A 115,343-nucleotide genomic window follows, 5' to 3' on the forward strand; every position below is an offset into this window, starting at 1 on the left:
GAATTCATCAGCACATGTAATGACTTTTACTCTTCCAGAAACAATACCGCTGGATGCGCCAATTCCATGGATCACATCGTGTGTGTTGTTTTCATTTTCTCTTAATGAACCAAGCATTCTTTCTACTTGCTGAAGTTCCGCTTCAGTTGGTGTACCAATGTAAGCCGGTGGTTGAATATCTTCATTTTCCTTCATTTCTATCTTTCTTTGCTGGATAACCGAATCAAATGAGATAGACGTTGTGAGCGCTTTTTGTACCTCTTCATCGTAGAGATACCAAAGATCTTCTTGATGAGGAATGGCTCCTTTTTGTACAAGAAGTTCACCTATTTTTAATAGATATACCCGGGCCTTTGCATCTAACATGGCATCAATATAGAAGTGGTGGTCATCTCGGATATTCGCTGCTCGAAGGGCAAATTGATACAGCGTCTCAAATTTTGTTTTAAACGATTCATCCTTCACTTGACTCATAAAATGTTTATATGTCTCTTGTCTTTTGATCACTGCTTTTGCAAATTCTTCATCAAAATCACAATGGCAATGGATGTTATTTCTGATGATATCTAATATAAACTCCGGGTTTTCTGCCCAAGTCTCATCTGTAAGGTCATGACTTTTAACAGATCGCCAGCCGTAAACTTGGAGAAAATCCTCCAATTTCGAAATGAAATGCCCTCCTTTTTCCGAGTGATTGAGTGCATGTAACAGCTCGGAGTTCTTTTCATGTTGAATAAATGCTTGATGAAGTTCTGGATCTTGAAGGACATCCTTTGCGATATCAGATAGCACCTTGTCTGTTTCAAGAGATTTGTTCATCACGCCTATCATCATTTCGTGCAGCAAGACGACTTGGGTTGGATCACCAGTATACGTTACAAGCATGTCTTCAATGATGGCTGATAGAATGACTTGTGGTATGACGATATCAAAATGATCATCATATGCTTGAATATAAAAATCCTTTAATTCTTCAAAACCAATGATGGCTTTTTCAATGGTCATAGGTTCATTCATTTGGCGATCGAGTTTTTCGTAAAATGGAAAGAAATTTTTCTCTAGAATCTCATACATCCGTTCACTTAAATGAGGAAATAACTCAAATATACTTTCATCAAAAACGGGTGCAGCTCCTTCTTGCGCTTCTGGCAGATCCGGTGCTGAGTATAGGTGGCCTCTGTAAAGTTTAATATCTTTGATGTTCATATCAGGTACTTGATACTTTTCTCCATTTTTCTTCATCCCGCTTTTTAAGGCTGGTATGATTAGGCTTGAGAAAAGAGGGCTCGTTGGACCAGGCATATGATCATCCATTGAAATCCAGAAATCCTGCAGCTCTTCTGGCTTCATTTGAAAAGAAGCACCTGCTGTTTCATTTACTGCTTTTGGAAGAGCTGTAGTAATCGGCCTTGCTTGAAGTAAATAAAACGACCCATCTGCAATTCCAAATTCGATATCGACTCCATGTCCGTAAAGTTCTTCTACTTGTTTCGTAATTTGTGTGATTTCCTTCAATTGATCATCGTTCAGGCAAAACTGGCCAGCCATTTCCTTCGATACTGGCTCCTCGATGACACCCTCTTGGAAAGGAACAATTTGTAGCTCTTTCGCCCCAAGTGTTTTTTCAATCAAAAAATTCTCTTTATCTACAATAAACGTGTCTGGTGTCACAAGGCCGGAGACAATTGCTTCTCCCAATCCGTAGCTTGCGGTCAGCATCATTTCATTTGTTTTCCCCGATACGGGATTCTCACTAAAGATGACACCGGAGACGTCAGAATGGATCAATCCTTGAACGACAACGGCCATGAGCGGCATCTCTTCCTCATTTTCATTCATCTCTTCCTTATATTCTGTGACTCTCGCTGCAAAATAAGAAGACCAGCATTCTTTGACTGCCTGTAAAAACTCTTCATTTGTTTTGATATTTAAATAAGTCTCGTACTGTCCTGCAAATGAGGCGCCTTCGAGATCTTCAGCAACAGAAGAGGACCTGACTGCAACTGAGGGGTAAGTCTTCCGCAAGGATTGAAAGGACGAAAGCAGCTCTGCTTCCATTTGTAAAGGAAACGATGCTTCTTTGATTTTTTGAGAAAGGTTTTGTTCTGCTGGCTGCAGATTGTGATATGAAAGAAAACTTGCAAAGCTGTTGGTTTTAATAATAAACCCATCTGGGACTGGCAGGCCGTGATTGTTTAATTTGATTAAATTCAGGCCTTTTGCCCCTGCGAGTGATGCGGATTCTTCAGCCGCATGAAATAAAACTGAATACATGGGAATGCCCCCTTATCCAAATAGCCAATGGTTTGTATGTCTCTATGATTAAAATGATAGTGCGCACTATCATTTTAATCATAGGATTGATTGGATGTTATTGTCAAAGACGGAAAGACCTATCTTTACAAAGGGGACAATCTCACTAATTTCCTTCTATTTCTAAAACAAAAGTCTCCGAACATGGAGAAAAAAGGCGAAATTGAAAACTGTGAATTGTTCAATATGCCAATCTTTACTATAATCAAGGAAGTAGACCATGAAGAGGGAGGGTTTTTGTGATTACAAAAGCCATATTTGCACTAGTTTTTCCTTTCTTGCTCGTTATTTTATTTTCAAAGGTTACTTATAATCATTATGTGGGCATTGCGTTAACAGCAGCGCTTTTATTTGCTTCGTACATGAAAGGCTATACAGAAACCTACTTTATTGTGGGATTAGATATTATTTCTTTAGTAGCTGGGGCTTTGTTTATGGCTAAGAAAGAAATCGAAAAAAGAGAAAAAGCTGAAAAACATCAATGATGTTATCTCAATGCTGAAAACTGACATGTTTTAAACAAGAGCTGTGCTTACGATTTCTAGTAAGCACAGCTTTCTTTTTCTGCTCATCGAATATCTCACTCCAAAATGTTCCATACTGAAAGGAAGGTTTTCTTAAGAGGGTTATTTCCCATGGGAGAGAGGGTATGACTGTATTGGAAATAAAAATCAAGTAAGAGACGAACTTTAGTTCGTATTTTTGTGTTCTTTTATGATAATATATTCATTAGATAGATTTCGTAACGAAACGGAGGCTTTGATGTGAGTGACCGCTTTGAATTAGTTTCTAACTATCAGCCCCAAGGAGATCAGCCAAAGGCGATTGAAAAGCTTGTTGAGGGGATCCATCAGGGGAAACAGCATCAAACGCTGTTAGGTGCTACAGGTACGGGAAAGACCTTTACTGTCTCCAACCTGATCAAAGAAGTGAATAAACCGACACTTGTCATTGCGCATAATAAGACACTTGCCGGTCAGTTATACAGCGAATTCAAGGAATTTTTTCCGAATAACGCTGTTGAATATTTTGTGAGTTACTATGATTATTATCAGCCAGAGGCATATGTGCCTCAGACCGATACATTTATTGAGAAGGATGCCAGCATCAATGATGAGATTGATAAGCTGAGACACTCGGCTACGTCCTCGTTATTTGAGAGAAGAGATGTCATCATCATTGCCAGTGTGTCCTGTATTTATGGCTTAGGTTCGCCAGAGGAATACAGAGAGCTTGTGCTGTCTTTGCGTACTGAAATGGAGATTGAACGCAATCAGCTTCTTCGTAAGCTGGTGGATATTCAGTATTCTCGTAATGATATAGATTTTCAGCGCGGAACCTTCCGAGTCAGAGGAGACGTTGTTGAGATTTTTCCCGCTTCACGAGATGAGCATTGTATCAGAGTGGAGTTTTTCGGTGATGAAATTGAACGTATTCGTGAAGTGGATGCGCTGACTGGAGAAATACTTGGTGATCGTGATCATGTGGCGATTTTCCCAGCATCTCACTTCGTCACAAGAGAAGAAAAAATGGAAAAAGCCATTATCAATATTGAACAAGAGCTAGAAGAACAGCTTGAAAAGCTTCGCGATAATGGAAAATTACTTGAAGCGCAGCGCCTTGAGCAGCGGACAAGATATGACCTTGAGATGATGAGAGAGATGGGCTTTTGTTCAGGAATTGAGAACTATTCAAGACATCTGACCTTGCGTCCGCCTGGTTCAACACCTTACACACTGCTTGATTATTTCCCAGATGATTTTATGATTGTTGTCGATGAGTCGCATGTGACGATTCCGCAAATCCGCGCCATGTACAACGGGGACCAAGCTAGAAAGCAAGTGTTGGTTGATCACGGATTCCGCCTGCCATCAGCACTTGATAACAGACCGCTCACCTTTGATGAGTTTGAAAAGCATATCAATCATATTGTGCATGTATCAGCAACGCCTGGTCCATACGAGCTTGAGAAAACACCAGAGGTTGTGGAACAAATTATCCGTCCAACAGGATTACTTGATCCAATCATTGAAGTCCGTCCGATTGAAGGACAAATTGATGACTTAATTGGAGAAATTCATGCACGAGTTGAGAAAAATGAGCGTGTGCTCGTGACCACACTGACGAAGAAAATGTCTGAGGATCTCACAGATTACTTAAAAGAAATCGGAATCAAGGTGAATTACCTGCATTCCGAGATTAAGACCCTTGAGCGGATTGAGATTATCCGTGATCTGCGTCTCGGTAAATATGATGTGCTTGTTGGAATCAACCTTCTTCGTGAAGGACTGGATATTCCAGAGGTGTCGCTTGTGGCCATTTTAGATGCGGATAAAGAAGGCTTTTTGCGCTCTGAAAGATCCCTCATCCAGACGATTGGCCGTGCAGCGAGAAATGCAGAAGGCCGGGTCATTATGTATGCAGACAATATGACGAAATCGATGGACATTGCGATTCAAGAAACGAAGCGAAGACGAGAACAGCAAGAAGCATATAATGAGAAATTCGGGATTACACCGCAAACGATCCATAAGAAAATTCGAGATGTCATTAAGGCAACAAAGATACATGAGGATTCAGAAGAATACGAAACAAAAGCAGCACCAAAGCTTTCGAAAATGAGCAAAAAAGAACGAGAAAAAGTGATCGAAAAAGTCGAGATGGAAATGAAAGATGCAGCAAAAGCGCTTGATTTTGAAAAAGCAGCAGAATTAAGAGATCTATTGTTAGAGCTAAAAGCGGAAGGATGATTGCCTGATGGCTATGGAACGAATAGAGGTGAAAGGTGCTAGAGCACACAACCTTAAAAATATTGATGTCAATATCCCGCGTGACCAGCTAGTGGTCATTACGGGATTATCTGGTTCAGGAAAATCGTCGCTTGCCTTTGATACGATTTATGCAGAAGGTCAGCGCAGGTACGTTGAATCTCTTTCAGCGTATGCACGCCAATTTCTTGGGCAGATGGATAAACCGGATGTAGATGCCATTGAAGGTCTTTCTCCGGCGATTAGTATTGACCAGAAAACGACGAGCCGAAACCCTAGATCAACAGTTGGTACTGTCACTGAAATTTATGATTACTTGCGTCTCTTGTATGCTCGAGTCGGAAAACCTATTTGTCCTATACATGGAATTGAAATTACGTCACAAACGATTGAGCAGATGACAGATCGTATTTTAGAGTATCCTGAAAGAACGAAATTACAAGTGCTTGCGCCAGTTGTATCCGGCCGCAAAGGAACACATGTGAAAGTGCTTGATCAAATTCGAAAGCAGGGCTATGTACGAGTGAGAGTCGATGGAGAGATGGAGGATCTTTCAGAAGATATCGAGCTTGAAAAGAACAAGAAGCATTCCATTGAAGTAGTCATTGATCGAATTGTCGTGAAGGAAGGCGTTGCTGCTCGGCTGTCTGACTCCCTTGAAACGGCGCTGCGGCTGGGCGAAGGCCGAGTGATGATTGATGTGATTGGACAAGAAGAGCTGTTATTCAGCGAACATCATGCTTGTCCGCATTGCGGGTTCTCTATTGGTGAACTTGAGCCGAGAATGTTTTCGTTTAATAGTCCTTTTGGTGCCTGCCCGAGCTGTGATGGGCTCGGTTCAAAACTGGAAGTCGACCCTGAGCTTGTCATTCCTAATAAGGATCTGACTTTACGGCAGCATGCCATTGCACCATGGGAGCCGCAAAGCTCGCAATACTATCCACAGCTTCTTGAGGCTGTTTGTACACATTATGGCATCGACATGGACATTCCAGTGAAAGATATCCCATCGCATTTATTTGATAAAATTTTATATGGAAGCGGATCTGAACGGATTTATTTTAAATATGAAAATGATTTTGGCCAGGTACGTGAAAATGAAATTGAGTTTGAAGGCGTTCTTCGTAATATTGAACGGCGTTATAAGGAAACCAGCTCTGATTATATTCGTGAACAAATGGAAAAATATATGGCCAATCAGCCATGTCCGACATGTAAAGGATATCGTCTGAAAAAAGAAACGCTGGCGGTTCTCATCAATGGCAAGCATATCGGAGAAATCACCGATTTGTCTGTCTCTGATGCCCTTGATTTCTATGAAAAAATTGAGTTGTCTGAGAAAGATTTGCAGATTGCCCAGCTCATTTTACGTGAAATCAAAGAGCGTTTGTCCTTCTTAAATAATGTGGGCTTAGATTATCTGAATTTGAGCCGGTCCGCTGGCACACTATCAGGCGGAGAGGCGCAGCGGATTCGCCTGGCAACTCAAATCGGCTCAAGGCTGACAGGTGTTCTTTATATATTAGATGAACCATCCATTGGTCTGCATCAGCGCGATAATGACCGGTTGATCGGGACGTTGAAAAATATGCGTGACATCGGGAACACACTGATTGTCGTGGAGCATGATGAAGATACCATGCTAGCCGCTGATTATTTAATAGATATTGGACCTGGAGCAGGAGTTCATGGAGGAGAAGTGATTTCAGCTGGAACGCCAGAAGAAGTCATGAAGGACCCGAAATCCTTAACAGGACAATATTTATCTGGCGAGAAATTTATTCCGCTGCCAATTGAGAGAAGAAAGCCTGATGGCCGCTATATTGAGATAAAAGGTGCAAAAGAAAACAACTTGAAAAACGTGAATGCGAAATTTCCTCTGGGCGTCTTTACAGCTGTGACCGGAGTATCCGGCTCAGGAAAAAGTACGCTTGTGAATGAAATTCTATTAAAATCACTTTCACAAAAATTGCACAGAGCGAAGGCGAAGCCAGGGCAGCACAAAGAAATCAAAGGAATGGATCATTTGGATAAGGTCATTGATATTGATCAATCTCCAATTGGCCGTACACCAAGATCCAACCCTGCCACGTATACAGGTGTCTTTGATGATGTGCGGGATGTGTTTGCACAAACCAACGAAGCAAAGGTAAGAGGCTATAAAAAAGGCAGATTCAGCTTTAACGTCAAAGGCGGCCGCTGTGAGGCGTGCCGCGGGGATGGCATCATTAAAATTGAAATGCACTTTTTGCCAGATGTGTATGTGCCTTGTGAAGTGTGTCACGGGAAACGTTATAACCGCGAAACACTCGAGGTCACATATAAAGGGAAAAACATTGCTGATGTGCTTGAAATGACTGTGGAGGACGCACTCCAATTTTTCGAGAATATCCCAAAAATTAAGCGGAAGCTTCAAACGATTTATGATGTGGGGCTTGGATACATTACACTTGGACAGCCTGCAACGACATTGTCCGGAGGAGAGGCGCAGCGCGTGAAATTGGCATCTGAGCTTCACCGCCGTTCAAACGGAAGGTCCCTTTATATTTTGGACGAGCCGACAACAGGACTGCATGTGGATGATATTGCCCGTTTATTAAAGGTGCTTCAGCGTTTGGTTGAAAACGGAGATACGGTGTTGGTCATTGAGCACAACCTTGATATTATCAAGGCAGCTGATTATCTCGTTGATCTCGGACCAGAAGGTGGTGCAGGCGGCGGAACGATCATTGCCTCTGGCACTCCTGAGCACATTGCAAAAGAAGAAGCATCTTACACAGGCCAATACTTGAAGCCTATTTTAGAGCGTGACCGTAAACGCATGAAACAACTGGTTAAAGAAACGGAAAGTGTGACTTCTTCATAAAGAAAACCCCTCGATAAGAGGGGTTTTTCTTTTACTGCACATCTTCCTTCGGCATTAAATTACTGAGGTGCGTTAAATCCTTTAAAATATGGGTGCTGCTGCTGTCGAGCAGTACCTTTAAATAACGGATATCACCATACTTTGGATGAGACGGATGAATGGTCTCAAGCTCCTTGATCATATCGCTGTTCATGCTTTTCTGTTTCTGTATAAGGTCTAAAAGCGTTTGAGCCGTGTGTTTTGAATTATGATGATCTGTCAAAATAATTACCCCCTATAATGATAATCACCATCTTTTCAACATATTTTAAAGGGTAATCTGTGAAGAATCTACTCTTAGGTGCAAAAAGAAATAATTTGTGTCTAAGGTCATATGTAAATCGAATGATTTTGAAACTTTTTATACGCAATAAACGTATGAGTTAGAAAGGGATTTTCGTTATGAAGGAGCGAATATATATGAATAGAGATCAGTCGATTATTGCTTCTATTTGTTATTTTAGTGTATTATTTATGCCGTTTATCGTACCGATCGTGGCGTTTTTTGTAGTAGATCAAAAGGAAACGAAGCGGCACGCATTGCGGGCATTATGGTCACATCTTTTGCCGGTCGCAGCGTGCATTCTGTTGATTTTTGGGTCTATCCCATTTTTATTGACGACACAGGCAGGTGACTCGCTCATTCCAGTCATGACGGTGTTCATCTTGTCTTTTTTAGTAGTCATTGGCTTTTTGATCTCTGTCATTTGGAATATCATTCAAGGGATTAAAGTACTTCAATCCATCAAATCATAGGAGGGCTTTGTATGAATGAAAAAGAACGAATTTTAAAATTAGTAGAAGACGGAGTATTATCAGCAAAAGAAGCAATTACGCTGCTGGAAAAACTAGAAGAAGGTCAGTCAGTCTCATTAGAAAAGTCTACGGCTGATCACAGCTTTCATGAAGAAAAAGCTGGAGCAGAGAGCAAAGGAAACGGCACCGAAAATCTTGGGGCAAAGCTGTTTGGCTGGTTAGACTCTGCGGTGAAAAAGGTAAAAGACGTGGATCTTGATTTGAACTTTGGACAGTCCGTTGATGTTGAGCACATTTTTCAGTTCAAGGACGCATCGCTTTCCCATTTAGATATTCAATTGGCGAACGGCAGCCTCAACGTGATGCCTTGGGACGATCGAGATATTCGAGCAGAGTGTCATGCAAAAATTTACCGTGCAGAGGATGGAGAGCAGGCAAGACAGCAATTTCTCAATCAATTGGACTGCGGGCTTGAAGGAGATAAATTTTTTATTCGAACCGAAAAGAAGACGATGAAAGTCAATGTTACATTATACGTACCGCGTATCCAATACGATAAGATCAAGGTCAAGCTGTTTAATGGACCGATTCGCGGGGAAAAGCTAAAGACAAAAGAACTTGCCGCGAAAACGACAAATGGTGTTGTCTCTTTTGCTTCGTTACAAGCAGAAAAAGTCGGAATAGAAACAGCAAACGGACAAATCAAACTGGCAGATCACGAGTGTGGTATGATTGAAGTAGAAACCATCAATGGGCTCATAGACCTGCGCGGGAAAAGTGAATCAATTGATGCTCAAAGCTTTAATGGAAATATTGCTGTTCAGCTGTCAGATGAAAAGTGCCGTTCCATCTATGCGAAAACGACAACAGGCAGTGTGGACGTTCAGGTTCCGCGTGCATGTGCAGTGACCGCTGAGCTGAAAAGCAATCTTGGGTCTATCTCTCATGATTTACTTGATGCAGAGATGATTAAAGAAAAAAATGAAACATTACAAAAAGAGAAAATGATCAAAGCCAATCAACAAGCGGTGCACAGTATATCCATTTTTGCAGAAACAAAAACAGGCTCAATACAAGTAAAGCACCAATCAGACAAGGAGTGATTCTACATGAAGAAGCTTTATCGTTCAGCAACAGATAAAAAAATAGCGGGTGTTGTTGGTGGACTTGCGGAATATTTAAGTGTGGATGCATCCCTGCTTCGCATTTTAACCGTCATCATCGGATTTTTGACAGCATTTATGCCGATCTTCCTGATCTACTTCATCTGGTATTTTGTTGTTCCGGAAGAAGGCACTAAATAAATGCTTAGATGGATCGTCAGTATTTTAGTAAATGCATTACTTTTAATCGTCATTGCTGGATATTTTGATTCGGGCATTCTGCCTGGGCTCGGGAGCGTGTATATTGAAGGTTTTGGCGCAGCCATTGTGGCAAGTATCATTTTGTCCTTGCTCAATATTTTAGTGAAGCCGTTTTTGATCATTTTAACGCTTCCAGTGACCGTTCTTTCACTAGGATTGTTCTTATTTGTCATCAATGCGATTACACTCATGATGACATCGAGCTTTATGGGAGATAGCTTTAACATTGATGGATTCGGAACGGCCATTTGGATGGCTGTCATTTTATCCATTTTCCATCTGTTGATACAAAAAGGAATTGTAGAGCCGTTAGCGAAAAAAAGCTAACGGTTTTTTTGTGCAAATTTGCATCGTTTCTCCGTTCCATCTGACATAAAAACGACCTTCAGGAGACACAATATCCGAAGGGAGGCGGTGCAAGATGGTGAACGTGAGTAGACAAATCATGCTTTTATGTGTTTTTATCATTCTTTTTTGTTTCAGTCAGCCTGCTTCAGCAGGACCTTTTCTTCAAACAGAAGTGAATGTACCGGACAAGCCTTTTTCGCCTTTTATCTTTGACCAATTTCATGTGGACGTCCGCCCGGTTCTAGGAAAAAGCCATGATCTACAGTTTCGTGCGTCCATTAGTGACCAAGAACAGATTTTGTCTGCGAACTTGTATTATAAACAAAGTGATGAACTGGGGTATCGTTTGATTCCAATGGAACGGCTGCCAGGGATGAAGCCAGAATTTACAGCGAAAATTCCGCCAGATCAATTATGGAATCCAACCGTTCGTTACTATACAGAGTTCCTTACGCAAAAATCAGTCATCAAAACGGCAGAGAAATCGGTTCATTTAAATGGATTTGAAGAAGATCTTTCACATATTCCGGATTTATTCATCACAGAAATTGTCGTCAATTCAAAAAACCGAAAAGGCAAAGATGCTTTTGAGTTTATCGAAGTGTATAACACGACACATGCGCCTATCTCTCTTAAACATTATCAGCTCCGCTACCGCAATCCTGCACAGGGCATTGAAATGGATGATGTATATTCCTTTCACACAAATCCAGTCACCATTTCACCTGGAAAACCTTATGTATTCTGGCTGAGAAAAAAAGGGCAGGAGCATTTAACGACAGCGGACTTTAATGCCATGTACAAAAGCCAATTAAAAGAGGGCGAGCATCTATCCATTATCGAGAGCAAAGGGCTGTCCAACTCTAAATCTCGTCTTGTTTCGATCACAACAAATATAGGTGAAGAGATTTCTTCTGCTGCATTTCGTTTGAAGCCATCATGGTTTAGCGAGCATAAATCCTTGCTGTTTAAGTATCCAATGGATGGTACTACGCAGACGAAGCTGATTTCGAAAATTGAGGAAGAACCCACTCCAGGTAAAGTGCTAAAAGCACAAATTCCATCTGAAAAAAAGGAAATTTCTCAAGATATCCATAAACCTGTGATTGAAGATATGACGGTAAGGAAACCGGTGAAACCAACTGAAAGTGTAGAGATTAAAGCAGATGTCCAAGATGATCAGGCCGTAAAAACCGTCAAGCTGCGCTATCGAACGAATCGAAAAGATCCGTTTAAGGAAATACTGCTGCAAAAAGACCATAATGACCGGTTATTTCATCATATTATTTATTCACCTGAGTTGATTGGGAAAGAACAATTGGAATATCAGCTTGAAGCGTCAGACGGCGAAAATGAAGCCAAGACGTTGAAAAAAACGATTGATGTGGAGCAGGTCAGCAAAGCCCACGGTCTCCGATTCAATGTAGAAGAGGGAGATACGGTATCAGGTTTATTTTCATTAAAGGCAACGTCTGATCAGAAAAAAAGCATCGAATTGCGGATAGATGGTAAACGGAATCAGCAAGTATCCTCTGCCCTTGAAGCAGATCCATATATCGCATTTGATGTCAAAGGAACAAATTTATATTTTAAAAATGGTGTGTCTATAGGTAGGCGTTTACTTTCTATTTTTGATGATTCGACAAAAGTGTACCGTACCTATACAATGCCAATACCCGAAGAAGAGATAAAAAAGGCAGGTCTCCAAACGATCTCTTTCCACGCTGGCACAAAGTCTTCTCCGATGGACCGGCTGCCTGGAGAGAATCATGATGATTTTGAATTGAAAAACGTCAGGATGATCTTATCAAATGGAACACAAATTCCGCCAATCAATGCGAAGCCGCTAAAAGAATGGAGAATGGGAGACAGCGGGAACGCAAAAAAGGTGAGAACGTTTCAATTTGAGATTCCAAAAGAGGCGTATGTCTCAACCTATATAAAGTGGGACACAAAAAGGCTGAAAGAAGGGCCGCACCTGATTGAGGCCAAAACCTCAGACGAGCACGCTTCAGTACGTGTAAAAGTTGATAACACTGGGCCGAGAATTAAGACCAACGTACAAGCAAAGGATCAATATAAAGGCGCCTTTACATTAAAAGCAAAAGTAACGGATCGCTGGAGTGACATAGAGGAGTTGAAGGCATATGTAGATGGCAAACCAGTTTCTTTGCCATATCAGACGTCCTCTAGTGAATTAAAGCCTGGGAAGCACACGTTTACGATCAAAGCAAAAGACGCAGCTGGTAACATGTCGACGTTAAAAAAAGAGTTCAAGACGGTACATGAGCATCCTGAAACACCAGAGCGGGTGGCAGATAAGACAAAAATGAAATCATCAAAACAAACTGTGCTAACCAAGGATCCAACGAATGATAAGTTAGATTACTCTTTTTATCGTGCCTATCAATATACATCGCTGCATCCTTCAATGAAGATTTTTAAGTATGCAGCAGAGACAGAACCGCCTAAGAGTTATCTCCAAAAAGGAGAAATGATTTTTTCTGATCAAGAAAGGAACCGTATTGCATTTGTTGATGGGAAGTCAGTTGAAACGAAGGATTTACAGCGTTTTCCTTATCATCGTTTTCAAATTAAGGTTCATCATGATGTACGTGAAAAGGATGTCGTCGAAGCTGTATGGAAAGGGAGTTCATTGTCAGGGAGAAAGGTGACAATGTACGCGTGGAATCACCAGCAGGAAAAGTGGGATAAAATCACTCATCACTTTGCCAAGGATCAAAAGGAATTTTACCTGAAAGGGCTGCTGTCAGTGAGACAGTACATGAAGAATCAAACGTTTGATTTGCTAGTACAGGATGAAATCAGCAAATCGCAAAAGCCATATAAGATGGTATGGATGTCTGACACTCAATATTATGCAAAGAGCTATCCTCATATCTTTAAACAAATGGTCGAATGGATCAGAGATCAAAGGGAAAAATTAAACATTCAATATGTGTTCCATACAGGCGATATTGTGGATGATTCAAAGGATAAGCAATGGCACCGTGCTGATACATTTATGCGTGTATTGGATCAGAATCACATTCCCTATGGTGTTTTAGCAGGAAATCATGATGTTAGACACAAGGACGGTTTATATGCGGAATATGGGAAATATTTCGGGGAAAAACGCTTTGCGGATAAGCCTTACTATGGTGAATCCTATCGAAACAATAAAGGTCATTATGATCTCATCTCTGCCGGCGGCAATGATTATATGATGGTGTACATGGGCTGGGGGATTAAGCAAGATGAAATTGATTGGTTAAACCGTGTAATTTCTGAGCATCCAGATCGTATTGTCATTTTAAATTTCCATGAGTATTTGTTAGTGAGCGGCAACCGGAGTCCGATTGGCGACCTCATCTTCCACCAAGTGGTGAAACGCCATCCTAATATTGTGGCCGTATTTAGCGGCCATTACCATGGAGCAAGCAGGAAAGTAGATGAGCTTGATGATGACCATGATGGAAAAGTCGACAGGAAAGTATATCAAATACTCGCCGATTATCAGTCAGGACCTGAAGGTGGTCAAGGGTTTATGAGGGTCATAACAGCCGATCAAGAAAAAAATCAACTTCATTTTACGACATACTCTCCTTACTTGAATCAAGAGCATTTTTATGATCCTAAAACGTATGGAGATCAGGATGAATTTTCAATCGATGTAGATTTGACACCGAAAATGAAATCTGTCAAAACCAATTATTTTGAACTCAATGTGTATACGAATGTTCTTCTAGGAGAAGCGCGCGGCGTAAAAAGCGGCAAAAAAGCAAGCTTTGAGTGGAAGGGCTTAAAGCCAAATGAAGATTATTATTGGTACACTGTAGCAAAAGATCGTTTTCAAGGAAAAGCCATTTCACCAATATGGAAAATTCATACAAAAGATGATGACGAAACAAAATTTCTTAGGAAATAAAAAAACAGTGCTCCGTGTCAGGGGCACTGTTTATCTTTCCATTGTATGAATGAGCTTGTAACGATCCCCTCTATAAACAGAAACGACATACTCAAATGGAATGTCTTGTTGAAAAAAAGTCGTTCTTGTTATGGACAGAACAGGATCGCCTGCTGAAATAGACAGCAAGTTTGCTTCATCCTTTGAGGCAACATTGGCTTCAAGTTCCTGTTTGGCATGAGCAATGACATGGCCAGTGTGAGTTTCTATATATTCATATAAAGAGCCCGTTAAATGTTCCTTTGTTAAATCTCCGGCAAATCTTTCAGGTATATAGCTCGTTTCAATCGCCATCGGTTCATCATTTGCAAGGCGTATCCGTTTTAGCTCAAATACAGCATCACTATTTGACAGATGTAAGACTGGCAGCAAGTGCTCTGGACATGCGGTTTTTTTAAAGTCAATCAGCTGGCTTGATGCTTTGAGCCCTCGCTGGCGCATATCCTCTGAAAAGCTTGTTAAGCCTTGAAGCGGCTGTTCAAATTTTTTTCGGCTTACAAAGGTGCCTTTTCCTTTTTGTCGATACAAATATCCTTCGTTCACAAGATTCGATAAGGCTTGTCTGACAGTCATTCGACTAATACCAAAGCGTTCGGCATATTCTCTTTCAGAAGGAATGAGTGTATCAGGTGCTAATGTTCCATCCTCAATCTGTTTTTTCAGGTTCTCCATAATCTGATGGTACATCGGAATAGGTGACTGCTTATCAATAAACATGTGAAAATCCTCTCGTTTTTAGCGTAGTGATCCAGCATCTCGATCAATCAAGACCGTTACATCTTCATGAAGTTTCAGTGCAGACGCTGGGAAGTCCGGATGAATCTCTGCCTGTTCTAAATATTGTATCACTTTCGCTTTTGATTTTCCCGAAGCAAGAAGGAGAATCTTTTTACTTGAAAGAATGCTCGCAATTCCCATTGTGATGGCATGTGTAGGTACCTCATCAATAGAAGAAAAGTATCTTGCGTTAGCCTGTCTCGTGTTTTCATCTAACTGCACGACATGAGTTTTTGAGTTGAAAGGGGTACCTGGTTCATTAAAACCGATATGCCCATTTTGACCGATTCCAAGGAGCTGAAGATCGATGCCGCCTACAGCCTCAATGAGCTGGTCATATCTTAAGCATTCCTTTTCTAAATGAGCTGCATTGCCATTTGGAAGAAAATACTGATCCTGAGTGAGATCAATATGGTCAAATAAATGACGTTTCATGTAGGTCATATAACTATTTTCATGTTCTGGATCAAGTCCTGCATATTCATCTAAATTGATTGTTTTTGTTTGCTTGAAAGACAATTGATGCGCTTGATGAAGTTGAATTAACTCTTTGTAAGTTTCAATAGGTGTACCGCCCGTTGCTAGGCCGAGTACGGCATCGGGTTTAGCAGCTATTGTCCTTGCAATAATGGCAGCTGCTTCTTTTCCTAATTGATCTTTGCTTTCAAATTCGATGATGTTCATTAGTGGTTGGCCTCCTTTTTTTCAAAGACGATTTGTCCACGGCAGATCGTCATCATCAGTTCACCAGATTCATCCCAAATCACCAGATCTGCTAGTTTTCCAACTTCGATGGAACCGAGCTGTTGATCAAGTCCCAGCTGAGCGGCCGCATTGGTTGAGGTCATCTTCGCAATCTCTGTCCAATCACAATCAGTGAGCTGTTTCATCCGTTTGACGCCATCTTTCATTCGCAAAATCGATCCTGCAAGTGTACCATCGTCCAGCAATGCTTTTTCGCCGCTGACTGTGACCGTCTGACCGCCAAATTCATACGTTCCATTCCCAAGCCCTTTTGCACGCATCGAGTCTGTGATCATGATTAAACGATCACTTCCTTTTGCCAAATACGCAAGCTTGATGGAAAGAGGATGGGAGTGAATCCCATCTGTGATCAGCTCAGTATGAAGATTCTCGTTCGTAAGAGCAGCACCTACAGCGTTCGGTTCACGGTGCTGAAACGAACTTATTGCGTTATAAAGATGCGTTACATGGCGTGCACCATGCTTAGCGGCTAAATTGATCATGTCATGATGGGCATTCGTATGTCCAATAGAAGGGATAATGTTCTTTTCCTGTAATAGAGAAAGAAATGCAAAATCTGTGTCTTCCTCAGGTGCAAACGTGACAATTCGAATGAGCTGATCAGAAGCATCCAGCCATTTTTTAAAAAGCGGGATGTCCGGCTGTTTAATCCATTGAACAGGCTGTGCTCCTGCCTTATCTTTAGAAATAAATGGACCTTCGAGGTGGATTCCTATACATTGTGCCTGATTTCCTGCTTGTGCTTCATTACTTTGTTTCCACTGAGCGACATTTTTAAGTGCATGCTCAATCTCATGATGGTTTTGTGTGATGGTTGTCGCTAAAAAACTTGTCGTTCCTTCGGATGGAAGGTTGTCAGCGAGTGTATTCATCGCTTCTGCCGTCGCATCCATCATGTCTGCACCGTATCCGCCATGGATGTGAATATCAATCATTCCGGGGAGTAAATAAAAGTTTTCCCGGGAAATATATACTTTTTCATAATTTCCTGTCGGTGGTGATGTTGAAATATAGTCAATCTTGCCATCGCGTAAACCGACAAAACCGTTTTCAATGACCTTTGTCTTTGTCACAATATGAATGTTGGAGAGCAATAAAGAACCGCTCATGTTTGAGCCCCCTTATTCGTTATCTTTCATTTAAGTTTACTCTTTTTAAGTATAGTTGTCTATACCAGTTAGGGCAGGGAAACAGGAACAGGATAAAATACTGTTTTGGGTTCATCATTGAAAGTGATAAAATAGAGCTGTATTTCTGAATCGCCTGTGATAAAAGGAGGAAGAAACGTGCCGAAAGTTCGTACGAAGGACATAATGGAACAATTTCATCTTGAACTGGTAAGTGGGGAAGAAGGGATTAATCGTCCCATTACAATCAGTGATCTTTCCAGACCAGGTATTGAAATGGCTGGTTATTTTACATATTACCCAAAAGAAAGAGTTCAACTTTTAGGGAAAACTGAGCTTTCTTTTTTTGAACAGCTCCCAGAACGCGAACGAAAGCAGAGAATGATGTCTCTTTGTACAGATATTACCCCTGCCATTATTTTGTCACGAGATCGTGATGTCCCGAAGGAATTAATCGAAGCATCAAATGAAAATGGCGTGCCTGTTTTACGATCTAGTCTAAAAACGACAAGACTTTCCAGTCGATTGACCAACTTTTTAGAAAGTAAGCTTGCACCAACGACTGCCATTCATGGTGTGCTCGTAGATGTATATGGTGTAGGTGTGTTGTTAATTGGGAAAAGCGGAGTAGGAAAAAGTGAAACAGCCTTAGAATTAGTGAAGAGAGGACATCGGCTGGTCGCAGACGATTGCGTGGAAATTCGTCAAGAGGATCAGGATACGTTAGTCGGGAGCGCACCTGAGCTGATTGAACATCTTTTAGAAATCCGCGGGTTAGGCATTATTAATGTAATGACCTTATTTGGAGCAGGCGCTGTCAGAAGCTATAAGAGAATTACGATTGTAATGAACCTTGAGCTTTGGGAACAAGGCAAACAGTATGATCGTTTAGGACTGGAAGAAGAGAAAATGCGCATTATCGATACAGATGTGCCGAAGCTGACGATCCCTGTGCGGCCAGGACGAAACTTAGCGGTCATCATTGAGGTGGCTGCGATGAACTTCAGGCTGAAACGTATGGGACATAATGCAGCGGAACAATTTACAAGTAAACTTGCCGATGTCATTGAAGACAATGGCCAGGATGAATAGGAGTTGACTATATGAACGAAGCAATTCAGCCAATTGATCCGATTGCTTTTCACCTCGGACCTATTTCGGTTCATTGGTATGGTGTGATTATTGGGGTCGGGGCCTTGCTTGGACTTTGGCTCGCCTTGAGAGAATGTGAAAAAAGAGGAATCAATAAAGATACGTTCATTGACTTAATCTTATTTGCCATTCCAATAGCGATTATTTGTGCCCGAATTTATTATGTATCCTTTGAATGGGATTACTATCAGCAGCACCCAAACGAAATCATTAAGATTTGGAATGGTGGAATTGCGATTCACGGCGGGCTGATCGGTGCCGTGCTGACAGCCATCATTTTTACAAAAGTGAGAAAGATATCCTTTTGGAAAATAGCTGACGTCGCAGCACCTAGTATTTTACTAGGGCAGGCAATTGGACGCTGGGGGAACTTTATTAATCAAGAAGCACACGGTGAGGCGGTTTCAAGAACCTTTTTAGAAAATTTGCATCTGCCTGAGTTTATCATTAATCAAATGTATATTGATGGTACCTATTATCACCCGACGTTCTTATACGAATCATTATGGAATCTTGTTGGTGTTGTCATCTTGATTTTATTACGCAGAACTTCGCTGCGCAGAGGCGAAATCTTCTTGTCTTATTTAATTTGGTATTCCATCGGCCGTTTCTTCATTGAAGGGATGAGAACAGACAGCTTAATGCTGACAGAGCATCTTCGAATCGCACAGATGATTTCGATTGCGATATTCGTAGTGGCTGTTCTACTGATTTTCTTTAGAAGAATGAAAGGATACGCATCGATTCCGTATAAAGAGAACAACTCATCGAATTAAGCAGGGGGGATCAGAAGAAGATGGGAGAGACATGGAAAAACGGCTTGAAAGCAGGGCTGTCGACAACTTGGACACTTGGTAAAGTCATCTTTCCAGTGACCATTCTCGTCAGTATCTTGCAGCATACGCCTGTCATGGATTGGATCATCCGATTCATTCAGCCATTTATGGGGCTGTTTGGTCTTTCGGGGGAAGCAGCGATTCCGCTTGTATTAGGAAACATGCTGAATTTGTATGCGGGAATTGCAGCCATTTTGACATTAGAGCTTCCTGTGAAGGAAGTGTTTATTTTGGCAGTGATGCTGTCCTTTTGCCATAACTTGATCATCGAATCAACAGTGGCAGCAAAGGTTGGACTGAGGGTATCTGTGATTTTGCTGGTCAGAATCAGTCTTGCTGTTATTTCTGCTATTGTCATTCATCTCGTTTGGCAGGGAGGCGAGGAGCCGGCGCAATATGGACTGCTTAGTGCAGCTCAGGCGGCTGATGTGCCTTCCAGCTGGTACATGATCGTCCTTCTTGCTTTACAAAAAGCAGTACTCGGTGTGCTGCAGCTTGCCTGTATCGTTATCCCGCTCATGATCATCATTCAATTCATGAGAGATTTAGGTTGGCTCCATACACTGTCTAAGTGGCTGTCACCTTTTACTAGAATGCTTGGAATGAAAGAAAATACGTCTATGACGATGGTGGCTGGATTAACGATTGGTCTCGCTTATGGAGCCGGTGTGATGATGAAGGCAGTGGAAGAGGACGGTGTGAGTAAAAAGGACTTAACCCTTGCTTTTATTTTCCTTGTTGCCTGCCATGCGGTGGTCGAAGATACGCTGGTTTTTATTCCACTTGGTATTCCGGTATGGCCGCTTCTTGTCATCCGTCTGATTTCTGCAATTTTATTGACAGCTGCTATTAGCTATATTTGGCGGAAGCGGGAACTTGCAGCTGTTAGAAAGGAAGCCATATGAACGAATCGACGATCAACACGGTGCTATTTGATTTAGATGGCACATTAATCAATACAAATGAATTAATTATTGCTTCATTTCAGCATACGCTGGATCATTATTACCCTGGTCAGTACAGCCGTGAGGATATTCTTCATTTCATTGGTCCGTCCTTATTTGATACATTCTCTGCGATGGACCCTGATTTGACGGATGATATGATTCAGATGTACCGCACGTTTAATCATAAGCAGCATGATCTGCTTGTGACTGAATATGAGACCGTTATCGACACATTGAAAGTCCTGCAGGATCGAGGATTTAAGCTCGGTATTGTCACAACGAAGATACGGGATACTGTTTTAATGGGATTGAAGCTGACCGGTTTAGAGCCGTTCTTTGAGGTCATTGTGACGCTTGATGATGTACAAAATGAGAAGCCGCATCCGGAGCCTGTTCAATTGGCATTATCAAAGCTTGGCAGTGATCCGCATGAAGCGGTGATGGTCGGTGATAATTATCACGACATTTTGTCTGGTCAAGCGGCAGGGACAAAAACGGCAGGTGTTGCTTGGTCTATTAAGGGAGAAGAGGCCCTTTTAAAGCATCGCCCTGATTTCATGCTGAAGAAAATGAGTGATCTCCTGGCGATTGTTGGAGCTGATTAAGTTGAGAAAAACAGATCGTTATCCTGTAAAAGGGGTCAATTCGCTGCGGCAAGTCTATCGGACAGTTCCTTTTTTCAAAGTGGTGAAAAACTTCATTTTTATTCAAATGGCAAGGTACACGCCTTTTATGGGAATGAAAAATTGGATATATCGAACCTTTCTTCGTATGAAGGTCGGCGAGGATACGGCGTTTGCCTTAATGGTGATGGTTGATCTTATGTTTCCTGAGAAAATCACTGTCGGTCGGAATAGTGTGATCGGCTATAACACGACCATCCTGTCCCATGAGTATTTGATTAAAGAGTACAGACTTGGGGAAGTCTATATTGGTGATGAAGTCTTAATTGGAGCTAATTCAACTATTTTACCTGGGGTGACCATTGGGGATGGAGCGATCGTATCGGCTGGTACACTTGTTCATAAGGATGTGCCAGCAGGCTCATTTGTTGGAGGAAATCCAATGCGCATGATTTATACGAAAGAAGAAATGGAAGCACGTCAATCTATGTCTGCTGAGTAGCTCGGCAGACTTTTTTGTTGACAATGTGACATGGTGTAACTATAATGATTACAACAGAGGTGAGAAAACATGAAAATCAGCAGCAGATTTACTGTCGCTGTCCATATTCTGGCCTTGCTATCACTTGAAAAAGGATCATTACAGACATCGGAGGATATCGCGGGAAGCGTGAATACAAACCCAGTGGTCATCCGCCGCATTATGAGTAAATTAAAAAAAGCAGGCCTAATCTCAACGAGTCTTGGCAAAGGTGGTTCTCAGCTGAACCGCAGTGAAGACGACATCACACTGCTCGATGTGTATAAAGCGGTTGAAGTCGTGGATGAGGGGGAATTGTTTCAAATTCATGAAAGCCCAAATCCTGACTGTCCGATCGGTGCAAATATTCAAGCGGTGCTTGAATTAATTTTATGCCGCGCTCAAAGTGCGATGGAGCAAGTACTTGCTGAGATCAAATTAAGTGAACTAACGCATGTGCTAATCAAAAAAATTGGATGATCTATTCAATTTTTTTTACCTCTGTTGTAACCATATTGGTTACATCTTTCTTTATCAACATAAAACCATATTGCAGGAGGAGTTAACATGAAAATTGGAATTATTGGCGCAACAGGTAAAGCAGGACAAGAAATTGTGAAAGAGGCTCAATCAAGAGGACATGAAGTAACGGCGATCGTCCGAGATGCACAAAAGGTGACAGATTCATCACTAGCTGTTCTTGAGAAGGATGTGTTTCACTTGCAAGCAGAAGACATCAAAGGCTTTGATGTGATTGTAAATGCATTTGGCGCACCTACTGGAAAAGAGCATCTTCATGTAGAAGCTGGGAAAAAGCTGATCGATATTTTAAAAGAGGCACCTGAGACTCGTTTGATCGTTGTGGGCGGAGCAGGAAGTCTATTTGTAGATGAGGCGAAAACAACAAGACTAGTGGACACACCAGAGTTTCCTAAAGAATTTGTTGCTACGGCTTCACAGCAAGGAGAAAATCTAAAAGATCTTCAACAGACAGAGGGATTAAAATGGACCTTCCTCAGCCCAGCTGCATTCTTTAATCCAGCTGGCAAACGTACAGGTTCTTACGTGAAAGGGAAAGACCATCTGATTGTCAATTCTAAAGGTGACAGCTATGTGAGCTATGCTGACTACGCCATTGCACTGGTTGATGAAGTGGAGCAGGCAGCCCATGTTGGAGAACGTTTTACCGTCGTATCTGAAGCTGAATAAGCCGTTTCATGGCTACTTAAAAATGATAATGGGGTGTCTAACGTATGAATGAGCAAGAATTGTCTTTCATCTATGTATGGGATGCGTATTGTGGCTGGTGTTATGGATTTTCAAACAGTATCCGCACTTTCCATGAAAATCATCCGGAGATATCACTCACACTTGTGTCGGGCGGTTTATTTGTAGGGGAAAGAAGTCTTCCAATAAAGAATTATCCACACATTCCAGAAGCAAATCAGCGAATTAGTCAGCTGACTGGTGTCGAGTTTGGAGAACGTTATCAGGAGCTGTTAGCAAATGGAACGTTTCTTTTAGACTCTGAGGCTGCGGCCATTGGTTTTTCTGCATTAAGATCCATCGCACCTGAGCGCGCATTGTACTTGGCTTCATCAATGCAAAAGGCTTTTTATCAAGACGGAAAAAGCCTGAGTGATGAAGAAACGTATCGGGAGATCGCTTTGGCGCATCAACTTGATCCTGACGCAGTCATTGAACGCATGAAAACAAAAGAAGCGATCAATGATGCGTATGCCGACTTTGCCAAGGTTCATCAACTTCATGTGAACGGCTATCCTACACTTTTATTAAAAAGAGGGGATGAATACTTCAGCCTGGGCGGAGGTGCGATGACAGCTGAAAAGCTTGAAGACCGCCTGAAGGAATTACTAGGAAAATGAAGCAATAAAAACAACCTCTACGTGAATAGAGGTTGTTTTTTTACGCTTTAATGATAATCGCTTGACTACCCAACTGTTCCCAAGAATCTTCAAACTGATCGCGATCGACTTTTTGATTCTTTTCTCCGTATGGGTTATTTAAGTAGACATGCTCCTTGTCATAGCCTGTGATGACCACGCTATGCATATTAAAGCTTACATCGATTTTGCCATTTGGTGTATTCCATGTTTCGATGTTATCTGTTTTGTCAAAGGTGGATGTCGTAATCACCCAGACAGGATAGCCTTTTTCAAGGGATTGATAGATGGCCTTTTTAACAGGCTTTCCGGTTAAGTCGACTACTTGATCGCCCGCGTATTTTTTCGCAAGCTGATAAATCGGTTCGTGGTAAACCCCAAGACCCGGTCCATTCTCCATATCGCCTACAAACCCGTCATGAGGGTTTCCTTTTAAGCCATTTTCATAATTGAGCGGAACGCGTTTGATTTCATTTGCCAATGTGTTTTTCGTTACTTGCTCATAGCCGCTGTAATGAAGCAGCATCGCTAAGCTCGTGACTTCGCATCCGTTATAAAGCCTTGGCGTATCCATTTGATTGTAGAGAATGACGTCCATGGCTTTTTTGCTTCCTTTTAATGAATGATGTGTGGTTTCTGCTTTTTTCGTTGAACGAGTTTCTTCAGCCGCAAGTTCTGTATCGTTTTCTTTTGCTGCTTTTTGCGGCGAAGCTGTTTTCTTGACTTGATCGATTTGTGAAACGTATATAAAGCCGAAATAAACAAGACATGCGCACAACAAAGTTAAGATGAATGTCTGGATGAACTTCACTGTTAATCTCCTGTGTTATTCAATATTTTTAAGTATTATAGCACGTTCCTTCATCGAACATACAGAAAAGGCACAGGTGTCACTTGAATGTAATAATTCCAGAATATGTTGATGAAAATAGAGAGAAATAAAAATGATTGATTTAATCACTTTATTTTGTTAGCATATTATCATATTAGCGAACTAAAGGATTCGGAATTTTTTGTTTTAATGTGTTGGAGGTGCGGAAGAAACATGTTTATGTTTGAGAAACCATATGGAATGCGGGATTCATTACCTGGATTGTATGAGACGAAAAAAAAAGTGAGGCATTCCTTAACAGAGGTCATGACTGGTTGGGGTTTCCGTTTGATGGAGACACCAACGCTTGAATTTTACGATACAGTCGGTGTTCAATCGGCGATTACTGATACACAGCTTTTTAAGCTTCTTGATCAAAACGGGCAAACTCTAGTGCTGAGACCTGATATGACAGGTCCGATTGCAAGGGTGGCGGCTTCTAAGCTTCATGAACAGGCGTATCCGCTTCGTGTTGGGTATGCAGCCAATGTGTTCCGCGCCCAGGAAAGAGAAGGCGGAAGGCCGTCAGAATTTGAGCAGGTCGGAATTGAATTGATTGGTGATGGTTCGATTAGTGCAGATGCTGAAGTCATCGCGCTTGCCGTATTTGCCTTAAAAAATGCCGGGCTAAGGTCCTTCAAAATCGCGATCGGGCATGTCGCTTTAGCAGAAACGTTATTTGTCGATGTACTTGGAAATACAGAGCGTGCAAACGTCCTTCGCCGCTTCTTATATGAAAAGAATTATGTGGGATACCGTCAGCATGTGAAACAATTACCGCTTTCCTCCATCGATAAAACGAGGCTGTTACAGCTTTTAGAGTTAAGAGGCGGCCAAGAGGTTATAGAGAGGGCAGAGGAAATCGTCGTTTCACAAGAAGGAAAAGAGGTGCTCGCACAGTTAAAGTCGCTTTGGGAGACACTTGAAGATTACGGCTGTACAGAATATATCCGTTTAGATTTAAGCATGGTGAGTCATATGAGCTATTATACGGGTATTTTGTTTGAAGTATTTGCAGATCATGTTGGGTCGGTCATCGGAAGCGGCGGGAGATATGATCAATTGCTTGCTCACTTTGATGCACCTGCACCAGCTACAGGGTTCGGACTTCGACTAGACCGTCTTCTTGAAGCGCTCGATGCAAAAGAAATCATTGAGCCGCAGGAGGCTGTGATTTTTAGTAAAGAACAAAGACTGGAAGCCTTTGCTTTTGCAGAAAAGGAGCGGTCAAAAGGGAAAAAAATCGTCCTGCAAGACTTAGCGGGGATTGAAAATATTGACGCGATGACCAAGGCATTTGAACAGGTGACTTATTTTATCGGCGCTAGAAAGGAAGAGCGGAATGGGTAAAGTGTTGACGATGGCGATGCCAAAGGGCCGGATATTTGAAGAAGCAGCAGGGCTGTTAAGACAGGCGGGGTACCAGCTGCCAGAGGAATTCGAGGATTCAAGAAAATTAATCATTGATGTACCAGAAGAAAACCTCCGCTTTATTTTAGCCAAGCCAATGGATGTGACCACCTACGTAGAGCACGGCGTGGCGGATGTTGGCATTGCAGGGAAGGATGTCATGCTCGAAGAAGCTCGTGATGTGTACGAAGTGCTCGATTTAAACATCAGTAAATGTCATTTAGCTGTTGCTGGCTTGCCAGGAGCGAGCTGGGGGGGAGTCGCACCGCGTGTGGCAACAAAGTACCCAAATGTCGCATCGTCCTATTTTAGAGAGCAAGGGGAGCAGGTGGAGATCATTAAGCTGAATGGTTCCATAGAATTAGCACCGCTCATTGGGCTTGCCGATCGCATTGTAGATATTGTCTCTACAGGTCAAACACTAAAAGAAAATGGACTTGTGGAAACGGAACATATTTGTGATATCACGTCACGTTTTATTGTCAATCCTGTGAGCTATAGGATGAAGGATACGGTGATCGATGAAATGGCGCAGCGTCTTGCAAGAATCATTGGAGAAGGGGAGGAATCATCATGAACATCACCTATCTACAAGAAGGTGAGACAGATACTCTCTCACTCAAACGGTCCTTAGATACAGGAACAGAAGAGCAGCGTCAGGCTGTTCAGCGCATTATACAAGAAGTGAGAACAAATGGTGATGAAGCTGTACGGTCTTTTACAAAGCAATTTGACGGTGTGTTGATTGAAGATCCACTTGTCACAGAGGATGAAATGGCAAAAGCCTTTGACCGCTTGGACAAAGAGATGGTTCAGATTATTCAAACGGCTATCAAGCATATTCGAACATACCACGAGCGCCAGCTGACATCCTCTTGGTTTTATCACCAAAAGGACGGCTCAATGCTTGGACAAAAGGTAACACCGCTTGATGCAGTAGGTGTGTATGTCCCTGGCGGAACAGCTGCTTATCCATCATCTGTATTAATGAATGTGATTCCTGCGCTAGTCGCTGGCGTTGAACGAATCGTTCTTGTGACACCCCCTGGGAAAGATGGCCGTCTCTCAGACGCTGTACTGGCTGCGGCGAAGGAGCTTGGTATTTCTGAGATGTATAAAATGGGTGGAGCACAGGCGGTTGCTGCACTTGCCTATGGAACGGAAAGCATCAAGCCTGTTGATAAAATCACAGGTCCAGGCAACATTTATGTCGCGCTGGCAAAGCGGGAAGTATTTGGTCAGGTAGACATTGATATGATCGCAGGTCCAAGTGAAATTGCAGTTCTAGCAGACGAAACAGCAGTCGCACATGAGGTAGCGGCGGATTTACTTTCACAGGCAGAGCATGATGCGCTGGCATCTAGTATTTTGGTAACACCGTCTAAAACACTTGCTGAAAGTGTGCAGGCTGAAGTAAGAAAGCAGCTTGATACTTTGCCGAGAAAATCAATCGCAGCAAAATCTATACAAGATCATGGCCGTATTTACGTGACAGAATCAATCGATCGTGCAGTAGACGTCATCAATCAATTAGCACCAGAGCACTTAGAGGTGCTGACAGCATACCCAGAATCACTTCTTGGTCAAATCAAGCATGCTGGCGCAATTTTCTTGGGACGCTATAGTCCAGAGCCGGTGGGCGATTATTTTGCAGGGCCGAATCATGTGCTGCCAACAAACGGAACAGCTCGATTCTCCAGCCCGCTTGGTGTGACTGATTTTCAAAAGAAAACGAGCATTATTTCATATAGTCAAGAAGCCTTTGAAACACACCGGGAAAGCATTGCGGCATTTGCCAGATTAGAAGGGCTTGAAGCACATGCAAGGTCGATTGAAGCGAGAAAGCGGGAGGAATCGTAATGAGACAGGCGAAAACAGCGAGAAAAACAAATGAAACGAACATTTCATTAGCGCTAGAAATTGATGGAGAAGGAAAAGCGGATATTCAAACAGATGTCCCTTTCATGACGCACATGCTTGATTTATTTACGAAGCATGGACACTTTAATTTGACCGTCGATGCGAAAGGAGATACGGATGTTGATGATCACCACACAACAGAAGATATCGGCATTGTACTTGGGCAAATGTTTAAGGAAGCGTTAGGCGATAAAAAAGGGATTAAGCGGTATGGCTCCAGCTTTGTTCCGATGGATGAAACACTTGCCCAGGTCGTGGTCGACTTAAGCAACCGTCCTCATTTGGAAATGAGAGCGGCTTTTCCGAGTCAAAAGGTTGGTACCTTTGATACAGAGCTAGTACATGAGTTTCTGTGGAAATTTGCACTTGAAGCCCGGATCAACCTTCATGTCATTGTTCACTACGGAACCAATACACACCATATGATTGAAGCCATTTTTAAAGCGATGGCACGTGCCTTAGATGAAGCAACAACCATTGATCCACGTGTGAAAGGAATTCCTTCAACAAAGGGGATGCTCTAATGATCGGAGTTATTGATTACGGAATGGGAAATTTGTTCAGCGTATCAAAAGCACTGGAACGAGCAGGTGCCCGCTATATCGTCTCCTCTGATGTGGAGGAGCTGAAAAAAGCAGATGCTTATATATTGCCCGGAGTAGGTTCGTTTCGTGATGCAATGCAGCTGTTAAAAGAGACTGGACTTGAGGCGTTTATTCACCAAGTTGTGCAGGAAGGAAAGCTGTTATTCGGCATTTGCCTTGGCATGCAGCTGTTATTTGAAGAAAGTGAAGAGGCAGGACACACAAAAGGATTGGGGCTGTTAAAAGGGCGTGTCGTTCTTTTAAAGGATCATGATCAGGACGGGCAAAGATTGAAGGTACCTCATATGGGGTGGAATGAGCTCACATTTCATCAGCCCTCCCCATTGTTTGACGGTGTACCAGAAGGATTTGCGTACTTTGTTCACTCTTATTATGTGAGCGATATGAATCCAAATGAGCAATTAGCAAGCGCGGACTATGGTGTTCAAGTACCAGCTGTTGTTGGCAAGGGAAATGTGCTTGGAGCACAGTTTCACCCTGAAAAAAGCAGTACAACGGGAATGGCGCTGCTCAAACAATTTATTCAATTAGCAAACGAACAGAGGGTGAGCAAATGAGCGAGTTTATATTATATCCAGCGATTGATATGAGAAATGGCAAATGTGTACGTCTTGTGCAAGGAGATTATGATCAAGAAACCATTTATGGAGATTCACCGCTCGACATGGCCGCGCAATTTGCGAAGGATGGAGCAGCATGGATTCATCTTGTGGATCTAGATGGTGCAAAAGCAGGGAAACGTGTCAATCATGAGCATGTGCTGGCGATTGCTTCTTCTTTAGATGTGAAGGTACAAATCGGCGGCGGTATTCGGACAGAAGAAGACGTTGCCTTTTATTTAAAGAGCGGCGTAGATAGAGTGATTCTCGGCAGCTCAGCTGTTTCGAACCCAGCCTTTGTGAAAAAAATGCTGGCGCAATATGGAGAGAAAATCGCAATTGGGATTGATGCGCGAAATGGCTTTGTATCGACTGAAGGATGGCTTGAAACGTCTAAAGTGAAGGCAGAGGAACTCGGCAGGGAATTGGCAAAGGAAGGCGCAGAGGTCTTTATTTTCACCGATATTCAAATGGATGGCATGCTGTCTGGTCCCAATTTAGAAAGCACGGTTCGCTTAGCAGAAGCAACCGGCAAACAAGTGATTGCTTCAGGTGGTGTCAGCGCAGTAGCTGATCTTCAAAAGCTGTCAGCGCAAAAACAGTCTGGTGTGTCTGGTGCGATCGTTGGAAAGGCACTTTACACAAAGCAGTTTACTTTAGCAGAAGCATTTGAAGGGCTTGACCGCATATGATGACAAAACGAATCATTCCATGTCTTGATGTGAAGGAAGGGCGTGTTGTCAAAGGAGTGCAATTCCTTGGCTTAAAAGATGCTGGTGATCCGGTTGAATTGGCGCAGATCTATGATGAGGAAGGGGCGGATGAACTCGTCTTTCTTGATATTTCTGCTTCTCATGAAGGCCGGAAAACGATGGTGGATGTGGTTAAACAAGTCGCGTCTACGCTTGCGATACCATTTACGGTGGGTGGCGGGATTAACCACCTTGATGACATGAAGCGTATATTAAGAGCGGGTGCAGACAAAGTATCTGTCAACACAGCAGCTGTGTTAAGACCGGAACTGATTTCAGAAGGTGCTGACTTTTTTGGCTCCCAGTGTATCGTTGTTGCAATTGATGCAAAATACGATGAAGAGAAAAAAGCATACATGGTCTATACACACGGAGGACGCCGTCAAACAGATTTAGAGGTCAGCGACTGGGCGAAGGAAGCTGTGCAGAGAGGGGCAGGAGAGATTTTGCTGACAAGTATGGATGCTGATGGTGAAAAGACAGGCTTTGACCATCGATTGACAAAGCTTGTATCAGAGGCGGTCAATGTGCCAGTGATCGCTTCTGGCGGCGCTGGCAATGCCCAGCATATGCTGGAGGCATTTACAAAAGGAGAAGCTGATGCAGCATTAGCAGCCTCCATTTTCCATTATAAAGAAACCTCCATTCAAGAGGTGAAGACATATTTGAGAGAACACGGGGTGAAGGTCAGATGAAACAGGCAAATGAATTAACCTTTAATGAAGCGGGCCTGATTCCTGCGATTGTACAGGATGCTCAAAGTAAGGAAGTATTGACGCTTGCATATATGAATCAAGAATCCTATGAAAAAACGCTGGAGACAGGTGAAACATGGTTTTATAGCCGGTCGAGAAACGAGCTTTGGCACAAAGGCGCCACCTCTGGACATACCCAGCAAGTGATTTCTATTCGATATGACTGTGACAAGGACGCTCTGCTTGTCCTTGTCGCGCCAAGCGGCCCAGCCTGCCATACTGGCAGCTATAGCTGTTTTTCGGAAGAAGGGGTAAAACGCCTGAGCGAAGAGCAGGAACGTTTTGCGATATTAAATGAACTTGAACAGGTCATTGCAAAGCGTCAGGCGGAAATGCCAGAAGGGGCTTATACAACCTATCTATTTGAAAAAGGGGTCGATAAAATCCTGAAAAAGGTAGGGGAAGAGGCGTCTGAGGTGATCATTGCAGCGAAAAACCGGGATCAAGAGGAATTGAAATGGGAAACTGCTGACCTCCTCTATCATCTTCTTGTATTATTACGTGAACAGCAATTGCCGTTTGATGATGTATTAAAGGTATTAAAAAAACGTCATCAAGGTGAATGAAAAGCCGGGGGATATCCCAGGCTTTTTATTTTTAAATGAAAAACAAATCCTTCCTTTCCTTTTGTTCTATGTGACGACTGGTGAAGTATGTTATACTACACACGGTACACTGTTCGAAATGGAGGGTATCGGTGAGTAAATACACTTCTCAAAATAATCACACACAAGTCGTCCAGCTATTTCAAGATGGGCATTACTTTTTTCATAAAGGTCTTAAAGCATATAGAGAAAGAAATCTGTCTAGGGCAAGTAAGCTGATACAGCGGGCCATCGTACTTGAGCCTGAAAATGTAGAAATGCTGTCACAGCTTGCCATTATTTATACTGAAATGGGTCATTACCAGCAATCAAACGAACTGCTTGATTTCATCCTTGAACACATCGATGAAAACATGTCTGAGTGCCACTATTTTAAAGCCAATAATTATGCGAATCTCGGACTGTTTCAAGAGGCATATAAATCAGCTACTGCTTATGCCGCGCTGGAAGAGAACGGGGAATTTGCGGATGAAAATGACGACCTTCTTGACCTGCTCGATATGAGCGACGAAGAGGACGAAGATTTTCCTTATGATCAGGATGACCTGATTGTGAAGCAGGATCAAGCAAACCATTTGCTAGAAAGCGGCAGACTCGATGAAGCCATTGAGATGCTGGAACAGATGATTGTTGAGTATCCAGAATTCTGGTCGGCGTATAATAATCTCGCTTTGGCCTATTTTTATTCTGGCCGAATCCATCAGGCGAAAGAAATGTTGAACCGGGTCCTTCATGAAAATCCCGGTAATCTGCATGCCCTTTGCAATCAGCTAGTCTTCTACCATTATGAAAAAGAAGAAGAAAAGGTCAACGTGTTAGCAAAGCAATTAACGCACGTGTATCCAATACTAAGTGAACAGCGTTATAAGCTTGGTGCAACATTTGCCCTTGTGGGAGAATTTGAATGGGCCTTTAAATGGCTTTATTCTTTGTACAAAACAGGTTTTCAAGGAGATAGTACATTTTTATACTGGCTTGCAAGCGCAGCCTATCATACAGGCCACAAGACGCTCGCCCAAACGGTTTGGGATAAGATGGTCGAAGAAGATATCGATGCAGATGAAATCAAGCCGTGGCAGGATAAACCTGAGGTGACTGAGCCAATGGTCTCGATTGAGGAACGGCTGACTGCGTACTATGTCAGTAAACAAAAAGGGGAACGTGACGTTCTGCAGTCTGTCCTTGATGCACGCGCAGCGAAAACGGCCTTTGAACAGCAATTCATAGAACTGCTTTTATATGAAGATGAAATGAAAGAAAAGTCTTTTTCAGAAGATGCAGTTTTTGCAAAACAGGCTGCATCCAGTCTGGAGGAAGCGGTTCAGCCTGACAGCCATATGCCTTATTTTTGGTTATTCCATATTATTCAGCAGGCACGTGCTTCTGGTATTGATAAGAAAAATGCACCTGCCTGGGCAGCAGCATCTTATTATCTATGGATGAATGAACAAGAAGCAGCTGTCAGCAAAAAAGATGTTGCGTCCGCTTTTCAGATCAGTGTTCAAACACTGTCTAAATACGAACGAGAGATCTGTACGTTAATCGATTAAATAGGTAAATAGATTCAGAACATCCGAGCATGGCCGAAAAGGTCATGCTTTTTTCTTGGATAAAAAGGTGGGATTTGCAAGGAATTGGCGAAGTATGACAATCACGACATGTTTTTGAAACATAAATGTAATAAAAATATTAGCTCATTTTGTCGATGTCTCATGTATAATGAAACTCGTGGATTAAAACAAAGATAGATATTTAAATATTTTACTATACATAATGAAACACCTAGTGATAGAAACAATCAGGTCAACATCTGACTGAACAATCAGGAAGAAAGACATAGAGAGCACAGATTGATCGCAGAGAATTTGCTGCTTTCTAATGTCGCTTGGGAAATTGTCAAAGGAGGAACTATTCGTGAAAAAGTTTATTACTTTCGGTTTAGCTTCGGTGATCGGAGCGAGCGGTTTATTTATTCCATTTACGCATGAAGCAAACGCACAGAACTTTGAACAAAAGAAACAAGAACTAGACAGCAAGCAATCTGAGGTAAACAAGAACCTTCAAAAGAAAAAAGAAGAGCTTTCAAAGCTTGAAGCAAAACAAGAGGCACTTGCTCAAAAGCTTAAAGATATTGATGAGAAAGCTTTAAAAACAAGTGATCAAATCGAAGAAAAACAAAAAGAAAATGAAAAAACAAAAAAAGAAATCAAAGCACTGAAAAAAGAAATTGCTGATACAGAAAAACGTATTGAAGAAAGAAACGAGTTCTTGAAAAAGCGTGTACGTGCCCTTCAAGAGAGCGGCGGTTCTACGAAATACATAGATGTATTACTAGGAGCAAAAAGCTTTAGCGATTTCATCAGCCGTGCAGGTGCAGTATCTACACTGATCAACGCAGACAGTGAAATCATTAAAGAGCAGGAAAAAGACAAAGCAGAACTTCAAAAGTCTGAAAACGAATTAAACACAAAGCTTGAAAATGTGCAAAACACACTTGCAAAGCTTGAAACGCTTCAATCAGACTTGAATAAACAGCTTGATGAAAAAGACAAGCTATTCAAGCAAGTGAAAAAGCAAAAAGGAAGTGCTTTTTCTGAAATCAGCGAGTTAAACAGTGAGGCTAACAGCATTGCATCTGAAAAAGACGCAACAATCGCTGCACAAAAACAAGCTGAAAAAGAAGCAAGAGAAGCAGCTCAAAAAGCAAAAGAAGAAAAAGCGCAAAGACAACAGCAGCAGCGTCAAGCTAGTGTCCAAGCGGAAGGCAACAGCTCAAATAACGATAGCAGCCCGTCTTCAAGTAACAGTGGATCATCTTCTAATGACAACAATAACAGCAACAGCAGTGCACCAAGCAAGAAGCCATCTTCTGGCGGCGGATCACCTGTCAGCAGTAACGTAGGCGGAATTGAAGGTGCGATCAGCACAGGTTCTACGATTGTTGGACAATCTCCATATAAATGGGGCGGCGGCAGATCACAAGCCGATATTGACGCACGTCGTTTTGACTGTTCTTCATTCGTTCGCTGGGCATTTGCATCAGCAGGTATCAACCTTGGACCAGTTGGCGGTACAACAACAGATACGCTTGTAGGTAAAGGAAGAGCTGTAAGTGCATCTGACATGAAACGCGGAGACCTTGTGTTCTTTGATACGTATAAAGTAAATGGACACGTTGGTATTTACTTAGGAAACGGTTCATTCTTGAACGATAACAGCTCTCGCGGTGTTTCAGTTGACTCAATGAACAACGTATACTGGAAAAAAGCTTTCAATGGCGTTGTAAGAAGAGTCGTTGAATAAATCATTACTTTTTATATAACCGTAAACAGGCTTCCTTAAACAGCAGTTTAAGGAAGCTTTTTCTTTTTTTGAAGATATGAGCAAATGATTCGCTTATTCCCCGCAGATTTAATAGGATATGGGTAAGGAATAAAAGCTAAGAGTGGAAATGATGCTCTCTGTCATGAATGGAAGCATCACCCAAGGGCATTCTAATAAGAAATGCGAGCAGCAATTGAAGAGGGAGTGACAGTTGTGTCAGAAGAAAAAATCTACGATACGATCATCATTGGAGCGGGTCCTGCCGGAATGACAGCCGCTGTTTATACATCACGGGGAAATCTTTCAACATTAATGATTGAAAGAGGAATTCCAGGCGGACAAATGGCAAATACGGAAGATGTCGAGAACTATCCTGGCTTTGAAAGTATTTTAGGGCCGGAACTTTCAAATAAAATGTTTGAGCATGCGAAGAAATTCGGTGCAGAGTATGCATATGGCGATATTAAAGAAATCGTGAACGGTGAAGAATATAAAATCGTCAAAGCCGGTTCAAAAGAATACAAAGGACGCTCTGTCATTATCGCTGCAGGGGCTGAATATAAAAAAATCGGTGCACCAGGTGAAAAAGAACTTGGCGGCCGCGGCGTATCATATTGTGCAGTATGTGACGGGGCTTTCTTTAAAAACAAAGAGCTTGTCGTCATCGGGGGCGGTGATTCTGCGGTAGAAGAGGGTGTGTATCTCACACGCTTCGCTTCTAAAGTAACGATTATCCATAGACGCGATAAACTTCGTGCACAAAGCATTTTACAAGCACGCGCCTTTGATAATGAAAAAATTGACTTCAAGTGGAACAAAACCGTCAAACAGATCAATGAAGAAAACGGGAAAGTCGGCAGTGTGACATTGGTTGATACGGTGACTGGTGAAGAAGAAGACTTTAAAACAGACGGTGCCTTTATCTATATCGGCATGCTGCCACTGTCTAAACCATTTGAAAATCTCGGCATTACAAATAAAGAAGGCTACATCGAGACAAACGAAAGAATGGAAACAAGAGTGGAAGGTATTTTTGCCGCTGGTGACATTCGAGAAAAAACACTTCGTCAAATTGTGACAGCAACAGGTGACGGAAGTATTGCAGCACAAAGCGCACAGCATTATGTAGAAGAGCTTGCTGAAAAACTCAAAGCAACGAAATAAAAGGCTGTCGTAAATCCTTAATATAGCGTCATGGGCTTTTAACTGGAATGTAACACGGGTGAAATAATTTTCAGTTATGATGAAACTAGTAATTGACCCCCTTTTATAAGGAATACATGTTTGGCACGGATGTGAATCCGTGTCCTTTTTTTTGCCTAAAATCAGAAATTCACGAGATGTTCACAAATGACGCATGGAGAACCATTAGATGCTGTAAAATAAAGAGTAGAGAAATGGCCCGTTACACGATTCAAACGAAAACCGGTCTGTTTTCGGGGAAGAACGGGCATGTTCATTGTGGGAGTCAGGTTGAACCTGTATAATAAGTTAAAGACATAAAAGAGTAGGTGACAGCTGATGCAACGAGTAACGAATTGTGTGCTGCATCACGAAGATCAAGTTCTCTTGCTGCAAAAGCCAAGACGGGGCTGGTGGGTAGCACCGGGCGGCAAAATGGAAAGCGGAGAATCGGTCAAGGATTCAGTCGTTCGAGAATATAGAGAAGAAACAGGTATTTATATTTTAAATCCGCAGCTGAAAGGTGTTTTTACCTTTATCATAAAAGAAGGCGATCAAATCGTTCAAGAGTGGATGATGTTCACCTTTATGGCAGATTCATTTACCGGAAAAAACGTAACAGAGTCAGAGGAAGGCATTTTAAAGTGGCATGACGTAAAGGATGTGCCTCATTTGCCGATGGCCCCAGGAGATTCCCATATTCTTGATTTCATGCTTAAAGGAAAGGGACTTCTGCACGGCACTTTTACGTATACACCCGACTTTGAGTTGATTGCTTATCGGTTAGATCCTCAGGGAGAATAATACATGAACCGTTTTCATAAAGAAGGAGAGGAAGCAGGCATGAATACACACAAACAAGAAGATATTCAGCTTGTGATTATTACAGGAATGTCAGGTGCGGGGAAAACCGTCGCCATTCAAAGCTTTGAAGATTTAGGCTACTTTTGTGTTGATAACCTGCCGCCATCACTTTTACCGAAGTTCTTAGAGCTCATGAAGGAATCGAATTCCAAGATGAGCAAGGTCGCTCTTGTGATGGATTTGCGCGGACGTGAATTTTTTGACAGTTTAATTGCCGCGTTAGATGAAATGAGTGATCTTGACTGGATCACGCCAAGGATTCTATTTTTAGATGCAAATGATAAGGTACTTGTCTCAAGATACAAAGAAACGAGACGTTCGCATCCCCTTGCGACAACAGGTTTGCCGCTTGAAGGAATTGCAATGGAGCGCGAGCTGTTAGAGGAGTTAAAAGGCCGGTCTCAAATGATTTTTGATACATCGGATTTAAAACCAAAACAGCTGCGAGAAAAAATTGTCACGCACTTTGCCACGAATCAAGGGCAGGTGTTTACAGTAAACGTGATGTCCTTTGGCTTTAAATACGGTCTGCCGATTGATGCTGATCTTGTCTTTGACGTGAGATTCCTACCGAATCCTTACTATATTGAGAGCATGCGTCCACAGACTGGAAACGATGAAGAAGTGCGCTCCTATGTGATGAAATGGACTGAAACACAAAAATTCACAGAGAAATTAATCGATCTCCTCAGCTTTATGCTTCCGTCCTATAAACGAGAAGGAAAAAGCCAGCTTGTGATTGCCATCGGCTGTACAGGCGGACAGCATCGATCTGTGACACTGGCCAACTATTTATCGGAGTATTTTAAAAACGATTACTATACACATGTCACTCACCGGGACATTGAAAAGAGAAGCAGAAAATAGATGACGACACTACCAAAGGTGGTCATTCTTGGCGGCGGCACTGGCTTATCTGTTTTGCTCAGAGGGCTTAAAACGAAGCCGGTGGACATTACCGCTATAGTAACGGTTGCTGATGACGGAGGCAGCTCAGGCAGACTGCGGCATGATTTGAATATTCCCCCTCCAGGTGATATTCGAAATGTCCTTGCGGCTCTCTCTGATGTTGAACCGCTTGTAGAAGATTTATTTCAGCACCGTTTTAACAAAGGGAATGACTTAACAGGCCACTCACTCGGCAACCTCATTCTTGCGGCCATGACAAATATAACCGGTGATTTTTTTCATGCCGTCACTGAAATGAGCAAGGTTTTAAATGTGAGAGGAAAAGTATTGCCAGCAGCGAACTCAAGTGTTGTTCTTCATGCGGAATTAGAAAATGGGCAAATGGTGACAGGAGAATCGAAAATTCCTACCTATGGTAAGCGAATTAAACGAGTGTTCCTCACACCCGATACGATTGAACCGCTGCCAGAATCCATTCAAGTCATTCGTGAGGCGGATTTAATCGTCATTGGGCCTGGCAGCCTGTATACGAGTATTTTGCCAAACTTGCTTGTCCCGCATATTGGAGAAGAAGTGATTCGCTCTAAGGCGAAAAAAGTGTATATATGCAATGTCATGACGCAGCCGGGGGAAACGCTTTCCTACAGTGCAGCTGATCATGTTCAGGCATTAAATGATCATATGGATCGTCCATTTATCGATACGATTTTTGTGAACAATAAAGAAATTCCAGAAGAAATCAAAGCAAAATATGCAGAAGAACAGGCACAGCCTGTCCAATTCGACACAGATGCACTGAAAGCAATGGGACTAGAAGTGATTCCTGGAGAAATCATTACATATGACCAGCATGTCATTCGTCATGACACGCTGAAAGTAGCCTCGCTGCTTGTCGATCTGCTGCAACAGAAAAAATAGGAATGGGGGTGGCAAGGATGTCATTTGCATCCGAAACAAAAAAAGAGCTGACTAATCTGGACGTGAAGGACTGCTGCACAAAAGCAGAGCTTTCTGCCCTCATCCGTATGAACGGTTCATTATCTTTCTCTAATCGAAAATTGATTTTAGATATACAGACAGAGAACGCAGCCATTGCAAGACGGATTTATACGCTGCTCAAAAAGAAATACGATGTGACAGTCGAACTGCTCGTCCGTAAAAAAATGAGATTGAAAAAGAATAACGTGTATATTGTCAGACTGGTAGAACGAGCGAAAACCATTTTAGAGGATTTAAAAATATTAGGTGAGCAATTTGTATTTGAGCGCAATATTTCAGAAGAACTTGTGAAGAAAAGATGCTGCAAGCGCTCCTATATGAGAGGTGCTTTTTTAGCAGGCGGTTCTGTGAATAACCCAGAAACGTCCTCCTATCACCTTGAGATTTTTTCACTATATAAAGAACATAATGATGCCCTTTGTGAGCTGATGAATCAATTTCATCTCAATAGTAAAACACTTGAGCGCAAAAAAGGGTACATTACGTACATGAAGGAAGCAGAAAAAATCACGGAATTCTTAAGCGTTGTGGGTGCTCATAACTCACTGCTTCGCTTTGAAGATGTGCGGATCGTCCGAGATATGAGGAACTCCGTCAACCGGCTCGTCAATTGTGAAACAGCAAACTTGAATAAAACGATAGGTGCATCACTGCGTCAGGTCGAGAACATTCAATTCATTGATGAAAAAATTGGGCTTGATGCCCTGCCGGAAAAGCTTCGTGAAATTGCCAAACTGCGAGTCGACTATCAAGAGGTCACGCTGAAAGAACTTGGAGAAATGGTGGAAAGCGGCAAGATCAGCAAGTCAGGGATTAACCACCGTTTAAGAAAGCTAGATCAAATCGCAGAACAATTACGAAACGGACAAGCTGTTACACTCAAATAGGAGAATGAAAAAGGGAGGCAGATCATATGGTGGAAAAAACGGTCACCATCCAGCTGAAAACAGGCTTGCAGGCACGTCCAGCTGCTTTGTTCGTCCAAGAAGCCAATCGCTTTGGTGCTGATATTTTTCTAGAGAAAGATGGGAAAAAAGTCAATGCGAAAAGCATTATGGGTCTCATGAGTCTTGCGATCAGCTCTGGGGTTACTGTCACACTGATTGCAGATGGTGCAGATGAACAAGAAGCCATTGAGGCGTTAACAGATTTTGTCAATCAAGAAAACTGAGTCTCTTCAAAGGCTCAGTTTTTTTAGGAGGGAATGTCATGATTCAATCAGCTTTTTTACAGAAGGTCGGATATGAAGGCCAGTCCATCACCTTTAAAGACTTGCCTGTATTATTAAAAAAAATGGCCTATACCTTTCCATTCGAAAATAGATCTGTTTTGAACAAACAATCCTACGCTTTGAATCAAGAAGGGTTGAAGCAACATCTACTTGAAGAAAACAGAGGAGGTCTTTGTTACGATCTCAATCCTCTCTTATACTATGTGTTAAAAGAGGCAGGACTCTCTGTACAGCTTCTTCAAGGCACAGTGTATAACAAAGAAGCGGATACGTGGGCAATTGATGGCACGCACGTAGCCATCATGTTGAAGCATCACAACGAACGCTTCCTCATTGATGCGGGATTTGGTGTGAATTTACCTCTTCAGCCTGTGCCTTTTACAGGAGATTGGGTGAAAGGAGCGTCAATGCGGTTTCGCGTCAAAGCTGAGGAAACCGAAAAAGGGACACATCTGCTCCAATTAGATAAGGGAGATGGCGCTGAAACAGGCTATGCTTTTACATTGAACGAGGTGGACGAGTCTGTATTAGCCCAAATGAGACACGAGATTTATGAAAATGAATCCTCTCCATTTAACAAAAGACCGCTTGCGTCAAAGCTCACGCCAACAGGACGTGTGATCGTTACTGAGGATCATGTCACCACACATGAACATGAAGAAGTATCGAAAAAGCCGCTTCCGATTCCTTTTGAGGATTACGTAAAAAAGCTTATACCGTAAACCACCATATGAAAAGACAGCCCCAGATCAAATAGGGCTGTCTTTTTTATTGATTATCGAATACGTGTGAAAGTCGCATAATGGTCTGTTGTTTTGTAAATGAGCCAGTCGCTTGAATACACAAGACGGTCTGCATTGCGGAAGCCTGAAACGTAGTTGATGTCTGCCTCACGCCATGTTCGGCCGCTTGCTGAAGGAAGACGTCCCTCCCGGTTTGAGAAAATATCTCCACCAATGCTTTTACCTGGCGCCACCTCGGCTAGATTTCCCTTAGATGCCACCCATCCGAGAGCACTTGCTTGTGATTTCGTAATGTAGTTATCAGGCAGTCGTTTATAGCGAATTAAATAATCTGCTACACCATCAAACGTATTAATGACGGCAAGGGTGCGCACATCTGGCGTGAGCTGAATAGAAGCAGTTTCAGTTGTGGCTGTTGGTGTAAGAGGTGTTTCTGCATGAGCTTGCTGTGGGACAAATCCAGAAAACAGAATAGCAGCGATCAGAGCGAACATAGTAAAAACCGAACTCAATCTTTTCATCTTCATCCTCCTATTAAGGAAATCGGATGCCGTCCTCTTGATGCTTGTCTAGCTCATATTATAGCACCCGAACATGAAGGAAATGTAAAGAATCAGGATCTTTGCTAAAATGAGGCTTTTCTCCTGATGTCTCCTAAAGAAATAAATAAAAAGACGCAGTTTCTGCGTCTTTTCAGTTCAAGATGAAGCAAGCTCCTTCACAACATCAACAGGCGCCTTCCCATCTATTCCATGAATCACATTATGAATGGCTCGTTTTAGCATGAGATCCCTTGTTGTTTCAGTAGCGGAACCGATGTGAGGGGCTAGGGTGACATTGTTCATCTCTTTGAAAGGATGATCCTCTTGAAGCGGTTCCTGCTCATACACATCAAGACCAGCGCCTTTGATCCATCCCTCCTGAAGTGCTTGAATGAGGCTTTGTTCATCCACTGTTTTCCCGCGGGAAATGTTTACAAATAAAGCCGTTTGCTTCATTAACTTCAATTCTCGTTCCCCAATCATATGATATGTTTCCTCGGTCAGCGGTGTAATCAACACGATGATATCAGCTTGTTTTAAAAGATCATCAAGTGCACAATAGACAGCGCCATACGCCGATTCAGCCTTTTCATTCCGGCTTCGGTTATGATAAAGAACGTTCATATCAAAACCATGTGCTGCCCGTTTGGCCACTTGTTCTCCGATACGTCCCATGCCAATAATACCGAGCGTTTGGTGATGTACGTCAATGCCAAAGATCTCTTCTTCCTGTACGAATTTCGTCCATTTTCCTTCACGGATAAAACGGTCAAGCTCGGCGATTCTTCGCGCAGAGGAGAGAATGAGCGAAAAGGCAAGGTCAGCCACGGTATGATCGAGCGTATAAGGAGTATGCGTACCAATCACGCCTCTTTGCCTCATCGCTTCTATATCAAAATTGTCATAGCCGACAGAGTTATTGCTCACCACCTTGAGTTTTGGTGCGTGATCTAACAGCTCTTGATCGATTTTTGTTCCAGACGTTAAAAGACCATCAGCGTGCTGCAGCTTCTCAAACAACATGTCTCTTGGAATAGGGTCTTTGGATTGCCAAACCTCGTATGTACAATGTTCCTTTAGCATTTCCTCAAAAGAGGCAGGCAAGGGTTTGGCGACAAAAATGTGTGGTGTCACAGTCAATTCGCTCCTTTCACTTGGTCATCTTACTCCTTTTATTATAAAGCAACGATTTCGGCAGAACACGTTTGAATATTAGCAGCTCAATATTTAATATACTGAAATAACGGTAAAGAAAGACATTTTCTTAGTGAAAAAGTAGATTCTTATGCCATCTGATGCATTTTTTATCTATATAAAAATAAGCTGATAGTAGATGAGACATATGAAATTGCAAAAAATTACGAGAGATTATCTGACAAACTGGAAAATAGATCGAGACTTTTTGATAGAAAATTTATTATATTTGAAATGTATTAAACGGGATGGTCATTTTCTACTAAACCATTTTATTGTCTTTTGGTGTGATGAGAACAATAGATTAAAAACAAACCCGCGAAGCCGTTGGGATGCAGCGTAAAATAGAGAAAATGATGATATTTCTTCTCATCGTTTTCTCATTTTTTTCTTTTTTTTCTATCATTTTTCTTCTCTATTCTTGAGAACACAAGAAAGAAAAGGAGGACAGAAACGAGCTTACGTTACTTAAAAAAAGATGGGAGATGGCAAAATGGAGTCAAAATTAGAACAGATTCTTCAGCACAATTCAGAGTTTGTGAATGAGAGACATTATGAGCCTTACAAAGCGGGAAAATTTCCTGAGAAAAAACTGGTTATTTTAACGTGCATGGATACCCGTCTTTTGGAATTATTGCCGCAATCTATGGGTCTGCGCAACGGGGATGCAAAAATCATTAAGAATGCAGGCGCCATCGTGACACATCCGTTCGGCAGTGTGATGCGGAGTATCCTGCTAGCTATCTATGAACTAAAGGCAGAGGAAGTATGCATTGTAGGGCATCATGAATGCGGAATGGCAGGTCTTGCGGCGGACCCTTTACTTGAAAAGGCGAAAGCACGCGGAATCGAAGAGAAATGCTTAAGCATTGTGAAAAACTCAGGAGTTGATTTAAAGGGCTGGCTGACAGGCTTTGATTCAGTTGAAGAAAGCGTGGCCCAAAGTGTGAAATTAGTGAAAGAGCATCCACTGATGCCAAGTGATGTGGCAGTTCATGGACTGGTGATTCACCCAGCGACAGGAAAGCTGGATGTCGTAGTGAAAGACAAACAAATTGACCCACAGTATACCTAAATCATCTACACATACTTGAAGGAGGCCAACACATACCATGCGTTTTTATGGAAGATTTGAAGGGTACAATTCATCAAAGTTTAGACGCGATTTAATCGCTGGGCTTGTCGTGGGCGTTGTGGCAATTCCTTTAGGCATGGCATTTGCCATTGCATCTGGTGTCGGACCAGAATATGGATTATACACAGTCATCGTTGCCGGCATTTTGATTTCATTGTTTGGTGGTTCAAAGTATCAGATCGGCGGGCCGACCGGGGCGTTTGTTCCAATTTTATTCGGGATCGTCAGCCAGTACGGTATTGAAAACTTGCTCATTGCCGGTTTTATGGCAGGCTGTATGCTTGTATTATTCGGAATATTCAAACTAGGAAAGCTCATGAAATTTATTCCTCGTCCGGTTATCATCGGTTTTACTGCTGGCATTGCTGTCATTATTTTTTCAGGACAGATTGCCAACTTCCTCGGATTAAAGGGTGTTGAAAAACATGAAAGCTTTTTCCTCAATATGAGAGAAATCGTGGTGCATCTTGGTACCACAAACAGTCTCGCCATTATCACAGCCGTCATCGGGCTCATCGTGATTTTGGCGGCACAAAAATACATTCCCAAAATACCTGGTGCTCTATTAGGTTTATTGGCTTCTACGTTTCTAGCCGTTCTCTTTTTTCAAGGACAAGTTGAAACGATTGGCTCTGCATATGGTGAAATCCCTCGTCAGCTGCCAACCTTCGCTTTTCCTGAATTGACGATTGAAAAAATGATATACCTCCTGCCTCCAGCAATTGTCATTGCGCTTTTAGGCGGCGTGGAATCGATTTTATCCGCAATGGTCGCTGATAATATGAAAGGCTCTAAGCATGACAGCAATAAAGAGCTTGTGGGGCAAGGAATTGCCAATATGGCGGCACCGCTTTTCGGAGGAATTCCAGCGACGGGAGCTATTGCCCGAACGGCCACGAACATAAAAAATGGCGGGGCAAGTCCGATTTCTGGTGTGGTGCATGGCGTTGTCGTCTTGCTGATCTTAATGGTATTTGCGCCGTATGCGTCGATGATTCCACTTGCTGCAATGGCACCGATTTTAATGTTTGTTGCTTGGAATATGAGTGAGAGAAAAGAGTTTATCAATATTTTGAAAGTGAAAAATGCTGATTCGCTTGTACTGGTCGTGACCTTCCTGCTCACAGTGATCGGTGATTTGATTATTGGCGTCACTGCTGGTCTCATTTTAGCGTTTATCGCCTTTATCAAAAAAATGAGCCAGACGACCAATATCCATACAAATGTCGCCGTTCCTCAAATGGAAACAGCAGCTGCTTTAGAAAAACAGACAGAGGAGAAAGGGATCAGTATGTATTCCATTGAAGGGCCGCTCTTTTTCGGAACAACAGATTCATTAGAAAATTCGATATTGGATCATGTTCAAACAAAACCGAAAACGCTCATTCTGCTTATGAATAAAGTCAATTACATGGACACATCGGCAGAAGCGGTTCTAATGAATATCTCCAATCGGTTAAAGCATCATAATGGAAAGCTGATGATCGTTGGACTTCAATCACAGCCTAAGGAGCTTTTGCATCGAACGGGACTATTCCATCATATCGGAAAACAGCATTTCTTTGAACGAACGGATGACATTTCACCACAGCATCTTTAAGGCGTAAAAAACACGTGACAGCTTGGTCACGTGTTTTTTACTGGCTCTTTTTCTCCAGAAAAACGCTTTGTGAGTTTTTGTTGATGAGCGCTGAAGATCTCTTCTACTGTGACATCATATTGATCCGCTAAAATGAGGAGATTTGCTAAAACATCTCCCATTTCTTCAATGAGTTCTTTCTTCAGCTCAGATGATTCCTGTCTCTGCTCATCAGGCCGGTCTCGTCCGATTTCTATTGCTCTAACAGCTCGAGCGAGTTCTCCCGTTTCTTCCATTAAGAAGCCTAACCGGATAAACGGTCCGTATTCTGTCCAATTTCTCGTTTGATAAAAATCCTTGATCCACTTCTCCATCTCAGTTGTTTGCATTCTCTCTTTACAGCTCCTTATATGGTGTTCACTCTTTTGATTTTACACTATATATAGAAGAAATGGCTGTTTCTTTACAAATCATTATAGTAGAATGAGTGGGTGAAGAAATCATAGAGAGAGATGGGGCTGTTTTGATGAAAACGATTTGTGTGTTTGCTGGTTCGAATCCAGGTGTAAATGATGTCTATAAACAAAAGGCTGTAGAGCTGGGTGCTTATATGGCGAAGCAGGGCATTCGTCTTGTTTACGGCGGATCGCGTATTGGGTTAATGGGCGCGATTGCCGATGAGGTCATGAGACATGGCGGGCAAGTGATCGGGGTCATGCCTAAGGGACTTTTTAGAGGAGAAGTCGTGCATCAAGAGCTGACAGAGCTAATTGAGGTAACAGGCATGCATGAACGAAAAGCAAAAATGGGCGAGCTGGCCGATGGGTTTATTGCGATGCCAGGCGGCTTTGGTACATATGAAGAATTATTTGAGGTGCTGTGCTGGGCACAAATCGGCATCCATCAAAAGCCGATTGGATTGTATCAAGTGAATGACTACTTCAACCCGCTCATAGACATGGTGAAATTTAGTATACAAGAAGGTTTTTCGAATGAATCACACCTTCAATTGTTACATGCTTCGAGTGAACCGGAGGAATTAATCACGCAGATGGCTTCTTATCAAACACCGTCTCTTCAGCAGAAATGGACGGAGCTGTCTTAAAGTATATGTCAATGACAAAAAACCGTCTGTTCAAGGAACAGACGGTTTGTGTTGTGATCATTATTTTTGGTCTTCTGTATTACGGGTCAAGACTTTGTCAATGAGTCCGTATTGAAGTGCTTCTTCCGCTGTTTTGAAGTTGTCACGATCTGTATCGCGCTCAATGACTTCAATTGGCTGACCAGTACGTTCAGCAAGTACTTGGTTCAGTTTATCGCGTAAGGAAAGGATTCGTTTTGCCGCAATTTCAATTTCTGTTGCTTGACCTTGGGCACCACCGAGTGGTTGGTGAATCATGACTTCACTGTTTGGAAGAGCATAACGCTTACCTTTTTCTCCAGCAGCAAGCAGGAACGCACCCATAGATGCAGCCATACCAATACAAATAGTTGATACCTTTGGTTTAATAAATTGCATCGTATCGTAAATGGCCATACCAGCTGTGATTGAACCGCCAGGGCTGTTAATGTAGATAGAAATATCTTTTTCTGGATCTTCAGCTTCTAAGAAAAGCAGCTGTGACACGATGGAGTTGGCAACATTGTCATCGATCGCAGAACCAAGCATGATAATACGGTCTTTTAAAAGACGAGAATAAATGTCGTAAGCTCTTTCCCCACGATTTGTTTGCTCAATGACTGTAGGTATTAAATTCATAATGTTCCTCCTTCACCTTTTAGGTAAGTATGTAATTCAATGATACATTTTTGGTCAATAAAGGTCAAACAAAACGCTGACCTAAATTCAAATACCCCTATCCATTTTCCCCAAAATCATTCCACTTCAAACCATCATATTAGTGTATGAATACAAAGTAAGAAAATACATCTCATGACGAATGATTAATCATTGCTTTCTTGCAGCATTTCCCTTATAATTTGATATGCTGACGTTCAAAAAACATATCGTGCGCTCGTAGCTCAGTTGGATAGAGCGGTGGTTTCCGGTACCACGTCTGCCGGGGGTTCGAATCCCTCCGAGCGCGTATCTGACCTTGCTTACGATGATAAAGGTCTTTCATGAACCCCTCTTCATATGGAGAGAGGTTTTTTTGTGTTCATTCGGGTTTATCGTTCACTAGGGTGAGGGAAGTGAAAAAATGATCTGGTTGCAAGCCAGCAACATCTATCCGTATATAATAAAATAGCCCCCACTCTTAACTTAAGAATGGGGGTTATTGCTATAAAGGGGTTACCTGCCTTTTTGGTCTTTCCTGTAAATAACCGCAGGTATAATTGTAAGGAGAACAATGATAAATCCAATCACGGATACAGTATTTTTTATTGTATTGTCATTCACAGTGAAGTTTGCCACGATCATTGCCGCTAGACAAAGAATGATAATTAAATAACTGTATTTCTCCAAGACTTTCACAAAATATCCCTCCAATATGAAGCTGAAAATAATATTATGACTAATTATACAAGAATAAATAATAAAGGGTTATATTGGATGTTTGCTCGTGAGAAGGCGTTATGTTCATGTCCCTCCATGAAATACTGGACGTAAGACTCATTTCTTCCCTTTTCAGGCGTATTTGTTGAGCCGGCTTACTGTATATGATTAACATGGAAGGGAATTGACAATGAGGAGGAATTTCTTGTGGCGAAGATTTTATTGATTACGTTTCCAGCTGAAGGACACGTGAACCCTATGTTAGGAATGATTAAAGCATGGGCGGATCGAGGCGATGAAGTGCATGCGGTCACAACTGTACATTATGAGGAACGGATCAAACGCTTAGGCGCTCACGTACATATACATCCAGACTATATTCGGACATTACATGTGGAAGAAGGAGATATAGATTCTATGCAGCCGTTCTTTCATGCCATGCTGCAAACATCATATGATATTTTAGAGGTGGTGGAAACACTTTCCGAGAATCATTCATTTGATTTGGTTTACTTTGATATGTTTGGGGCAGGGGAGCTTGTTCGAGATTATTTGCACATTCCGAGCATTGGGTCCAACCCATCTTTTGTGCTGCAAGAGGCGCATTTTGATACACCGCTATACAGAAAGGATGAGAAAGCCGATCATCTGTTAGAAAAAATACAAGAGCGTTTTGGCGTTCAGCCAACGCGTTTGATGCAATTTATGAAAAACCGTGGAGAACTGAATATCGTCTATACAAGTGAATATTTCCAGCCGTCTGTTGATTCGTTAAACGATTCGTTTGTCTTCATTGGACCGAGCTTTCTAAAAAGAGCCGACCAGCATGATTTCCCGCTGGAAGCACTTGAGCAAGAAAAAGTCGTTTTTATTTCCATGGGCACCGTTCTTGGGGATACAGAAGCATTTTTTAATATGTGTATAGATGCTTTCGAAGACTTTGACGGAAAAGTGATTATCGCAACAGGTGAAAAAGTAGATCGTTCTCTCTTAAAAGAGGCGCCTGCTCATTTTCTGATCGAGCCTTATGTGCCGCAGCTTGAAGTGCTCGAACTGACAGATGTGTTTATAACGCACGGCGGGATGAATAGTGTCAATGAAGGTATTCATTACCACGTTCCGATGGTCGTCATTCCAGTCGACAAAGATCAGCCGATGGTGGCACAAAGACTGACCGAATTATCTGCTGCCTGTACACTTGATAAAGATCAGCTGACACCAAAGCAGCTAAGAGAAACTGTTGAGAAGGTTTTAGGCAGTGACACGTACCGTGCGGGGATTGAGAAAATTGAAGAAAGCTTCCAAGCAGCAGGTGGAACAGAAAAAGCATTAAAGGTGATCGACCAATTCATACAAGCGAAACAGACTCAATAGATAACGTTTTTTCAAAGGTGGCTGCCATATTCAAATGGAATCCCGCTTGACAAAAAATAACCAATCTTTTATCGTATACGTAACAAACGACGGAAGGGTGACCCAATGCAATGAAGTACTAATCCTATGACCTGTAAGCAAAATGAACGAACGAAGGCAGTGAGCAAACGATCAGTTTGCCATGTTTGCTGCGTTTTCATTTTTTAGCTTCGGAATAGGATGGTACAGCTTGGGATTCAAAGAATAAGGTGATTGATACGTGGGATGTGTGTGTTTGAATATGAACGGCACACATACTGCTGGATCAATCCGCTTATTTTTGTACACCATTTTGCCTCCTATTCTGAGAATAGGAGGCTTTTTCATGTCTCCTGATACGAAAGGAGAGGATTGGATGTTACTAAAAGCCAATCAGTTAAAGGTATTTAGAAAAGATCGCTTGTTATTTGATATTGAGGAGCTAGCCATCCATCAAGGTGATCGCATTGGTCTTGTAGGGACAAATGGCAGTGGGAAAACGACTTTATTGCATGTGCTGGCGGGGCAGGAAACACCAGACAGCGGCACAGTTGCCGCCACAGCGGTCTGTACGCTGCTTCCTCAATTGAAACAAGGAGACGGCAGACAGAGTGGCGGTGAAATGACCCAGGCTTATATTGAAAGAGCATTAAGCCGGCCGTCTGCCCTTTTATTAGCAGATGAACCGACCACTCATTTGGATACGGAGCATATTGAGTGGATAGAAGATAAGCTGCGTCATTATCAAGGAGCTCTCATTGTTGTTTCACATGATCGTGCTTTTTTAGATGCAATATGTACGGAGATTTGGGAGCTGGATCATGGGAAGCTACATCATTACAAAGGCAATTACACACATTTTGCACAGCAAAAAGAGCTGGCACATCGTCAGCAGGTGGAAGCGTATGAAGCCTATACACAAAAGAAAAAACAGTTAGAGCATGCACTTGAAAAGAAAAAGAAAAAGGCGGACAAAGCGACAAAGCCCTCCCAAAAGGTGAAATCCTCAGGACCTAAAATTGCAAAGCCCTACTATGCAAATAAGCAAAAAAAACTGCAAAAAACAGCCAAATCCATTGAAACAAGGATGGAGAAATTAGAAAAGGTGGAGAAGGTAAAGGACATTCAGCCTATTCAAATGACTCAGCATACGATGAAGGAAACAGCAAGCCGTACCATTTTGAGAGTGGAAAATGTAGATGGCAAGGCGGGAGATAAAGTGCTTTGGAGGCAGGCGAATGTGGAAGTGAGGGGCGGAGACAAGGTTGCCATTATCGGAAAGAACGGGAGCGGCAAAACGACATTTCTCCGTATGTTAGTGAATGGACATCCCGGAGTTACTCGTTCAGAGGCTGTCAAGCTAGCCTATTTTCGTCAGGATCTGTCAGGATTGAAGGTAGATGAATCGATTTTACAAAATGCGCTGAAAGAGGCAGTTCAAGATGAGACAGTGGTTCGAACGGTTTTGGCGAGACTAGGATTTAGAGGAGATGATGTGCATAAGCCTGTTGAGGTATTAAGCGGGGGAGAACGGGTGAAGACGATGCTTGCGTCCTTACTCGTCAGTGACGCCAATGTTCTCATGCTGGATGAACCGACGAACTTTTTAGATCTGGCGGCAGTTGAAGCACTTGAAGGTCTATTGAAGGATTACCCAGGTACCGTTGTGTTTGTTTCCCACGATCGCAGGCTGATTGAAGAGGTTGCCACTCGTATTTTCCATATTCATGAGGAACGTATTGAAGGATTTGACGGCACATATGAAGCCTATAAACAAAAGGAAGAAAAACCAGCTGTAACAAATAGAGAAGAGGAGCTTCTGTTAATTGATATGCAGCTGTCTGAAGTGCTCAGCCGTTTAAGTATTGAGCCGTCGCAAGAGCTTGAAGAGACATTTCAAGCATTATTGAAACAAAAAAAGTCTTTGGAGTCGTAAAAGAAAACCCCTGTTTACTCTACAGGGGTTTCAGCGTGTAGACAAACCCTCGCATTCGTTGTCAGTCCTGCGTGCCGGTGCTCACGAATGTCAAATTCGCTCCGCTCCGGTACTCGTCCTTCCTAGGGCTGCAAAGGTTTTCCATCACGCTGAAAAGAAGACAAAGAGCTAAAATAAAGATCATTTTAGCCCTTTGTCAACAATCTAAAACCCCTGTTTACTCGACAGGGGTTTGTTCATGTCGTTCTTTTTTTAATTGTTCAAGTTCACTCACTGTGACGAGCTGGTAGCCTTGTTTGGTGAGTTCATGGATGATCTTTACGGCAGCTTGGGCTGAACTTTCATAAATATCGTGCATTAACACTGTTCTGCCATCAGCTGCATGTGAGAGAACGCGGTTTGTGATTTGCTGGCTGTTGCGGATTTTCCAATCCTCTGGATCAACATCCCACAAAGTGACCTTCATCCCAATTGCATGATTGATATCTTGATTTGTACCGCCATATGGCGGTCTAAAGTGCGTAGGTGTATATCCGCTCGCTTTCTCAATCAGCTGCTGGGTGTCCTTCACTTGTTTCACCGCTTCATCTAAAGGCAGTCTTGTTAATAAAGGGTGATTGTAGGAATGGTTTCCGATCTCATTCCCGCCTTTTAAAATATCGGCAAGCATTCCAGGGTAATATTGCACCCTGCTGCCTAATACGAAAAAGGTAGCATGTCCTTTATTTGCCTTCAGCGCATCTAAAATTTTTGAGGTTGTCGCTGGATTCGGTCCATCATCAAATGTGAGTGCGATGGCTTTTTTATTCGGGTCAAGCTTTGATTTTTGCGGCAGCTTGACGGCTTTTCTTTTTGGATTCGGTTCTTTCATTTCATTTTTATTTTTCAGTTTATCCATATATTCTGGCTTTAATATGTCCTTCAGCAATGTCTTTTTGATCGCGAGTGTTTGCGGACCAAGATCCTCTGCGGCTACTTGAGATGCAGGGAAATAAAATTCTACATATTTGTCTTTCAAGGCAAATTGACTGAAGTTTTGAGCATCAGGGGCTGTTCCTTTCTGAAGGAGAGGCTGATCCTTAGATAAGGTTTTGTCCTTCCGAAGCTCTGTATATGTAATATAGGATAATTTCTTTAAATAATTGGTTTTAGGCAGAAATAAATCTCTTGTGTCAAGAAAGGTTTTTTTCTGAAAATCAAAGTTAATCGTGAGATGATTGGTGGTTCCATTTTGCTGGCCAGTATACGTATAGGTCGTAAAACGAATGGCAGCAGACTGCTTCGCATAATGCACCATTTCATAATCAATATTCAGTTCATAGCGTTTATGTTCATCGATATCCTTTGCTTCACTGAATGTTTTTTTGAAATGCTCTAATGCCGAATTGGCATAGCTTTGAATCTTATCATCTAGCTCTTTTTGATGAAAAAGAGGATAGTTGACTGCATATCTCATAAATTTCCCGTCATTTACGAGAGTGACAATTTCTACGTTTTTATAGTTCGTATCCTGCTTTACATTTTTCTTCTCTGTACCGCTTGCTTGTTGATTTTGAAAGAAAGCAACTGCTCCAATGACGACTGCAAGCGCAAATAGGACGATACTCCATTTTCCCTTTACTGACACAACTTTCAAATCTCCTCTCATGACGGGTCATTCTTTATTAGTTTGACATCTGTTTGTAATATTTTCATAACATTTGACTTACTTTTGTAATTTTAGGGGATAATCATGCGAAATGTCAACTATTTTCCTATTAAACTATGAGAAAAAATGATAGGCCGTTCTAAGCGTCAAAAAGAAATCTCCTTTCTCTGCTCGCACATACCTTCATTAATTAAAAAATAGGGTGTACATTGATTTTTTAGAGACTGGCGGCTATAATTTTGTTGATTATGATTCTCATTTTCAAACTGACTTTTAATGAAGAAAAGGATGACACCGATTTTGCAGGATAAGCGAACACCTCAACAAAAACGATCATCACATATTCTGTTCTTTTTGATATTTTTTCTCGCCGTTATTGGTTTAGCGGCTGCCATGTTTTTTGCTGTGTCATACGGTGCAAAAACATTGTCTCTGCAAACGGTTTGGACAGCTGTATTTGACTACCAGTCAAATGTGACAGAGCAGCAGATCATCCATGAATTAAGACTCCCTCGTGTTTTAGGGGCAGCTCTAGTGGGAGCGGCGTTTGCCGTAGCGGGTGCTCTTATGCAGGGCATCACAAGAAATCCACTGGCAGATGCGGGGATTTTGGGCATTAATGGAGGTGCGATGTTTGTGGTCGCTCTCTGTTTTGCTTTTTTTCCAGGAATACCTTATTCGGCACTGATGTTTTTTTCCTTTATTGGTGCTGTGCTCAGTACGCTGCTGATCTTTGCGATTGGTGCGGCTGGCGGCGTATTGACACCGCTGCGCCTCACTGTGGCAGGGGCGGTTGTAGCGGCATTGCTTCATGCGCTCAGCTCTGGGATCGCGATTTATTTTGACCTGAGTCAGGATCTGGCTTTTTGGTATGCAGGCGGGGTAGCTGGTATGAAATGGCCGCAGCTGACGATTCTCGCCCCGGTTATTCTGATTGTGATCTTATGGGCAATGCTATTAGGCCGGTCACTTTCCTTACTATCGCTCGGTGAAGATACAGCGGCAAATTTAGGGGTGAAAACACGACAAGTGCGAATACTAGGAATGACCGCTGCTGTGTTATTAGCAGGGGTTTCTGTATCAGCAGTCGGGTCGATTGGGTTTGTCGGTCTCGTCATCCCGCATATTGCACGAAAGCTTGTTGGTGTAGACTATCGTTTCGTTATTCCGATGTCAGCGATATTAGGCGCAATGCTACTTGTCTTTGCAGACCTTGCCAGCCGAACAGTCAATCCGCCAAGAGAGCTTGCCATTGGCGTGATGGTGGCACTTGTTGGTGTTCCTTTCTTCTTATACATTGCCAGAAAAGAAGGGAGGAACCTGTCATGAGAGAGAAACAGCGTGCTCTTGTCGTGACACTCGTTTTGCTTTGCCTGAGTGCGGCTGTTGTGCTGTATAGTTTAAATACCGGTACGCTGAAACTAAGCCCTGTCATGGTCGTCAAGACGTTATTTGGCTTTGGAGATTTCCAAAGTGAAACGGTGCTGTTTGACTATCGTCTGCCTCGAATTGTGGTGACGATGTTAGCTGGTATTGGTCTTGGCATTGCTGGCGGCATTTTGCAGAGCTTATCCCGTAACCCGCTGGCCGATCCTGGGATTATTGGATTGAATGCAGGGGCAGCCTTTGGCTTAATTGTGTTTGTGACATATTTTCACGCACTTGAAGGCAATCCGTCTCTTCTTATTCCGCTCTTTACGTTTGGCGGCGGACTGCTTGCGGCAGCGGTCATCGTGCTTCTTGCATATGACCGGCATGAAGGGCTTGTTCCTATCCGGCTGATCTTAGTTGGCATTGCGGTTGCTGCGGGATTTAGTGCACTCACCTTATATTTGTCATTGAAGCTGGATGAAGATACATACACGTTTGCTTCAAGGTGGCTTGTGGGCAATGTATGGGGGAGAGACTGGATTCATGTGCTGGCGCTTCTGCCTTGGATTGTATGCCTTGTGCCGCTTACGCTGATGCAGACGAACACGCTCAATGCATTGACATTAGGAGATGCTGTCGCCTCAAGTGTAGGTGTACGTGTCCAGCGTAAACGTCTTCTCCTCTTGACTTTAGCGGTAGGCCTCGCGAGTGCAAGTGTTTCAATGACAGGTGGTATTGGCTTTATTGGCCTCGTCGCCCCGCATTTGGCTAGGAGGCTCGTCGGTTCACTGCATCAGTATTTTTTACCAGTTAGTGCGCTGCTTGGCTTGTTGATTTTGGTCAGTGCCGATACAATCGGACGTTCCATCTTTGCTCCAAATGCCATACCGGCGGGTGTGGTCGTGGCCTTTATCGGTGCCCCGTATTTTCTCTATTTATTAACTAAAACGAAATAAATATGAAAGAGGAACTCATCATGAAAAAACTACTAGTAATTGGATTAACGCTCTGTTTCTTGCTGCTTGCCGCTTGCGGACAACAGGAAACAAAAAATACAACAAATGAAAAGACCAATGGCACACCAAAGATTGCTTCCTTGTCTATTCATTTAACAAATGACTTGTTAGCACTCGGTATCAAACCGGCGGGCTCTGTTGTAGGAGGAGACTTAAAAGATTTCCTTCCACATGCGAAAAAGCAGCTGAGTCAGACGAAAAAGCTCGGCATTGCATCTGATCCAGATATGGAATCACTGCTTGCGTTACAACCAGATGTCATTTATGTTGATGAAGAATTAGCCGGACAAGACTTATCGAAATATAAGAAGATCGCCAAAACAGAAGTGTTTAATTTAAATGATGGCACATGGCGGGATCATTTGAAAAAAATCGCCAAACACGTCAATAAAGAAAAAGAAGCGGATCAATATATTAAGAGTTACAATCAAGAAGCAAAAGAGGTCAAATCGCTCATCAAGAAAAAGATTGGAAACGGAAAAGTCATGGCGATCCGTGTGACAGCAAAGGAGCTTCGCGTATTTAGCATGAAGCGCCCAATGGGTCCTATTTTATACGAGGATTTAGGCCTGACACCTGTCGATGGTGTGAAAAAGCTGGACAGCAAGCGCCCATTTGAAGTGATTTCTCAAGAGGTTCTTCCTGATTATGATGCTGATGCGATCTTTGTCGTTGTCAACCGTGATGATAAAGCGCAGCAGGCATTCAAGCAATTAGAAAAGACTCCGATTTGGAAGGGTCTAAAAGCAGTGAAGAAAAACCAAGTCTATCCGATTGCCGATCAGCCTTGGCTCGATTACTCAGCTCTAGGCAATAAAATGGCATTGGATGAAGCAAAAGAGATGTTTTCTAAATAAATAGCAAATAAATCAGGCATCATTCCGCATATAGGAATGATGTCTCTTTTTTTGATTCGTTCTTCTATTCATTCGGCTGATGCATACATATGAGAGAGAACGAGCAATACCGCCCGTGAGAAGAGGAAAGGGAGGGGTTACAGTTGGAGGTTCAAAAAATTAGTGCAGGTACAATTGCAAGGCTTGTGCTGCTTTTACTGGCGCTTGTTAACAGTGCGCTAACTGCTGCAGGAAAAAGCCCAATTCCTATTGATGAAGAAGGCGTTCAACAATTCATCACACTGGCCTTTCTGGGAATTACATCACTATGGGCCTATTGGAAAAACAATGATATAACGAAAAAAGCACGAACAAAAAAAGAAGAATAACAGAAAAAAGAGCCTTTCATGAATCAAAGGCTCTTTTTCATCGAAGCGTCAAACGCCTCTCCCCGCAATCATTCTTCCTGAAAGGCTTACGCCCGGCGTTCTCCCATGTTGTTGAGGAAAGCTTTTACTTCCTCAATGCTTAAGCCAATTGCCTTTGCTTCACTCATTAGACGCTTCCACTCTGCGATATTTGAATCCGTCAGCTTTCTATGGGTGACATGTAACGACTTCTCTTCCTGCTCCTTTCGGTACGTTTGGAGCAGCTGATAGAGCTCTTCTTTAGGCATGCCTGATTGGACGGCACTTACGATATGCTCCCGCCATTCGTGTTCACCACCCTCAGCGTAATGAAACATCATCGTCTCTGCATCAAACAGCTCTTGTAAATCAATCTCTAGTGAAGAGGATACCTTTTTTAAGAACTGGACAGATGGATTTCTGTGGACACCACGCTCAATTTTGCTCAAATATGACTTAGAGACATGAGCATCCTCAGCCAGCTGCTGAATCGAGTATCCTTTTCTCTTTCGGTAAATGCGTATCACCTTGCCTATCATTCGATCAATGATCTCCCTTCTCACCGGCGAATAGTTCTGCGACCTTTTCGTTCATTATAAGAAATAAATTGTTCTTTATAAAATTCAAAAACGTAAGAATCAGGAAGTAAACAAAAGAAAACGAACGATTTCGTTCTTTAAAAAGAACTATAAGACCTATTATGACATTTTTCTTTGCGGGTATTATCTTTTATAATCCAATCATTAACAAAAAGAAACCATATATAACCTTTTTATGATGAAATCGGGAGGTATCTATGAATGAGAATATAGGTTTTAAGCAGCTGTTTTCTGTCATTAAAGAGAAAATGGCCCTTCTGATCCTGATTGTCCTGATCGTAACGGGCATTTCAGCCTATTATCAGTTCTATGTCTCGACTCCTGTATATCAGGCAACCACTCAAATTCTTGTTCATAAACGCAGCAATGACGCACAAGCAGATTTAAACGATATTCAGATGAACCTTCAATATACACGTACCTTTCAAGTTTTATTAAAAAGCCCAATCGTCATTGAAAAAGTAAAAGAAACACTCCATCTCACAGAATCAGCAGAAGGACTAAAACACAAAATTGCCACAAGTACAGAAAATGAGTCTGAGGTCATCAATATTTCTGTACAAGATGAGGATCGCGCGAAGGCAGTCGCCATTGCGAATACCGCAACAGAGGTGCTGCAAGAAGAAATCAAAAAAACAATGAATATGGATCGCATTAATGTTTTGTCTGAAGCCAAGCTGTCTAACACGATTCTGATGAATTCAAGGAAATTCGTTCATATCGTTCTGGCACTAGGCGCCTCTTTATTAGGGGGCATGACACTCATTTTCTTAATGAATTTACTCGATGATACTGTAAAACGAACACATCAAATAAGAGAAGAGATCGGATTGCCGTCGCTTGGCAGTGTCTATCAGATGCAGGCAGACAGGAGGGCCAAAAAAGACAAGCAGTCCGTCATAACGGGAGGACAGAACATTGATCTTTAAGAGGAAGAAAAGAGAAAAGAGAGATTTATCCTGTATTTCTGTATTAAATCCTCACTCTGTCATTGCGGAACAATTCCGTACGATCCGAACAAACATCGAATTCACATCGATCCAAACAAGGCTGAAATCGATATTAGTGACCTCCTCCTTACCGAAGGAAGGGAAATCATTTACGGCTGCAAACTTAGCAGCTGTTTTTGCACAGCAGAATAAGCGGGTGCTGCTCATGGATGCTGACTTGCGAAAGCCGGCCGTCCATGAATATTTTGACTTGAGTCATCATACCGGTTTGACGAATGTGCTATTAAATAATTGCAGCTTGGAAGAAGCTATTTTACCGACACCGATTGAGCATTTAGAGCTGCTTCCGAGCGGAACCATTCCGCCGAATCCAGCTGAGCTGCTCTCCTCTTCTGTAATGAAGCAGTTATTTTATGAGATTGAACAGCAATATGACATGGTGATTGTTGATTCCACGCCGCTTCTGCCAGTTGCAGATGCAAAGATCTTGGCGAACCGGACGGATGGGAGCATTCTCGTTGTCTTAAGCGGCAAAACAAAGATTGCTGCTGTGAAGAAATCAAAAGAAGTATTAGAAGGAACAACAAGTAAACTGCTTGGAGCTATGCTAAATGGCAAGAAAGAGAAAAAGGGCAGGCTGTACATGTATTAAAAAGATTGATAGGTGATGTCTCCTAATCTTTAACAATGGAGGCACTCGATCCTGCTGTGGGCATAACCGTGCCTTAGATGCTCGTCATCAGTAGTGGGATGTGAGGACGGGTTTGATGCCCATGTTACGTAAGAATAGTGATGCTTTAAAAAGGGGGAGGAGCGTTGACTTACGCCCAAAGATTATCAATCATCGTAGCACTAGATTCATATCTCATCTTAGTTGCCGTCTTTTTTGGTTTTCAATTTGTCCAAGAGGCGGCTTTAACCGTTTATACATTTGAAATGCTCGTCATTTCTTCACTCAGTCTGCTCATTGGGCACCATCTATTTGCCTGCATGTTTCATGTGTACAAGCAAGTATGGGCTTATACAGGAGTAAGAGAGTTATTTTCTTTAATGAAGACCTTTGTGTGTTCTTTTTTATTTTCGATGACGATGCTGTACCTTTTCGTGCAGACATGGCCATTTCGGTTTTTATTCATCGTGTGGCTTTTTCATATCTTATTCATCGGTGCATCTCGTATGGCTTCTAGGTTATTTCATGACGGGGCCAAACGGCTTCAGGCAGAAAAAGAGCGGGCCTTAATTATTGGTGCCGGATCAGCAGGAACCATGCTCGTTCGTCAGCTTCAGCAATCGAGTGATGTACATATTGAGCCAGTCGCCTTCATCGATGATGACAAGACGAAACATCGGCTTGAAATTATGGGTCTGCCTGTTATAGGAGGAAAAGAACAAATTCAAACAGCTGTCGTGATGATGGATATTCAGAAGATTATCATCGCCATTCCGTCCAAAAGCAGCCACACCTTAAAAGGGCTGTATAAGGAATGTGTCGCGACCGGAGTCAAAACACAGATCATGCCGGAAATGGAGCAGATTTTAAAAGGAACCCATGCGCTGAATCAATTACGGGATGTACAGCCAGAGGATTTACTAGGGAGAGAACCGATTCAATTAGATACGAGCCGTCTATCTGCTCATTTAAAAGGAAAAACGATCATGGTCACAGGAGCAGGCGGATCAATTGGGTCAGAAATCTGCCGTCAAATTTGTGTGTTTGCTCCTCAAGCGATTGTACTTGTGGGACATGGAGAATTTAGCATTCATTCTATTTTACTAGAGCTGAAAGAATTATATGGAGGCAGCATCAGACTCTATCCACAAATTGCGGATATTCAAGATAAACAGAAAATGAGTGAAATCGTTGGTCAATTTCAGCCGGATATGATTTATCATGCTGCGGCACATAAGCATGTTCCGCTCATGGAGATCAGTCCGAAAGAAGCTGTGAAAAACAATATTATCGGGACAAAAAATGTCGCAGAAGCCGCACACGAGCACGGCATTGAAACATTCGTCCTCATCTCATCTGACAAAGCGGTCAACCCTGCCAATGTGATGGGAGCCACAAAGCGGTTTGCTGAAATGCTGATCATGCAAATGGGGGCAAGCAGCGAAACAAAATTTGTTGCCGTTCGATTTGGAAATGTACTCGGAAGCAGAGGGAGCGTCATCCCTATTTTTAAGAAACAAATCGAGCAAGGCGGGCCGGTGACGGTCACGCACCCAGCCATGACAAGATATTTTATGACCATCCCAGAAGCATCAAGGCTTGTGATTCAGGCAGGTGCACTGGCAGAAGGAAGACAGATTTTTGTTTTAGATATGGGGGAGCCAGTGAAAATCGTGGACCTCGCAGAAAACCTCATTCACCTCTCAGGCTACACCACAGACCAGATTCCAATCACTTTCACAGGCATTCGTCCTGGAGAGAAAATGTACGAGGAATTACTCAACCAGCATGAAAAAGCACAGGAGCAAATCTTCCCGAAAATTCACATCGGCCATGCGCTGGATGGTGACCCATATGTGCTGAACCGTTTTATCCATGAATTTGACATGATGAGTGAAGAGCAGATGAGACAAGCATTATTTGCTGCCATTGAGTCGCATGATATGTTGTCCGATCAGATGACACGAGAGGAGGAAGCGCTTGCCAATGAAGAAAAAAGTCTTGTTTTGCGCAACGGTTGATTATCACTTTAAGGCCTTTCATCTTCCGTATTTCCGGTGGTTTCAGGAACAAGGATGGGAAGTGCATACAGCGGCAAACGGCCAGCTGAAGCTGCCCTATGTGAATCAAGCTCACTCAATTCCGATTCAGCGCTCTCCTTTTCATGTACGCAACCGGCTTGCGTATGTAGAACTGAAGAAGCTGTTAGCGAAAGAGCACTATGATTTCATCCATTGCCACACACCAATGGGAAGTGTCATTGGCAGGCTCGCAGCCAAAGGTACGCGCAAAAAAGGAACGAAGGTTCTTTACACGGCACATGGCTTTCACTTTTGGCAGGGGGCGCCGCTTCAAAACTGGCTGCTCTATTATCCAATAGAGAGATTTCTCGCCCGCTATACAGACGCTCTGATCACCATTAATGGAGAAGATTTTAAAAGAGCCGACCGTCTATCAAAAGAGCGGACATCTGTTTATTATGTGCCCGGTATGGGTGTGGATATGAAGCGGTTCGCACCTGTCGATGAAAAAGAGAAGCAGAGCCTTCGCGCAGCCTATAGCTTTTCCTCGGAAGATTTTATCGTGCTGTGTGCTGGTGAATTAAATACGAATAAAAATCAAGGGATGCTCATCAAAGCATGTGCACAGCTGTCTAGGAAAATACCAAATATAAAGATCGTATTTGCCGGGGAAGGGACAATGGGGCCGAACTATGAAAAGCTTACCCGCCAGCTCCATCTTGAAAATCATGTCCACTTTGCTGGGTTTTGCAAACAAATGGAGGAATGGATGCATATAAGCGATGTATGTGTTTCCACCAGCTTGAGAGAAGGGCTCGGCATGAACCTGCTTGAAGCGATGTCGGCAGAAAAACCTGTGGTTGCAACGGAGAATAGAGGACATTGTGAGCTTGTCAAACATGGCGTCAATGGTTTTTTAGTTAAACCGCAAGATGTGAATAGTTTAGCTGATTACTTGCAGCAGCTCTACGACAAAAAAGATCAGCTGCCCCTCATGGGAAAAGCGGGACGTTCTATGGCTCATGCATTTGCACAGGAGCAGACGGTCAGGGCAATGGAAGAAATTTATACAATCTATATGGATCAAGCAGAGAAGGTGATACAGCATGCATAAACCAAAGGTGTCTATGATCATGGGCGTCTACAATTGCCAAGAGACAGTAGAAAAAAGCATTGAATCTATTCTTCATCAAACATATGAAAACTGGGAGCTCATCATATGTGATGACGCATCAACAGATGGCACTTACGAGAAAGTGCTGTCTTATACAAAACGACATCCTGAAAGAATTCGCCTGATCCGCAATAAACAAAATCAAAGACTCGCTGCCAGTCTCAATCGCTGCCTGGCTGAAGCGAGGGGAGAGTTGATTGCAAGGCAGGATGGCGACGATCTATCAGTGCCTGTTCGTTTAGAAAAACAGGTTCATTTCCTCGATACATATCCTGAATATGATGTAGTCGGTACGGCGATGACGGTTTTTGATGAAACGGGAACAAAGGGTGTGCGGGCACTTGTTTCAGAGCCTGATCGGAAGGTGTTGGCAAGAGGGACTCCTTTTTGTCATGGGACCATTATGATGAGGGCTTCTGCTTACAAGGCTTTACAAGGCTATCGTTCTGTAAAAACAACAAGGCGGATGGAAGATATCGATCTTTGGATCCGCTTTTTTGCTGCTGGGAGGAAAGGTTTTAATTTACAAGAGCCGTTATATCTGGTGAGAGAGGATGAAGCGGCCTTTCAGCGGCGGAAGTTTCGATATTCGATGGATAATGCCTGGCTCGTTTTGAAAGCATGCTGGCTATTAAAGCTGTCGCCGCTTGACTATTTATTTGCTCTAAAGCCAGTGGTCCGTGCCTGCTTGTCACCGAAGATCATGAAGCTTTATCATCGCCGGAAGCTGGCGTCGTCTATGCTGAAGAGGAGGGCGGTTCAAGATGAGTGAGCCAAAGCGCGTGCTTCATATTGTGGGCGGGATTAACCGCGGCGGAGCTGAAACGATGATTATGAACATCTATCGTGCACTCGACAGAAATGTCCTTCAATTCGATTTCATTACCCATCGGCAGGACGTCTGTGATTATGATGAGGAAATTCGCCGGCTTGGAGGACGCATCTTTTACGTCCCAAGTATTGGGGCGTCCTCTCCGGTTGCTTTTGTGAAAACATTGACCAAGACAATTAGGCAAACAGGGCCCTATCAGGCAGTGCATGCACATACGGATTTTCAGACGGGTTTTTCCGCACTTGCCGCCAAACTAGCGGGTGTAAAGGTGCGCATTTGCCATTCACATAATACAGCGTGGAAGCAGTCGCCAAACTGGCTGGATCATATGATGCTCAAAGGATTTCGCCAGCTGATCTTTGCATTCTCTACACAGCTTGTTGCATGCGGCGAGGATGCCGGTGTCTTTTTATTTGGACAGAAAAAAATGCAGAACGGGCAAGTTGAGGTGCTTCCAAATGGGATAGATTTATCCCTTTTTTTTCAGCCTGATCCAGACGAAAAGGCAGAGATGAAAAAGCAGCTCCATCTTCGCGAAAAAAACATGGTCATCGGTCATATTGGGCGGTTCCATGAGCAAAAAAATCATGTTTTTTTTATGGAGCTGGCACAGACCTTAAAGAAGCAAGGGGTTTCATTTCAGCTTGTCCTCGTAGGAGATGGACCACTGAAGCAAGTAGTCGAATCGTATGCAGAGAAGGCAGGTTTGATGGAGGACATTGTCTTTACAGGCGTCGTATCAGACGTTCCACAGTATATGAAAGCATTTGATGTATTTGTGATGCCTTCCTTGTTTGAAGGTCTTCCGCTTGTATTAGTGGAAGCACAGGCGTCTGGTCTGCCTTGTGTGATTTCAGATCATATTACAGAGGAAGTAGATTTGGGCTGCGGGCTTGTGAAAAGGATGTCCCTGCGAGATTCCGCGCATGAATGGATGAAGGCGGTGCTTGAAGCATATCATGCAGAACCTCCTCTTCAAGAGACCATTACCTCTCAGCTTGAACAAAGAGGATTTGATGTGAAACAGAATATTACACGTGTGATGAATCTATATGGACTGTAAGGAAGGAAGGGCAGATGGCGGTTTATTTGGTAAACATGATCATGGTCTATTTATGGTCGAGCTTTGCCGCATTTTACGGCAGGCGTGATGATACCATTCAAAGCGGATGGCGGCCTAATAAGCTTCTGGTGTTTTTTCCGTTTCTGTTTCTTTGTATCGTAGCTGGTATTCGGTATAAAGTAGGAACCGATTTTGTCACATATGGCCAGATGTATGAGTTCTCCATCAACTACGAAAAGCCTTGGCATATATTCGGCTTCGGTGTGGATAAGGCCGCAACGGATCCAGGGTTTACGTTTATTTTATGGATGCTTAATCAATTGTCTCATGATCCGCAAATCATGTATATCTCAGTTGGAGCCATTACTTATTTTTTTATCATCAAGACGCTTATTCAATATGGCCGTCCATTTGAGCTGAGTATGCTGCTTTTTCTTGGGACCTTTCATTATTATGCGTCATTTAATGGCATGCGCCAGTATATGGTGGCAGCGATTCTTTTTTATGCCATCCGGTTGGTGATCAATGGTCAGTGGAAATTGTATTTTCCGCTCGTCCTTGTATGTTCATTGTTTCATTCATCCGCTCTCATCATGATTCCTGTGTATTTTATTGTGAGAACAAAGGCTTGGTCTTGGATGATGCTGGTCTTATGCCTGGTGTTCTTAGGCTTAACCGCTCTTTATGACCGTTTTGTCTCGGTGTTTGTCGTGATGCTGCAAGGCAGTTCATATGGTCATTACGAGGAATGGCTCACAACGAATACGAATGGAATGAATGTGACAAAAATCGGTGTCTTGATTTTGCCGCTTCTGCTTGCTTTCTTTTATCGAAAACGACTTCGTGAGCTGACGCCTGAGAGTGATTACATTGTGAATTTTTGTTTGCTTGGTTTCTTGTTTGGCATCCTTGCAACGAAGGATGTCATTTATGCAAGATTTCATATTTATTTTGGCTTGTATCAGCTCATTTTACTGCCATATTTCACACGCATTTTTGATCAGCGGTCTAATGTGTTTATGTATGTAGGGATTGCTGTTTGCTATATTCTGTACAGCATCATGCTGATGCCGTTCGATTCTTCGGTTTTGCCGTATAGAACGATATTTAATAAGTAGATTTGAAGAAAGGTGGGGCATGTTGTAATGCCAGCTATCAGTCTATTGGTCGCAGTTTACAATACGAGTCAATATGTGGAGCAATGTCTTCAATCAATTGCAGATCAAAGTTTTTCCGATATAGAAGTCATTCTTATCAATGATGGATCGACCGACCGCAGCGGTGAATGGCTTGAAGCATTTGCTGAGCGTGATGAGCGTTTCCGGGTAATCCATCAATCCAATCAAGGGTTAGGCGCTGTGAGAAACCTGGGCATCGAGGAAGCGAAAGGGACGTATCTCGCCTTTGTGGATTCAGATGATATTCTCGCTCCTCATTACTGTGAAGCTATGTATGAAAAAGCCGAAATGACCGGGGCAGATCTTGTTGTGAGCGAGTATTGGATTCAATTTGAACAGTCAAAGCGAACGATAGCAACGACGCTGTTAGACAAGCGCTCAGCCGAAAAAACGGATGTAATCAAAGCGTTATTACACGGAGACTTGACTGGATTCTCATGGAATAAGCTGTATCGGCGTGCCTTTATGGAAAAACACCACATTCGATTTCCGCTGCGGGGTGAGCTTGAAAACATTGAAGATCAATATGTGACGCTGCGCTGTTTTTCTTTAGCACGCAGCATCGCCTTTGTTCATGAGCCTCTTTATTATTACAGGGTTCATCTGTCATCTATTGTACAGCGATATCAGAAGCAGTATTTTCATCATGGACTGACCTTTTATCATGCACAGCGCTCTTTTTTAAAAGAGCATGATGACATCTCTCTGTATGAGAAAGCATTAGACTTTTTTATCGTCAATCATACGCTTCATTGTATGCTCAACGAATGGAAGAGCCAAAATGATCTATCTATTCAGGAAAAACTTGATCACATGCGTGAAATGGTCACACATGATGCCTTTCAGCATGCCGTCAAACAAGTGGAACCATCGAAGCTCACAGTACGAAAGCGAATGATTTTATTTCTTGCTAAGTGCCGATTGGTTTATCCGCTTTCTGCCGCGGCTTCTAGCTATCAAAAATGGATCGAATATCAGACAAGGAAATAGGGGTGATGGGATTGACAGTGCAGCAATTGAAGGCAAAAACCGCAGAGTGGCTGCTCTTAAAGGTCAAATATCCGCTTGAGTATAGACTGAGCCGCCAAAGGCTGCCAGAGCTGAGTCATCAGAAGAAAATCATTCTCACGCTGCTGCCGGGCCATGATAATTTAGGGGATCATGCGATTGCCTATGCGAGTTATTGTTTTTTAAAGAAACACTTTCCAGCCTATGACATCATAGAAGTGGACATGAAAGAGATCTATCGCCTTGCCCGTCCGCTAAAGCGCAGCCGGCATCCAGAAGACATCGTCTGTATGATCGGTGGGGGCAATATGGGGGATTTATACCGGTACGAAGAATGGACGAGACAATTTATCATCAAGACCTTCAAGTCCTATCCCATGATCCAGCTGCCTGCTACTGTACATTTTACAGAAACAAAGAGAGGGAAACGAGAGGAACGCCGCGCCATTCACACGTATAGTCAGCATCCAAGACTGCTCCTCATGGCAAGAGATCAAACAACCTATGAATGGATGAAGCTTCATTTTCCTGATCAAGATGTGTGGAAACAGCCTGATATGGTGCTGTCATTAGACGAATCATCAAAGGATGAAACACGTGAAGGGGTTCTGCTTTGTCTGCGTGAGGATCAAGAAGCATATCTCACAAAGGAGGAGCGCCAGCAGCTGCAGCAGCATATCCAAGAGATATATGATCAAGTCGGTTTGATCACAACGACAATTGGCAAACGAGTCGATCGAACAACTCGCTTGAAGGAGTTAACGTCTTTGTGGACGGAGTTAAAACAAGCGCAGGTCGTCGTGACAGATCGTCTGCATGGCATGATCTTTTGTGCGATCACTCATACACCGTGTGTTGTCCTTAGATCGTTTGATCATAAGGTGATGGAGGGATTTGAGTGGGTGGCTCATCTTCCGTTTATGACCCTTTTAAAAGAACCAAATGAGGCCGCTGTGAAAGAGGCCGTTCATCAGCTGATGAAAACAAGCGGTCAAAAGGGAGAGGAAGCTGGATGAGGACTCTTAAACGCTGCGTGAAAGCACAATGAATCGAGCGTTTCTTTATAATGCCAGTGCGAACTTAATCACGTTTGTCCTGATGATGCTTATGTCTGTTTGTTTAACACCTTATATTGTTCATACGCTTGGAGTGGAAGCATTCGGCTTAATCCATCTGACGCAAAATATGATCAACTATTTATCGGTCATTACGGCTTCGTTAAGTGCGGTTGTTGTGCGATTTTTTTCTGTGGCGGCTCATAAAGGAGAGATGGAGAAGGCGCAGCGCTATCTCGCTTCCTATTTCGTCAGTTCGTTTTTACTATCTATTAGTCTCTTTTTGCTTTGTCTTTTCGTGTCTCATCAGCTGGTTGAATGGCTTCATGTACCTGTTCATCTCGCAAATGACACACAGACCGCCTTTATTTTAGGGGGTCTTTTATTTATGCTCAATTTCGTCATGTCTGGCATTGGGGCTGCACCGTTTTATGCGAATAAGCTCTATGTATCAAGTATTGGACAGGCGATTCAAATGTTTTTGAGGGCGCTGATGATTGTCATCCTGTTTACATGGACGACACCAGCCATTTGGCATATCCCGCTTGCGGCCGTCATAGGAAGCTTAGCGGCTATGGGAATCGGTATCTATTATTTTAAGAAACTCATCCCTTGGTTTTCATTTAAGTGGCGGCACGTCTCATTATCGTCTAGTCTCACACTTGTTCGATCAGGGATCTGGCATTCATTTGAGCAAATGGGGATTTTGTTGTTTTTACAAATTGATTTATTGATGACCAACTTGCTCATTGGAGCGGAAGCAACGGGCCAATATGCGGCAATTTTACAGTTTCCATTATTATTACGCACACTGGCAGGGACACTGGCCGTTGTGTTTGCACCAACGATCACGAAATTTTATTCGAATCAGGACAAAGAGGGACTCATTCAATATGCTGCAAACGCCATTAAGTGGAGCGGCTTATTTGTTGCGTTCCCAGCCGCACTTCTAGGAGGTCTCGCTGGTCCACTCATGCTTTTATGGCTTGGGCCTGCTTTTGAGGAGCTGAAATGGCTTCTCATGATTCATGCGGCTTATTTATGTTTGACCTTGATGTTTTTACCGCTCACATATGTGCCGACCGTGTTTAATCGATTGAAAGTTCCTGCAGTTGTCACCCTTATATTAGGTGTATCTAATGTGCTTTTTGCCTATGGATTGACTCATATGCTGCAGCTTGGTTTATATGGCATTGCATCAGCGGGGGCAATGGTTTTATTGATTAAAAATATTGTGTTTCTGCCATTTTATACGGCCAGGATCACGAATCAGAAACGCACTATCTTTTATAAACATACACTGGTTCCACTTGCTGGAGGGCTATTTATTTGGGGCATCTGTGCGGGGATTCAGGCGGTATATAACGTGACTTCATGGTGGGAGCTGTTTTGTATTGGAGGGCTTTGTTTCATTCTCTATATGGGCTACTTGTATGTGTTTGCAGGAACGAAACGAGAGCGGATGCAGCTGATGCGTAAGGTAAAACATGCGGTCTCCCGCTAATATGAAAAGGAGATGCAATGATGAAAAGAATGATAGATGTGATGGTGGCATTGACGCTGCTCATCGCAGGCAGTCTTCTTTTACTTCTCATCTATGGACTGATTAGATGGAAAATTGGAACGCCTGTGGTGTTTCGGCAGAAGCGGCCTGGTCTGTATGGCCGGCCTTTTATGCTATATAAATTTCGGACGATGACCGATGAACGAGACGAACATGGGGTGCTGCTGCCAGATCATTTGCGATTAACAAAAACCGGTGCCTTGATTCGAAAGCTTAGTCTTGATGAATTGCCGCAGCTTGTCAATGTACTCAAAGGAGAGCTTAGTCTTGTCGGGCCAAGACCGCTTTTAATGGAGTATTTGCCTATGTATACAGAAGAACAAGCAAGGCGTCATCTTGTAAAGCCCGGCATAACAGGATGGGCACAGGTGAACGGACGGAACACGCTTTCATGGGAAGAGAAATTCACCTATGACCTGTGGTATGTCGAGCATCAATCGTTTTGGCTCGATATGAAAATTTTATGGATGACCTTGCTGAAAGTCATGAAAACAGAGGGGGTGCAGCAGCCGGATCATGCCACAGCTGAAAAATTTAAAGGAACCGATATGTAAGAAGCAAACCATTGGTTTAATTGGGGCCGGAGGACATAGCAAAGTCATCCAAGATCTCATTTTTGCACATGCCGATTACTCATTATGTGCAGTATTAGATGATCATTTTGAAGAGGCGGTCACTCAAAGCGGGATTTTGTATGGACCGATCTCCATGAGTGAGCAGCTGAGAGAGACAATGCCTCATATGAAATGGCTGATTGCGATCGGACAAAATGAGATTAGACAGCTCATGAAGGAACGCCTCTCATTTGAAGACACAGCATATGCCACACTCATTCACCCAGAGGCGGTCATGAGTCCGTCATCTGTCATTGGAAGGGGGACTGTTGTGATGGCAAGGGCAGTGGTTCAAGCAGATGCAGCCATCGGTGAGCATACGATTATAAATACAGGATCTATCGCTGAGCATGACTGTATACTCGAATCGTTTGTGCACCTGTCACCAGGCGCTGTGCTGACTGGCGGTGTATCCGTGCGGGAGGGTGCCCATATTGGGGCTGGTGCTGTGGTGACACCGGGTACAACGATCGGAAGCTGGTCCGTCATTGGCGCTGGAGCGGCAGTGACAAGAGATATACATGATCAGAAGGTCGCTGTAGGAATTCCTGCAATAGAAATCAAAGATCGGAGAGAAGGTGGGAAGTGATGAAAGAAAGGAAGCGAATTTACTTATCTCCTCCGCATATGAGCGGAAAAGAGTCTTTCAAAATAGAGGAAGCCTTCAAGAGCAACTGGATTGCGCCGCTTGGACCGCTTGTGAATGAATTTGAACAGGCAGTGGCGGACTATGCGGGAGTGAAGACAGGAGCGGCTTTATCCTCGGGAACAGCAGCGATTCACCTTGCTTTAAAGCTGATAGGTGTGCAAAAAGGAGACATTGTCTTTTGTTCCACCCTTACGTTTGTTGCAACGGCAAATCCGATTTTATATGAACAAGCGAAGCCTGTTTTTATTGATTCTGAAAGGGAGACATGGAATATGTGCCCGCTTGCTTTAGAGAAAGCCTTTGTTGAATCAAAACGTCTTGGGAAAAAACCTCGTGCGGTCATCGTTGTCCATTTATATGGGCAAAGCGCAAAAATGGACGAGATCATGGCTCTGTGTGAAGCATATGATGTACCAGTCATTGAGGATGCGGCTGAATCGTTAGGTGCGCTTTATAAAGGAAGAAAAAGCGGCTCAATGGGCAGGTTCGGTATCTATTCTTTTAATGGAAATAAAATCATTACAACATCAGGGGGCGGAATGCTTGTGAGTGATGATGAAGCTGCGATTGAACGATGCCGCTTTCTTGCTTCACAGGCCAGAGAAAAAGCGATGCACTATGAGCATCAAGAGATGGGATACAACTATCGCATGAGCAACCTCTTAGCAGGAGTCGGGATTGCTCAAATGGAAGTGCTGGACGAGCGTGTTGAACAAAAGCGCCGCATTTTCCAGCGTTATCAGGACGCTTTATCAGAAGCAGAGGGACTTCATTTGATGCCAGAATATCAAGAAACGAAATCCAACCGCTGGCTGACGGCATTGACCATTGATCGTGATAAACAATTGTCTCCAGCAGATATCATTGGTGCTTTAGAAAAAGAACAAATCGAAGCAAGGCATGTATGGAAGCCGCTGCACCAGCAGCCGCTCTTTCGTCATTGCCCTTTTTATACTGCGGAAAAAGGCACTCCTGTATCTGAGCTGTTATTTGAGCGGGGGCTTTGTCTTCCGTCTGGAACGAGCATGACAGATGCAGATCAGGAACGTATCATCCATATACTCCATGACATGCTGCGAGAAAAAACATTTACCTCTTCACAGGCTGCTCATTCATAAGCAGCCTGCCTCTCTTTCTATCAAATTCCTCAATTTATGGAATAAATCGGAATAAGTATTGTCATTTCGTTTCAAATATGATATTGACAACGGCTTCCTTCCTCCTTAAAATGAAAATGATTATCAGCATCAATTAGGAGGAGCAACTTATGTCTATTTGGAGAAATTTTCCGAAAATTAAAATAAATTCAGTATTACCATTCCTGCTTATTTTCTTTTTACTAGTAGGATGCTCTCAAACAAACAATGGAGCAGAAGGCAATAAGGATCATCCTGATATGATCACAATGGCGTGGCCAAGAGATATTGGTGAAATGAATCCACACGTATACAACCCATCACAATTATTTGCGCAATCAATGATTTATGAGCCATTGGTCAGCTATCAAAAGAATGGTAAGCTGAAACCTGAATTAGCGAAATCATGGGATGTTTCAAAGGATGGCAAGGTGTATACGTTCCATTTAAGAGACGGAGTGACTTTCTCAGACGGCTCTGAATTTAATGCGGACATTGTCAAAAAGAACTTCGATACAATTTTAAAAAATAAAGATTTACATAGCTGGTTAGGTGTCATTAAGAAAATCAAAAAGACAGAAGCCGTTGATAAAAAGACATTTAAACTCACATTAACAGCACCATACTATCCAACTGTGCAAGAATTAGCCGTTGTTCGTCCAGTTCGTTTCTTAGGTGAAGCAGGTTTCCCTAAAAACGGAGATACGTCAAAAGGAATTGAAAAACCAGTGGGGACAGGCCCTTGGGTTTTAAAAACATATAAGAAAGATGATTATGCCATTTTCGAACGAAACGATCATTATTGGGGAGAAAAACCAAAGGTAAAAGAAATCAAGGTAAAGGTCATCCCAGATGCGGAAACGAGAGTCATGGCATTTGAAAAAGGTGATGTGGATTTACTTTACGGAGAAGGAACCATTAGCCTTGATTCTTACAAACAGCTGGAAGCAAGCGGCAAGTATGAAACGAAAATGTCAGAGCCTGTTGCAACGAGACAGCTTGTTATGAACACAAAAGTGGATCAGCTGTCAGATGAGAAAGTGCGTCATGCCCTTCAATATGCCTTCAATAAAAAATCAATGGTAGAAGGGGTCACCTCAGGTTTAGAGGATGAAGCAGATCACATCCTGCCGACTAACATGCCGTATACGTCACACATTCAAGTGAAGTCTTTCAAATATGATGTGGACAAAGCCAAAGCATTGCTGGATGAAGCGGGCTGGACACTTCCAAAAGGAAAATCCGTTCGTGAAAAAGATGGGAAAAAGCTTGAGTTTAGTATGATGTATGACTCAGCGGAATCGATTCAAAAAGCGATGGCGGAAACGCTGCAAGCAGAATGGGCAGCCGTTGGTGTCGGCGTCAAGCTTGAGGGTGTGGATTTGGCCACACAGGTTCAACGCTTTAAAGCCAATAAGTTTGATATGAACTTCTTTAGCAACTACGGAGCGCCGTATGATCCGCATACATTTATGAACGTTCTTTCATCAGATGGTTTTGGATTCAAAGAAGCCATTTCAGCCTATCCAAATAAGGAAAAGCTGATCAAAGAAATGACGGAAATTCCATCCACAACAAATGAAAAGAAACGCAAAGCACTGTATTCGTCTGTCTTATCCTCTTTACAGGATCAAGGGGCAATTGTGCCAATCTCTTATTTTAAAAAGACAGCCGTTTATCAAAAAGCTGTGAAGGACTTTGAATTCCCTGCAAATCGTGATGAACATCCTTTCACAGGCATTAAGCTGAAGTAACAGAAGGAAGGTAAGGAAATGGGCCGCTATATCGTCAAACGAGTGCTATCAATTATTCCTGTATTTTTATTAGCCACACTGCTTACAACTGGTATGATTCACCTCTCGCCAGTTGACCCGGCTGAGGCATATTTAGCAGCGGCTCATATCCAGCCTACGGATGAAATATTAGCGCAAAAACGAAGTGAATTCGGCTTAGATGAGCCATTTTATATGCAGTATCTTCATACCATTGAAAAAGTCATCTACCTTGATTTCGGCCGGTCGTATATGTCCAATCAGCCTGTCGTTGATGAGGTGGTTTATCGAATACCGGCGACAATTCAATTGGCGCTTACCAGTCTGCTGATCGCTATTTGTGTCAGCATTCCGCTCGGCTTTTTCAGCGGCATGAGGAAAAATGGTGCCGTTGATCATGTGAGCCGGCTCATTTCTTTCTTAGGAGCATCTATCCCGACGTTTGTCTTGGGGTATTTGCTCATCTTCTTTTTTTCAGTGAAACTTGACCTCTTACCAGTTGAAGGGATTGGAACATGGGAGCATCTCATTCTGCCCTCGATCACACTGGCAGTCCCTTTAATTGCTACGTATACAAGGCTGTTACGGTCAAGTGTGAGTGAGGCGCTTCAAGAGCCTTTCGTTCAATATGCGAGAATCAGAGGGTTGAAGGAACAATCGATCATGTTCAAGCATGTGTTCAGAATTGCGATATCGCCGATGCTGACCGGACTAGGGGTGAACCTTGGCAAGCTGTTAACCGGAACCATTATTGTAGAGGCCGTTTTCTCATGGCCAGGGTTTGGCCGCTTTTTTATTGAAGCGATCTTTAACAGAGATCTGCCTGTCATTCAATTTTATGTCCTCATGTCGGCATGTATTTTTATCTTGAGCAGCTTGATCGTTGACTTAGTTCAGCTGATCATAGACCCCCGTATTTCTAGAAAGGAAGGCCGCCAGCAATGATGACAAAAGTAAAACATCTCATCGCTCATCAAAAGATGATCTCGATCTGCGCTTTGCTGCTCGGTCTCCTGCTCATTGTCACAATATGTGCACCATGGATCGCTCCACATGATCCGGCTGCTGTCAATCTAGCAATGAAGCTAAAGGGATCTTCGTGGGAGTATCCTCTTGGAACAGATCAATTAGGGCGGTGCAATTTATCTCGTATTTTATATGGTGCGCGTGTTTCGCTCGGCTGTGCGTTATTAATCTTTCTTTCTTCGTTATTCATTGGTTTAATTGTCGGCCTCTTTTCAGGATACAAAGGCGGCTGGATCGATCATGTTTTGATGAGAATCTGTGACGGCGTCATGGCATTTCCCAACCTGGTGCTGATCCTTGGATTAGTCGGCATCTTCGGTCCGGGACTTCCTCAAGTCGTACTTGCTTTGATGCTTGTGCAATGGGTATATTATGCCCGCGTCTTCCGAGGAATGGTGCTCAGTTTAAAAGAACAGAACTTTATAGCAGCTGCAAAAATCAGTGGGACCTCGCATTGGAACATTATGAGAAAGCATATGATTCCCAATGTCCTGCCGCCATTAGCAGTCATTGGAACACTCGAAATGGGCTGGGCGATTATGGACATTTCTGCGATGTCTTTTCTCGGATTAGGGGTTCAGCCTCCTATGCCTGAATGGGGAGCGATGATTCATGAAGGGAAATCTTACATTCAAACGAATCCTCAGTTAATGCTGTACCCAGGTCTTGTGATCATGGCTGTGGTGGTTCTGTTTAATTTACTAGGAGAAGCCCTTTCAGAGAAATATGGCATCAAACGCCGTGTGTAAAGGAATGATCAATGTGCAAGAGTCCATTTTACAAGTAGAGAACCTGCATGTGCAGACGAAAACACCTCAAGGGACAACCCCTCTTATTCAAGAAGTCTCGTTTGAAGTAGGGCGCGGTCAAATCCTTGGATTAATTGGTGAGAGCGGCTGCGGGAAAACAGTGACGAGTATGTCGATCTTGCGTATGCTTGATCGAAAAACAACGGAAGTCACTGGCAGTATCACATTACAGGGACGAGAATTGATCGGTATAAGTGAAAAGGATATGCGTTCCATTCGGGGCAAAGACATCTCGTATATTATGCAAAATCCAATGAACAGCTTTACGCCGGTATGGACAATCGGCCATCAGCTGGTTGAAACGATCCGCCGGCATACGGCTGTCAGTAAAAGGCAGGCACGATTACAGGCAATAGATGCGTTAGCGAAAATGAATCTGCCGCAGCCAGACCAGCTGTTCAATAAGTATCCTTTTGAATTAAGCGGAGGGATGCTGCAGCGTGTCATGATCGCCATGGCTGCCTGTATGCACCCGCCCCTCATCATTGCAGATGAGCCGACAACTGCATTAGATGTACACAATCAGAAACGGGTGCTTCAGCATCTGAACCAAATTCGTCATGACTATGGAACGGCCATTTTACTCATTACCCACGATCTTGGTGTCATTGCTGAAATGGCAGATCAAGTTGTCGTCATGAAACAAGGAGAAATTGTTGAAAAGGCAGGAGTTCTTGAACTCTTTGAACAACCAAAGCATGATTATACAAAAAAACTATTAGCAGCTCGTCCATCGATCCCAGCTGTTTGCCCGATTTGAGGTGAGAAGGCCCTTGTATTTATTAGAAGTGAAAGCAGTCAGTCATGCATACAACAGTCGGTCGTTTCTAATGAGAAATAAAAGCGCAGCCCCTGTCCTGAAAAGCGTCGATTTGAATATTGAAGAAGGCACATGCCTTGGGCTGCTGGGACAAAGCGGCGCAGGGAAAAGTACACTTGGCCGCATCATACTTGGTTTAGAGAAACCAAGAGCTGGGCAGGTTCTTTTCGAAGGTCAGGATGTCTATCGTGCAGATCAGCAAACACGTAAGCATTTTCGCCGGCATGTGCAAGCGGTGTTTCAGGATTCCTATTCGGCGGTAAATCCAAGGTGGACAGTCGAACAAATTTTATCTGAGCCGCTTGAAAACTATGAATCCATGAGCAGGAAGGAACGTAAAAACGTGCTGATTCACTGGCTGGAAAGAGTCGGGCTCGGTGAAACGGATTTGTCTAAATATCCACACCAATTCAGCGGCGGCCAGCTGCAAAGGATCAACATTGCTAGAGCTTTATTGCTCCAGCCAAAGCTCATTGTACTTGATGAATCTGTCAGCAGCTTAGACATGGTGACGCAGGCTGTCATTTTAGATTTATTAGTAGAATTAAAGAAGGAGCTGGGTGTGGCTTACTTATTTATTACACATGATATAACAGCAGCCTATCACTTATGTGATCAATTGGCGATTCTTGATCAAGGAGAGCTTGCTGCCCAATTTCAATCAAAGGATGAATTCTTTTCATCAGAAGAGGAAGCGGTGCGGAAAATGAGAGATGCAATGCTCGCAGACCATCCTTTGTCACGAACGATTGGCAGACCGGTTCAGTAAAACTTCATTTTATCAATGCCTCAGCGTGCAGCCAAAGCGTCGCATTCGGTAAAAAGCAAAGCCCCTTTGCAGGCAATCTGCGCCTCTTTTAGGAAAGAGGCTATTTTTCATGAAAGGCAGGTGGCATCGTGAACCATCGAGCGTATTTAGCTTTGGCCATTCCTTTAACAATTTCAACGATGACCACTCCATTACTGGGAGCTGTTGATACAGCGGTTGTCGGTCAGCTCGCAAATCCCGCTTATATTGGAGGCGTTGCGGTCGGCAGTCTCATTTTCAGTACATTATATTGGCTGTTTGGTTTTTTGCGGGTAAGTACATCTGCTTTTGCCGCCCAGGCAAACGGTGCGCAGAATGAGGAGCAGGGCGTTCTTGCTTTTCTAAGACCTTTTTTCGTCGCCATCATCGTCGGACTTTGTTTTATTGCCCTGCAATGGCCGATCATTCAATCTGCTTTTCTAGTGATCTCTCCTGATGCTGATGTCCGTCAATTTGCCGCAGACTATTTTCATATTCGCATTTGGGGAGCGCCATTTACTTTAATGAATTATGTTATATTGGGCTGGCTTATGGGGATGGCTAAAATGAAAGAAGCTCTTTCATTACAAATCTTGATCAATGTTATGAATATGGCGCTCGCATTTCTGCTTGTTCATGTGTTTTCGTTTGCGGTCAAAGGAGTTGCGGCTGCGACATTGATATCTGAACTAACCGCTTTTGTGTTGGGGGCATGGATCATTCTGAAGCATTCGTCAAACGGATTCCAGATGCCTTCCATCAAGAAAATCATGGATACTCAGGCAGTGAAGAAAATGTTTCATGTGAATAAAGATTTGTTCATTAGGACGATCTGTCTGCTAGTGGTCATCAACATGTTTACGGCAAAAGGTGCTTCTTTTGGTACAGAGCTGCTGGCAGCCAATGCCATCTTATTTCAAATTCACTACATCATGGCTTATTTGTTCGATGGTTTTGCCAATGCGTCCAGCATCCTTGTTGGCAGGTCGGTTGGTGCAAATGACCGCACCCTTTATGAAAAAACCTTAACCCTTTCGAGGCAGTGGGCACTTGTGATGGCATGTGTCATTGCGGCGGTTTATTTTTTATTAAAAGAGCCGATATTGAGCTTGTTTACAAATCTCCCTCAGCTGCTTGATGTGACATTACACTATGCAGACTGGCTTGTTCTTTATCCGTTTGCGGCTTGCTTTGGTTTGGTCATTTACGGCGTATTTACAGGTGCGACAGAAATTGCCCCTGTTAGAAATTCGATGCTGTTTGCGATGATTTTGTTTATCGTCGTTCAAACCGCAGTCACACCTATTTGGCACAATCATGGCCTATGGTTGGCCTTTATCATCTATACTGTAGGACGGTCTGGTTTTTTGATGATGTATAAATCGAGGCTGGATCAGAAGCTTTTTGCATATGATAAACACCCTTTGTCATCTTGACAAAAGGGTGTTCTTTTTCGTTCATTCGCTTTCTTTTTTCACCTTTTGATAGGCTTCATCAAGATGCTGAATTCGCTTCAATACAACCGCATTTTTGGTCAGCTGGTCTTGAACAAGCGTTGACACTACTGAGCGGTAATAGGCATTCATGGCATGAACCTTGTCTTCATTTTGGTTCATGGCGATGTGCTGCTTCAAGTTGTCGACAAAGTATGGAACGGAAAAAAGTTCAGACATAGAAATCACTCCTATTTCGTATATACGGTCCGTCAATCTTCATGTAAAATGATGAGAGGGAGGGGAGACAATGAGCCTTAAACTGCAACAAGAACAGGTATTAAAGCAGGTGCTCACACAAGAACTTAGGCAGGCCATTACGCTGCTGCAGCTGAATTGCGCAGAGCTCGGCGAGTATCTTGACCAGTTAGCGCTTGAGAACCCTCTGATTGAGCGGAAAGACACGGACAGCTATCAACCAGTTTATCATAAAAAATCACAAGATCGAATGACAGAGCCGTATCGAACGCATCAAAAAGAAAGCCTGCAAATGTTTTTAAAAAGACAGGCGATTGATTTGAATTTAAGTGAAAAGAATCAAAGAATCTTTCACTTTATGATTGAGTCCATTGATTCCAATGGCTATCTAAATGAACCGATTGACGCAATGGCAGCTGTCTTAGAGGTGCCAGCTGAAGAAGTAGAAGCTGTCCTTCATCAGCTGCAATCGCTGGAGCCTGCCGGGATTGGCGCAAGATCATTGCAGGAATGCATCCTCCTTCAGCTGAGAAGGAAAAAGAAGCGCTGGTATGAAGCCGAGCTGATCATCGAAGAGCATTTCTTTCTTTTTGCCAGAAAGGCTTGGAAGGAAATTGCGGCCAAAACAGGTGTTTCAATGAAAACACTCCAGGCGGTACAAGATGAAGTGTCTCAGCTTGAACCAAGACCAGGCCTTCATTTCTCATATGATGAAGAGCATGTGTATATAGAGCCTGATGTGACGATTACTGTGGTGCAGGATCACATCACATTTGAGCTGAATCAGCGCGCTTTTCCAGACGTAGAAATGAATGAAGGCTACTTCGCCATGATTCAAGACCAAAAGCGGCATGAAGCATATGCGTATTTAAAGGAAAAAGAGCAGCAGTACAATTGGCTTGTCCAAGCGCTGAAGCAAAGAAAGCAAACGATGACTCATGTCGTTCGTGAGATTATCTCACATCAGACCGATTTTTTCCTAACAGGGAAACATAAAATGAAACCGCTTACGATGAAGCGGATCGCAGATATACTGCAAGTGCATGAGTCAACAGTCAGCCGGACTGTAAAAGGGAAAATGGTGCAAACCCCTTATGGTCTTATGGAAATGAAACAGTTTTTCCAAGCGAAATTAGAAGGGCATTCGCTAGAAGAAGCGTCCAGCTACACTGTCAAAACGCACATTGCAGAGCTCATCCAAACGGAAAACAAGAAAAAACCGTATTCAGATCAGCAAATCATGACGCTGCTTCAGCAAACCTTCGGCATCCGCGCGTCGCGCAGAACCATTGCGAAATATCGCGAACAAATGAATCTTCCGTCCTCTACGCTGCGGAAGCGATACGATTAAAAAGAAGTACTTGCCAGAACATGGCACGTGCTTCTTTTTTTGTTGAAAGCAAGGCAGCCCGAAGATTTCTTGAAAATTAAAGAGGGGAGACGTGTGATCGGAAATTTTGGGGTAAAGTATAAGATAGGGCATGAGCCGATAAGGATAGACAACAGTGATGAGGTGAGACCAATTGAAATATAAACAAATCAAAACGAAAAAAATATATGAAGAAATTGCGGATGCATTAATTGAATCCATTCGTACAGGTGAGCTTCTTCCGGGGGAAAAATTAGATTCGGTTCAAGCGCTCTCAGAAAGCTTTCAAGTCAGCCGTTCTGCTGTAAGAGAGGCGCTGTCTGCTCTCAAAGCGATCGGATTAATAGAGATGAAGCAAGGGGAAGGTACATATGTGAAGCAGTTCGATCCTGAGCAGCTCACATTTAGTCTGTCTCCTGCATTTTTGATGAAGCAGCATGATATCACACAGCTCCTTGAATTAAGATCCATTATTGAGACGGGTGCTGTTAAAAAGGCAGCGCTGCTCCGAACGGACGATGACCTTCATGAGCTGCGTGAGGCACTTGAACAAATGAAACTCGCAGAAGCACATAAAGAAACTGGTGAAGAAGCAGACTTCTCCTTCCATCTCTCCTTAGCAAAAGCTTCAAAGAATGATTTATTAAAGGCGTTAATGAATCAGGTCTCCACCTTGCTGGTAGAAACAATGCGGGAAACGAGAAAAGTCGTCTTATTTTCAAGGAAAGCCTCCATTCGGCAGCTTTACAAAGAACATGAACACATTTACAAAGCCGTCATGGCAAGACAGCCAGAAGAAGCAGAAAGAGCGATGCTCACGCATTTAAAAAATGTAGAAAAACTGCTGAGTGATGTGAATCAAGAACAGGCAGGACAGTCAGAACCACAGTAAGCTGTGCCGAATGAGGGCACAGCTCTATTATTAACGAGAAATATGCAGTTTTTTCATGCGATATTGCAGACTTTGCCTGCTCATGCCCAATAACTTTGCAGTCTGTGAAATATTATCGTCCATTTTTTCTAAGTAATGGACGATGTATTGTTTTTCGAATCGTTCCATTTGGGTTTGAAAATCAGTCGTATGTTCTGGGCTTGTATAAATAAACGTGTCAGCTGCGGTATGCTGTAAAGGGTTCGTCTGTAATTGCGCTGCAGGACGGCCTTCCCTATGTTTAAATCTAAAATGATATGGAAGGTGATGCATGCATAAGGAATCCTCATCCATCATCATATTCATCCCCGCTTCAATCACATGCTCCAGTTCTCGTACATTACCCGGCCAATCATACGCTTGAAAAAGGGCTAGTACCTCTTCGTCAGCCGCCTTCACCTTCATTTGAAACAGCTCATTATATTTTTGAATAAAATGACTGACAAATGTAGGAATGTCTTCTTTTCGTTCAGAAAGCGGCGGAATAAATAAGGTGACAATACCCAGCCGATAAAATAAATCCTTTCGCATGCGTCCGCCTGCGATTGCATCAACAGGATCCTCATTCATATTGGCAATGACTCTTACATCAACAGCGATTTCTTTTGTGCTGCCAAGCCTTCTCACACGTTTCTCCTGTAATACGCGCAGCAGTTTTGCTTGAAGACCAGGATTTAATGAGTTGATCTCATCAAGCAGCAGTGTACCTCCCTGCGCCTGTTCAAATAAGCCGGGCTGATCAGTTGCGCCTGTAAAAGCCCCTTTTTGTGTACCAAAGAGCAGACTTTCAATGAGATTATCAGGCAGTGCCGCGCAATTCTGGGTAATAAATGGTCCAGATGACCGGCTGCTGCCGTTATGAATACTTTGCGCAAATAGTTCTTTTCCTGTCCCTGTTTCTCCAACAATGAGTACATAGGAAGAGGTGCGTGTCGCTCGTTTTGCATGCTCAATCACCTCTAAAAACGCAGGGCTTTGTCCAATAATGGAATCAAAGGTAAAGCGCGTGCTTCCTTTTTTCTTCATATTGTGGTGGATCAGCCGTTCCAGCTTGGTCACATCATTCGAAATTTCAACCGCTCCTTGGATGAGGCCGTCTCGAACGAGCGGGTATGTATGATTAATCGTTGTGATTTCTTTTCCGTTGTAATTATGATACGTCTGCTTTGCATGAACGGTTTGTTTCCCGGTACGCAGCGCTTGGACAAGCGTACTGTGCATTTCGTCTTGGAAGACGAAGAGATCTAATACATTTTTATGGAGAACATCAGAGCGTTTCAAAGACTCAATCTCCATCATTTTTTTATTATAAACAACAGTATTGCCATTCTCGTCAATTGCATGAACCCCGACATCTATTAAATCAAGCATTTGTTTATACAGATCAATCTCATTTTCCAGCTTTGCAGTATACTGATCTTCTTTCATTGAAGCACCTCCAGACCTTACCTCTATTTTACATGAAAAATTTTGCGGTTTCCTCTGAAAAATTTGGCGTATGCAAAGATATTTTGCATAAAGAGCCAGATCAATCACCGACATGATGCGGGCAGAAAGTTGGCACGATCCTTGCATATCATATGTGTGAAGATGATTCTAATGAAAAAGAGGCTAGCTTATAGAAGGAGGAATAGACGATGACACAGACAAATGAATTGATTCAACAAACCGAACAATACGGTGCTGCAAACTATCATCCGCTGCCAATTGTGATTTCAGAGGCTGAAGGAGTTTGGGTGACAGACCCTGAAGGCAATCGATATATGGATATGCTGAGTGCGTATTCCGCGGTGAACCAAGGCCATCGCCATCCCCGCATTATTGAGGCGCTCAAAAAACAGGCAGACCGTGTGACACTGACTTCAAGAGCTTTTCACAATGATCAGCTTGGCCCTTGGTATGAGAAAATTTGTCAACTGACGAATAAAGAGATGGCACTCCCGATGAATACTGGCGCTGAGGCTGTAGAAACAGCTGTAAAAGCAGCAAGACGCTGGGGCTATGACGTCAAGGGAATCGAAGACAATCGCGCAGAAATCATTGCGTGCGTCGGTAATTTCCATGGCAGAACGATGACGGCTGTTTCCCTTTCTTCTGAAGCAGAATATCAAAGAGGTTTCGGTCCAATGCTTCCAGGCATTAAACTGATTCCTTACGGAGATATTGAAGCGTTACGTGAAGCCATTACACCACAAACAGCGGCTTTTCTGATCGAACCTATTCAAGGAGAAGCGGGAATTGTCATGCCGCCGGAAGGCTTCTTGAAGGAAGCGAAGTCGCTTTGTGAAAAGGAACATGTGCTGTTCATTGCGGATGAAATTCAGGTCGGATTAGCGCGAACAGGCAAGATGTTTGCATGCGACTGGGAAGACATTGAGCCAGATATGCTGATTCTTGGGAAAGCTTTAGGCGGCGGTGTATTCCCAATCTCGTGTGTGGTCGCAAACCGCGATATATTAGGTGTGTTTAACCCTGGATCTCACGGCTCTACCTTCGGCGGAAATCCTCTTGCGTGTGCGGTGTCGCTGGCTGCACTGGATGTCTTAATCGACGAAAACCTTGCAGCGCGTTCTATGGAGCTTGGCGAATACTTAAAAGACAAACTCACGCGCATTCAAAGTCCTGTCATCAAGGAAGTGCGCGGCCGCGGATTATTTATCGGCATGGAGCTGACAGAGGCAGCGAGACCTTATTGTGAGAAGCTGAAACAAGCAGGGCTGTTATGTAAGGAAACCCATGAGACCGTCATCCGCTTTGCACCGCCTCTCACGATATCTAAAGAAGATTTAGACTGGGCGATTGGTCATATTGAAGCATTATTTCAAGCATAAATGTCAAAGGGGGAGAAACCTTCACTTTCTCCCTTTCTCTTTCAACGAACAGCGAATTTTGTCAAAGGATGATGAATAGAAGAGTGAAAGTGGGGAAGCGGATTTGAACCAAGAACAGCATAATGAACTAGAACGTTCCATGAAAAGCAGGCATCTCTTTATGATTGCCTTAGGCGGCGTCATTGGTACTGGTCTTTTCCTTGGGTCAGGACTCATTATCCATCAGGCTGGACCCGGGGGAGCCATTCTATCCTTTATCATTGGAGGATTGTTAATGTATTTGGTGATGCTCTGTCTTGGAGAATTAGCGGTGGCGATGCCTACAGCGGGTTCCTTTCAGGAGTATGCAACCAAATATATAGGTCCGTCCACAGGCTTTATGATCGGCTGGCTTTATTGGTTTAGCTGGGCATGTACAATAGGACTGGAGTTTACGTCAGCAGGCATTTTGCTCCAAAGGTGGTTCCCAGATATCCCTGTTTGGCTTTGGTGTCTTGCATTTAGCGTGATTTTATTTGCCGTGAATGCCATCTCAGCTCGCAGCTTTGCTGAAACCGAGTTTTGGTTTTCAGCCATTAAGGTCGCTGCCATCCTATTATTTATTATCATTGGAATTGGCGCAATTTTCGGAATGATTCATCTGAAAGATGGAGAACCAGCCCCTCTATTTCGTCATTTGACGGATCATGGCGGACTATTTCCTAACGGCGTTTTTGCTATTTTATTAACCATGGTCACGGTCAATTTCTCCTTTCAAGGAACAGAACTTGTAGGGATTGCAGCAGGAGAGAGTGAAAGCCCTGAAAAAACATTGCCTCGTTCTATACGAAATATTATTTGGAGAACGATGGTCTTTTTCGTTTTATCTATTGCGGTTCTGGCCGCGCTTCTTCCGTGGCAGACAGCAGGCACTGTCGACAGCCCGTTTGTCGTCGTGCTGGACAAGGTCGGTATACCATATGCGGCAGATATCATGAATTTTATCATCATCACAGCCGTCTTATCTGTAGCAAACTCTGGATTATATGCATCATCACGTATGCTTTGGTCGCTTTCGAAAGACGGGAAAGGACCTGACTTTACGAAAAAGCTGTCCAAGCGTAAAATTCCGATCAATGCACTATTGGTGACAATGGGTGTATCTGCACTATCTCTGCTGACAAGTGTTGTGGCACCAAAAACGGTGTATGTGTGGCTCATTTCTATTTCTGGTATGGTTCTTGTTGTGGTGTGGATGTCTATTTGCTTGTCTCAGTATTTCTTTAGAAAACAATTCATAAAGGCGGGCGGAGATGTAAAGGATCTCGTCTTCCGAACACCGCTCTATCCATTTGTTCCATTAGCAGGCTTTATCGCATTTGGCATCGTCCTCATCAGCTTATTTTTTATCGAGGATCAGCGGATCGGCCTTTATTGCGGAATCCCGTTCATGGCTGCCTGCTACATTATTTATTATCTCAAAATCAAACCGAAGGAAGAGGCAAAACAGTTTGGAACCATCACAAAAACATAAGCAGGTCCTGAAAAAAATGTGCATGCTCATATCACCAGCATGCACATTTTCCATCGTGAATACATTCTATATAAAAGAAAATAAATATTTTGAAAAGAAATATCATCGCAAGAACCTTGATGACAAGCAGGCTATCGGTAAAAATGTGTCTATTTTTTGTCTAAATGTGTTTGTAAGAGTTGAAAATGCAAGATTATCCTGTTAAAATAATTAAAGAAAGCAGGGATTGATTTTTTTTGGCTGTGGCGGGACGTTTTTTGTCACAGTGGGACGTTTTTAGTCCAACGTGAAAAGGAAGGGTCGTTAGCCATGAATCGTTTATTGGAAGCTCAAAAAAAATTATTGCCAGATCTTCTCATTGTTATGCAAAAACGCTACGACATTTTGCAGTACATCAGATTAGCTGAACCGATTGGCCGCAGAAGTCTTGCGACAAGTCTTGGTCTCAGTGAGCGCATCTTACGTGCTGAAGTTCAGTTTTTAAAAGAACAAAATCTGCTGGATGTGAAAACGAGCGGTATGATGCTGACGAGTGAGGGTCACGCTTTGCTTGAAATGCTTGAAGGAATGATGAAGGACGTTTTAGGTTTAACCTTTTTGGAAAATACATTAAAGAGAAAGTTAGGCCTGGAAGAAGTCATGATCGTTTCTGGAGACAGTGACGAATCCCCGTGGGTGAAGCAAGAAATGGGAAGAGCTGCTGTCCAATGCATGAAAAAAAGGTTTACTGGAAATAATATCGTCGCCGTCACTGGCGGAACGACGATGGAAGCCGTTGCCGAAATGATGACCCCTGATGCCAAAAACCGCGATACGATGTTTGTCCCTGCGAGAGGCGGTCTTGGGGAGAATGTAAAAAATCAGGCAAACACCATTTGTGCCCACATGGCTGAAAAAGCTTCCGGTACTTACAAACTGCTGTTTGTTCCAGGGCAGCTGTCAGAAGGTGCTTACTCTTCCATTATTGAAGAGCCGTCCGTCAAAGAAGTGCTTCAAACGATTAAATCGTCCACGATGCTCATTCATGGTATTGGTGAAGCAAAAACAATGGCGATGAGACGAAATACACCAGCTGAAGATTTAAAGAAGATTGATGAGCATGACGCAGTGACAGAGGCCTTTGGCTATTACTTTAATCGTGATGGTGAGGTCGTACACAAAGTGCACTCCGTCGGCATGCAGCTAGATGATCTAGAAAGCATTCCACACATCATTGCTGTTGCAGGTGGATCATCAAAGGCGGGGGCGATTGAAGCTTATTTCAAAAAACCGCGCCGAACGGTTCTCGTCACAGACGAAGGAGCCGCAAAAGAGTTATTAAGGGAGTCAATTGATCCCTCAATATAAAACATTGTGACCTATAAAAGGAGGAAACATCATGGCAGTAAAAGTCGGTATTAACGGATTTGGACGTATTGGACGTAACGTATTTCGTGCAGCATTAAATAATCCTGAAGTTGAGGTAGTAGCGGTTAACGATCTAACAGATGCTAACATGCTTGCACACCTTTTACAATATGACTCTGTTCACGGAAAACTAGATGCAGAGGTTTCTGTAGACGGTACAAACTTAGTAGTGAACGGTAAAACAATCGAAGTATCAGCTGAGCGTGACCCTGCGAAATTAAGCTGGGGTAAACAAGGCGTAGAAATCGTTGTTGAATCTACTGGATTCTTCACAAAACGTGCAGACGCTGCGAAACACTTAGAAGCTGGCGCTAAAAAAGTCATCATCTCTGCTCCTGCTAACGAAGAAGATATCACAATCGTTATGGGTGTAAACGAAGACAAATACGATGCAGCTAGCCACGATGTCATCTCTAATGCATCTTGTACGACAAACTGCTTAGCTCCATTTGCAAAAGTACTTAACGATAAATTTGGTATCAAACGCGGTATGATGACAACTGTTCACTCATACACAAATGACCAGCAAATTCTTGATCTTCCGCACAAAGACTACCGTCGTGCTCGTGCAGCTGCGGAAAACATCATCCCAACTTCTACAGGTGCTGCGAAAGCTGTTTCACTTGTATTGCCTGAACTTAAAGGTAAATTAAACGGTGGCGCTATGCGTGTTCCAACACCTAACGTTTCTTTAGTTGACCTTGTTGCTGAATTAAACCAAGATGTAACAGCTGAAGACGTAAATGCAGCACTTAAAGAAGCAGCTGAAGGAGAACTTAAAGGAATCCTTGGCTACAGCGAAGAGCCATTAGTATCTGGTGACTACAATGGTAATGCAAACTCTTCAACAATCGATGCTCTTTCTACAATGGTAATGGAAGGCAGCATGGTGAAAGTAATCTCTTGGTACGATAACGAGAGCGGATATTCTCACCGCGTTGTTGACCTTGCAGCTTACATTGCAAAACAAGGTCTTTAATTTCTCACACTGAAGGAACTCACTTGGTTCTTTCCTAGAGACACGATATAATGAAGACGGACAAGGGAAGGGGAAGCATCCCTTTCCCTTTTTCTCTGTTTTTATCCGTTCTGCACGATTTCTCGTTTTGATGAGGGCAAAATGGGAAAAGGATAAAGAGAGTCTTGTCCAATGCGTAAGGAAACCAGAATAAAGGAGGATCTCCTGACGAGCATGAATAAGAAATCAGTAAAAGACATTGACGTAAAAGGTAAAGTTGTGTTCTGCCGCGTAGATTTTAACGTTCCGATGAAGGACGGAGAAGTGACGGATGATACTCGTATCCGCGCAGCATTACCAACAATTGAGTATTTAACAGGACAAGGCGCAAAGGTACTGCTAGCTAGTCATTTGGGTCGTCCGAAGGGTCAAGTTACTGAAGAACTGCGTCTGACACCTGTGGCAAAACGTCTGCAAGAGCTTCTTGGAAAAGAAGTGAAAAAGGCAGATGAAGCTTACGGCGACAACGTGAAAAAGCAAATCTCTGACTTAAAAGAAGGAGATGTGCTAGTGCTTGAAAACGTTCGTTTCTATCCTGGTGAAGAAAAGAACGATCCTGAATTATCAAAAGCATTTGCTGATTTAGCCGATGTGTATGTCAATGATGCGTTCGGTGCTGCACACCGTGCACATGCATCGACAGCTGGTATTGCAGCTTATCTTCCGGCTGTTTCAGGCTTCCTCATGCAAAAAGAGCTTGAGGTTTTAGGGAAAGCCATTTCAAATCCTGATCGCCCATTTACAGCGATTATCGGCGGCGCAAAGGTAAAGGATAAAATCGGTGTGATTGAAAGTCTTCTTGATAAAGTGGACAACCTCATCATCGGCGGCGGACTTGCTTACACATTTGTGAAAGCACTTGGCCACGAGGTAGGGAAATCTCTATTAGAAGAAGACAAAGTCGATTTAGCGAAATCCTTTATGGACCGTGCAAAAGAAAAAGGCGTGAACTTCCTGATTCCAACAGATGTTCTGGTAGCCGACGACTTTTCAAATGATGCGAATACAAGCATTGTGCCAATCTCTGAAATTCCAAGTGATCTAGAAGCACTTGATATTGGAACAGAGACAAGAGAAAAGTATGCTGATGTTATTAAAAACAGCAAACTTGTTGTCTGGAACGGACCAATGGGTGTATTTGAAATCGATGCATTCGCTAAAGGAACAAAAGCTATCGCAGAAGCACTGGCAGAAGCAAAAGATACATATTCTGTCATTGGTGGTGGAGATTCAGCAGCAGCTGTTGAGAAATTTGGTCTTGCCGATCAGATGAGCCATATTTCTACAGGCGGCGGCGCTTCACTTGAATTTATGGAAGGCAAAGAACTTCCTGGTGTTACTGCATTAAACGATAAATAAGACCAAAACTGCTATAAGGAAGTGTCAATCATGAGAAAACCAATTATAGCTGGGAACTGGAAAATGAACAAAACACTTGGCGAAGCAGTCAGCTTCGTTGAAGAAGTCAAGTCATCTATTCCATCTCCTGACAAAGTGGAATCCATTGTCTGCGCGCCAGCTCTTTTCCTTGAAAAGCTAAACAGCCTATCAAACGGAACAGACCTTAAAATTGGTGCACAAAACATGCACTTTGAAGAAAATGGTGCATTCACTGGTGAAATCAGCCCTGCTGCTTTAAAAGATTTAGGCATCGGCTATTCAGTGATTGGGCATTCAGAGCGCCGTGAATTCTTTGCTGAAACAGATGAAACAGTGAACAAAAAAGCACATGCTGCATTCAAGCATGGCATCGTTCCAATCATTTGTGTAGGTGAAACGCTTGAAGAGCGTGAAGCTGGCAAAACAAATGAACTTGTCGCTGATCAAGTGAAGAAAGCACTAGCTGGTTTAACGAAGCAGCAAGTCGCTGAATCTGTGATTGCATATGAGCCAATCTGGGCTATCGGTACAGGAAAATCTTCTACAGCGAAAGATGCAAACGACGTTTGCGCACACATCCGCCAAACCGTTGCAAGCGAATTTGGTCAAGAAGCGGCAGACAGCCTTCGCATTCAATATGGCGGAAGCGTGAAGCCGGCAAATATTAAAGAATATATGGCAGAATCCGATATTGACGGTGCTTTGGTAGGCGGCGCAAGCTTAGAACCTCAGTCTTTCGTTCAATTATTGGAGGAAGGTCAATATGAGTAAGAAACCAGCTGCATTAATCATCTTAGACGGGTTCGGTTTAAGAGGCGAAACAGTCGGTAACGCTGTCGCACAAGCAAAAAAACCGAACTTTGACCGCTACTGGAACGAATTTCCGCATCAAACCTTAACGGCTTCAGGTGAGGCAGTAGGTCTACCGGAAGGTCAAATGGGGAACTCTGAAGTTGGGCATTTGAACATTGGTGCAGGACGCATTGTGTATCAAAGCTTAACAAGGGTGAATGTTGCCATTCGTGAAGGGGAATTTGAGAAAAACGAAACGTTCCTAGATGCAATGACGTATGCAAAAGAGAATGACAAGGCACTTCATTTATTTGGACTCTTGTCAGACGGTGGTGTGCACAGTCACATCCAGCATCTTTTTGCCCTGCTGAAGCTGGCGAAAAAAGAAGGCTTAACAAAGGTATACATTCATGGTTTCTTGGACGGACGTGATGTTGGTCAGAAGACAGCCAAAGTGTACTTGAAACAGCTGGAAGAACAAATCAAAGAAATCGGTGTCGGTGAAGTGGCAACACTTTCAGGACGCTATTACTCAATGGACCGTGACAAACGCTGGGATCGTGTGGAGAAAGCGTACCGTGCGATGGCATATGGTGAAGGGCCAAGCTATCAAAACATCTATGATGTCGTTGATGACTCCTATGAAAATGGAATCTACGATGAATTCGTTATTCCATCTGTCATTACGAGAGAAAATGGTGAGCCGGTTGCCAAAGTAAACGACGGCGACTCTGTGATTTTCTATAACTTCCGTCCAGACCGTGCCATCCAAATCTCGAACACTTTCACAAATGCAGATTTCCGCTCGTTTGACCGCGGAGAAGCTCATCCGAAGAATTTACACTTCGTCTGCTTCACACACTTCAGTGAAACGGTTGATGGCTATGTTGCCTTCAAACCAGTGAATTTGGATAACACGGTAGGAGAAGTGCTTTCTCAAAACGGATTGAAACAGCTGCGGATTGCTGAAACAGAGAAATATCCTCATGTCACGTTCTTTATGAGCGGTGGACGTGAAGAAGAATTTCCTGGTGAAGACCGCATCTTAATCAATTCACCAGATGTAGCCACCTATGACCTCAAGCCGGAAATGAGTGCTTACGAGGTAAAGGATGCACTTGTTGCAGACATCAATGCTGACAAGCATGATGCGATCATTCTGAACTTTGCTAACCCGGATATGGTTGGTCATTCAGGTATGCTCGAGCCAACAATCAAAGCCATTGAAGCAGTAGATGAGTGCTTAGGAGCTGTAGTCGACGCAATCCTGGCAAAAGGCGGACATGCCATCATCACGGCAGACCACGGTAACGCAGACGTGCTGATTACCGAAGAAGGAAAGCCGCATACTGCACATACAACGAATCCTGTACCAGTCATCGTGACGAAAAAAGGTGCGACGCTTAGAGAAGGCGGCATTTTAGCTGATCTATCTCCAACGCTTTTAGACTTACTTGGTCTTGAAAAACCAAAAGAGATGACAGGAACATCATTAATTCAGAAATAAAAAAATTGATTCAAAAGGAGAGAAATAACGATGCCATACATTGTTGACGTATATGCACGCGAAGTATTAGACTCTCGCGGTAACCCAACAGTTGAAGTAGAAGTTTACACAGAATCTGGCGGCTTTGGCCGTGCGCTTGTTCCAAGTGGTGCTTCTACTGGTGAATATGAAGCAGTAGAACTACGTGACGGAGACAAAGACCGTTACCTTGGAAAAGGTGTTCTGACAGCTGTAAACAACGTAAACGAAATCATTGCACCAGAGCTTTTAGGCTTTGATGTAACAGAACAAGTAGCGATTGACAAAATGTTAATCGAACTTGACGGAACAGAAAACAAAGGGAAATTAGGCGCAAACGCAATCCTTGGCGTATCTATCGCTGTAGCACGTGCGGCTGCTGATTTCTTACAAATCCCACTTTATCAATACCTTGGTGGATTCAACTCCAAAACGCTTCCAGTACCGATGATGAACATCGTCAACGGCGGAGAGCATGCGGATAACAACGTAGACATTCAAGAATTCATGATTATGCCTGTAGGTGCACCGAACTTCCGTGAAGCACTTCGCATGGGCGCTCAAATCTTCCATAGTCTGAAATCTGTATTAAGCGCAAAAGGCTTAAACACAGCTGTAGGTGACGAAGGTGGATTCGCTCCAAACCTTGGTTCTAACGAAGAAGCACTTCAAACAATCGTTGAAGCGATCGAAAAAGCTGGCTTCAAACCAGGTGAAGAAGTGAAACTTGCAATGGATGCTGCATCTTCTGAGTTCTACAACAAAGAAGACGGTAAATATCATTTATCAGGCGAAGGTGTTGTGAAAACATCTGCTGAAATGGTTGATTGGTATGAAGATATGGTATCGAAATACCCAATCATCTCTATCGAAGACGGCCTTGATGAAAACGACTGGGAAGGTCACAAACTATTAACTGAGCGCCTTGGCAGCAAGGTTCAGCTAGTAGGAGATGACTTATTCGTTACAAATACGAAGAAGCTATCTGAAGGAATCAAAAACGGCGTTGGTAACTCAATCCTGATCAAAGTAAACCAAATCGGTACATTAACTGAAACATTTGATGCAATCGAAATGGCAAAACGCGCAGGATACACAGCTGTTATCTCTCACCGTTCTGGTGAAACTGAAGACAGCACGATTGCAGACATCGCTGTTGCAACAAATGCTGGACAAATCAAAACAGGTGCTCCGTCTCGTACGGACCGTGTGGCGAAATACAACCAATTACTTCGCATCGAAGATCAATTGGCTGAAACAGCACAATATCACGGCATTGCAACATTCTATAACTTGAATAAATAATGTCAGCTATGCGCTGCGTTCCGCTCTTTCATGAGAGCGGGGCGCAGCGTTTTTTTGTGTTAAGCGAAATCCGCTGGCTAATTCATTTGACTTATCCTATTTCTGTAAAAAATCCTCCTTCAGTTAGAGAAAAAAGCAAAATCCCCTCCATTTATAAGCACTAAATCATGAAAAATCGACTAAAAATATGATCTGAAATGAACTTATGCTTTCTGTAAGGGGGTGGTATCATTTTACATATATTAGGGGGTGATGAGATGCTGAATACTTTTAGCCTTCGTTTTCCAGTAGGTGTATATATGTATGTTCTTCACCTATTGGCGGCATATGATGAAAGGAAGCAACGAATTCTAACTTCTAAGAATGTACAGAAAAACGCATTTTGGATTTATGTCCTTGCCGCTATATTGGGCATTATTTCACTTGGAGCATTGATTTGGGCATGCAAGACCTTTGGACGAGGCTCCAAATTTTTAGGTGAGTTCAAATTATTAGGCATGTATGTTAAAATCCAGTGCGGTTTTTAACAGGGATGAGAACAGATGCAAGGGCATCTGTTCTATCTGAAACAAACGGAGGGATATGATGCTGACATTACGATTAAAAGAAAAAACATATAGCCGCACCTTCTCTCTCCGCAATATTCAAATGAATGTCGAGAAAGGGCAGATGCTGTTGCTTTTGGGGCATAATGGTGCGGGAAAGACGACGATAATCCAATCCATGTTTGGGCTGACGCCATTTAAAGGATGCGTCACTTTACATGGTAAAAAGCTGAATCTTCAATCCTCAGAACATATCTCCTTGTTGAAAAAACATGTGTCCTATATTCCTGACGAGCATTCGTTGTTCGATTATTTATCACCGAGGGAATACTTTCAATTACTTCAGCTGCCAAATGAGCAAGATGTCACACGGGAAGAGACGTTCATCGATCTGTTTGAGCTGGGTTCTTATATGGATCAGCCTATCGCTCAGCTGTCTCATGGCAATCAAAAGAAAACGCAGATCATTTCACAGCTCCTCAGGCCATGTGATTATTATGTGTTCGATGAGCCAACGAACGGTCTTGATCCAGATATGATGATCATCTTAAAAAAGGTGCTCATGAAGCTGAGAGATCAAGGCGCTGGCATTCTCATTTCAACCCATCATTTGAGCTTTGGTGATACGCTTTATGACCATCTCATGATCTTAAGAAATGGGGACGTCAAGCTGGATATGTCCCGCCAAGAAACGACTCAGACATTTCCTCATCAGGCACTTGAAGAGATTTATAAAGAAGTGAATCGAGATTACTATATGCAGGTGGAGAGGTTGCTCAATGATCTGGACACGACACGTTCTTCATAAAATAGAATGGGGAATGCTGACAACGAAAGGAAAGCAGCTCGCAAAAAAGTACCCTATACAGCTTCTCGCAGCCGTGGTTTTTTTCTTGCTCATGTATGCGATATATGTCGTCATCAGCCTTCGCTTTTTCATGCAGGCAGGAGAAAGTGAGCCGGCTGCTTTATACCTCCAATTGATGAAAATGACGCTTTTACTTCTAGGTGCAGGTATTGTGTTATCCCGCAATAAATTAAAGCGCCAGGAATATCAATTCTACTTTTTGAATAGTGCGATACAAAGTGTGCCATTTGTCCTTTGTGTGTATTTCTATCCGATGCTCTTTTGTTTTCTCATGGTAGGGCTGCTTTTTTTACCGATTGTCTTAGGCCTTTTGATCAGCGGTATTACGCCATCTTTGTATTGGATAACGGCTGTATGCATGACTTGCTGTGTACTGGCGCTGCTTGCACTTGCTTCTTGGATGATGATGCGGATTGCTGTGAGCCATTTCGTCTCAAAAACAAAAGAGCATTTACTGCTGCAAACGCTCGGCTTTGCGGTGCTGAATCTATTGGTGTTTCTCCTTTTTCAAAAAGCAATGGAGATGATCCGAGTATGGCCATCAGTCTATCTCATATTTCTCGTGATCCTTCTAAGCGCTGGCTGGCTATGGCTGAAGGGGTTAGCGGCTTCTTATGTCCATCAGATGTTTTTGCAGCTGAAAACAGAGGTAAAGTCGTTTTCTTACAAGAAAATTAGAACGCAATCTTCCTTTCTGACGCACCTGCGGCAGGAATTGGTCTATTTCAGCCGGTCAGCTGTTTTTAAAGAACAGGGCATTTTGTTTTTATTTCTCGTTTGTTTGACTGCGGGGCTGCCTATTGTTTTTACACCGGTAGAAACCGGCTGGATGTATGCCTTTATTGTGCAGTATGCATTAAAGGAAATATTGATCATGCTTCCACTGATGATTGGCAGAGAATATCATATGAATCAAAGGGCCATCTTTATGTTAAATACATCAAAGGGTGCTTATTTATTGTCGAGAATTTTATTTTATTACGCTATTAATTTGTTGATATATTTTGTGTTTATTGGGTTTGCATCTATGGTGATAGGTATTGAAAGTGAAGGTCATGGCCTCGCAAGTTTGTCCATTTTGTTGATCACTGCCATGGCGGCCTGTACAGGGTTTATCGTGAAGATCAGTGAGTTTAATAAACTGTTTGTCATCGTGATGATGATTGCTGTATTCAGCTTTATCGATATGCTTTTATTGAAGTGGCTTTCATCAGATGTGTATCTTCTCGCCACTGCTTATCTGCTAGGTTCACTTGCATTTTATAGCTGCATATATACGGTCATGTTAAAGAGGCCTGTCTTGCGATGATAGAGCTTGTGTGTAGTTTCCTAGCGGTTGTGGTGATACATGAACTCGGTCATATGCTGATGATCATGTTGTGTAACAAAATCGAAAAAAGGCCGCTCTTTGATTTTGTGATAACGATTGATTGGAAGCATGTGGCGGTCGTCCATGAGAAATTTGTCCGGCCGAGCTTCAATATGATGGTGGCACTTGCAGGCCCGCTCTTTCCGGTGCTTTGTTCGCTTGTGCTTTTTATGATATGGAAGTATCCGGTCAGTCATCAGCTGCTGTTTTTTTCTTTACTGAATACGGTGATGCTGCATCCAGCTTGCCCTGACGGAAAAAATATCACAGCCAGTTTAAAAGAGATGAAGGAGAGAAAGAGATGATCAAAGTATTTCATTCGTTTTCCAGCGGTATAACACTTGCGATGCTGTATGTATTTGCTGTGTTTATGACCCCTGTTTTTTTACTGCTGCTAGAGGTCAATCATGTTGAATCAAGCCCAACATTGTTTGGCAAGCCATTTTATATCATGAAAATTGAAGAGTATCAATTCAGCTCAGAGGCGACGCTCTTTGGATGTGTGGTCTGCTTTTTAGCTGGCGCCGTGCTTTATTTCTTCATTCAATATGTGAAGCATGTGGTAAAAAAACGCAGAACATAAAAAAGCAGACGGACGGAACAAAACATCAGTCTGCTTGCAAAGTGAGTGACAGCCGTACCATATCCATACACTGAATGCCATTTTCAAAAATCGGTTCATCATAATGCTTAAGAAAGAAATCGTGGTCAATAGATATCATGCGGAAGCCGCATTTCTGATAAAGTGCGAGCTGCTGAATGCTCGAGTTGCCTGTGCCGATTTCAACCGTGTGAAAACCTGCGGCTTTCGCTTCAGCAATGGCATGGCGGATCAGCTGCTTCCCAATTCCTTTTCCTTGCCATGATTCCTTCACGGCGACATTGATGATTTCGACTGTCTGCTGAGACAGAGATAAAAGCACATAGACACCAATCACGTCCTGTTCATGATACGCGGCATAACAAGAGCCGGATTGCACATAAGTAAGAACCTTTTCCTTTGAAGGATCAGCTAAGAGTAAAAGATCCATAGGGACGGATTGATCACCTGACAATGGCCGAATGTGTATCATGTTTTTTCATCCTTTCTATTCTTTAATATATCCTTGTTTCACACCCCAATCATATTGATCCTGTACCCATTGTGAGGGCGGATTGTGAGTGACATTTGGATCTTTTTTTACAGTTGGTTGCCTTGCAGCCTGTGCGCTCTGTTTATTCGCTTGAGCAGTGGCTTTCGCTGCTGTCAGCTCTTTTTGAAGCTGGTCAATTTTTGCCTCAAGTATTTTACGCTGCTTGACTTCTTTTTGATAGGCTTTCTTTTCGTTTTTGAGCTTTTTGGTGATGGTAGACAGTTTCTTTTTTTGATCTTCGTTTTCATGCTTCATATCCGCTTGATCTGATGTTAACTTCGAAAAGCTGCTCATCGTTCGTTTTGCTTTCTTGCTGATGTTTTTCCTTAGCTGCTTTGATGGTCTGCTGCTGCCAAACCATCCAGCCGGCTGCTCCTAAAACCGCCACAGATAGAAGGATGATGGTGATCGTTTTCTTCATGTGTCATTCCCCTTTCTTTAAACCTTCATTATCATCGGTTAAATATATACAGGTTTTAACATCACAAGGGAATATTCACATCAGATTGGCAGACACTATGAAAAAAGGAGGGTGTCTGTTGATTTCCTTTATGATTCATGTCGTGGTCTCATTATTTGCTGTATCAAACCCTATTGGAAACGTGCCTCTTTTCATCACTTTAACAGAGGGATATACAGAGAAAGAACGCTCCCAGACAGCCAAAAAAGCCATTGTGGTCTCTTTCATTATTCTTGTTGCCTTTCTATTGGCTGGGAGGCTCATTTTCAAATTGTTTGGGATCGATATTCATGCACTCCGCATCGCCGGAGGTATTTTCATTTTTGGTATCGCTTACAATTTACTGAATGCAAAGGAGTCACATGTCCAAAATCCTCATTCTGAGGAAAAGGCAGAAAGCATAGAAAAGGCGGATGTTTCCGTTACGCCGCTGGCGATTCCGATCATCGCTGGTCCCGGTACAATCGCTACAGTGATGAGTTTAACCCCGGGAAGTCAAGGGATGCTTCACATGTTTACGATTTTAATCGGCATTGTCATCGTTCTGGCAATGACCTTTTATGCCTTTCATTATTCAAGTTTCATTATGCGGAAAATGGGGAAAACAGAGATGAATGTCGTGACGCGGTTAATGGGATTAATTCTTGCTGTAGTGGCAGTTGAAATGATCGGTGCAGGCTTAAAAGGGATGTTTCCAATGTTTATGCAATAAGTGTATATAAAAAAGCTGTTTTTTTCTACAATGATGTAAAATAAAACAGCTTTTTTTAAGGTTTCGGCACATGCTTAAACACTTCTTCACTTTCAAAGAATTCAATTAAGCGGCTAATCCAATCATAGTAATCAAGACTTTCCTTGATTTCTGAAAGAAGCAGATTGATTTTATCCTCTGTCTCTTCTGGCAGGTCGTCCTGTTCAAGCAGCTCCAGCAATTCCTTGCACGTTTTCTTATGTGCCTTGCGGTTTTTGCTGACAACTCGGGACCAATTGGCTGCAAACAAGGAAATAAACGTTTGGTATTGATCTTGCTCAACGTCATATAAATCTTTACGTATTCCTTTTTCATAAACCTTTTCCGCAATATTCAAATCAAGCATTTCTCGAACGACTTGACTCATTCTCGTTTTGCTCATGCCTGTCGCCTCTGATAGCTCTCCAAGCGTCATTGGTTTACGGTTCATGTGAATGATACCAAGCACTCTACCCACTGTAGAAGAAAGACCAAAGGCATTCATGTTCTCGGCAGCTTTTTCAATATAATGATCCTGTGCTTTTTGAATGGCACCTAACGCTTGCTTGTCCACTCCCCGATTCATCCCTTCACGACTGACAATTTGTAACACAATATATCATATACCTGTTTGTTGATGAAAACAATAAATATTGAGTATTTGCTCGTAATTTGGAGGAAAAAGGAGAGATCTCTATCTATCAGGCCGTTAACTGAAAATTTTAAATAAATGTTATGCAATACAAACACATCATAAACTTTTTATTTTATAAAGTTTGCACTATAATAAATAAGGTGTAAATTTTCTGAAAATATTGATCCGACTAATGGAGGTGTCTCATTTGCTGAAACTAGAGAATGTATCTAAGACGTATAAAGGCGGAAAAAAAGCTGTCAAAAATATTGATTTAGAAATAGCAAAAGGAGAATTTATTTGTTTTATTGGACCGAGTGGCTGTGGTAAGACAACAACCATGAAGATGATTAACCGACTCATCGAACCTTCCTCAGGAAAAATCTTTATCGAGGGAGAAAACATTATGAAAAAAGATCCAGTTCAATTAAGAAGAGAAATTGGCTATGTGATTCAGCAAATTGGACTGTTCCCCCATATGACCATCGCACAAAACATTTCACTTGTTCCGAAGCTGTTAAAATGGCCGGAAGAAAAACGAAAAGAACGGGCACGTGAACTGCTGAAGCTTGTCGACATGGGACCGGAATATTTAGAGCGCTATCCTCATGAACTCAGCGGAGGACAGCAGCAGCGCATCGGTGTTCTTCGCGCACTAGCAGCGGAACCCCCTCTGATCCTCATGGATGAACCGTTTGGCGCACTTGATCCAATCACACGAGATTCATTGCAGGAAGAATTTAAGAAACTGCAAAAAACATTAAATAAAACCATCGTATTCGTCACACATGACATGGACGAAGCTATTAAACTAGCTGATCGAATTGTGATTTTAAAAGATGGAGAGATTGTCCAAGTAGGAACGCCTGACGATATTCTGCGGAATCCAGCCAATGAATTCGTAGAAGAATTCATCGGCAAAGAACGTCTGCTTCAATCAAATCCTAATATGGAACGTGTAGAACAAATGATGAACACGTCACCAGTCACCGTTACAGTTGAAAAAACATTAACAGATGCCATCTACATCATGAGAGAAAAGCGGGTCGATTCCTTGCTTGTAGTAGATGAACATCATGTGCTAAAAGGCTATATCGATATTGAAACAATCGATGCGAACCGCAGAAAAGCAGCTTTCGTTGGTGATATTTTAAATACAGAGTTCTATACCGTACAAGAAGGCGCACTTCTAAGAGACACTGTCCGGAAAATCTTAATACGCGGCATTAAATATGTACCGGTTGTGGATGCAGAAGGGCACTTAAAAGGCATTGTGACACGTGCAAGTCTTGTAGATGTTGTGTACGACTCCATTTGGGGAGACGATACGCCGGCGGCTGTCACTGAAATGAAGTAAGGGAGGTGTACACATGGATCAAATCATCGACTTTCTAGAGAAAAATGGTGGGGAACTCCTCACAAAAATGTGGGAGCATTTATATATTTCCTTAATTGCTGTTGTGCTTGGTATTATCGTTGCCGTTCCTTTAGGTGTGGTCCTCACACGAATGAAGCGAGGCGCAGGTTTTATCATCGGTATCGTGAATATCTTTCAAACACTCCCTAGTTTAGCGATTCTTGCCTTTTTTATTCCTATTTTGGGGGTTGGGAAAATACCTGCAATCGTTGCTCTCTTTTTCTATTCGGTTTTACCTATTTTAAGAAATACGTATGCCGGGGTTCAAGGTGTGAACAAAAACTTGCTTGAATCCGGTAAAGGAATCGGGATGACAACATGGGAACAAATTCGTCTTGTTGAACTCCCGCTTGCTGTACCGGTCATTATGGCAGGTGTCAGAACGTCAACGATATATTTGATTGGCTGGACAACACTTGCAGCCTTTATCGGTGGAGGCGGTCTAGGTGACTACATTTTAATTGGACTTCAGCTGTATCAGCCGGAATTTATTATTGCGGGTGCGATACCAGTCACAATTTTAGCAGTCATCATCGACCTATCATTAATGAAGCTGGAGAAAAAAGTAACACCAGAAGGCTTAAAAGGATTGAAGGAAGTTTCATAAGGAGTTGGCTTATGTGAAGAATCGAAAAACAAAATGGATCAGTGCACTGCTTGCCGGATGCTTGCTATTGATAAGCGGCTGTTCACTTCCTGGACTAGCCGGCTCCTCAGGGGGCACGCTGCGAATTGGAGCACAAAACTTTACCGAATCAGAAATTATGGCCTATATGGTTGGCGATATGATCGAACATTACACAGATAAAAAGACGACTATTGTGAAAAACCTAGGCTCCAACACTGTGCAGCAGAAAGCAATGGAAAACGGAGATGTCGACATTTCTGCGACAAGATATTCAGGCACGGATTTAACAAGCACGCTTGGAATGGATGCGGAAAAAGACCCGGAGCGTGCCATGGAGATCGTCCAAAAAGAATTTAAAAAGCGCTATGATTACAAATGGTTTGATTCTTATGGATTTGATAATACGTATGCCTTTGCTGTGACGCAGAAGATGGCGAAGGAAAATAAGTTAGAAAAGGTCTCTGATTTGAAAAAGAATGCGAACAATTACCGATTTGGTGTCGATAATATTTGGCTCAAAAAGAAAGGCGACGGCTATGACGGGTTCGTGAAAACATACGGAATCAAATTTGGCAGCACGTATCCGATGCAGATTGGTTTAGTCTATGATGCTCTAAAGAATGAAAAAATGGATATTGTGCTTGCCTATTCAACAGATGGACGAATCAAGGCCTATAACCTTAAAATCTTAAAAGATGATAAACGGTTCTTCCCGCCGTATGATGCATCACCAGTAGTCCCGGAGAAAGTCTTAAAAGAAAATCCAGGGCTTGATAAGGTGATCAACAGGCTGATCGGAAAAATTGATACAGAACAAATGCAAGAGCTGAACTATCAAGTCGACGGGGAGCTTCAAGAACCAGCAACCGTTGCGAAGAATTTCCTGAAAAAACACAATTACTTTGAGTAAGATGGGGAGGTGTCACGGCTGATGGACACACTGCAGCAATTATGGACGTATTATCAGCAGAACGGGTCATATGTGTTAGAAGAATTTTATCGCCATTTTCTCATGTCGGCGTATGGGGTGTTATTTGCGGCGATTGTCGGGATTCCAGTAGGCATCTTTGTCGCGCATTACCGCAAGCTGAGCAATTGGATCTTCGCCGTTACCAACGTCATTCAAACGATACCGGCATTAGCGATGCTTTCCGTATTGATGCTTGTATTAGGACTGGGCGCAAATACAGTCATCCTATCACTCTTTCTGTATTCGCTTCTGCCGATCATCAGAAACACGTATACGGGCATTGTCAGCATTGAACATGCTTATTTAGAATCAGGTAAAGCGATGGGCATGACGAAATGGCAAGTGCTGAGAATGGTTGAATTACCGCTTGCTTTATCAGTCATTATGGCTGGTTTAAGAACCGCACTGGTCATTGCCATCGGTATTACAGCGATTGGAACATTTGTGGGCGCGGGAGGACTTGGTGATATCATCATCAGAGGATCAAACGCCACAAACGGAACAGCTATCATTTTAGCAGGTGCGATTCCAACTGCACTCATGGCTATTATGGCTGACCTTGTCATGGGCTGGCTCGAACGCTATTTAAGCCCGACAAACAAGAAAAAGGAAAGAAAAGCGTTAGCTGAAAAAAACATCACATCTGCTTAAGCGGTTGAAAAGACAAAACCTCCCTTACATCTGTAAGGGAGGTTGTTTTATGATGATCAGGCGGTTCGCATGCTGGTATTTTATGATTCAAGCGTGATCCATTCAGAGGACCACTTCGCAATTTCCTCAAAAACGGGTGCAAGTGAACACCCCATATCTGTTAAAGAATACTCAATGCGCACGGGTGTTTCAGCAAAAACCTCCCGTTTTACAATACCTGCTGCCTCCAGCTCTTTTAATCTCTCAGATAAAACTCTTCCACTTAAATTTGTCAGAGCCGCCTCAATTTCACTAAAGCGCTGCTGACCTGAGAGAAGCTGAAAAACAATCAGTGCCACCCAGCGTTTACTCAATAACTCAACTGCTTTTTCAAACCGCGGGCACATATCAGATTGATTCATCTTTCTTCACTCCAATCTGAACCCATTATACCGTAAATCTGTCATAAATCGGCGCAAAAAGCTTAAACATTTATGAGGACGAACGGCTGTTTAACATAAATAACAAATAGCGGTTGAGGTCCTCTATTTCTTTTTTCGAAAGGGTTGACCATATGTCACCATCAAATATTTCGAGATCATCAAGTTCATATTGCGCTGCGGCTTCCTTTATTTTGGAAAAAGAAAGATCATCTTCCTCGTGCTGATGGACAGAAGAGGCCTCCTCAATATAGCCCGCAGCCCGCATCATGTCTTCATAAGGTACCTTTAACGCACCAGCTAGCTTTTTAATCGTAGGAGGTTTCGGAATGCCGCGTTTCCCGTTTTCGATACGAGATATACCGGCAGCGCTGACCTCAGAATACATCGCTAATTGGTTCACCGACAGCTTCTTTTCCTCACGTAATGCTCTTAAATATGCACCAAAGTTCATCAACGCAAAACCTCACATGGTTATAGATTCGATATGTCTATTTTACTTGATTTGTTGACTATTGGCAATAAGCACACCATGAAAATATTGACATTAGTTAATGGTGGATGTACATTAGGTTTATGCCCCGCTATTTGTTCGCCTTTTTTTGGTCGATGAGCGTGAGAAAGTATTCATTCAGCTGGCTGATGTCTTGTGCGGAGAGCCTTTCCCATTTGTTTCCGTCAAAAATGGGGAGATGTTCTACATCCTTTTGAAGCGCCGTTTGATAGATTTTTAACATGGACTCATATTTCGGTTTCATTTCATGAACTTGTTCCTGTTCAATATGACCGGCAAGCAGCATTAAATCCTCATAGGGCACCTTCAAGGCGTGTGCTAATTTTTTTATGGTTAAAGGCTTTGGCACACCGCGCTTTCCATTTTCAATACGAGAAATTCCAGCAGCGCTTACACCTGAATACATGGCAAGCTGATTGACCGACATTTTTCTATTTTCTCTTAAAATGCGTAATTGTTCACCAAAGTGATTCATGACATCGAACCTCACATTTCAGTATATGACTTATTTTAGTATGATCATTGACCAAAGGAAATAGCAGAGGGGTAAAAGTGTTGACATAAGTTAATGAATCTGCTTGATGTGAGAGTCTTACATGTTGTACATAATGATTCCATAGGAGGTTGTAATGATGGTCGAAAAGATTCAGATCAGGCGGGCTTTTGTCATGCAGTATATGATCGAGAACGATATGTCGTTAAATCAGCTCGCTGATGAAATTGGTATCTCTCCTGCCACACTTAGCAGGGTATTAAATGGTCACCGAAAACCAGGACAGCTTGTCATTGGCAAAATGATTCATTACTTTGATAAAAAATTTGAAGATCTATTTTACTATGAAGATATTGACAAAAGTCAATAAATGATATCATCATCAAGGAGGAAATGTCATTGAAAAGGACTGGGATGGTCAGACACATTGATTCTCTCGGCAGAATTGTTCTGCCCTCAGAAATGCGCAAGGTACTCAATATTAAAGAAGAGCAGCTGTTAGAAATTTTCATTGAAGATCAAACCATTATGCTGAAAAAATATGATGCAGATAAGAGCTGCCTGTTAACGGGACAAGTGACGAAGTACAACAAAAGCTATGGAAATGGGAACGTGATGCTGAGTCCTGAAGGAGCTGAACGTTTGTTAGTAGAATTAAAACAGCTATTGAAGGAAGAAGCAACTCATTAAAATGTGTTTTTAACCGAAAAATTGCATATAAAAATGCTGCAGCCAGCACTTTGGAACGAAATTGTATCAAAATAACGAATCAAGTCGACAATATATAGGAAATCTTTATTTTGATGTTTCGTGACATGCACCTTGTTTTCATGTAAAATAAAGTTATGTGTACCAGTTTGTCTGGAGGTGTTTTCATGCACGCATTTGTTATCACATTACTCGTAATTGTCAGTATCGCACTTATCATCGTTGTATTACTACAATCAAGTAAAAGTGCTGGACTGTCAGGCGCTATTTCAGGTGGAGCCGAGCAGCTTTTCGGTAAGCAAAAAGCGAGAGGCCTTGACTTGATTCTTCACCGATTAACGGTTATTTTGTCAGTGCTTTTCTTCATCTTAACACTTGCATTGGCATATTTAGGCGTGTAAAGCGCGAGTAACAGAAGGTCTGATCTTTTTTCAGACCTTTTTTTATTATCAGCACTCTTTTGTGTTTGTTTCATACATACAAGTGGAAAATATAAACCATATCAGAAGGAAAGGAAGTCACATCATGAAAGTTGTTACACCAAAACCATTTACGTTTAAAGGTGGAGAAAAGGCGGTGCTTCTTCTTCACGGTTTTACTGGGAATACAGCCGATGTTCGAATGCTTGGCCGTTATTTGAACGAAAGAGGATATACATGCCATGCACCTCAATATAAAGGACACGGTGTGCCGCCAGAAGAGCTTGTCCATACAGGCCCGGCTGACTGGTGGAAAGATGTAGAAGAAGGCTATCAATTCTTAAAAGATGAGGGCTATGAGGAGATTGCAGTTTGCGGACTATCCCTCGGAGGAGTTTTTTCATTGAAATTAGGTTACACTGTACCTGTAAAGGGAATTGTACCTATGTGTGCACCTATGTACATAAAAAGTGAAGAAGTCATGTACCAGGGTGTACTAGATTATGCCCGTAACTATAAGAAATTTGAGGGTAAGTCAGAGGACCAAATTGAACAAGAAATGGAAGCGTTCAAGAAAACACCAATGGATACACTGAGGAGCCTGCAAGAACTGATTGCAGATGTCAGAAACAATGTCGACATGATCTATTCACCTACTTTTGTTGTGCAGGCACGTCACGATCATATGATTAATACAGACAGTGCAAATATCATTTATAACGAAGTAGAGACAGATGATAAGCATTTGAAATGGTATGAAGAATCAGGCCATGTCATCACGCTTGATAAAGAGCGGGAGAAGGTTCATCAGGATGTCTATGCATTCTTAGAATCACTTGATTGGTCAATTTAAATATATAGGGGGTTAGAGTGTGCAAAAAGAAGAATTTATGGATGAATTACTCGCTTTTATGAAAGAAGAAGCATATAAACCGTTAACTGTTCAAGAGCTGGAAGTCATGATGGAGATTACCAATCCTGATGATTATAAAGAGCTCGTCAAAGCACTTGTGACGCTGGAGGATCAAGGACTCATCGTTCGCACGCGCAGCGACCGTTACGGTGTACCAGAAAAAATGAATTTGGTAAAAGGAAAGCTGTCTGCTCATGCAAAAGGATTTGCATTTGTAACGCCTGAAGAGTTTGGACAGGATGATATTTTCATTCCGCCAAATGAGTTAGGCACAGCGATGAATGGCGATACCGTCATGGTGCGTGTCAGCCACAAATCAAACGGCACGAAAAAAGAAGGAACGGTCATCCGCATTCTGGAGCGTAATACTCAGACGGTTGTCGGTACCTATACAGAAACGAAAAGCTTTGGCTTTGTCATTCCTGATGATAAAAAAATCACAAACGATATCTTCATTCCGAAATCCGCTAAAAACGGTGCGGTCGAAGGTCATAAAGTCGTTGTGACGCTGACAAGCTACCCTGAAGGAAGAATGAGTGCAGAGGGTGAAGTGACTGAAATCCTCGGTCATAAAAATGACCCTGGCATTGATATTTTGTCGATCATTCATAAACACGGTCTGCCAGGTGAGTTCCCAGAAGAAGCACTTCAGCAGGCAGTAGACACACCGGAAACAATTGATGAAAAAGACCTTGAAGGCAGACGCGACTTGCGCAATGAAACGATTGTGACGATTGACGGTGCAGATGCAAAGGACTTAGATGATGCCGTAACCGTGCAAAAGCTGGATGATGGCAAATATAAGCTTGGCGTGCACATTGCAGACGTTTCTCATTATGTCACAGAGAATTCTCCGATTGATCAGGAAGCTTATGAACGTGGAACGAGTGTCTATCTCGTCGACCGCGTCATTCCGATGATTCCGCATCGTTTGTCAAACGGTATTTGTTCATTAAATCCAAAGGTCGATCGTCTCACCCTGTCTTGTGAAATGGTTATTGATCGTAACGGGAAAGTCGTCAAACATGAGATTTTCCAAAGTGTGATCAAAACGACAGAGAGAATGACCTATTCCGATGTGAATAAGATTTTAGTCGACCAAGATGAAGAGCTTCTAAACAAATATGAGCCGCTAGTGCCGATGTTCCAAGAGATGGAGAAGCTTGCAGAGATTCTTCGTGACAAACGAATGGAGCGCGGAGCTGTAGACTTTGACTTCAAGGAAGCAAAAGTACTTGTAGATGATGAAGGCGCTGCGAAAGATGTTGTCATTCGTGAGCGTTCCGTTGCAGAGAAATTAATTGAAGAATTCATGCTTGTTGCAAACGAAACGGTTGCAGAGCATTTCCACTGGATGAATGTTCCGTTCATTTACCGAATTCACGAAGAACCAAATCCTGAGAAACTTCAGCGCTTTTTAGAGTTCGTGACGACGTTTGGTTACATTGTGAAAGGGACGTCAACGAACATTCACCCGCGCGCACTTCAAAGTGTCCTCGATGCTGTCAGGGATCAACCAGAAGAAGTCGTCATTCAAACTGTGATGCTTCGCTCTATGAAACAGGCGAAGTATGATCCAGAAAGCATTGGCCATTTTGGATTATCAACGGAATTCTATACACACTTCACATCACCGATCCGCCGTTACCCGGATTTAATCGTGCATAGATTGATTAGAACCTATTTGATTCAGAAAAAGACAGATGAAGCGACCTTAGAAAAGTGGGGCCAGCTGCTGCCTGAAATCGCAGATCATGCATCTACAATGGAGCGCCGCTCAGTCGATGCAGAGCGTGAAACAGATGACCTGAAAAAGGCAGAGTTTATGCTAGATAAAATCGGTGAAGAGTTTGATGGCATGATTAGTTCCGTGACGAACTTCGGACTATTCGTTGAACTGCCGAATACGATAGAAGGTCTTGTCCATGTCAGCTACATGACTGACGACTACTATCGCTTTGATGAACAGCACTTTGCCATGATCGGTGAACGTACAGGGAATGTCTACCGTATCGGTGATGAAATCACTGTCAAAGTCGTGAATGTCAATAAAGATGAGCACTCAATTGATTTTGAAATCGTCGGTATGAAGGGCACTCGCCGTAAATCACCAAAAGATTTCAAGTTCAAAAAACGAACAGATCCACCAGCGAAAAAAGGCCGTGGAGGTCAAAAAGCCTCTGGGGAAAAAGGCAAAGAGGATAAAAGCGGAAGTGACTGGTTCACAAGCCGTAAAAAGAAGAAAAAGAAAAAACGCGTATTTGAAAACGCACCGAAACAAAAACGAAAAAAGAAAAAGTAACGTGCCAAAAAGCAAATAGGGCATCACGCTCTATTTGCTTTTTGACCACATGGCGTCAGCATTGTCGAAAGCTGGATTGTTTGATAAAATAATCCGTACGATTTGGACCGTGTTTGTGTCAAAAGGAGGGTGTACGCCAATGCCAAAGGGAGAGGGAAAGGTTGTTTCCCAAAACAAAAAAGCAAATCATGATTACTTTATAGAAGAAACGTATGAAGCTGGTCTTGTGTTGCAAGGAACTGAAATCAAATCGATTCGTGCTGGAAAAGTGAATTTAAAAGATTCCTTTGCCAAAATCGAGCGAGGAGAAGTGTTCCTTCACAACATGCATGTGAGCCCATACGAGCAGGGGAACCGTTATAACCATGATCCGCTGAGAACGAGAAAGCTGCTTCTTCATCGCAAGCAAATCAGCAAATTGATTGGTGCGACGAAGGAAGAAGGCTACTCACTTGTGCCTCTGAAACTCTATTTGAAAAATGGCTTTGCCAAAGTGCTGATTGGAATCGGAAAAGGGAAGAAGAAATACGATAAACGTGAAGACTTGAAGAAAAAAGATGCAAAACGTGAAATCGAACGTGCCTTCCGCGATCGTCAAAAGCAATTCTAGCCTGATGCTGATGGCTTGCTGAGAGCGGAAGCATTATGCTACAATGTCTTATGTAGTAAACAATCAGCGCTGTTTTGACAGAAACCACCAGTTGTTTCGAGCAGTGAGATTGTTATAATAGTTATATACGGAAGCAGTGAAGCTGAACTTCCATCCCGTATATCCCTTTTACAAGGGGACGTTACGGATTCGACAGGGATGGTTCGAGCTTAGGCTGCGAGCCGAGAGGCGATCTCGTTAACACGCACTTAAATGTAACTGGCAAAACTAAAAGTTTTAACCAAAACTTAGCACTAGCTGCCTAATAAGCGCAGCGAGCTCTTCCTGACATCGCCTATGTGTCTGTGAGGAGCCCAATGAAGTAGGCTACGCTTACGTTTCCGTCTGAGGACGTAAGAAGAGATCCATCAGACTAGCTCTCCAAGCGCCCGTCAGCAGGCATGAGGATGAGTGAACACAAAATATGTTGACTACGCTCGTAGACGCTTAAGTAATCGATGTCTCTGGACGTGGGTTCGACTCCCACCGTCTCCATCAAAACTTTTAGAATGCAGTCGCATCAAGGGTTTTAAAGCCCTTGATGCGGGTCTGGCAACATTTTGGCAACATTTTAAAAAACTTCTTCTTTCATAAAAGCTACAACTTCCTTTTGTGTGGAAGGGTATATATGGCTATAATTGTTTAGTGTTTCTGAGAACTCCTCCATTTTTTGGAGGTTTTTTTGTGTTAATTCAGTTACTTCAAGTACACCTATCTATCATCCGTATTTTTGGAAAATCAAAAAACAAGTAGAGAAAGGAGGGATAGATCTATCTTGTGTAATGCTTCTTATTACTTATTTTTACATAAATGTTGAAAGGCAAAAAAGGAAATTTGAGATAATAAATTGAAATTACCTTGGATATACATGAAAAGTAGATGTGTAGAATGTTTGATGTTTCTCTAATTTGGGAGGTGAACTATAATGAATGGTATAGATATATTAGAGAACGCTTCAAAACTTGGTCAATTAATTCTTTTCTTCTCTGGATACGCTCTTTATTGGAAACTAGTCAAAACAAAAAAAGAGCGCCCTCTCACAAAGTACGAAAATTTCCTTAAATTTTTTGTAATGTTGGGCATGGTCATTTATTTTCTATCGTTTTTATGTTTAAACTTGTGGGCGTAATATGTCGATTTATGTATGATTGTGTCTAATGGGTTTAACTCTCTCTTAAAAACCTTTATTTTACATAAATGTATGATAAAGTAATTTTAAGTTAAAAAAAGAGGGAGTTAATATGAAAAGATTGGTTTTTTTAATGTTAGCATTAGTTCTGGCTGTGACTGCCTTTGTTCCAGCTGCTGCTGCAAAGACACAAAGCACAAAGGGATTAGAAGGTTTGACAGAAGAGCAAATTGAGAAGTCTTTAAAAGAAATTGAATACATCTTCACAAAGATTATCATTTCTGATAAAGAAAAAGGCTACACCATTAATGAAGAAGAGCTTGCAAAATCACATTATACAAATGCAGAGAAAAATGGCATGATCGCTTTCGCAAAATTAATGAATCAAGAAGCGACTACGAAAAGTAACACGGTAACTCGCTGTGTCGAGGATGCAGTTGGTATCGCTAAAGGTACTTTAAAGCATCTGCAAAAAGCAATAGATAAGGGAGATTGGATGACAGTGGCAGTTTACTTAGGCGGTATGGGCCTTGCAATTAAGCCGAGCGTGTTATTCGTATTCATGCTATTTTGTGGTGCGCCAGTAGCCAAAATTGCTCCTGCTCAATATGAATAAGAGTAATATGTAAAATTGGCCGTCCACCTGGGCGGCTTTTTTACATTACTTGAACTTTCACTCATGCTTCTCTTTATCCCATTCTATTTCATTTCTAGACATCAGGTTTTTAACAGCCTTACGGATCGCGAGTTCATCTTTACCCGTTTTCTTTTTAAGGTCATCCATCGAAGGGTTGTTGCGAAATCGGCTCATATTATAAATGCTTCGGTATAACTTCCTTTCAAGATCCGTCACGTCATACCCTCCTACAAAAAGAATGTACGTTCGATTATAAATGTTAATAAAAAACCCTTCAACTTGAAGGGTCATTTTAAAGAAGATACTTTATCAGTAATTTTCATTTGTTCTCCAGAACGTTCATACGAGAATTTAGCCACTGTTTCATCTTCATCTATATAAGGAACTTTCCAAAATACAGCTATTTGATTGACTGTATCATTATCTTTGCCAATGTTTGCAGCTAAGTCATCACTATACATTTCAACCATGTTATAAGCGGTTTTACTTGTGTTCAACGCGTCAAATGACAAGTAAACAAGAGCTATTAATTTATTATTCTCATTTGAACCCATATCTTCGTTAATTTCAATTTTTTCAATCGATGTGGTTTTATAGTTCTCTTCGATAATTGTTTTGATTTCTATTTTTGCATCATCTTTTACCATATCTAACTCATCTTCTTCACTGTTATCTTCAACTTCTTCTGAGGTATAATCTTCATTTTTCTCTTCCTCTGCATCTGTATCTTTAGGCAAAGTTTCCTCCTCAGATATAACTTCAGAATTGTTTATTTTTAAATTTATTTCAGCAGTAGCTTTTAGTTCTGAGTCACCGCTAATCTGTGAACCACTGAGGTTAGATCCATTATCTCCAAAAAGTTCTTGAACAACTTCAGTTTGTTCAAGAACCGGTAGTGTTTCGACATATATAATATATTTCCCATCATCAAATACTGTGTCACCTTCATTAAAGAATTTATACTCGAAAGATCCATCCTTTTGAACAGCTGTATTAACTATGGAGTTTTTATGGGAATTTTTTTGTTCAAGACGAATCCTTAGTTTCGTATCTTTAGGTAAGTTGCTTTTCCCGCTAAGGATAATAATTTTATTGTTTGTGATTTCTTTATCCAAAGTGATCTTTACGTTTAATTTTTTTTTAGTTTCAATGCTTTCTTCTTTTTTACTGGAGTTACTTGTGGATGTGTTTTCTGCTTTGCCACAAGCAGATAAGAATAAGGCACATAAAATCATAAAGAGAAAAGTTTTAAGGTAATTCAATATTAACCCTCCGTATCAAATAATTTCCATAAAAGTTTATCATATTAACAGGGGATAATGTTAAAGTGAGGGTTTTGTGGCATCATTCTGGCATTAAAAGTTTAAAAACGCTCAACTAATAATAAACAAAACATTGAATAGTAAACGTATCTAATGAATATTACAAACATACGAACCCCATCTAATAGACTCCCACCGTCTCCATCAAAACTTTTAGATTCCAGTCACATCAAGGGTTTTAAAGCCCTTGATGCGGGTCTGGCAACATGAAATATTTAGATTAAATAAAAGAAGACGCTATTGATAGCGTTTTTTTTATGCTTTTTTAATTTTTTAACAGAAAAGCCAAATGGGGATTTTTTTACTAATAATTTGAATGAATAGCTAAATATAACCATCTTTTAACCGATGAAATGTAGGGATGTTACACCATATATTAGTGGGTGAATTTATTAAACTTAAAGCCTGAAAATAACAGCAGGAATGCAGAAGGAGTTTATCTCAGTGAACAAAGTAAAGACTAAATCACTATTCGCCACGATGATTATGCTTGCCGTGCTGATGGTATTCGGTACAGCGTGCAGCAATCAAAAGGCAGAAAAAGAATACGCCGAGTGGTATGAGAATTACAGAAGTGATATTGAAGACACAATGTTTGCGTTTGCTAAAAAGATGGTGGCAATTGATGCAGGTAATGATGAATGGCTTGGATCTGTCGAGAAGTCACTTTTTGATGTACAAAAAGTCATTGATGAGGGTAATGAAAAGAAAAACGTTCCTGGTGCTTATAAAAAAGCACATGAGTATTTGCTAAAAGCAAACAAAGGATATCAATATGCCGTAGAAGAAACACCGAAAGCACTTGAAAATCTTGATCTTGAATCACTGGATAACATTTCGAAAAGACTCGACAAAGCATACGATCAAACAGCCAAAGCCGATGACGAAGTAGAAAAAGTCTCAAAGGATAAGGAGTAATTCACACATGAAGACAAACAAAAGGACAATGCTTTCAATATTTCTTCTAGTATTTACATTGATGCTGAGCACAGCATGCGGTAAAAATGAAGTAGCAAACGGTTCATCGTCAAATAAAACGCCGGTAAAACAAGAAAAAATTGAAAAGATGACCGATAAAGAATATGCTGCATGGTATAAGGGGTATTTAAAACGTTTTGAAGATAGAATTATGCCTTTCTTTTTTTCATTAGTTCCAATGGATGATGTTTATGATAAAGAATGGGCTAGTGAACTTGAGAAGAAAATTGATAGTCTGCGAGAATTACTTAACGAAGCCAAAGAAAATGAAAACAAAGTTCCAGATACGTATAAAAAGGTAAATAGTTACTTAGTGAAAACAGATGACAACTTAGAGCCGATTTTCAAAGATATTTTAAAGGTTGCCAAGCAAGATAAGGTAGACGGTGATGATTTGAATTTCATAGATTCTAGGATGAAGAAAGCATTAGAAGAGATGGTTCTTGCAAAAGCAGAGGTTAGTAAAATTGAAGATGAGAAAGCTAAAAATACAACAAAAGATAATTCAAAACCTTGATTTAGAAAAATAATGCTGGAACCTTTTAAAGGATATAAACCGAACTTGGTTCACAGCAGAAAAAGAGATGTCAGATCTGGCATCTCTTTTCTTATGTACGGTTTCTCAAAGAAGACACCAACCGAACAAACAAAGGAAAAACGACAACCACCGCAATCATCATCAAAAATCCATCCGGCATAAGTTTTACAAACGTTGTCTGAATCACATAAACCGCAATCAGCAGCAAGTAACTGATCAAAAATAACAATCCAGAACTTCTCTTTTTAAACGGTTTTTCTAAAAGAATCAGCATAAACAGCCCCGTCATAATCATCCAAAAAGTCATATTCCTTTCGAGTCTCCTCTCCATTCATCCCCACATTGTACAGATATTTCTCCGAACGCAACATACTTCTCCCTCAAATTAAGCAAAAAGTAGTGAAAATATAAGGAATCACGAACCGATGACGCCTGAAATTTTACAAAAAACCTCCAACCAATTCAAAATCACATCTTCCCATTTGAGACGTCCTCATATATAGTAAGATTAGACTAGTTCTAAATAACTGAAATTGGGGCGTTTACATGGATTCGATTGTTTTACATTTTATTGTGATCATGAGTGTTTCTGGCATTCTGTCCGTGATATTATCAATCATTGCTCATGCAAACCGCCATCGATATATTGGCTGTCAATTGTTTATGTACATGTCTGGAGCAACTGCGATTTATATCTTTGGGCATACGTTTGAATTATTGGCTCGTACTCCTGGAGAAATCATGTTCTGGGTTTGTTTTCAATACATAGGTCTTCCGTTTATCGCACCGCTCAGTCTGCTGATTGTGCTGCAATTTACGGGGTTCCATCAATATTTAACAAAGCGCCGCGTGCTTCTCATCTTATTGATTCCAACTCTCACAACCATTATGGTGTTCACCAACTCTTTACATTCACTCTTTTATCGAAGCATCACGATGAATCCAGTAGATGGGTTTTTATTGGCTGATTTTACGATTGGCTATTGGTATATCATTCATGGCGTTTATACGTTTGGCTGTTCGATGCTTGCTATCTTTATGCTGTTTTGGTTTTTACGTGTCACAAAAAAAGAATATTTAAAGCAGATTCTGATACTGTTAGTGGGAATGTCATTACCAATTTTGACTTCTTTTATTTATTTATTAGGTGTTACACCCCTACATATTGATCCGGTTCCTGTGGTGATGTTTATCACCAATGCACTCTATTTATGGGCAATTATGTCGTTTCAGCTCTTTAAGCTGTCTCCTATTGCAATGGAGCGTGTGTTTGAGCATATGTCTGAAGGGGTTCTGATTTTAGATCGATATCGGACACTCATTGATTACAATCCCGCTGCTGCATCGATCATTCCAGCACTTGCGAATAAAAAGGGAATTGGCTATAAAATCGACGATATTTTCTCAGCAATCATCAAAGATTCAACGTTCATTCAATGGCTGCGCTCTCCGCAGGATCATTCGCAATATGATTTAATGTGGAAAAAGGAAAAAGACCAGTCCTGCTATTATCATCTGACCGCTTCGTCTCTATTTAATAGAAGAGGAGAGATCGAAGGCAGGCAAATCGTGATCAGTGATGTAACAGAGCAGCGTTTGCTGCAGGAAGAGCTGGAGCGTCGTGCGTATATCGATGGTTTGACGAATATTTTCAATCGTTCTTCTTTCATCGAACGAACGCAGATGATCTTGGAAGAGGATGCACAGGATACGGCTGTTATGCTGTTTGATATTGATTTTTTTAAACAAATCAATGACACACACGGACATCATATTGGGGATGAAGCGCTGCGTCATGTTGTCTCTATTTGTCAGGAGCATTTACAAATGGATGATTTATTTGGACGATATGGGGGAGAAGAGTTTGCCATTTGTCTGCCTCATCAGTCATTTAAAGAGGCATGTCATATCGCGGAAAAAATAAGACATTCGTTTGAAGCAAGTTTCTTTACGAATGATGAGGAAAAAGTGCGAGTGACAGCGAGCTTTGGAATTGCTCACACAGCCAATGATCCTTGTGTATTAGAGACACTTCTATTTGAAGCGGATCAGGCCTTGTATATGTCAAAACGCCAAGGACGGAACCGGATTTATGCATCCACTGGTAAGGGCCATGTGCTGTATCAAGAGCAGGATCTTCTGAATTGACTGTTGTCCTGACATTCGATATGATAAACATAACATTTGAACGGTTTCCTAAAGGGGAGTAGCTTTTACGGTTTGGTCGTCATTACAGAAACATCCGTTGTTTCTCGGCTATTCCGGCATGAACAATGTTAGCCAGACCTTTGCCTATCACACATGAGGCAAAGGTCTGGCTATTTTTAAGGTCTTTTTGCATCTGTGTGATAGAGAAGCGGAACAAATGATGCTTTTAATCCTACAGATGAAAGGATGATCGATCTTGAAAAAATATGTGATGGCTTTCCTATTTTTCGGAACGCTTGTATTAAGCGGGTGCTCCAGCTTGCTTGATCAGGTCAACGATACAACGACATATGTCACTGAGGCAAATGACTATGTGACAGACATTCAGCAATTTACAGAGGATTTTCCAAAACTCGCTGAAGAAGCTGTGCAAAATGCCGCCAAAAAAGCAGAATTAACGCAGCAGCTTGAATCATTGAAGGCAGACATTCAAGATTTTAATGAAGTCACAGCGCCAAAAATGGCAGAAGACCTGCATGCGCAAATCATTGAAAAAAATAAAGTGCTGTCAGAGGAAATCCAAACGTATTTACAGCAATTGAAAGCAGGCGATATCGATGCTGCCGCCATACTGGAGGATCAGCAGGGATTGATGAAACAGCTTCAGCAATCCGTCAATCTTTTGCAGGATATCGAACAATTAACAAATTAGGACAAACACAGCTTTATATGCGGTGCTCAGCATATCTTTGCCTTTTCCGGTGGAGATATGCTTTAATTTAGGTACAAACAAGTCATAATGGAAAAAAGGTGATCACATGACAGAACATGAAGAAAGACATATGGCTTCGCCTAGAGCCGAAAAGGAAAAGGACCAATTGATCAATCGCTTAAAACGAGTGGAAGGACAAGTGCGCGGGATTCAGCAAATGATTGAAAACGATCGTTACTGTATAGATGTTGTGAATCAAATTTCCGCAGTCAATGCGGCTTTGAAAAAAGTCAGTCTTCATTTGATGGAAAAGCATACACACCATTGTGTTGCAGATGCTATCAAGAGCGGCAATGGGGATGAAGCCATTGAAGAGTTAATGACGGTCTTTACGAAACTGACAAAATCGTAGCATTTATGTTTACATTAATACCCTACTAGGGTATAGTAAATTGTAGAAAATGATTGATGGAGGCGATGAGAAATGGAACAAGCAACACTTCAAGTGCAGGGCATGTCTTGCGGACATTGCGTGAAAGCAGTCGAAGGAAATGTAGGAGAATTAGCAGGTGTTGAATCTGTGAAAGTCCATTTAGACAAAGGACAGGTGGAGGTTTCATTTCACCCGGATCAAGTCACGTTACACCGTATCTCCGATGTGATTGAGGAACAGGGATATGATGTTGTATAAATAAGTATACGTGCTGCAAAACAGCACGTATTTTTTTCAAAATATAATACCCCCATGGAGTATGTGGAGAGGTGAGATCAATGAAAAAGGAAATTGATTTTCAAATTACGGGGATGACCTGTGCTGCCTGTGCAGGCCGCATCGAAAAGGGATTGAATAGGCTGGAAGGTGTGGAGGATGCCAGTGTGAATTTGGCGCTTGAAACTTCTCATATCATTTATGAAACAGAGCAGCTAACACCAGATGATTTGAAGCGAAAAGTTCAATCTCTTGGCTATGATGTGGTGATGGAGCAAGCAGAATTTGATATAGAGGGAATGACCTGTGCAGCTTGTGCAAACCGCATCGAGAAAAAAATTAACCGAATGGATGGTGTCGATCACGGGTCTGTAAATTTTGCCCTTGAGACACTTCAGGTCACATATCATCCGGGCCAAACGTCTGCAAATGACATAAAAGATGCGGTGCAGTCTATTGGGT

Annotated in this window: 120 protein-coding genes, 1 tRNA gene and 1 other RNA gene (2 of these 122 running past the window's edge); 97 read left to right on the forward strand and 25 right to left on the reverse strand. The window is 42.4% G+C overall.

Annotated features, from left to right (window positions below):
* On the reverse strand, positions 1 to 2,274 hold the 5' portion of the coding sequence (locus tag ASE42_RS03410) for a PEP/pyruvate-binding domain-containing protein (RefSeq protein ID WP_056765694.1). 258 nt of this gene lie to the left of the window's left edge; only the first 2,274 of its 2,532 coding nucleotides appear in the window; the start codon lies at positions 2,272 to 2,274; its stop codon lies off the left edge, out of view.
* A gap of 278 nt (positions 2,275 to 2,552) precedes the next feature.
* On the opposite strand from ASE42_RS03410, the gene ASE42_RS03420 reads away from it, so the two are divergent.
* The 3 genes from ASE42_RS03420 to uvrA all read left to right on the forward strand — a co-directional run bounded on the left by ASE42_RS03420 (position 2,553) and on the right by uvrA (position 7,947).
* Positions 2,553 to 2,798, forward strand: coding sequence for a CsbA family protein (locus ASE42_RS03420; RefSeq protein WP_025093987.1), 246 nt, complete (start codon positions 2,553 to 2,555; stop codon positions 2,796 to 2,798).
* A gap of 279 nt (positions 2,799 to 3,077) precedes the next feature.
* Positions 3,078 to 5,063: an excinuclease ABC subunit UvrB gene (uvrB, locus tag ASE42_RS03425; RefSeq protein ID WP_056765696.1), complete on the forward strand. Its 1,986-nt coding sequence runs from the start codon at positions 3,078 to 3,080 to the stop codon at positions 5,061 to 5,063.
* 7 nt (positions 5,064 to 5,070) lie between these two features.
* Complete coding sequence (gene uvrA / locus ASE42_RS03430) at positions 5,071 to 7,947, forward strand: excinuclease ABC subunit UvrA (RefSeq protein ID WP_034623782.1); 2,877 nt, start codon at positions 5,071 to 5,073, stop codon at positions 7,945 to 7,947.
* Positions 7,948 to 7,978: 31 nt separating this feature from the next.
* On the opposite strand, the gene ASE42_RS03435 is transcribed toward uvrA, so the two are convergent.
* The gene (locus ASE42_RS03435; RefSeq protein ID WP_024427654.1) at positions 7,979 to 8,209 is read right to left on the reverse strand and encodes a hypothetical protein; all 231 of its coding nucleotides are present in this window, start codon (positions 8,207 to 8,209) and stop codon (positions 7,979 to 7,981) included.
* A 197-nt stretch (positions 8,210 to 8,406) separates the two neighbouring features.
* On the opposite strand from ASE42_RS03435, the gene ASE42_RS03440 reads away from it, so the two are divergent.
* The 5 genes from ASE42_RS03440 (at position 8,407) to ASE42_RS03460 (ending at position 14,382) form a co-directional block, all read left to right on the forward strand.
* Positions 8,407 to 8,742, forward strand: coding sequence for a hypothetical protein (locus ASE42_RS03440; protein WP_024427655.1), 336 nt, complete (start codon positions 8,407 to 8,409; stop codon positions 8,740 to 8,742).
* An 11-nt stretch (positions 8,743 to 8,753) separates the two neighbouring features.
* Positions 8,754 to 9,845, forward strand: coding sequence for a DUF4097 family beta strand repeat-containing protein (locus ASE42_RS03445; RefSeq protein WP_041107952.1), 1,092 nt, complete (start codon positions 8,754 to 8,756; stop codon positions 9,843 to 9,845).
* 6 nt (positions 9,846 to 9,851) lie between these two features.
* Positions 9,852 to 10,046, forward strand: a complete 195-nt coding sequence (locus ASE42_RS03450; RefSeq protein ID WP_024423578.1) for a PspC domain-containing protein — start codon at positions 9,852 to 9,854, stop codon at positions 10,044 to 10,046.
* A complete protein-coding gene (locus ASE42_RS03455; protein ID WP_024423577.1) occupies positions 10,047 to 10,433 on the forward strand; it encodes a phage holin family protein in 387 nt (128 codons plus the stop codon).
* A 94-nt stretch (positions 10,434 to 10,527) separates the two neighbouring features.
* Positions 10,528 to 14,382, forward strand: a complete 3,855-nt coding sequence (locus ASE42_RS03460) for a metallophosphoesterase (protein WP_056765698.1) — start codon at positions 10,528 to 10,530, stop codon at positions 14,380 to 14,382.
* A 30-nt stretch (positions 14,383 to 14,412) separates the two neighbouring features.
* Here the strand turns inward: ASE42_RS03460 and ASE42_RS03465 are convergent, their stop codons facing one another.
* From ASE42_RS03465 to nagA, 3 genes are read right to left on the reverse strand one after another with little or no spacing between them, the layout of a single operon-like run.
* Entirely contained in the window at positions 14,413 to 15,138 is a 726-nt protein-coding gene (locus ASE42_RS03465; RefSeq protein WP_056765700.1) for a GntR family transcriptional regulator, read from the reverse strand.
* An 18-nt stretch (positions 15,139 to 15,156) separates the two neighbouring features.
* Complete coding sequence (nagB, locus tag ASE42_RS03470) at positions 15,157 to 15,882, reverse strand: glucosamine-6-phosphate deaminase (protein WP_056765702.1); 726 nt, start codon at positions 15,880 to 15,882, stop codon at positions 15,157 to 15,159.
* Positions 15,882 to 17,072 carry an N-acetylglucosamine-6-phosphate deacetylase gene (gene nagA, locus ASE42_RS03475; protein ID WP_025093993.1) on the reverse strand — a complete coding sequence of 397 codons (1,191 nt, stop codon included), beginning with the start codon at positions 17,070 to 17,072 and terminating at the stop codon, positions 15,882 to 15,884. Before nagA ends, nagB begins: the two co-directional genes overlap by 1 nt.
* Before the next feature lie 177 nt (positions 17,073 to 17,249).
* Here nagA and hprK point away from each other — a divergent pair, with 177 nt between their 5' ends.
* The 8 genes from hprK to ASE42_RS03515 all read left to right on the forward strand — a co-directional run bounded on the left by hprK (position 17,250) and on the right by ASE42_RS03515 (position 23,054).
* The gene (hprK, locus tag ASE42_RS03480; protein ID WP_024423572.1) at positions 17,250 to 18,182 is read left to right on the forward strand and encodes an HPr(Ser) kinase/phosphatase; all 933 of its coding nucleotides are present in this window, start codon (positions 17,250 to 17,252) and stop codon (positions 18,180 to 18,182) included.
* An 11-nt stretch (positions 18,183 to 18,193) separates the two neighbouring features.
* A complete protein-coding gene (lgt, locus tag ASE42_RS03485) occupies positions 18,194 to 19,018 on the forward strand; it encodes a prolipoprotein diacylglyceryl transferase (RefSeq protein WP_056765704.1) in 825 nt (274 codons plus the stop codon).
* 20 nt (positions 19,019 to 19,038) lie between these two features.
* Positions 19,039 to 19,983, forward strand: coding sequence for a nucleoside recognition domain-containing protein (locus ASE42_RS03490; protein ID WP_056765706.1), 945 nt, complete (start codon positions 19,039 to 19,041; stop codon positions 19,981 to 19,983).
* A complete protein-coding gene (gene ppaX, locus ASE42_RS03495) occupies positions 19,980 to 20,630 on the forward strand; it encodes a pyrophosphatase PpaX (RefSeq protein ID WP_024423569.1) in 651 nt (216 codons plus the stop codon). Before ASE42_RS03490 ends, ppaX begins: the two co-directional genes overlap by 4 nt.
* Before the next feature lies 1 nt (position 20,631).
* Positions 20,632 to 21,150: an acyltransferase gene (locus tag ASE42_RS03500; protein ID WP_056765708.1), complete on the forward strand. Its 519-nt coding sequence runs from the start codon at positions 20,632 to 20,634 to the stop codon at positions 21,148 to 21,150.
* Between the two features lie 69 nt (positions 21,151 to 21,219).
* Positions 21,220 to 21,648 (forward strand): Rrf2 family transcriptional regulator, encoded by a 429-nt coding sequence (locus tag ASE42_RS03505; RefSeq protein ID WP_024423567.1) that lies wholly within the window; start codon positions 21,220 to 21,222, stop codon positions 21,646 to 21,648.
* Positions 21,649 to 21,735: 87 nt separating this feature from the next.
* Complete coding sequence (locus ASE42_RS03510; protein WP_056765710.1) at positions 21,736 to 22,377, forward strand: NAD(P)-dependent oxidoreductase; 642 nt, start codon at positions 21,736 to 21,738, stop codon at positions 22,375 to 22,377.
* Between the two features lie 44 nt (positions 22,378 to 22,421).
* Complete coding sequence (locus ASE42_RS03515; protein WP_056765712.1) at positions 22,422 to 23,054, forward strand: DsbA family protein; 633 nt, start codon at positions 22,422 to 22,424, stop codon at positions 23,052 to 23,054.
* A gap of 40 nt (positions 23,055 to 23,094) precedes the next feature.
* Here ASE42_RS03515 and ASE42_RS03520 read toward each other — a convergent pair whose 3' ends face one another.
* Complete coding sequence (locus ASE42_RS03520) at positions 23,095 to 23,883, reverse strand: C39 family peptidase (RefSeq protein ID WP_056765714.1); 789 nt, start codon at positions 23,881 to 23,883, stop codon at positions 23,095 to 23,097.
* A 234-nt stretch (positions 23,884 to 24,117) separates the two neighbouring features.
* On the opposite strand from ASE42_RS03520, the gene ASE42_RS03525 reads away from it, so the two are divergent.
* The 17 genes from ASE42_RS03525 (at position 24,118) to ASE42_RS03605 (ending at position 39,820) form a co-directional block, all read left to right on the forward strand.
* A complete protein-coding gene (locus ASE42_RS03525; RefSeq protein ID WP_044334248.1) occupies positions 24,118 to 25,293 on the forward strand; it encodes an ATP phosphoribosyltransferase regulatory subunit in 1,176 nt (391 codons plus the stop codon).
* Positions 25,286 to 25,930, forward strand: a complete 645-nt coding sequence (hisG, locus tag ASE42_RS03530; protein WP_024427668.1) for an ATP phosphoribosyltransferase — start codon at positions 25,286 to 25,288, stop codon at positions 25,928 to 25,930. Before ASE42_RS03525 ends, hisG begins: the two co-directional genes overlap by 8 nt.
* Positions 25,927 to 27,213 (forward strand): histidinol dehydrogenase, encoded by a 1,287-nt coding sequence (gene hisD, locus ASE42_RS03535; RefSeq protein WP_056765716.1) that lies wholly within the window; start codon positions 25,927 to 25,929, stop codon positions 27,211 to 27,213. The genes hisG and hisD overlap by 4 nt, the downstream gene beginning before the upstream one ends.
* Complete coding sequence (gene hisB / locus ASE42_RS03540; RefSeq protein WP_024423560.1) at positions 27,213 to 27,797, forward strand: imidazoleglycerol-phosphate dehydratase HisB; 585 nt, start codon at positions 27,213 to 27,215, stop codon at positions 27,795 to 27,797. The genes hisD and hisB overlap by 1 nt, the downstream gene beginning before the upstream one ends.
* The gene (gene hisH / locus ASE42_RS03545; RefSeq protein WP_056765718.1) at positions 27,797 to 28,435 is read left to right on the forward strand and encodes an imidazole glycerol phosphate synthase subunit HisH; all 639 of its coding nucleotides are present in this window, start codon (positions 27,797 to 27,799) and stop codon (positions 28,433 to 28,435) included. Before hisB ends, hisH begins: the two co-directional genes overlap by 1 nt.
* Complete coding sequence (hisA, locus tag ASE42_RS03550) at positions 28,432 to 29,169, forward strand: 1-(5-phosphoribosyl)-5-[(5-phosphoribosylamino)methylideneamino]imidazole-4-carboxamide isomerase (protein WP_056765719.1); 738 nt, start codon at positions 28,432 to 28,434, stop codon at positions 29,167 to 29,169. Before hisH ends, hisA begins: the two co-directional genes overlap by 4 nt.
* Positions 29,166 to 29,924, forward strand: coding sequence for an imidazole glycerol phosphate synthase subunit HisF (hisF, locus tag ASE42_RS03555; protein ID WP_056765721.1), 759 nt, complete (start codon positions 29,166 to 29,168; stop codon positions 29,922 to 29,924). The genes hisA and hisF overlap by 4 nt, the downstream gene beginning before the upstream one ends.
* On the forward strand, positions 29,921 to 30,550 hold the full coding sequence (hisIE, locus tag ASE42_RS03560) for a bifunctional phosphoribosyl-AMP cyclohydrolase/phosphoribosyl-ATP diphosphatase HisIE (protein WP_056765724.1): 630 nt from the start codon (positions 29,921 to 29,923) through the stop codon (positions 30,548 to 30,550). The genes hisF and hisIE overlap by 4 nt, the downstream gene beginning before the upstream one ends.
* Before the next feature lie 131 nt (positions 30,551 to 30,681).
* Entirely contained in the window at positions 30,682 to 32,139 is a 1,458-nt protein-coding gene (locus tag ASE42_RS03565; RefSeq protein ID WP_024423555.1) for a tetratricopeptide repeat protein, read from the forward strand.
* Between the two features lie 364 nt (positions 32,140 to 32,503).
* Positions 32,504 to 33,892 carry an NlpC/P60 family protein gene (locus ASE42_RS03570; RefSeq protein ID WP_056765726.1) on the forward strand — a complete coding sequence of 463 codons (1,389 nt, stop codon included), beginning with the start codon at positions 32,504 to 32,506 and terminating at the stop codon, positions 33,890 to 33,892.
* Between the two features lie 234 nt (positions 33,893 to 34,126).
* Positions 34,127 to 35,077, forward strand: a complete 951-nt coding sequence (gene trxB / locus ASE42_RS03575; RefSeq protein WP_024427675.1) for a thioredoxin-disulfide reductase — start codon at positions 34,127 to 34,129, stop codon at positions 35,075 to 35,077.
* Between the two features lie 357 nt (positions 35,078 to 35,434).
* The gene (locus ASE42_RS03580; protein WP_024423553.1) at positions 35,435 to 35,899 is read left to right on the forward strand and encodes an 8-oxo-dGTP diphosphatase; all 465 of its coding nucleotides are present in this window, start codon (positions 35,435 to 35,437) and stop codon (positions 35,897 to 35,899) included.
* Positions 35,900 to 35,938: 39 nt separating this feature from the next.
* Positions 35,939 to 36,826, forward strand: coding sequence for an RNase adapter RapZ (rapZ, locus tag ASE42_RS03585; RefSeq protein WP_024423552.1), 888 nt, complete (start codon positions 35,939 to 35,941; stop codon positions 36,824 to 36,826).
* On the forward strand, positions 36,827 to 37,786 hold the full coding sequence (locus ASE42_RS03590; protein ID WP_024427676.1) for a gluconeogenesis factor YvcK family protein: 960 nt from the start codon (positions 36,827 to 36,829) through the stop codon (positions 37,784 to 37,786).
* 17 nt (positions 37,787 to 37,803) lie between these two features.
* Positions 37,804 to 38,754, forward strand: coding sequence for a DNA-binding protein WhiA (gene whiA, locus ASE42_RS03595; protein ID WP_024423550.1), 951 nt, complete (start codon positions 37,804 to 37,806; stop codon positions 38,752 to 38,754).
* Positions 38,755 to 38,780: 26 nt separating this feature from the next.
* A complete protein-coding gene (locus ASE42_RS03600) occupies positions 38,781 to 39,038 on the forward strand; it encodes an HPr family phosphocarrier protein (protein WP_056765728.1) in 258 nt (85 codons plus the stop codon).
* Between the two features lie 38 nt (positions 39,039 to 39,076).
* Positions 39,077 to 39,820, forward strand: coding sequence for an arylamine N-acetyltransferase family protein (locus ASE42_RS03605; protein WP_056765730.1), 744 nt, complete (start codon positions 39,077 to 39,079; stop codon positions 39,818 to 39,820).
* A 53-nt stretch (positions 39,821 to 39,873) separates the two neighbouring features.
* Here ASE42_RS03605 and ASE42_RS03610 read toward each other — a convergent pair whose 3' ends face one another.
* Both ASE42_RS03610 and ASE42_RS03615 read right to left on the reverse strand, forming a co-directional pair.
* Positions 39,874 to 40,362 carry a ribonuclease gene (locus ASE42_RS03610; protein ID WP_024423547.1) on the reverse strand — a complete coding sequence of 163 codons (489 nt, stop codon included), beginning with the start codon at positions 40,360 to 40,362 and terminating at the stop codon, positions 39,874 to 39,876.
* 177 nt (positions 40,363 to 40,539) lie between these two features.
* A complete protein-coding gene (locus ASE42_RS03615; RefSeq protein WP_024423546.1) occupies positions 40,540 to 41,517 on the reverse strand; it encodes a 2-hydroxyacid dehydrogenase in 978 nt (325 codons plus the stop codon).
* A 553-nt stretch (positions 41,518 to 42,070) separates the two neighbouring features.
* Between ASE42_RS03615 and ASE42_RS03620 the strand changes: the two genes are divergently transcribed.
* On the forward strand, positions 42,071 to 42,652 hold the full coding sequence (locus tag ASE42_RS03620) for a beta-class carbonic anhydrase (RefSeq protein WP_024423545.1): 582 nt from the start codon (positions 42,071 to 42,073) through the stop codon (positions 42,650 to 42,652).
* Between the two features lie 37 nt (positions 42,653 to 42,689).
* On the forward strand, positions 42,690 to 44,312 hold the full coding sequence (locus ASE42_RS03625; RefSeq protein ID WP_024423544.1) for a SulP family inorganic anion transporter: 1,623 nt from the start codon (positions 42,690 to 42,692) through the stop codon (positions 44,310 to 44,312).
* 26 nt (positions 44,313 to 44,338) lie between these two features.
* On the opposite strand, the gene ASE42_RS03630 is transcribed toward ASE42_RS03625, so the two are convergent.
* Positions 44,339 to 44,680, reverse strand: coding sequence for a MazG nucleotide pyrophosphohydrolase domain-containing protein (locus ASE42_RS03630; RefSeq protein WP_024427682.1), 342 nt, complete (start codon positions 44,678 to 44,680; stop codon positions 44,339 to 44,341).
* Positions 44,681 to 44,817: 137 nt separating this feature from the next.
* Here ASE42_RS03630 and ASE42_RS03635 point away from each other — a divergent pair, with 137 nt between their 5' ends.
* Complete coding sequence (locus ASE42_RS03635) at positions 44,818 to 45,396, forward strand: TIGR00730 family Rossman fold protein (protein ID WP_056765732.1); 579 nt, start codon at positions 44,818 to 44,820, stop codon at positions 45,394 to 45,396.
* A gap of 60 nt (positions 45,397 to 45,456) precedes the next feature.
* On the opposite strand, the gene clpP is transcribed toward ASE42_RS03635, so the two are convergent.
* Positions 45,457 to 46,053: an ATP-dependent Clp endopeptidase proteolytic subunit ClpP gene (clpP, locus tag ASE42_RS03640; protein ID WP_024427684.1), complete on the reverse strand. Its 597-nt coding sequence runs from the start codon at positions 46,051 to 46,053 to the stop codon at positions 45,457 to 45,459.
* A gap of 252 nt (positions 46,054 to 46,305) precedes the next feature.
* On the opposite strand from clpP, the gene ASE42_RS03645 reads away from it, so the two are divergent.
* Together ASE42_RS03645 and ASE42_RS03655 are read left to right on the forward strand one after the other, a co-directional pair.
* Positions 46,306 to 46,381: transfer RNA gene (locus ASE42_RS03645), tRNA-Arg, on the forward strand.
* A gap of 617 nt (positions 46,382 to 46,998) precedes the next feature.
* On the forward strand, positions 46,999 to 48,165 hold the full coding sequence (locus ASE42_RS03655; RefSeq protein WP_056765735.1) for a macrolide family glycosyltransferase: 1,167 nt from the start codon (positions 46,999 to 47,001) through the stop codon (positions 48,163 to 48,165).
* A gap of 171 nt (positions 48,166 to 48,336) precedes the next feature.
* Here the strand turns inward: ASE42_RS03655 and ASE42_RS18900 are convergent, their stop codons facing one another.
* Positions 48,337 to 48,492, reverse strand: coding sequence for a hypothetical protein (locus tag ASE42_RS18900; RefSeq protein ID WP_156403011.1), 156 nt, complete (start codon positions 48,490 to 48,492; stop codon positions 48,337 to 48,339).
* 67 nt (positions 48,493 to 48,559) lie between these two features.
* On the opposite strand from ASE42_RS18900, the gene abc-f reads away from it, so the two are divergent.
* Positions 48,560 to 50,119: a ribosomal protection-like ABC-F family protein gene (abc-f, locus tag ASE42_RS03660; RefSeq protein ID WP_200956591.1), complete on the forward strand. Its 1,560-nt coding sequence runs from the start codon at positions 48,560 to 48,562 to the stop codon at positions 50,117 to 50,119.
* 217 nt (positions 50,120 to 50,336) lie between these two features.
* On the opposite strand, the gene ASE42_RS03665 is transcribed toward abc-f, so the two are convergent.
* Entirely contained in the window at positions 50,337 to 51,746 is a 1,410-nt protein-coding gene (locus ASE42_RS03665) for a polysaccharide deacetylase family protein (protein WP_056765740.1), read from the reverse strand.
* 321 nt (positions 51,747 to 52,067) lie between these two features.
* Between ASE42_RS03665 and ASE42_RS03670 the strand changes: the two genes are divergently transcribed.
* The 4 genes from ASE42_RS03670 (at position 52,068) to ASE42_RS03685 (ending at position 55,379) form a co-directional block, all read left to right on the forward strand.
* Positions 52,068 to 53,096 (forward strand): FecCD family ABC transporter permease, encoded by a 1,029-nt coding sequence (locus tag ASE42_RS03670; RefSeq protein ID WP_200956586.1) that lies wholly within the window; start codon positions 52,068 to 52,070, stop codon positions 53,094 to 53,096.
* Positions 53,093 to 54,094 carry a FecCD family ABC transporter permease gene (locus ASE42_RS03675; protein WP_024423532.1) on the forward strand — a complete coding sequence of 334 codons (1,002 nt, stop codon included), beginning with the start codon at positions 53,093 to 53,095 and terminating at the stop codon, positions 54,092 to 54,094. The genes ASE42_RS03670 and ASE42_RS03675 overlap by 4 nt, the downstream gene beginning before the upstream one ends.
* A gap of 17 nt (positions 54,095 to 54,111) precedes the next feature.
* Positions 54,112 to 55,011, forward strand: coding sequence for an ABC transporter substrate-binding protein (locus ASE42_RS03680; RefSeq protein ID WP_056766841.1), 900 nt, complete (start codon positions 54,112 to 54,114; stop codon positions 55,009 to 55,011).
* A 143-nt stretch (positions 55,012 to 55,154) separates the two neighbouring features.
* The gene (locus ASE42_RS03685) at positions 55,155 to 55,379 is read left to right on the forward strand and encodes a phage holin (protein WP_024423530.1); all 225 of its coding nucleotides are present in this window, start codon (positions 55,155 to 55,157) and stop codon (positions 55,377 to 55,379) included.
* Positions 55,380 to 55,465: 86 nt separating this feature from the next.
* Here ASE42_RS03685 and slrR read toward each other — a convergent pair whose 3' ends face one another.
* Positions 55,466 to 55,936 carry an HTH-type transcriptional regulator SlrR gene (gene slrR / locus ASE42_RS03690; protein WP_024426096.1) on the reverse strand — a complete coding sequence of 157 codons (471 nt, stop codon included), beginning with the start codon at positions 55,934 to 55,936 and terminating at the stop codon, positions 55,466 to 55,468.
* A 257-nt stretch (positions 55,937 to 56,193) separates the two neighbouring features.
* On the opposite strand from slrR, the gene ASE42_RS03695 reads away from it, so the two are divergent.
* The 19 genes from ASE42_RS03695 to ASE42_RS03785 all read left to right on the forward strand — a co-directional run bounded on the left by ASE42_RS03695 (position 56,194) and on the right by ASE42_RS03785 (position 76,560).
* On the forward strand, positions 56,194 to 56,925 hold the full coding sequence (locus tag ASE42_RS03695; RefSeq protein WP_024423528.1) for a YveK family protein: 732 nt from the start codon (positions 56,194 to 56,196) through the stop codon (positions 56,923 to 56,925).
* Positions 56,915 to 57,598 (forward strand): CpsD/CapB family tyrosine-protein kinase, encoded by a 684-nt coding sequence (locus ASE42_RS03700; RefSeq protein WP_024423527.1) that lies wholly within the window; start codon positions 56,915 to 56,917, stop codon positions 57,596 to 57,598. Before ASE42_RS03695 ends, ASE42_RS03700 begins: the two co-directional genes overlap by 11 nt.
* Positions 57,599 to 57,762: 164 nt before the next feature.
* On the forward strand, positions 57,763 to 59,637 hold the full coding sequence (locus ASE42_RS03705) for a polysaccharide biosynthesis protein (protein WP_056765742.1): 1,875 nt from the start codon (positions 57,763 to 57,765) through the stop codon (positions 59,635 to 59,637).
* The gene (locus tag ASE42_RS03710) at positions 59,603 to 60,751 is read left to right on the forward strand and encodes a glycosyltransferase family 4 protein (RefSeq protein ID WP_056765743.1); all 1,149 of its coding nucleotides are present in this window, start codon (positions 59,603 to 59,605) and stop codon (positions 60,749 to 60,751) included. Before ASE42_RS03705 ends, ASE42_RS03710 begins: the two co-directional genes overlap by 35 nt.
* The gene (locus ASE42_RS03715; RefSeq protein WP_056765745.1) at positions 60,744 to 61,583 is read left to right on the forward strand and encodes a glycosyltransferase family 2 protein; all 840 of its coding nucleotides are present in this window, start codon (positions 60,744 to 60,746) and stop codon (positions 61,581 to 61,583) included. Before ASE42_RS03710 ends, ASE42_RS03715 begins: the two co-directional genes overlap by 8 nt.
* Complete coding sequence (locus ASE42_RS03720) at positions 61,576 to 62,706, forward strand: glycosyltransferase family 1 protein (RefSeq protein ID WP_056765747.1); 1,131 nt, start codon at positions 61,576 to 61,578, stop codon at positions 62,704 to 62,706. The genes ASE42_RS03715 and ASE42_RS03720 overlap by 8 nt, the downstream gene beginning before the upstream one ends.
* Positions 62,707 to 62,720: 14 nt before the next feature.
* Positions 62,721 to 63,824: an EpsG family protein gene (locus ASE42_RS03725; RefSeq protein WP_025094022.1), complete on the forward strand. Its 1,104-nt coding sequence runs from the start codon at positions 62,721 to 62,723 to the stop codon at positions 63,822 to 63,824.
* Between the two features lie 27 nt (positions 63,825 to 63,851).
* The gene (locus tag ASE42_RS03730; protein WP_056765749.1) at positions 63,852 to 64,874 is read left to right on the forward strand and encodes a glycosyltransferase family 2 protein; all 1,023 of its coding nucleotides are present in this window, start codon (positions 63,852 to 63,854) and stop codon (positions 64,872 to 64,874) included.
* Positions 64,875 to 64,879: 5 nt separating this feature from the next.
* Positions 64,880 to 65,908 (forward strand): polysaccharide pyruvyl transferase family protein, encoded by a 1,029-nt coding sequence (locus tag ASE42_RS03735; RefSeq protein ID WP_056765751.1) that lies wholly within the window; start codon positions 64,880 to 64,882, stop codon positions 65,906 to 65,908.
* A gap of 28 nt (positions 65,909 to 65,936) precedes the next feature.
* Positions 65,937 to 67,451 carry an MATE family efflux transporter gene (locus ASE42_RS03740; RefSeq protein ID WP_056765753.1) on the forward strand — a complete coding sequence of 505 codons (1,515 nt, stop codon included), beginning with the start codon at positions 65,937 to 65,939 and terminating at the stop codon, positions 67,449 to 67,451.
* A 20-nt stretch (positions 67,452 to 67,471) separates the two neighbouring features.
* Positions 67,472 to 68,065 carry a sugar transferase gene (locus ASE42_RS03745; RefSeq protein ID WP_082580715.1) on the forward strand — a complete coding sequence of 198 codons (594 nt, stop codon included), beginning with the start codon at positions 67,472 to 67,474 and terminating at the stop codon, positions 68,063 to 68,065.
* Positions 68,028 to 68,714 (forward strand): acetyltransferase, encoded by a 687-nt coding sequence (locus tag ASE42_RS03750; RefSeq protein WP_056765755.1) that lies wholly within the window; start codon positions 68,028 to 68,030, stop codon positions 68,712 to 68,714. Before ASE42_RS03745 ends, ASE42_RS03750 begins: the two co-directional genes overlap by 38 nt.
* Positions 68,714 to 69,892, forward strand: a complete 1,179-nt coding sequence (locus ASE42_RS03755; RefSeq protein ID WP_056765756.1) for a DegT/DnrJ/EryC1/StrS family aminotransferase — start codon at positions 68,714 to 68,716, stop codon at positions 69,890 to 69,892. Before ASE42_RS03750 ends, ASE42_RS03755 begins: the two co-directional genes overlap by 1 nt.
* 149 nt (positions 69,893 to 70,041) lie before the next feature.
* Positions 70,042 to 71,664, forward strand: coding sequence for a nickel ABC transporter substrate-binding protein (nikA, locus tag ASE42_RS03760; protein ID WP_041107862.1), 1,623 nt, complete (start codon positions 70,042 to 70,044; stop codon positions 71,662 to 71,664).
* A gap of 18 nt (positions 71,665 to 71,682) precedes the next feature.
* Positions 71,683 to 72,627, forward strand: coding sequence for a nickel ABC transporter permease subunit NikB (gene nikB / locus ASE42_RS03765; protein ID WP_056765757.1), 945 nt, complete (start codon positions 71,683 to 71,685; stop codon positions 72,625 to 72,627).
* Positions 72,624 to 73,457, forward strand: a complete 834-nt coding sequence (nikC, locus tag ASE42_RS03770) for a nickel ABC transporter permease subunit NikC (protein ID WP_056765758.1) — start codon at positions 72,624 to 72,626, stop codon at positions 73,455 to 73,457. The genes nikB and nikC overlap by 4 nt, the downstream gene beginning before the upstream one ends.
* Before the next feature lie 4 nt (positions 73,458 to 73,461).
* Positions 73,462 to 74,277 carry an ABC transporter ATP-binding protein gene (locus ASE42_RS03775; protein WP_056766845.1) on the forward strand — a complete coding sequence of 272 codons (816 nt, stop codon included), beginning with the start codon at positions 73,462 to 73,464 and terminating at the stop codon, positions 74,275 to 74,277.
* Positions 74,278 to 74,290: 13 nt separating this feature from the next.
* Positions 74,291 to 75,106, forward strand: a complete 816-nt coding sequence (nikE, locus tag ASE42_RS03780) for a nickel import ATP-binding protein NikE (RefSeq protein WP_056765760.1) — start codon at positions 74,291 to 74,293, stop codon at positions 75,104 to 75,106.
* A gap of 128 nt (positions 75,107 to 75,234) precedes the next feature.
* Entirely contained in the window at positions 75,235 to 76,560 is a 1,326-nt protein-coding gene (locus ASE42_RS03785; RefSeq protein WP_056765763.1) for an MATE family efflux transporter, read from the forward strand.
* A 21-nt stretch (positions 76,561 to 76,581) separates the two neighbouring features.
* On the opposite strand, the gene yvfG is transcribed toward ASE42_RS03785, so the two are convergent.
* Positions 76,582 to 76,797 (reverse strand): protein YvfG, encoded by a 216-nt coding sequence (yvfG, locus tag ASE42_RS03790; RefSeq protein ID WP_024423509.1) that lies wholly within the window; start codon positions 76,795 to 76,797, stop codon positions 76,582 to 76,584.
* Positions 76,798 to 76,867: 70 nt separating this feature from the next.
* Between yvfG and rpoN the strand changes: the two genes are divergently transcribed.
* Entirely contained in the window at positions 76,868 to 78,166 is a 1,299-nt protein-coding gene (gene rpoN / locus ASE42_RS03795) for an RNA polymerase factor sigma-54 (RefSeq protein WP_044333923.1), read from the forward strand.
* 172 nt (positions 78,167 to 78,338) lie between these two features.
* Positions 78,339 to 79,076 carry a FadR/GntR family transcriptional regulator gene (locus ASE42_RS03800; protein WP_041107850.1) on the forward strand — a complete coding sequence of 246 codons (738 nt, stop codon included), beginning with the start codon at positions 78,339 to 78,341 and terminating at the stop codon, positions 79,074 to 79,076.
* Positions 79,077 to 79,106: 30 nt separating this feature from the next.
* On the opposite strand, the gene ASE42_RS03805 is transcribed toward ASE42_RS03800, so the two are convergent.
* Positions 79,107 to 80,543: a sigma-54 interaction domain-containing protein gene (locus ASE42_RS03805; RefSeq protein WP_056765766.1), complete on the reverse strand. Its 1,437-nt coding sequence runs from the start codon at positions 80,541 to 80,543 to the stop codon at positions 79,107 to 79,109.
* A 209-nt stretch (positions 80,544 to 80,752) separates the two neighbouring features.
* Here ASE42_RS03805 and ASE42_RS03810 point away from each other — a divergent pair, with 209 nt between their 5' ends.
* From ASE42_RS03810 to ASE42_RS03875, 13 genes are all read left to right on the forward strand, one after another.
* Entirely contained in the window at positions 80,753 to 81,946 is a 1,194-nt protein-coding gene (locus ASE42_RS03810; protein WP_056765768.1) for an ornithine--oxo-acid transaminase, read from the forward strand.
* 139 nt (positions 81,947 to 82,085) lie between these two features.
* The gene (locus ASE42_RS03815; protein ID WP_056766848.1) at positions 82,086 to 83,459 is read left to right on the forward strand and encodes an amino acid permease; all 1,374 of its coding nucleotides are present in this window, start codon (positions 82,086 to 82,088) and stop codon (positions 83,457 to 83,459) included.
* Positions 83,460 to 83,768: 309 nt separating this feature from the next.
* Positions 83,769 to 84,806: a sugar-binding transcriptional regulator gene (locus ASE42_RS03825; protein WP_024423502.1), complete on the forward strand. Its 1,038-nt coding sequence runs from the start codon at positions 83,769 to 83,771 to the stop codon at positions 84,804 to 84,806.
* Positions 84,807 to 84,837: 31 nt separating this feature from the next.
* Positions 84,838 to 85,845, forward strand: coding sequence for a type I glyceraldehyde-3-phosphate dehydrogenase (gene gap / locus ASE42_RS03830; protein ID WP_007500174.1), 1,008 nt, complete (start codon positions 84,838 to 84,840; stop codon positions 85,843 to 85,845).
* 213 nt (positions 85,846 to 86,058) lie between these two features.
* The gene (locus ASE42_RS03835) at positions 86,059 to 87,243 is read left to right on the forward strand and encodes a phosphoglycerate kinase (RefSeq protein WP_024426073.1); all 1,185 of its coding nucleotides are present in this window, start codon (positions 86,059 to 86,061) and stop codon (positions 87,241 to 87,243) included.
* Between the two features lie 30 nt (positions 87,244 to 87,273).
* On the forward strand, positions 87,274 to 88,035 hold the full coding sequence (gene tpiA, locus ASE42_RS03840) for a triose-phosphate isomerase (RefSeq protein WP_017359213.1): 762 nt from the start codon (positions 87,274 to 87,276) through the stop codon (positions 88,033 to 88,035).
* Positions 88,028 to 89,563 carry a 2,3-bisphosphoglycerate-independent phosphoglycerate mutase gene (gene gpmI, locus ASE42_RS03845; protein ID WP_024423499.1) on the forward strand — a complete coding sequence of 512 codons (1,536 nt, stop codon included), beginning with the start codon at positions 88,028 to 88,030 and terminating at the stop codon, positions 89,561 to 89,563. Before tpiA ends, gpmI begins: the two co-directional genes overlap by 8 nt.
* A gap of 30 nt (positions 89,564 to 89,593) precedes the next feature.
* Positions 89,594 to 90,886, forward strand: a complete 1,293-nt coding sequence (eno, locus tag ASE42_RS03850; RefSeq protein WP_003212752.1) for a phosphopyruvate hydratase — start codon at positions 89,594 to 89,596, stop codon at positions 90,884 to 90,886.
* Between the two features lie 257 nt (positions 90,887 to 91,143).
* Positions 91,144 to 91,413, forward strand: a complete 270-nt coding sequence (locus ASE42_RS03855) for a hypothetical protein (protein WP_056765769.1) — start codon at positions 91,144 to 91,146, stop codon at positions 91,411 to 91,413.
* A gap of 58 nt (positions 91,414 to 91,471) precedes the next feature.
* Positions 91,472 to 92,239 carry an ATP-binding cassette domain-containing protein gene (locus ASE42_RS03860; RefSeq protein ID WP_056765770.1) on the forward strand — a complete coding sequence of 256 codons (768 nt, stop codon included), beginning with the start codon at positions 91,472 to 91,474 and terminating at the stop codon, positions 92,237 to 92,239.
* A complete protein-coding gene (locus tag ASE42_RS03865) occupies positions 92,211 to 93,608 on the forward strand; it encodes a hypothetical protein (RefSeq protein ID WP_056765771.1) in 1,398 nt (465 codons plus the stop codon). The genes ASE42_RS03860 and ASE42_RS03865 overlap by 29 nt, the downstream gene beginning before the upstream one ends.
* Positions 93,605 to 93,973, forward strand: a complete 369-nt coding sequence (locus ASE42_RS03870; RefSeq protein ID WP_044333909.1) for a metalloprotease family protein — start codon at positions 93,605 to 93,607, stop codon at positions 93,971 to 93,973. Before ASE42_RS03865 ends, ASE42_RS03870 begins: the two co-directional genes overlap by 4 nt.
* A complete protein-coding gene (locus ASE42_RS03875; RefSeq protein WP_056765772.1) occupies positions 93,970 to 94,251 on the forward strand; it encodes a hypothetical protein in 282 nt (93 codons plus the stop codon). Before ASE42_RS03870 ends, ASE42_RS03875 begins: the two co-directional genes overlap by 4 nt.
* Positions 94,252 to 94,276: 25 nt before the next feature.
* Here the strand turns inward: ASE42_RS03875 and ASE42_RS03880 are convergent, their stop codons facing one another.
* From ASE42_RS03880 to ASE42_RS19165, 3 genes are read right to left on the reverse strand one after another with little or no spacing between them, the layout of a single operon-like run.
* Positions 94,277 to 94,741 (reverse strand): GNAT family N-acetyltransferase, encoded by a 465-nt coding sequence (locus ASE42_RS03880; RefSeq protein WP_056765773.1) that lies wholly within the window; start codon positions 94,739 to 94,741, stop codon positions 94,277 to 94,279.
* Between the two features lie 15 nt (positions 94,742 to 94,756).
* A complete protein-coding gene (locus tag ASE42_RS03885; RefSeq protein WP_235566672.1) occupies positions 94,757 to 95,095 on the reverse strand; it encodes a hypothetical protein in 339 nt (112 codons plus the stop codon).
* Positions 95,046 to 95,222 carry a hypothetical protein gene (locus ASE42_RS19165; protein ID WP_235566674.1) on the reverse strand — a complete coding sequence of 59 codons (177 nt, stop codon included), beginning with the start codon at positions 95,220 to 95,222 and terminating at the stop codon, positions 95,046 to 95,048. Before ASE42_RS19165 ends, ASE42_RS03885 begins: the two co-directional genes overlap by 50 nt.
* Before the next feature lie 118 nt (positions 95,223 to 95,340).
* On the opposite strand from ASE42_RS19165, the gene ASE42_RS03890 reads away from it, so the two are divergent.
* Positions 95,341 to 95,973 (forward strand): MarC family protein, encoded by a 633-nt coding sequence (locus tag ASE42_RS03890; protein ID WP_024423491.1) that lies wholly within the window; start codon positions 95,341 to 95,343, stop codon positions 95,971 to 95,973.
* Between the two features lie 55 nt (positions 95,974 to 96,028).
* Here the strand turns inward: ASE42_RS03890 and ASE42_RS03895 are convergent, their stop codons facing one another.
* A complete protein-coding gene (locus ASE42_RS03895) occupies positions 96,029 to 96,565 on the reverse strand; it encodes a GbsR/MarR family transcriptional regulator (RefSeq protein WP_024426065.1) in 537 nt (178 codons plus the stop codon).
* A 268-nt stretch (positions 96,566 to 96,833) separates the two neighbouring features.
* On the opposite strand from ASE42_RS03895, the gene ASE42_RS03900 reads away from it, so the two are divergent.
* Genes ASE42_RS03900 through ASE42_RS03915 form a run of 4 tightly spaced genes read left to right on the forward strand, consistent with a single transcriptional unit; the run spans position 96,834 to position 100,291 of the window.
* Positions 96,834 to 97,982: a betaine/proline/choline family ABC transporter ATP-binding protein gene (locus tag ASE42_RS03900; RefSeq protein WP_025094044.1), complete on the forward strand. Its 1,149-nt coding sequence runs from the start codon at positions 96,834 to 96,836 to the stop codon at positions 97,980 to 97,982.
* Positions 97,983 to 97,995: 13 nt separating this feature from the next.
* Entirely contained in the window at positions 97,996 to 98,649 is a 654-nt protein-coding gene (locus ASE42_RS03905; protein WP_025094045.1) for an ABC transporter permease, read from the forward strand.
* Between the two features lie 13 nt (positions 98,650 to 98,662).
* Positions 98,663 to 99,580: an osmoprotectant ABC transporter substrate-binding protein gene (locus ASE42_RS03910; RefSeq protein ID WP_056765774.1), complete on the forward strand. Its 918-nt coding sequence runs from the start codon at positions 98,663 to 98,665 to the stop codon at positions 99,578 to 99,580.
* Positions 99,581 to 99,601: 21 nt separating this feature from the next.
* The gene (locus tag ASE42_RS03915) at positions 99,602 to 100,291 is read left to right on the forward strand and encodes an ABC transporter permease (RefSeq protein ID WP_024423486.1); all 690 of its coding nucleotides are present in this window, start codon (positions 99,602 to 99,604) and stop codon (positions 100,289 to 100,291) included.
* A gap of 80 nt (positions 100,292 to 100,371) precedes the next feature.
* Here ASE42_RS03915 and ASE42_RS03920 read toward each other — a convergent pair whose 3' ends face one another.
* The 3 genes from ASE42_RS03920 to ASE42_RS03930 form a co-directional block, all read right to left on the reverse strand.
* Positions 100,372 to 100,692, reverse strand: a complete 321-nt coding sequence (locus tag ASE42_RS03920) for a winged helix-turn-helix transcriptional regulator (RefSeq protein ID WP_034621492.1) — start codon at positions 100,690 to 100,692, stop codon at positions 100,372 to 100,374.
* Between the two features lie 70 nt (positions 100,693 to 100,762).
* Positions 100,763 to 101,164 carry a helix-turn-helix domain-containing protein gene (locus ASE42_RS03925; RefSeq protein WP_034621495.1) on the reverse strand — a complete coding sequence of 134 codons (402 nt, stop codon included), beginning with the start codon at positions 101,162 to 101,164 and terminating at the stop codon, positions 100,763 to 100,765.
* A 130-nt stretch (positions 101,165 to 101,294) separates the two neighbouring features.
* Positions 101,295 to 101,699, reverse strand: coding sequence for a helix-turn-helix domain-containing protein (locus ASE42_RS03930; RefSeq protein WP_024423483.1), 405 nt, complete (start codon positions 101,697 to 101,699; stop codon positions 101,295 to 101,297).
* A gap of 154 nt (positions 101,700 to 101,853) precedes the next feature.
* On the opposite strand from ASE42_RS03930, the gene ASE42_RS03935 reads away from it, so the two are divergent.
* The 8 genes from ASE42_RS03935 to ASE42_RS19175 all read left to right on the forward strand — a co-directional run bounded on the left by ASE42_RS03935 (position 101,854) and on the right by ASE42_RS19175 (position 108,453).
* Complete coding sequence (locus ASE42_RS03935; RefSeq protein WP_024426059.1) at positions 101,854 to 102,087, forward strand: helix-turn-helix domain-containing protein; 234 nt, start codon at positions 101,854 to 101,856, stop codon at positions 102,085 to 102,087.
* Positions 102,088 to 102,116: 29 nt separating this feature from the next.
* The gene (locus tag ASE42_RS03940; protein ID WP_024423481.1) at positions 102,117 to 102,407 is read left to right on the forward strand and encodes an AbrB/MazE/SpoVT family DNA-binding domain-containing protein; all 291 of its coding nucleotides are present in this window, start codon (positions 102,117 to 102,119) and stop codon (positions 102,405 to 102,407) included.
* Positions 102,408 to 102,592: 185 nt separating this feature from the next.
* Entirely contained in the window at positions 102,593 to 102,826 is a 234-nt protein-coding gene (gene secG / locus ASE42_RS03945; RefSeq protein WP_003212746.1) for a preprotein translocase subunit SecG, read from the forward strand.
* Positions 102,827 to 102,950: 124 nt separating this feature from the next.
* Positions 102,951 to 103,697, forward strand: a complete 747-nt coding sequence (locus ASE42_RS03950; protein WP_024423480.1) for an alpha/beta hydrolase — start codon at positions 102,951 to 102,953, stop codon at positions 103,695 to 103,697.
* Between the two features lie 19 nt (positions 103,698 to 103,716).
* Positions 103,717 to 106,059, forward strand: a complete 2,343-nt coding sequence (rnr, locus tag ASE42_RS03955; RefSeq protein ID WP_024426057.1) for a ribonuclease R — start codon at positions 103,717 to 103,719, stop codon at positions 106,057 to 106,059.
* A gap of 139 nt (positions 106,060 to 106,198) precedes the next feature.
* Positions 106,199 to 106,669, forward strand: a complete 471-nt coding sequence (gene smpB / locus ASE42_RS03960; protein WP_012011279.1) for an SsrA-binding protein SmpB — start codon at positions 106,199 to 106,201, stop codon at positions 106,667 to 106,669.
* 174 nt (positions 106,670 to 106,843) lie between these two features.
* Positions 106,844 to 107,206: a transfer-messenger RNA gene (ssrA, locus tag ASE42_RS18460) on the forward strand.
* 743 nt (positions 107,207 to 107,949) lie between these two features.
* Positions 107,950 to 108,453: a hypothetical protein gene (locus tag ASE42_RS19175; protein ID WP_056765776.1), complete on the forward strand. Its 504-nt coding sequence runs from the start codon at positions 107,950 to 107,952 to the stop codon at positions 108,451 to 108,453.
* A 57-nt stretch (positions 108,454 to 108,510) separates the two neighbouring features.
* On the opposite strand, the gene ASE42_RS03975 is transcribed toward ASE42_RS19175, so the two are convergent.
* A complete protein-coding gene (locus ASE42_RS03975) occupies positions 108,511 to 108,690 on the reverse strand; it encodes a hypothetical protein (RefSeq protein ID WP_034623886.1) in 180 nt (59 codons plus the stop codon).
* A 71-nt stretch (positions 108,691 to 108,761) separates the two neighbouring features.
* Positions 108,762 to 109,736: a hypothetical protein gene (locus tag ASE42_RS03980; RefSeq protein ID WP_056765778.1), complete on the reverse strand. Its 975-nt coding sequence runs from the start codon at positions 109,734 to 109,736 to the stop codon at positions 108,762 to 108,764.
* Positions 109,737 to 110,240: 504 nt separating this feature from the next.
* On the opposite strand from ASE42_RS03980, the gene ASE42_RS03985 reads away from it, so the two are divergent.
* Positions 110,241 to 110,714: a hypothetical protein gene (locus ASE42_RS03985; RefSeq protein ID WP_224426629.1), complete on the forward strand. Its 474-nt coding sequence runs from the start codon at positions 110,241 to 110,243 to the stop codon at positions 110,712 to 110,714.
* Positions 110,715 to 110,721: 7 nt separating this feature from the next.
* Positions 110,722 to 111,291, forward strand: coding sequence for a hypothetical protein (locus tag ASE42_RS03990; protein WP_056765782.1), 570 nt, complete (start codon positions 110,722 to 110,724; stop codon positions 111,289 to 111,291).
* 91 nt (positions 111,292 to 111,382) lie between these two features.
* Here ASE42_RS03990 and ASE42_RS03995 read toward each other — a convergent pair whose 3' ends face one another.
* The gene (locus tag ASE42_RS03995) at positions 111,383 to 111,619 is read right to left on the reverse strand and encodes a hypothetical protein (protein WP_056765783.1); all 237 of its coding nucleotides are present in this window, start codon (positions 111,617 to 111,619) and stop codon (positions 111,383 to 111,385) included.
* A gap of 239 nt (positions 111,620 to 111,858) precedes the next feature.
* Here ASE42_RS03995 and ASE42_RS04000 point away from each other — a divergent pair, with 239 nt between their 5' ends.
* The 5 genes from ASE42_RS04000 to ASE42_RS04020 form a co-directional block, all read left to right on the forward strand.
* Complete coding sequence (locus ASE42_RS04000) at positions 111,859 to 113,460, forward strand: histidine kinase N-terminal 7TM domain-containing protein (protein ID WP_056765785.1); 1,602 nt, start codon at positions 111,859 to 111,861, stop codon at positions 113,458 to 113,460.
* 256 nt (positions 113,461 to 113,716) lie between these two features.
* Positions 113,717 to 114,172, forward strand: coding sequence for a DUF6376 family protein (locus ASE42_RS04005; protein WP_056765787.1), 456 nt, complete (start codon positions 113,717 to 113,719; stop codon positions 114,170 to 114,172).
* A gap of 106 nt (positions 114,173 to 114,278) precedes the next feature.
* Entirely contained in the window at positions 114,279 to 114,584 is a 306-nt protein-coding gene (locus tag ASE42_RS04010; protein ID WP_012011272.1) for a metal-sensing transcriptional repressor, read from the forward strand.
* A gap of 72 nt (positions 114,585 to 114,656) precedes the next feature.
* Positions 114,657 to 114,863 (forward strand): copper chaperone CopZ, encoded by a 207-nt coding sequence (gene copZ, locus ASE42_RS04015; protein WP_024423475.1) that lies wholly within the window; start codon positions 114,657 to 114,659, stop codon positions 114,861 to 114,863.
* 80 nt (positions 114,864 to 114,943) lie between these two features.
* Positions 114,944 to 115,343 carry the 5' portion of a heavy metal translocating P-type ATPase gene (locus ASE42_RS04020; protein ID WP_056765788.1) on the forward strand. The gene runs 2,036 nt beyond the window's last position, so 400 of the gene's 2,436 nt are visible here — the first part of the coding sequence; it begins with the start codon at positions 114,944 to 114,946; its stop codon lies off the right edge, out of view.

The organism is Bacillus sp. Root920 (assembly GCF_001429445.1).
GTDB lineage: Bacteria > Bacillota > Bacilli > Bacillales > Bacillaceae > Bacillus > Bacillus safensis.

Excerpts from the sequence above, each read along its gene's own strand:
- secG (WP_003212746.1), top strand. The coding sequence starts at position 102,593 with ATGCACGCATTTGTTATCACATTACTCGTAATTGTCAGTATCGCACTT.
- ASE42_RS03515 (WP_056765712.1), top strand. The coding sequence starts at position 22,422 with ATGAATGAGCAAGAATTGTCTTTCATCTATGTATGGGATGCGTATTGT.
- hisF (WP_056765721.1), top strand. The coding sequence starts at position 29,166 with ATGATGACAAAACGAATCATTCCATGTCTTGATGTGAAGGAAGGGCGT.
- ASE42_RS03885 (WP_235566672.1), bottom strand. The coding sequence starts at position 95,095 with ATGAGCAGCTTTTCGAAGTTAACATCAGATCAAGCGGATATGAAGCAT.
- nagB (WP_056765702.1), bottom strand. The coding sequence starts at position 15,882 with ATGAACATCATCGAATTTGAAAGCAAAGATCAATTAGGAAAAGAAGCA.
- ASE42_RS03720 (WP_056765747.1), top strand. The coding sequence starts at position 61,576 with ATGAGTGAGCCAAAGCGCGTGCTTCATATTGTGGGCGGGATTAACCGC.
- ASE42_RS03750 (WP_056765755.1), top strand. The coding sequence starts at position 68,028 with ATGCCACAGCTGAAAAATTTAAAGGAACCGATATGTAAGAAGCAAACC.
- ASE42_RS03610 (WP_024423547.1), bottom strand. The coding sequence starts at position 40,362 with ATGAAAAGATTGAGTTCGGTTTTTACTATGTTCGCTCTGATCGCTGCT.
- ASE42_RS03460 (WP_056765698.1), top strand. The coding sequence starts at position 10,528 with ATGGTGAACGTGAGTAGACAAATCATGCTTTTATGTGTTTTTATCATT.
- ASE42_RS03505 (WP_024423567.1), top strand. The coding sequence starts at position 21,220 with ATGAAAATCAGCAGCAGATTTACTGTCGCTGTCCATATTCTGGCCTTG.
- ASE42_RS03600 (WP_056765728.1), top strand. The coding sequence starts at position 38,781 with ATGGTGGAAAAAACGGTCACCATCCAGCTGAAAACAGGCTTGCAGGCA.
- ASE42_RS04010 (WP_012011272.1), top strand. The coding sequence starts at position 114,279 with ATGACAGAACATGAAGAAAGACATATGGCTTCGCCTAGAGCCGAAAAG.
- ASE42_RS03740 (WP_056765753.1), top strand. The coding sequence starts at position 65,937 with ATGAATCGAGCGTTTCTTTATAATGCCAGTGCGAACTTAATCACGTTT.
- rpoN (WP_044333923.1), top strand. The coding sequence starts at position 76,868 with ATGAGCCTTAAACTGCAACAAGAACAGGTATTAAAGCAGGTGCTCACA.
- abc-f (WP_200956591.1), top strand. The coding sequence starts at position 48,560 with ATGTTACTAAAAGCCAATCAGTTAAAGGTATTTAGAAAAGATCGCTTG.
- ASE42_RS03510 (WP_056765710.1), top strand. The coding sequence starts at position 21,736 with ATGAAAATTGGAATTATTGGCGCAACAGGTAAAGCAGGACAAGAAATT.
- ASE42_RS03630 (WP_024427682.1), bottom strand. The coding sequence starts at position 44,680 with ATGCAAACAACTGAGATGGAGAAGTGGATCAAGGATTTTTATCAAACG.
- ASE42_RS03730 (WP_056765749.1), top strand. The coding sequence starts at position 63,852 with ATGCCAGCTATCAGTCTATTGGTCGCAGTTTACAATACGAGTCAATAT.
- ASE42_RS03805 (WP_056765766.1), bottom strand. The coding sequence starts at position 80,543 with ATGAAAGAAGATCAGTATACTGCAAAGCTGGAAAATGAGATTGATCTG.
- ASE42_RS03935 (WP_024426059.1), top strand. The coding sequence starts at position 101,854 with ATGATGGTCGAAAAGATTCAGATCAGGCGGGCTTTTGTCATGCAGTAT.
- ASE42_RS03465 (WP_056765700.1), bottom strand. The coding sequence starts at position 15,138 with ATGTTTATTGATAAGCAGTCACCTATTCCGATGTACCATCAGATTATG.
- ASE42_RS03445 (WP_041107952.1), top strand. The coding sequence starts at position 8,754 with ATGAATGAAAAAGAACGAATTTTAAAATTAGTAGAAGACGGAGTATTA.
- eno (WP_003212752.1), top strand. The coding sequence starts at position 89,594 with ATGCCATACATTGTTGACGTATATGCACGCGAAGTATTAGACTCTCGC.
- ASE42_RS03735 (WP_056765751.1), top strand. The coding sequence starts at position 64,880 with ATGGGATTGACAGTGCAGCAATTGAAGGCAAAAACCGCAGAGTGGCTG.
- ASE42_RS03950 (WP_024423480.1), top strand. The coding sequence starts at position 102,951 with ATGAAAGTTGTTACACCAAAACCATTTACGTTTAAAGGTGGAGAAAAG.
- ASE42_RS03880 (WP_056765773.1), bottom strand. The coding sequence starts at position 94,741 with ATGATACACATTCGGCCATTGTCAGGTGATCAATCCGTCCCTATGGAT.
- ASE42_RS03860 (WP_056765770.1), top strand. The coding sequence starts at position 91,472 with ATGCTGACATTACGATTAAAAGAAAAAACATATAGCCGCACCTTCTCT.
- ASE42_RS03455 (WP_024423577.1), top strand. The coding sequence starts at position 10,047 with ATGCTTAGATGGATCGTCAGTATTTTAGTAAATGCATTACTTTTAATC.
- ASE42_RS03745 (WP_082580715.1), top strand. The coding sequence starts at position 67,472 with ATGAAAAGAATGATAGATGTGATGGTGGCATTGACGCTGCTCATCGCA.
- gpmI (WP_024423499.1), top strand. The coding sequence starts at position 88,028 with ATGAGTAAGAAACCAGCTGCATTAATCATCTTAGACGGGTTCGGTTTA.
- ASE42_RS03905 (WP_025094045.1), top strand. The coding sequence starts at position 97,996 with ATGGATCAAATCATCGACTTTCTAGAGAAAAATGGTGGGGAACTCCTC.
- hisA (WP_056765719.1), top strand. The coding sequence starts at position 28,432 with ATGAGCGAGTTTATATTATATCCAGCGATTGATATGAGAAATGGCAAA.
- ASE42_RS03870 (WP_044333909.1), top strand. The coding sequence starts at position 93,605 with ATGATAGAGCTTGTGTGTAGTTTCCTAGCGGTTGTGGTGATACATGAA.
- ASE42_RS03990 (WP_056765782.1), top strand. The coding sequence starts at position 110,722 with ATGAAGACAAACAAAAGGACAATGCTTTCAATATTTCTTCTAGTATTT.
- hisIE (WP_056765724.1), top strand. The coding sequence starts at position 29,921 with ATGAAACAGGCAAATGAATTAACCTTTAATGAAGCGGGCCTGATTCCT.
- ASE42_RS03440 (WP_024427655.1), top strand. The coding sequence starts at position 8,407 with ATGAATAGAGATCAGTCGATTATTGCTTCTATTTGTTATTTTAGTGTA.
- rapZ (WP_024423552.1), top strand. The coding sequence starts at position 35,939 with ATGAATACACACAAACAAGAAGATATTCAGCTTGTGATTATTACAGGA.
- ASE42_RS03810 (WP_056765768.1), top strand. The coding sequence starts at position 80,753 with ATGACACAGACAAATGAATTGATTCAACAAACCGAACAATACGGTGCT.
- nagA (WP_025093993.1), bottom strand. The coding sequence starts at position 17,072 with ATGAGCGGTTCTTTATTGCTCTCCAACATTCATATTGTGACAAAGACA.
- ASE42_RS03620 (WP_024423545.1), top strand. The coding sequence starts at position 42,071 with ATGGAGTCAAAATTAGAACAGATTCTTCAGCACAATTCAGAGTTTGTG.
- ASE42_RS03490 (WP_056765706.1), top strand. The coding sequence starts at position 19,039 with ATGGGAGAGACATGGAAAAACGGCTTGAAAGCAGGGCTGTCGACAACT.
- ASE42_RS03715 (WP_056765745.1), top strand. The coding sequence starts at position 60,744 with ATGCATAAACCAAAGGTGTCTATGATCATGGGCGTCTACAATTGCCAA.
- nikB (WP_056765757.1), top strand. The coding sequence starts at position 71,683 with ATGGGCCGCTATATCGTCAAACGAGTGCTATCAATTATTCCTGTATTT.
- ASE42_RS03635 (WP_056765732.1), top strand. The coding sequence starts at position 44,818 with ATGAAAACGATTTGTGTGTTTGCTGGTTCGAATCCAGGTGTAAATGAT.
- hisB (WP_024423560.1), top strand. The coding sequence starts at position 27,213 with ATGAGACAGGCGAAAACAGCGAGAAAAACAAATGAAACGAACATTTCA.
- ASE42_RS04000 (WP_056765785.1), top strand. The coding sequence starts at position 111,859 with ATGGATTCGATTGTTTTACATTTTATTGTGATCATGAGTGTTTCTGGC.
- ASE42_RS03590 (WP_024427676.1), top strand. The coding sequence starts at position 36,827 with ATGACGACACTACCAAAGGTGGTCATTCTTGGCGGCGGCACTGGCTTA.
- ASE42_RS03625 (WP_024423544.1), top strand. The coding sequence starts at position 42,690 with ATGCGTTTTTATGGAAGATTTGAAGGGTACAATTCATCAAAGTTTAGA.
- ASE42_RS03825 (WP_024423502.1), top strand. The coding sequence starts at position 83,769 with ATGAATCGTTTATTGGAAGCTCAAAAAAAATTATTGCCAGATCTTCTC.
- slrR (WP_024426096.1), bottom strand. The coding sequence starts at position 55,936 with ATGATAGGCAAGGTGATACGCATTTACCGAAAGAGAAAAGGATACTCG.
- ASE42_RS03815 (WP_056766848.1), top strand. The coding sequence starts at position 82,086 with ATGAAAAGCAGGCATCTCTTTATGATTGCCTTAGGCGGCGTCATTGGT.
- hisG (WP_024427668.1), top strand. The coding sequence starts at position 25,286 with ATGGGTAAAGTGTTGACGATGGCGATGCCAAAGGGCCGGATATTTGAA.
- ASE42_RS03755 (WP_056765756.1), top strand. The coding sequence starts at position 68,714 with ATGAAAGAAAGGAAGCGAATTTACTTATCTCCTCCGCATATGAGCGGA.
- nikA (WP_041107862.1), top strand. The coding sequence starts at position 70,042 with ATGTCTATTTGGAGAAATTTTCCGAAAATTAAAATAAATTCAGTATTA.
- ASE42_RS03450 (WP_024423578.1), top strand. The coding sequence starts at position 9,852 with ATGAAGAAGCTTTATCGTTCAGCAACAGATAAAAAAATAGCGGGTGTT.
- ppaX (WP_024423569.1), top strand. The coding sequence starts at position 19,980 with ATGAACGAATCGACGATCAACACGGTGCTATTTGATTTAGATGGCACA.
- ASE42_RS19175 (WP_056765776.1), top strand. The coding sequence starts at position 107,950 with ATGAAAAGATTGGTTTTTTTAATGTTAGCATTAGTTCTGGCTGTGACT.
- ASE42_RS03995 (WP_056765783.1), bottom strand. The coding sequence starts at position 111,619 with ATGACTTTTTGGATGATTATGACGGGGCTGTTTATGCTGATTCTTTTA.
- ASE42_RS03675 (WP_024423532.1), top strand. The coding sequence starts at position 53,093 with ATGAGAGAGAAACAGCGTGCTCTTGTCGTGACACTCGTTTTGCTTTGC.
- nikC (WP_056765758.1), top strand. The coding sequence starts at position 72,624 with ATGATGACAAAAGTAAAACATCTCATCGCTCATCAAAAGATGATCTCG.
- ASE42_RS03925 (WP_034621495.1), bottom strand. The coding sequence starts at position 101,164 with ATGAACTTTGGTGCATATTTAAGAGCATTACGTGAGGAAAAGAAGCTG.
- ASE42_RS03725 (WP_025094022.1), top strand. The coding sequence starts at position 62,721 with ATGGCGGTTTATTTGGTAAACATGATCATGGTCTATTTATGGTCGAGC.
- ASE42_RS03710 (WP_056765743.1), top strand. The coding sequence starts at position 59,603 with ATGAAGAAAAAAGTCTTGTTTTGCGCAACGGTTGATTATCACTTTAAG.
- smpB (WP_012011279.1), top strand. The coding sequence starts at position 106,199 with ATGCCAAAGGGAGAGGGAAAGGTTGTTTCCCAAAACAAAAAAGCAAAT.
- ASE42_RS03525 (WP_044334248.1), top strand. The coding sequence starts at position 24,118 with ATGTTTATGTTTGAGAAACCATATGGAATGCGGGATTCATTACCTGGA.
- clpP (WP_024427684.1), bottom strand. The coding sequence starts at position 46,053 with ATGAATTTAATACCTACAGTCATTGAGCAAACAAATCGTGGGGAAAGA.
- ASE42_RS03865 (WP_056765771.1), top strand. The coding sequence starts at position 92,211 with ATGATCTGGACACGACACGTTCTTCATAAAATAGAATGGGGAATGCTG.
- ASE42_RS03775 (WP_056766845.1), top strand. The coding sequence starts at position 73,462 with ATGATCAATGTGCAAGAGTCCATTTTACAAGTAGAGAACCTGCATGTG.
- ASE42_RS03605 (WP_056765730.1), top strand. The coding sequence starts at position 39,077 with ATGATTCAATCAGCTTTTTTACAGAAGGTCGGATATGAAGGCCAGTCC.
- copZ (WP_024423475.1), top strand. The coding sequence starts at position 114,657 with ATGGAACAAGCAACACTTCAAGTGCAGGGCATGTCTTGCGGACATTGC.
- ASE42_RS03920 (WP_034621492.1), bottom strand. The coding sequence starts at position 100,692 with ATGAATCAATCTGATATGTGCCCGCGGTTTGAAAAAGCAGTTGAGTTA.
- yvfG (WP_024423509.1), bottom strand. The coding sequence starts at position 76,797 with ATGTCTGAACTTTTTTCCGTTCCATACTTTGTCGACAACTTGAAGCAG.
- ASE42_RS03930 (WP_024423483.1), bottom strand. The coding sequence starts at position 101,699 with ATGAATCACTTTGGTGAACAATTACGCATTTTAAGAGAAAATAGAAAA.
- hisD (WP_056765716.1), top strand. The coding sequence starts at position 25,927 with ATGAACATCACCTATCTACAAGAAGGTGAGACAGATACTCTCTCACTC.
- uvrA (WP_034623782.1), top strand. The coding sequence starts at position 5,071 with ATGGCTATGGAACGAATAGAGGTGAAAGGTGCTAGAGCACACAACCTT.
- ASE42_RS03915 (WP_024423486.1), top strand. The coding sequence starts at position 99,602 with ATGGACACACTGCAGCAATTATGGACGTATTATCAGCAGAACGGGTCA.
- tpiA (WP_017359213.1), top strand. The coding sequence starts at position 87,274 with ATGAGAAAACCAATTATAGCTGGGAACTGGAAAATGAACAAAACACTT.
- ASE42_RS03695 (WP_024423528.1), top strand. The coding sequence starts at position 56,194 with ATGAATGAGAATATAGGTTTTAAGCAGCTGTTTTCTGTCATTAAAGAG.
- ASE42_RS03580 (WP_024423553.1), top strand. The coding sequence starts at position 35,435 with ATGCAACGAGTAACGAATTGTGTGCTGCATCACGAAGATCAAGTTCTC.
- gap (WP_007500174.1), top strand. The coding sequence starts at position 84,838 with ATGGCAGTAAAAGTCGGTATTAACGGATTTGGACGTATTGGACGTAAC.
- whiA (WP_024423550.1), top strand. The coding sequence starts at position 37,804 with ATGTCATTTGCATCCGAAACAAAAAAAGAGCTGACTAATCTGGACGTG.
- ASE42_RS19165 (WP_235566674.1), bottom strand. The coding sequence starts at position 95,222 with ATGAAGAAAACGATCACCATCATCCTTCTATCTGTGGCGGTTTTAGGA.
- ASE42_RS03855 (WP_056765769.1), top strand. The coding sequence starts at position 91,144 with ATGCTGAATACTTTTAGCCTTCGTTTTCCAGTAGGTGTATATATGTAT.
- ASE42_RS03835 (WP_024426073.1), top strand. The coding sequence starts at position 86,059 with ATGAATAAGAAATCAGTAAAAGACATTGACGTAAAAGGTAAAGTTGTG.
- ASE42_RS03875 (WP_056765772.1), top strand. The coding sequence starts at position 93,970 with ATGATCAAAGTATTTCATTCGTTTTCCAGCGGTATAACACTTGCGATG.
- lgt (WP_056765704.1), top strand. The coding sequence starts at position 18,194 with ATGAACGAAGCAATTCAGCCAATTGATCCGATTGCTTTTCACCTCGGA.
- hisH (WP_056765718.1), top strand. The coding sequence starts at position 27,797 with ATGATCGGAGTTATTGATTACGGAATGGGAAATTTGTTCAGCGTATCA.